Genomic DNA, 115343 nt, shown 5'->3' on the forward strand with positions numbered 1-115343 from the left:
GCCCGTGCCAGAAGTGTGCCAGAACCTCTCAGCGGCTGATAGCCGATCCCACCCTCGTCGCAGGGCAATCGAAAAGTAGGTCCCCACCACCCGCCACCGTAGGGGGACCCCTTGTGGGTCCCCGCCCTGGGAGTTCCGGAGGGGCACAAGACCCCTCCCTACGGATTGGGTGGGTTCCCTATAAATAAACCTTGTGGGACTTTGCGATTGCCCTGACCCTCGTCGCTCGCACTCCCTTCTGAATCGCCGACACTCGCTCGCCAGGGATGGCGTGTCGGGTAAACGTGTCGGGTAAACAGGGGCAGATCGGCGATCCGCGAGCTTTTATGCCCCTGATCGCGCGTACTTCAATTTGAAATATGCCCGATCAGGTGCTGAGAACCTCTTCTGCAGATTGAAATACCTGCGATCAGGTGCTGATCGGGCATGTCTGCGCTTGAATCACGCGTGCACAGCACCTGATCACGCTGTGAGCACGTGTGCGAACACGATCTCAGGTGCTGAGAACGCGTGGTTGGATTTGAAGGAAAGGAAAACAGGTGCTGATCGCGGTTTTTTCAAAATGTAGATGAGGCGATCAGCACCTGAGACTGGGAGTTTCAGCTGCGGAGGGCGGCGATCAGCACCTGAGAAGGGGAGTTTCAGCTGCGGAGGGAGGCGATCAGCACCTGAGAACGCGCGTTTTAGCTGCAGAGCGACACGCTCAGCACCTGAGATCGAGCATTTCAGCCTTTCGGGGGCTCACCGTCACTCTTTCTCTAAAAAATCGCGGCCCGAAAAACGCATCGGCAGGAGCGTGTCGAGGGTGGTGAAGCGGCGCTGGCCGTGGGGGTTGATCATCAAAATCGGCAGATCGTCGCAGAACTCGGCCAGCACCTGGCGGCAGATGCCGCAGGGGGCGGAGGGCTCCTCGACGTCGGTGACGACGCAGAGGGCCACGAATTCGCGCTTGTCGGAGGCCACGGCCGCGCCGATGGCGTTGCGCTCGGCGCAGACCGTGGCGCCGATGGTGGCGTTCTCCACGTTGCAGCCCACCACGATCTCTCCCTCGGGGGTGAGCAGGGCGGCGCCCACCGGGAAGCCGGAGTAGGGCACGTAGGCGCGCTCGCGCACGGCGATGGCCGCCTGCTCCAGTCGCTGCCAGGTCTCTTCGGAGATGGCGCCAAAGGGCTCGTCCTGCTCACTCATGCGTGCCTCCCGGGGTGGGGGTTGAGCCGCGGCTCAGAGGGTTTTGCCCAAAACTTTGACGAGTCCGCGCACAAGGCCGGTGAAGGTCTCGCGGACGCGGTCGGCGGTCTCTTTGACCTCGTCGTGGTGCAGTTTGGTGTCGCTCAAGCCGGCGGCGTAGTTGGTGATGCAGCTGATGCCGGCGACCTTCATGCCGCAGTGGTTGGCGACGATGACCTCGGGGACCGTCGACATGCCCACGGCGTCGCCGCCCATGGTGCGCAGCATGCGAACTTCCGCGGGGGTCTCGTAGCTGGGGCCGGCGACCCCGGCGTAGACGCCTTCTTTGACGGCGATGCCCTCCTCGCTGGCCACGGCGTGAAGCAGCTCGCGGAGCTCTTTTGCGTAAGGATCGCTCATGTCGGGGAAGCGCGGGCCAAAGGCGTCTTCGTTGGGGCCGTGCAGGGGATTCTGGCCGGTGAAGTTGACCTGATCGCAGATGATCATCAGGTCGCCCGGGGCGTAGTCGGCGTTGATGCCGCCGGCGGAGTTGGTGACCACCAGGTGGTCGATGCCCATCAGGTGGAAGGCGCGCACCGGGAAGGTGACCTCCTGCATCGTCCAGCCCTCGTAGAAGTGCGAGCGGCCCTGCATCACGACCACCGGCACGCCCTCGAGCTTGCCGAAGACCAGGCGGCCCTTGTGGCCCTCGACACCCGAGACGGGGAAGTGGGGGATGTCGGCGTAGTCGATGGCCGTGGCCTCATCGAGCTGATCGCCGATGGCGCCCAGGCCGCTCCCCAGGATCATGGCGATGCGGGGGCTCTCGCTGACGCGAGATTTGAGAAAATCAGCGCTGGCCTGCGCGCGCTCAGCCAGATCGGAGGTGTGCTTTGCCATAATCGATCTCCAATGGTTCGAAGTAAGGGGGGGCTGGCGAGGCGCTCAGCACGAGGAGCTCGCCATATTCAGCGTGGGAGGCGCTCGCCAGCCCCGGGACAGAGGAGGGGCTGGCGAGCGCCGAAGTCATGAATGAAAAATTTAGATGAGAATGCCGGCGATGGTGGCGGTCATAAACGCCGCCAGGGTGCCGCCGAACATCGCGCGCAGCGCGATGCGCGCCAGATCGCCCTTGCGCTCGGGGGCGATGCCGCCGATGCCACCGAGCTGAATGCCGATGGAGCCAAAGTTCGCAAAGCCGCAGAGCGCGTAGGTGGCGATGATGATGGAGCGCTCCGAGAGCACGACGTTGGGGTCGAGCAGAAGCTGCTGGAGGCTGCCGTAGGCGACGAGCTCGTTGATGACCATCTTCTCACCGAGGAGGCGCGCGATGGTGTAGCAGTCTTCAAAGGGCACGCCCATCACCCAGGCAAAGGGCCAGAAGATGTAGCCAAAGATGTCCTGCATGGTGATCACGGGGGCAATCCAGGAGGCGGCCATGCCCGGGGCGGCCTGCATGGTCTCGACGCAGCCGACCACGGCGGCGTCGGCGACGGTGGCCGGGTCGCAACCCTCGGGGAGCGCCATGCCGCCCGCGGCAAAGGCCTCGGCCAGCGAGCCCAGGGTGGACTTGTTGATCATCATGCTGGGCCAGGTGATCAGGTAGTTCACAAGCTCAATCAGCGCGATGAAGGCCAGCAGCATGGCGGCGACGTTGAGCGCGAGTTTCATGCCCTCGGCGGCGCCGCGGCTGGCGGCGTCGAGCACGTTGACGTCTTCGCGCAGGTCCTCCATCTCGAGCTTGCCGGCGGTGACCGGGCGGTCGGTCTCCGGGTAGATGATCTTGGCGATCACCAGCGCGGCCGGCGCGCTCATCACCGAGGCCGCCAGGAGGTGGCCGGCGATATCCGGGAAGGAGGGCTCCATCATGCCCACGTAGATGGCCAGCACGCCGCCGGCGACCGTGGCAAAACCGCCGGTCATCACGACCATCAGCTCCGACAGGGTCATGTTTTTGACAAAGGGTTTGACGACGAGCGGGGCCTCGGTCTGGCCCACAAAAATGTTGGCGGCGGCCGACATGCTCTCCGCGCCGCTGATGCCCATGGTGCGCTGCATGACCCAGGCGAACATGTGCACGAGCTTCTGCATGATGCCCAGGTGGTAGAGCACGGTCATCAGGGCGCTGAAGAAGATGATGGTGGGGAGCACGGCAAAGGCGAAGTTGATAAGGCCGCCTTCGACCGAGCCCGTCACATAGCTTGAGAAGATGAAGTCTGCGCCGGTGTTGGTGAACTCCAACAGTTTGCTGACGGCGACGGTGGCGACCTCAAAGACCTTCTGGCCGCCGGGGACGTAGAAGATAAAGAGGGCGAAGAGGAGCTGCAGGCCGGTGCCGATGCCCACGAGCTTCCAGTCGACTTTGCGGCGGTTGGTCGACATCAGCCAGGCCACGCCCAGAAGGGCGAAGATGCCAAAGAAGCTGATGAATTTTTCAAAAAAGCTCGACTCTTCGCCTTTCATGCGGCTGAGCTCGAAGGTCTCGGGCTGGGCGGCCTGCTCATCGACGGCGTCGGCCGCGGCGTTGTCGGGCGCGGCTTCTTCGGCAGCTTCGCTGTCGGCGGCGGCCTGCTCGGCGGGCGCTTCGTCGAGCGCCTCTTCGACCTGCTCGGCTTCAGCCGGCGGCGGGGAGGCGACCGCTTCTTCGAGCTGTGCGTCGGCCAGCTCGCCAGTATCGTCGGTGCCGTCACCGTCGCCGGAGTCGGGCTGAGCGATCTCCTGAGCGACCGAGGGGGAGGTGCGCCCGACGACCATGCCGGTGGCAATGACCGATGAGCAGAAGAGGAAGACGAACCACGCCATCGCGTAGAGGATGCGACGCTGAGCCAACTGGCGGGGGCTATGCATAGGGACTGCTCCACGAAAAGGGGCCGAGAGACGAGGCACTCTAAGCCCAAAGTCTTGCCTGTGACAAGGCGGCCTGTGCGCGCAGGAATGTTGGCAAAGGGGGCCCCGTTGGCTATACCGGAGCCGGCGTGAGAAGCCGGGCGCGCGGCCCCGGCGGCCTTCTCTTTGTGGGGAGGCGCGGGTCTACGAGCGATGCCTCAGACGATGTTTTTGCCAGCGGAGTGCTACGATGCGACGACAGATTCAGAAACTTATCGACGATGAGATCAACCCCTTTGTCGCCGGACACGGCGGACGCATCGAGCTTGTGGATTACCTCGATCGCAACGTCTACATCCAGATGCTGGGCGGCTGCCAGGGGTGTGCGGCCTCGTCGGCCACGCTCAAGCAGGGCGTGGAGCGCCTGCTTCGCGAGGCGTTCAACGACGAGATCGCTCAGATCATCGACGTGACCGACCACGGCTCGGGTGATAACCCTTATTATACCGAGAGCCCCTTTTAATTGAGGGAGTACGCTGCGCCGGTTCATCTCATGGTTCTGGCGAGCGGGACGTTGAAGGCGCGCGACCGGTAACGGTCCGCGCCTGTTTTTTTAGGTGTGTGTTTTTTTTGGAAGGTTGAGAGGGTGAGGGCGCCGCTGCGGAAAGGGCGGCGCTTTTGCTGATGTTGCGCGGCGCCCGGTGGCGTCGCCGGATTTTTGTCTGCTCGCCAGGTGACCTGGTGAGAGGCCGCCGCTCTTTTGAAAAGGGCGGCAAGGAGTGGTCGGATGAACGAGTCGAAAGTCGGCAGAATCGAAGCGGCGCTCAAAGAGCGCATCCTGGTGTTGGACGGGGCGATGGGCACGATGATCCAGCGCCATAAACTGCAAGAGGCCGACTTTCGGGGGGAGCGTTTTGCCGACCACCCGAGCCCCTTGCAGGGCAATAACGACCTGCTGGCGATGACGCGGCCGGATGTGATCGGGGCGATTCACCGGGAGTATCTGGAGGCGGGCGCCGACATCATCGAGACCAACACCTTTAACGCCCAGCGCATCTCGATGGCGGACTACGACCTCGAAGACGTGGTCTATGAGCTCAACGTGGCCGCCGCGAAGCTGGCGGTGGAAGTGGCCCGGGAGGTGAGCGCGAGACCCGGGGAGCGGCCGCGTTTTGTGGCCGGTTCGGTGGGGCCGACCAACCGCGCGCTCTCGATGTCGCCGGATGTGAACCGGCCGATGTACCGCGCGGTGAGCTTTGATGAAATCCGCGAGGCCTACGCCGAGCAGATCGAGGGGCTGATGGACGGGGGCGTCGACCTGCTCCTGGCCGAGACGGTGTTTGATACGCTCAACCTCAAAGCCTTCATTGTGGCGATGGAGGAGGTCTTTGAGCGGCGAGGGGAAAGGCTGCCGCTGATGATCTCGGTGACGATCACGGATCGGAGCGGGCGTACGCTCTCCGGCCAGACCATCGAGGCCTTCTGGACCTCGGTGGCGCACGCGCGTCCGCTTAGTGTGGGCATCAACTGTGCGCTGGGGGCCGAAGAGATGCGCCCCTTTATGGGGGAGCTTGCGCGCATCGCCCCGATTTATACGAGCTGCTATCCCAACGCCGGTTTGCCCAATGAGTTCGGGGAGTACGAGCAGTCGGCCGCGCAGATGGCGACGATCATCGAAGAGTTTGCCCAGCAGGGCTGGCTCAACGTGGTGGGTGGTTGCTGCGGCACGACCCCGGAGCATATCGGTGCGATTGCTGAGCGCGTGGGCGGATACGCCCCGCGCGTGCCGCCGGAGGTCGATACGCTCACGCGCTACTCGGGCCTTGAGCCCTGCGTGCTGCGCCCCGACGCGAACTTCACGATGGTGGGGGAGCGCACCAATGTGACGGGCTCGCGTAAGTTTGCGCGATTGATCCGCGCCGAGGATTACGAAGAGGCGCTCTCGGTGGCCCGACACCAGGTCGAGGGGGGCGCCAACATCCTGGACATCAACGTCGACGACGGGATGCTCGACTCGGCGCAGGTGATGACGGATTTCTTAAATCTCATCGCCACTGAGCCCGAAATCAGCAAGCTGCCGATCATGATCGACTCCTCGCGTTGGGAGGTGATCGAGGCCGGGCTTAAATGCGTGCAGGGCAAAGCCATTGTGAACTCCATCAGCCTCAAAGAGGGCGAGGAGGTCTTCCGGCGTCAGGCCGAGACGATCCGGCGCTACGGGGCGGCGGTGGTCGTGATGCTCTTTGATGAGGAGGGGCAGGCGGTGACGCTTGAGCATCGCCGGCGCATCGCGCACCGAGCGGTGGGGATTTTGAAGGAGGTGGGCTTCGCGCCGCAGGACATCATCTTCGACGCCAACATCCTCACCGTCGGCACGGGCATGGCCGAGCATGATGATTATGCGGTGGGCTTTATTGAGGGCGTGCGCGCGATCAAGACGGAGATCGAGGGGGTGAAGACCATCGGCGGGGTGAGCAACGTCTCGTTCTCGTTTCGGGGACAGGACGCGGTGCGCGAGGCGATCAACGCGGCCTTTTTGTACCACGCGATCAAGGCCGGGCTGGATATGGGCATCGTCAACGCCGGGCAGATCGAGGTGTACGACGAGATCAACCCGGAGTTGTTGGAGCTCGTCGAAGACATGCTGCTCAACCGTCGGCCGGACGCGACCGAGCGACTCGTGGACTTCTCGGAGCGCTACACCGCCGACCCGCGTCGGGAGGCCAGGGAGGCCCAGTGGCGCGAGGGCACGGTGGAGGAGCGCCTCAAACATGCTTTGATCAAGGGCATCGTCGACTACGTGGAGGCCGATGTGGCCGAGGCGCTCGATCAGTACCCGCGGGCGCTGGATATCATCGAAGGCCCGCTGATGGCGGGGATGGGCGTTGTGGGCGATCTTTTTGGCGAGGGGAAGATGTTTTTGCCCCAGGTCGTCAAGAGCGCCCGCGCCATGAAGAAGGCTGTGGCTTACCTGCTGCCGCGCATGGAGGCGGAGAAGGAAGATGGGGAGGCCGAGGGGCGCGGCACGATCGTGATGGCCACGGTGAAGGGCGATGTGCATGACATCGGCAAAAACATCGTCGGCGTGGTGCTGGGCTGCAACAACTACGAGGTGGTGGACCTGGGCGTGATGGTGCCCGCCGAGCAGATTCTGGATGCGGTGGAGGAGCACAACGCCGACATCCTGGGGTTGAGCGGGCTGATTACGCCCTCGCTCGATGAGATGGTGCATGTGGCCAGCGAGATGGAGCGGCGCGGCATGAAGGTGCCGCTGCTCATTGGCGGCGCCACCACAAGTCGCAGGCATACCTCGATTAAGATTTCGCCCAACTACAGCGGGGCGGTGGTGCATGTTGTGGACGCGTCGCGGGTGGGCGCGGCGGTGGGCGGGCTGCTTGGCGACGATAAAGAGACGTACGTCGAGGAGAACCGGGAGCAGCAGGCCCGCGACCGCGAGATCTACAAGCAGCGCAGCGCGCGACCGTTGTTGAGCATTGAAGATGCGCGGGCGCGGCGCACGCCCATTACGTTTAAGGCCGAAGACATCGCCGAGCCGAGTTTCCTGGGTGTGCGCCAGATCGACGATCTCTCGCTGGAGGCGCTGATCCCGTACATCGACTGGACGCCTTTCTTTGTGGCCTGGGAGATCCGCGGCGCGTATCCGCAGGTGCTCGACGATGAGCGTTATCGCGAGATTGCGCGCGAGACCTTTGATAACGGCCGGCGGATGCTCGACCAGATCGTGGCGGATCGTTCGCTGCGCGCCAGCGCGGCCTGGGGCTTCTTCCCGGCGAACGCCGAGGGCGATGATATTTTGCTCTTTGAAGACGAGACGCGCGAGAAGGTGCAGGAGCGCCTCTGCATGCTGCGTCAGCAGCGGGAGCGCCACGGGGAGGAGCAGGCCAACCGCTGCCTTGCCGACTACATCGCGCCGGTGGAGAGCGGGCTCAACGATTATATGGGAGCGTTTGCGGTCTGCGCCGGCCACGGGGTCGACGAGCTCGTGGCGCGCTTCCACGCCGATCACGACGACTACAACGCGATCATGGTCAAGGTGCTGGCCGATCGCCTGGCCGAAGCTTTTGCCGAATACCTGCATCGCCAGGCGCGGGAGGCCTGGGGGTATGGGCGAGGGGAGTCGCTGAGCAACGATGAGCTGATTGCCGAGAAGTACCGGGGGATTCGCCCGGCGCCGGGCTACCCGGCCTGCCCGGATCACACCGAGAAGGCCAAGCTCTGGGAGCTGCTCGATGTGGAGAAGCGCGTGGGGCTCAAGCTCACCGAGAGCTTTGCGATGTGGCCCACCGCGGCGGTCAGCGGCTGGTATTTTGGCCACCCGGAGTCACGCTACCTGCGCGTGGGCGATGTGGGCGAGGATCAGATCCGCGACTACGCCCGCCGCAAGAAGATGAGTGTGGCCGAGGTTGAGCGCTGGCTTGCGCCCAACCTCGGCTACTGAGCCCGCGCGGGCTTTTGGGGCTTTATTCGCCGGCCTCGACCTGATCGTCGAGGCCGGCGGCGGCTTCGAGGTTGAGGCCGACGGCCAGGCGGTCGGCCTGCTGGCCGTGCACATCGATCTGGGGATCGCTGATGCGCGCCCACTCGAGCTCCGCGCCAGCCTGCACGCTTAAGTTGGAGGCAGCGAGCGAGGGGATGAGCTCGATGAGCTCGGTGATAAGCCCGGTGACACGCGCGGCGTTGAGATCGAGCAGGGGGGAGTCGGCCAGGTCGCCTTCGGCCTCAATGTCGAGGTCGAACTTGAGCGTGTCGGCATCGACTGTGGGCACCACATCGAGGGTGATGAAGAGGGCGATGCTCACCACCAGCTCTCGGGGTTTGTCGGCGTGCAGCAAAAAGACGTCGATGATGAAGTCGCCCATGCCCACCTCAATGGCGCCGCCGACCTCCTCGTCGGTGTCGACGAGCTCGGCCACAGGCGGAAGCAGCGGGCGAAGGCCCAGGCCCACCGGGGTGCCCGGCTCGGCCAGGTCGCGGATGCGCTGGTCGGAGAGCAGCGCGGCAAGCCCGTCGACGGTCAGGTCAAAGGGCAGGGCGATGGCGCCCAGATCGTCGCCGCCGATGACCTGATGGAAGAGCCCGCTGCGCCAGACGCCGTGCAGCGCGCGGTCGAGCGCGGTGTTGTTGGTGTGCATGCGCAGGGGGCTTGCGAGGTTGGAGCCGCCGGTGGGGCCGAGCTCGCGCACCAGCACGCCGGCAACATCCTGCACGTCGGCGTGAGCCTCGGTGGGGAAGACCATCGAGACGTCCACCAGCATGCCCTGCGGGGTTACAAGAAGGCTCTCAAAGCCCAGGGTGAGCTCTACGCTGCGCCCCAGAAACTCAAAATTCTGGGTGAGGATGGCCGGGTCGTAGAGGCTCTCCACGATGAGGTCGCCCACGAACTCCGCAAAGGCGACCTGAAGGAGGTTGCCGACGATGTTGCGCAGGGTGTCGTTGTCTTCGATGAGGTTGCTGGTGATGTCGCTGTTCTCCAGCACCAGCTCGGAGTCGAGGATGCGCAGCTCCAGGCTGTTGTCTTCGCGCGGGGTCAGCTCGATCTGCAGATTGACGCCGACGGTGGCGATGGCCACGTAACCTTCGATGGGCTCATCGCCGTTGATCGAGAAGATGCCGTCGAGGCGCAGCGCGTCGACCTGCATGGCGATGTCGAGGTAGCCATCCTGCGGGGTGATCGCCAGATCGAGGTTCTCAAAAGCGACGCCGGTGAGCTCGAAGTTTTCGGGGAGCTCGGCTCCGGCCACGAACTCCATGATGCGCTCGGGGGTCACAAACGCCTCGACCACCTCGGAGATGCGCTCAAATCCGGTGCGGCTGACCTCCACGCGCAGGGCGTCGTCGATGGGGGCGTCGGGCTCACCGAGAGGCCCGAAGTTGACGCCGCGGCGCGTGGCGCTCTCGTTGCCGGCACGGTCGATGGCCGTCACCGTCACAACATTGAGGCCGGGGTTAAGCGCCAGCTCATAACTAAAATCTCCGGAGTCTTCGACATCAATAATCTGCTCGCCGACTTTGACCAGAAAGAGACCGGTGCCCTCCTCGACGACGTTGCCGGTGACCATCACCGAGGTGGTGGTGGAGGCGTCGAGGACCGTGGCGCGCTGCGGGCTGCTCAGGGTGAGCTGCGGAGCGAGCGAGTCGATGACGAAGTCGACCTGATCCTGCTGGCCGCCGCCCACGACGGTGACGCTGGCTTCGCCCTCGGCGAAGGGGAGGAGCACCTCCCAGCTTCCGCCGGTGACGTCGACGGGCTCGCCGTTGACCTCCACCTGGTCGATGTTCTCGGCGGTGCCGCGCACGCGCACATTGCTCGTCGACACGAGCTCGCCGGCGGCGGGGGAGGTGATGCTCAGGGAGCGTTCGGTGGTCTCGGCGGGCTGATCGTCGCCGGAGCAGGCCAGAGGAGAGGCGCCGAGGGCGCCGACGAGCGCCAGGGCGCTGAGGGCGCGGCCGGTTAAGAGGTTCATGGGTGGTGCTCCAGGAGGGGTGGTTCGAGGGGGAGGGCTCATGCGGGTGTCAGACCCGTTGGTGATAGCGAGTTTGGCCGGTCGAATCAATGAGCGGGGTTCGGGGCGAAAGGGGTAAGTAAGTGTGCCACAATGTCGCGCAGGGTGGGTCTGTGTGCCTCAGTTGCCTACATTGTCCTACATCATCATCGACCCGGTTGGAGGACGATCGCCCGAGAAGGCCGCTAAAGCCCACGTAAATAAGCGCGCACTCACTGCTGATCGTCGTGCTGAGGGAGCATCAGCCGCGGAAGTGGCCCGAAACTTGAAATGAGAGCGCGTCGAATGAAGCGCGTTTCTCTGTCAATCCGCGAGAATTGCTGGTCACGAGGGCTCTCTGAGGCCATACTTCGGGCGCGGCAATCCTGCGATAGCTTTTATGCGATGAGGCAATGCATGTTGAATCGGGCCAGAGTGAACTGGGTGATGTGGGCGTGTGCGTTGATGCTGGGCGCGAGCGCCTGCGCTGGCGAGGGTGAGAGCGAGCTTGCGAGCGAGCGCGGGGCACTGGGAGAGGGCGCGAGCCTGCCTTCTGGCGAGCGCGATCTGGTCGATGGCGACCACGCCGATCATCTTCATCACAACTCGGTGGTGCTGGCCTCGCCAGAGGCTGTCGCGGAGGTCTTTGACGAGGCCACCAACCTGGCGCGCCTGGAGTATCCGGACGCGTTTCAGCAGGTCGGCTGGATGATGGACGCCGAGAGCCTCGCCGGCATGGAGTATCGCGTGGAGCGCGCCGACGGCAGCTTCTCCAAATGGGAGCCGGTGGAGGTGTACTGGAATGAGGGGCGGATGTTTAACGCCCGGGTGCGCCTCAACGCGCCGACGCAGGTGATGGAGCTGCGCGGTTTTGAGGGCATCACCTTTGCCGAGATCGAGTTTTTTGAGGAGGTCGTCGCCCCCGAGCAGATTCAGCGCCGGGAGCGTCCGCTTCCGCCCGAGGCCGGCGACGGCGGTCCGATCGGCACGCGCCGGCAGGCCTCGGTGGCGCCGCGCAGCCTGGTGATTCCGCGCTCGGAGTGGGGCGCGATCAACCCGGGTAAGATCTGCGGCAGCGTGGTGGCACCTTATCGCGCGAGCATCCACCACACCTATTCGCCATCCAGCGATGGAGGGGACGCCGCCGCGCGTATGCGTCAGATGCAGGACTACCACATCAACACCCGCGGCTGGTGCGATATCGGCTACCACTTCATCGTCAGCCAGGCGGGTAATATCTACCAGGGGCGCTCGCGCTCCGACCGCCCCGGCGCGCACGTGGGCAACCAGAACTCGGGTAATGTGGGCATCAGCTTTATTGCCGACTTCACCACCCAGACCCCCAGCCAGACCCAGCTCAACGCCGGCGCGCGCATGCTCAAGTGGGTGCATGAGACCCACGGGGTCTCGATGACGCGCACCGCGGTGAAGGGCCACCGCGAGTGGCCGGGGCAGAGCACGAGCTGCCCGGGCGGCAACATGATCAGCAGCCTGGACACGTTGCTGCAGAAGACCCGGGACCTGATCAACCCGCCGGCGCCTCAGACCTATGAGGTGGAGTTGGATGTGACGCTCAAAGGCGGTGAGTCCTTTGTGAATCAGGGCTCCAGCGAGGGTGTGGCCGATGCGCTGCCGGGGGCGGAAGTCAGCGCCGAGATCGTTTTGAAAAACGCCTCGTCGTCGGTGATCCGCGGGGTGCGTCTGGGCTATGCGTTTGATGAGCTGGGGCTGACTCCGCTGAGCTACACCATTGAGTCGGACCACCCCGCGCTCGATCAGAGCAGCTGGAGCACCAATGACGCGATGGAGGTCGAGAGCAACCCGGAGCCCGCGCAGATGGGGCGTTCCGGGGAGCTTGTGATGAACGCCTTCTCGGCGGGTGAGTCCAAGCGGGTGGTGGTGACGCTGCGGGCTGACGCCTACAGCTTCGCGATGGCGCCTTTCGGGGGCGTGCGCGCGTTTGTGACGCATATTGACGACGTGTATGCCCAGAGCGCGTTCGGATCGGCGCCGACGGTCAACCGCACCGGCACCACGCTTCGCGATCACGCCGGGCTGGATATCTTTGCGAGCGACGCCTGGTTCTTTGAAGGGCCCGAAGGGCCCGATGTGGAGGGCTGGACGGCTGAGGGCACTGACGCCTTTGATGATTTCCGCCTCAACACCTCCCACGGTCTGCTTGCGCTTCATCTGGTCGGCGAGGGCGCCACGGTGTCTTCGCCGCAATGGACGTCGATCGACGCGGACGCGTTCCCGGAGCTGGTGCTGCGGGCGCGCTCGCATGATGGCGAGCACATCAAAGCGGTGTACTGGGCGCGCGATGGCGAGGAGTTCAGCGAGGAGCGCAGCGTGCGCTTTGAGGCTGCCGGTGACAGCGAGTACCACGACCTGATCGTGAATCTGAGCGAGCACCCGCAGTGGTCGGGTCAGGTCAAGGCGTTGCGCATCGCGCCGCTGGCCCAGGGCGCGCCGAGCGAAGAGGAGAGCGGCTGGTACGACATGGATCACATCTATTTTCAGAATCGCGCCGAGGGCACGACGACGACTGAGTTTGGTCCGGTGATCGACCAGGCGGCGGTGGCGCTTCTGGCGGATGACGAGGAGCAGCCCGGTGTGGGCGGGCCCGATCGCGACAGCGATCAGGGCGGCCGCACCCCGGGGCTTGGTGCCAATGATGGGGAGCAGCCGGGCGTGCGCACCGCCTCGGGTTGCGCGACCACCGGGCAGCAGGGCGGTGGAGCGCCGGCAGCGGCGCTCGTGATGCTGCTGGGGTGGATGCTCACCAGGCGCCGCCGTCGTGCGGCCTGAGTGAGTGAGGCGACCTCCCCGCCATACTGCCAGTTTTTGGGCGTGCTAAGCCCCTGAAAACGTTGCGGAAATAAAAACCGCCCCCTCGCGAAGCGAGGGGGCGGTTTTTGGTTGCTCAGCCCGAAGTGCGACGCCTGAGTGGCGCGCGATGCGTCGGGAATTATTCGGCCACGGCCATCGAGGCGACCCGCGCGGCGTCTTCCGGCGCCAGGTTCTCGAAGCGGGTATAAGGCCCGAAGAAGCGCATATGCACCGTGCCGATCGAGCCGTTACGGTGCTTGCCGATGATGAACTCCGCCAGCCCCTTGGCTTCGCTCTCCGGGTGGTAGACCTCATCGCGGTAGATAAACCCGATGAGGTCGGCGTCCTGCTCGATGGCCCCGGATTCACGAAGGTCGCTCATCATGGGACGCTTGTCGGCGCGCTGCTCGACGCCACGGTTGAGCTGGGCGAGCGCGATGATGGGGACGTTGAGTTCCTTGGCCACGCCTTTGAGGCCGCGCGAGATCTCACTGATCTCCTGCTCACGCGAGGCCGACTTGCTGCGCTGCGATCCCGTCATCAGCTGGAGGTAGTCGACGAAGATCATGCCGATGTCGTGCTCGGCTTTCAGGCGGCGACACTTGGAGCGGAACTCCATGATGGAGAGGCCCGGGGTGTCATCGAGAAAGATCTTGGACTCGGAGAGGGTGCCGGCGGCTTTGATCAGGCGCGCCCACTCCTGCTCGGTCATCGAGCCGCGGCGCAGGTTGGACTGGTTGATGCGCGCCTCGCTGCAGAGCATACGAATGGCGAGCTGCTCGTTGCTCATCTCCAGGCTGAAGAAGACCGCGGGGACCTTGCGCATGATCGCGGCATGCGCGGTCATGTTCAGCGTAAAGCTGGTCTTACCCATGGCCGGGCGGGCGGCGACGATGATGAGGTCGGAGGGCTGCCAGCCGGCGGTGATCTCATCGAGGTCGATAAAGCCGCTGGGCACGCCGGTGATCGTCTCGCTCTTCTGGTAGAGCTTCTCGATCTGGTCAAACGCGCTTTTGACGACCTCGCGCATCGAGGTGTAGCCGCGTTTCTGGCCGCTCTGGGTAATGGAGAAGAGGCGCTGCTCGGCCTCATCCATAAAGCTCTCGACGTCATTGACGTCATTATAACACTCGCCGACGAGCTCATCGGCGGTGGCGATGAACTGGCGCAGGGCCGACTTACGCCGCACGATCGCCGAGTACTGGCCGACGTTGGCCGCCGAAGGGACTTCGCCGGAGAGGCGCGTGAGGTAGGTGGCGCCGCCGGCGGCCTCCAGGTTGTCTTCTGCGCTTAAGAAGTCGGCCAGGGTGAGCACGTCGACCGGCTCAGAGCGGCCGTGCAGCGCGCTCATCGCTCGGAAGATGTGTCGGTGGGCCTCCCGGTAGAAGTCCTCCGGCTTTAGGGTGCCGGAGAGCTCGTCGAGGACGCGATTGTCGAGAAGAATCGCACCGAGCACGCTGCGCTCGGCGTCCTCGTTATGGGGAGGCACCCTTAAGGGCGCCTGGCTCATCCTTCAGTGCTCACGTAGTCGTTGCGGATCAGGTGCAGAAGCCCCTGCATCGTCTCCAGATCACCGTGGCTGCTCTTGTTGAGCACCATGGAGACCGAGCCGTTGTTGAGCACCAGCTGGAAGGTGTCGAGCTGCTCGGGGCTGAGCTGGCTCAGCGGGGCGATCAGGGGGGTGGGGATGGTCAGTCGCGCGTGAATCTGGGGGACATCCGGGCCGAGGTTCTGGATCTCGTCGAGGATGCGCATGCCCTCCATCATCAGGGACTCGATCGATTCGTCGATCTCGTTCTCGAAGCTCTCGTCGGTGGGTTGCTCCAGCGAGAAAGTGCCCTCGCGCCAGGCGATCAGGCGGTAGAAGGCTTTGTAGGGATCGAGCTCGTGGTCGTCGTTGATGGTCGCGAAGTAGACGCGGCCCTGACGCAGGTAGATCTTGCCGATGTCGTCGCCCATGATCACCAGCACGCCGGATTTGCGGCTGGTGCTGAAGAGCTGGAGGAGATCGGGGAGGGGGACCTCTTCGATCAACCCGGAGATCGAGCCGGTGAGCGTGCCGCCCATGGTGCGGTTGACCGCGGGGGAGGCCATGGTGCGGTTGGGCTGGACCGGGGGGGAGGTCGGGGAGTGATGGTCATCGCCGGCCATCGGGCTGCCGATCTCGGGGCCGGTGTCGTCGGCGCCGCTGTCGCGGTGGACCAGCTTGATGATGTTGGTGCCGATGAGGATGCGGTCGCCCTCTTTGATGCGGGACTTCGAGATCTTCTCACCGTTGACGAAGGTGCCGTTGGTGCTGCCGAAGTCCTCGATCATCAGCTCGCCACCATAGCTGGTGATGCGGGCGTGACGACGCGAGACCATGTCCTCGACCAGGACCATGTCGAGCTCACTGCCGCGGCCGATCTCGATCTCGGAGTCCAGCTCGAGCGGAAATTCACCGCCCTGGTACTTGCCAGAGATGAACTTCAGGACGTAGCCGCCTGTTTGGGAACGATTCAAGATGACCTCTCCTCAATCACCAGCAATCGAGGCGCGGGAAGTGCGTGAAGTAGGGGACCAGAATGGGATTTGGTCGACGAGTGCGCCTACGTTACGAGACGTAATGAGCGACCGTCAACCGCGGGTCCGCACGCCACGGTGCGAAGCCGCGCCCCTGTTCTATCAGAGGGTTGTTTCAGGGCGCAACGCCCAAGGTGGGGTGAATCGACCTCAGCCTTCCTCTCTGGGAGGGCTGATGGCGCACCTACCTCGAACAGATGCGATGGTAAGTCAGCGGACGGCAGGAGCAAATAATTTCAGGGGGGGAAGGGAAAAAAGATTCACCCCACCGGGGCGATGGGGCCCGGGCGGGGTGATGTTGGGGTAGAACAGGGGAGGGAGGGGGGATTGGCGGCGTTCGGGACGGCGTCTCTTAGAAGTAGAAGGAGGCGTTGAGCCCGATGGATTCGGAGCGCGCGCTCAGCCCGTCGGAGAAGGAGAGATCGTTTCCGAATCCGTACACGTTGTAGAGGTAGCGCAGCCCCAGGCCGAAGCTGTTAAAGCGAAGATCGAGGCCGCCGCCCAAGCGCACCGCGCCGCCGACGGCGGTTTCCTGCAGGTGGGCGTCCTGGAAGTGGTAGCCGCCCAGGCCGGCCATCACATAGGGCATAAAGATGCCCAGGGAGGGTTGCAGCTTGAGATCACCGCTGAGACCCATCACGGCGATGTCGGTGCCGGAGACTTCGGGGTTGAAGGTGTAGCCGCCGGCGTGGAAGCCCAGCTCGAAGCCCAGAAGTTCGCCGCGTACGCCCAGCCCCAGGTTGAACTCGTTGCCCGGCAGGGCGTTGGTGGAGATCTGGTTGGCGTCAAAGCCGCCCATGCCCAGGCCCAGGGTCAGGTAGCCGTCGAGCGGGGAGGCCGAGGGAGAGCGCGGGGAGGCCGGCTCGTTGTAGTGGTTATCGCTGGTGGAGGTGTGGTGGATGTGGGTGGTGGAGCGCACCGAGGTGTTGTGGCGGGTGCGCACGTGGGTGCGGGTGGTGCGCGTGGTGCCGGGGCGTGTGACCACGCGGGGCTGGCCGACCGGTCGCGCGCCGGGTCGCACCGCCGAGGGACGCGGGCTGGTGGTGCGCCGCGGACGGGTGGTGCGGGTGGTGCGTCGTTCACTGCGATCGCTGCGTCGCTCACTGCGATCGTCACGCGAGCGCCGGCGATCGCTGCGCGATTCACTGCGCTCGCTGCGATCGCGACGCTGCATCTTGTGACCCCGAGGCGCGTCTTCATCACGCGACTCGCTAAGGATGCTACCCGGCCCGGCCTGGGCGTCGCCCACGACGCTCATCTGAGCCAGGGGCACGCTCAGCAGCAGTGCCAGGGCGAAGGTCATCGGCTTAAGCAGTGTCGCGTTCATGGGAAAGCTCCGGGTGGATGCGTCGTCGGCGCGATCGCCGAGGGTTCGGTCGTGCTCAAGCGTACTGACGGATGAAGGGCCGGAAGTATTCAACGCGACCTGCGCGTTGGGCGTTTTGAGAAACGCGAGACTTGCGCGCGTTTGTGTAGAAGTGTAGGTGGGCCCCCGTCCGCAACGCAAATCCCGTTGCCGGACAAAAACTTGGCACGCCGCTCATTGCGTCGACAATGGCGATGAATCTTTTGAAGGGGCATTCAGTCCTCTTCTTGACGCTGGTGTGCCATTATGCCATACCACCGCAGTTTCAAGCGGGCCCGGTGGCCGGCTTGTTTGCTGGTCGAATTGAAGTTACCAGCGATGGTTGAGGGACGTATGTCGAATGCCAATTTGGACTTTCGCATGGTGGATGTAGCGAGCAAAGAGGGTGAGCGAGAGACGCAAAGGTTGCGGGCGGTGCCCCCGCCTGCGTCTCGTATTGATGTCGCTCCCACCATTCAGGCGCTGACCCCCTATGAGGCGGTGAGCAGCCAGGCGGCCATTGAGGCGCAACCTGATCATCGCACGGTGTTCAAGCTCGACTGGAACGAGTCGACCATTGAGCCCAGCCCGCGTGTGACGGCTGCCATCGCTCAATACCTGACCCACGGTCGGGGGCTGAACTGGTATCCTCGCCTGGGTAGCGTTGAGCTTCTCGACGCGCTGGCCGATTACACCGGCGTGAGCACCGACTCGCTGCTGGTGACCAACGGCAGCGACGACGCGTTGCACCTGATCTGCTCGACCTACCTGGATCGGGACGATGACGTGGTCATTCCCGTGCCCACCTACAATCATTTTATGGTGTTTGCGCAGAGCCGCGGCGCCAACGTGATTACGGTGCGTGGCGAGACCGCCTTTGATCCGAACCTCGAGGGGATCCGCGCGCAGATGACGCGTCGCACCCGCTTGCTCTACCTTGTGAGCCCGAACAACCCCACGGGGATGGTCTTTGATCCGGAAGTCGTCGCGGCGTTCTGTCGGGATTTCCCCGAGACGATCGTGGTGCTCGACGAGGCCTACTTTGAGTTCAGCCAGGTCACCGGCGTGAACCTGGTGCGGGAGTTCGACAACCTGATTGTGACCCGCACCTTCTCCAAGGCCTTCGGGCTGGCGGGGCTTCGGGTGGGTTATCTGGCGGCGTCGCCGGCGCTGGTCGATGGCCTGCGTCGCATCTACAACCCCAAGAGCGTCAACTCGCTGGGGCAGATCGGCGCGATCGCCGCGCTGGGCGATCTCGACTACCTCAACGCCTTCCTCGACCAGGTACGCGAGTCCAAGCGTATGCTTGGCGAGTTCTTTGAATCGCGCGGGGTTGAGGCCTACATCACGTCGGCGAACTTCGTGGTGGTGCGTGTGGCCAATATCGCCGGCACCCTCGAAGCGCTGGAGGCGCGCGGGGTGTACGTGCGTGACCGCTCCAGCTACCCGGGTCTGGAAGGTTGTCTGCGCATGAGCGTGGGCACCATCGAGCAGACTGAGCGTTTGCTTGAGCGCATCGACGATCTTTTCTGATTCTGAGCAGGGTTCGGGCCGGAGGTTATCTGGCGGCGATCATGCTTGAAGGCAAAGAAGCGCGGCCCCCATGAGGGGCCGCGCTTCTTTGCGTTTGGACGGGAGTCGCGCCCCGAAGGGGCGCGTGATGTGTCGTGCTCAGCCCTTGAGAAGATCGGGATTGATCTTGGTCTCGGAGGGGTGGGTGATGGCGACGACCATCTTCTGCGGATCGAGGTAGGTCTCGATGACGCGGTAGAGGTCGTCTGCGCTCAGGGCGCTGAGGCGATCGCCGTAGTCGAGGGAGCGGCGGTAGCCCATGCGGTAGAGCTCGTCGAGGCCGAAGGTCATGGCGCGGGCGCTGTTGCGCTGCAGGCCGATGTCGTGGTTGCCGATGAGGTAGCGTTTGGCGCGGGCGATCTCCTCGTCGGTGGGCGGCTCGCTGCGCAGGCGTTCGATCTGCTCACGGATGCCCAGCACGGCCTGTTCGATCTTCTCGGGGCTTGTGCCGATGCGCACGGTGAAAGCGCTGGCGTCGAGGCCGACGATGGGGCTGGCGAAGACGCTGTAGGCCAGGCTCTGGCGGTCGCGAAGCTCGTAGAAGAGGCGGCCGCCCTGTCCGGAGAGCACCGCGTCGATGAGCTCCAGCGCGTCGGCCTCCGGGGTGCCGAGCAGGGGGGCGGGGAAGCCGGCGATGATGTGGGCCTGCTCCTTGTCGAGAGGCAGGGTGACCAGGGTGGGGCGCTCAAAGGTGGGGGCGGGCGCGATGGCCGGCATCTTCACCGAGGGGCTGTGCGGGCGTACAAAGTAGCGCTCGACCAGCGCGACGGTGTGGTCGATGTCGACATCGCCGACCACCGAGATGACGAGCTGGCCGGGGTTGCGGCGCTCGGCCAGGTAGTCGCGAAGCTGCTGGGCGGTGAGCGAACTCAAGCTCTCTTCGGTGCCCAGGATGGGGTAGGCGTAAGGGTGATCGCCAAAGAAGGTGCGGGCGAAGAGCTCGTAGTTGACCGCGCCGGGCTGGTCCTGACGCGCGCGCAACTTTTGAAGCTGGAGTTTTCGCACCCGCTCAAACTCCTCCTCGGGCAGCGTGGCGCCGTTGAGCACGTCGGCGAAGATGTCGAAACAACGATCAAAGAAGCGGGTCAGCCCGGTCATGCCCAGGCCAAAGGAGTTGCGGCCGGCGAGCCCGCCGATGGAGGCGGCCATCGACTCGACCTCCCTGGCGAGGGCGAGGGAGCTGCGCTCTTCGGTGCCCTCGGTGAGCAGTTCAGCGAGGATCTGGTTGAGTCCGGCGCTCTCGGGCGTCTCGTAGCGCAGGCCACCCAGGGTGAGCGCGCGCATGGAGAAGGTCTCGACGCTGCGGTCGACCTGCACGATGAGGGTGGGGCCGTCGGGGATCTCGACGCGCACAAAGCCTTCGTCGTCGGCGGTGGCATCGGCATCGACGATGTCGCGCTGCACGCGGGCGTGGGCGTCTTCGGCGCTTTTTACGAGCGACGCATCGCTGACCTCGGGCTCGCTGCTCGGGCTGAGCAGGGCCACCGAGGTGTTTTCCAGGCGGAGGTAGGTTTTGGCCACGCGCTGCACGTCGGCCGGGGTCACCTGGCGCAGACGCTGGTAGTAGAGCTGCTCGAAGGCCGGATCGCCTGCGACCATCTGGTAGTGGCCGATCTTCATGGCGAGCCCCTCGATGGTCTGCTTGCCGTAGATGGCCTGACTTTCGAGCAGGGTGCGCGCGCGCTCCACATCGACCTGGTTGGGGGCGACCTCACCGAAGCGGTAGGTCTCTTCGAGCACGCGTTTGAGCACGTGGGCCGGGGCGGTCTCGTCGCGATCGGTGTCGAGCTGGAAGTCGGCGCCGACAAAGAAGAGCCCGGCTTCGCGGGGGCTGTAGGCGCTGGCGTAGATGGCGTTAACCAGCTCTTCTTCGCGCTCGATGACGCGGTAGAGGTGCGCGGCGTCGCCGTAGCCCAGGATGATGCTGAGCACGTCGAGGGCGGGGATGTCTTCGTGGGCGGCCTCCGGGATGTGGAAGGCCACGCGCAGGTGGTTTTGCTGAATGTCGCGCTGGCGCGCGCTCACCCGAACGCCGCTCTGATCCGGCTCCGAGGGGCGGACGACCGCGTTGTAGTCGGGGCCCTTAAAGTCGCCGAAGTAGCGCTCCACCAGCGCCTTCGCCTCATCGAGCTCGAAGTCGCCGGCGAGCACGACGGCCATGTTGGAGGGGACATAGTGCTTTTTGAAAAAAGCATGGACGGCGTCGCGATCGAAGGAGTCGACCGACTCCGAGGTGCCGATGACGGGCAGGCGGTAGGGGTGGGTGGTGTAGGCGGTCTCGAAGAGCTGCTGGGTGGCGACGCGGGAGGGGTTGTCTTCGCCGCGTTTGATCTCTTCCTGGATGACCTCCAGCTCGCGCTCGAGCTCTTCGGCGTCGAAGGAGGAGTTGCGGATGGCGTCGGAGAGGATGTCGAGGCCGGTCTCCATGAAGCGGCTGCTCATGACGACGTAGTAGCAGGTCTGATCAAAGGAGGTGAACGCATTGATATGGCCTCCGGCCGACTCGATCTCGCGGGCTAATTCGCCCACGCCGCGGCGTTCGGTGCCTTTAAAGAGCATGTGTTCGTGTACGTGGGCCAGGCCGGCCTCAAAAGGCTCCTCATCGGCGCTGCCCACGCCGACCCACACGTTGCAGGCGACCACGGGGGCGGTGGCGGTGGGTTGGAGGAGGACGGTCAGGCCGTTGTCGAGGGTGTATCGGGTAAGTTCCACCGGGGAGCTCCTGAAAATAGTGACAGAAAAGGACGCGAAAGCCTGCAAGTTCTAATCACGATGGCCGCCTGTGGCAATCATGCTCCCCTTTGTCGTGTGGCGGGTGGCGAGGTGTGGCCGGCCGGTTCGGGCGGCTCAGTGCGGGGAGCGATTGGCGTCGCCGCGGAGGCGATCGCGCAGCTCTTGCTGGCGCTCGCGCTCGGCCTTGCGGGCCTGGCGGTAGCGCTCGCGCTCGAGCTCGACGCGGGCCTCGGGCCAGGTCACCACGTAGGGGGCCATCGCGGCGGCCTGGGCCGGGTTTAGGTAGTTGTAGTCGACCAGGCGCTGGCCGATCTCGGCGGTGCGCTCGATCCACCAGCCGCGCTCCGGAGTGCGGCCGCGGCGCACAAGGCGCGGGCCCTCCCAGGGAGCGGGCTTGAGGTTGGCCAGGAAGATGGCTTCGAGCGGGGTGAGCTCGCGGGCGTCTTTCTCAAAATAGAAGCGCGCGGCCGGGCCGATGCCGTAGACGTCCGGAGCGAACTCAATGACGTTGAGGTAAAGTTCGAGCACGCGCTCTTTGGGCACGATCTCGTCGATGCGCCAGCCGATGATCACCTCCTGGATCTTGCGAGAGAGGGTCTTATCGCGGGTCAAAAAGAGGTTCTTGACCAGCTGCTGGGTCAGCGTGGAGCCGCCGTAGACGTAGCGCGAGCGCGAGATGTTCATGCGCAGCGCGCGGTTGATAAGCGCGGTGGAGAGGGCGCGGCTGGAGTAGAAGAGCATGTCTTCGCTCAGGTACATCGCGCCGCCCACATAACCGGGGAGCTCGTCGAGAGGCACGTAGCTTGAGGTGCCGGGGCCGACGCGGATGTTGGCGTCGTCGCTGACGCCTTCCTCGACTTTTTTGATGAAGGGACCGTTGAGCCAGCCCACGTCGCGGCGGTAGCGGTGCCAGTCGGGGAGGGGCTCTTCCTCGGCGGGCTCGGGTGTGGGGCCGAAGAGCAAAAAGTCGCCGATGAGCTCGTGGCGTGCCGGCGGCACGCTCTCGGGGGTGGGGTCGTCGTCGGGGCGGGCGATCAGGGTGCGGCGCGTGGGGTAGACGCGGGCGCGCTCCATGTTGAAGGCGACCTCGGCGCGTTCGGCGTAGGGGATGCGCAGGCCGGTGAAGCGGCAGGGGGTCTCTTCAAAGCCGCTGATGCGCACGCGAACTCTGGCGAGCTCTTCGGCCAGGATGAGGTCGAGGGCGGGGGTAACGTCGCCTTCGACGCGCGCGTTGGCCACGACGCCGAGGAGGGCTTCGGGGACGGCGCCCAGCAGGCTCTGGCAGGGGATCTCTCGGGGGGAGGAGAGTTTCAGGCTAAGCGCGCGTTCTCCGGGCTTGAGATCCAGGGAGGCGTCGAGGCGGGCGTCGACGCCGCGGAAGCTGACGCGGGCGTTTTCGGTGGAGATGGCCGGGCGGTCGATGTTGAGCCAGCCCTGGCCGTGGGCGTCGAGGTTGAGGCCTTCGAGGCGCTCGTCGGCCAGGGCTTCGGTGTCGATCCAGCCCTCGGAGAGGGAGAGGGCGGCGCGCAGGGCGTAGCCACGCTCGGGCTCCAGGGCGTCGGGGATGGCGTCGAAGCCGGCGATGGCCTCCACAAAGAGGTCGAACTTCCCGCCATACTCACCTCGGAAGCCGCGCCGCGGCAGGGTGCGCTGGGTGGTCAGGCCGGGGAGGGCGTCGAGGCTGACGCCTTCGAGGTGTACGCGGGCGTAGCGCGGCAGAAGCGAGGCCGGGTGCAGGATGAGACTCGCCAGGGCGCGGCCGCGCTCGGAGTCGGCGAAGGCGTCGAGTTGGCCCCGGTGCCAGCGAAGCGTGGCGTTCTGCAGGAGGGGCTGTGGCGAGGCATCAGAGGAGCCTTCGGCGTCGGCGGCAGGCGGCAGCTCGATGGCTCCTTCGCTGGCCCGGAGCTCGGTGGCCCAGGCGGCAGCGCGCAGAAGATCGACGAGGCCACCGCGGGTTATCCGGGAGGTTGAGCGATCGTCGGGGTTACCAGCGTCAGCCGTTTGCTGCGTGGCGCGCAGCAGCGCGACGCGCGGGCGTTCCAGTCGAGCAAAAAGGGGCGTTGTGGTGCCGGGGCTCAGGTGCAAAAGGGGAAGATTGGCGCGGGCGGCCAGGGGCCCGCGCGAGAGGGTGGCTTCGATGCCGCTTAAGGTCAGGGTCTGGGTGCCGGCGTCGAGCGTGGCCTGGGCCACCTCGATGGCAGAGCCGGCCGGTCCGGCCAGCTGGAGGGCCGGCGCGTCGGCGCGGCCGGCTTCGAGGCGGGCGTCGCGACGGGCGAGGGAGAGCGACCCGTTGATGGGGAGCGTTGGGTCTTGAGCGAAGGGGTGGAGCAGGGCGGGGAGGGTGCTGGTAGCGCTGACCTCCCAGCTGTCGCCGCGGCTTTTGAGCGCGATGTCGGTGAGCGCCATGGAGAGCGCGGGGTGGGCGACGCCGGCATCGAGGGTGATATGGTTGATCGCGACGTCGGGCAGGTTGTTTAGCAGGTGCGCCAGGCGCGGGTCGGCGCTCAAAGTGCTCGTCGGCGTGCTGGGCGGGTCAGCGAGTGCGTCATTACTGGCGGGCTGGTCGTCGGAGCCTGCGTGCCCCTGGAGGGTGCGGCGGAGTGCGGTGGGATCGTCGATCGTGAGTGCGGCGTCTTGTACCTGCAGGGAGGTCAGCTCCGGGGTTTTGGTGAGCAGCGAGAAGGGGCTGGCTTTGAGGGTGATCTCGGCAGCCTGAAAGCGGGTGGCCAGGGCCTGATGCTCGACGGTGACATCGTGAAGGGTGAGGCGTCCGGTCCAGCTGAGCGTGAGCGCGCTCCAGGTGCCCGTGGCTCCAGCGCGCGCCAGGGTGGCGGGCAGCGCGCGCTCGACGACCGGCGCGGCCAGGCGCGGCAGAAAGAGGGCGCCGCCGAGCAGGGTGACTGCCAGGAGCGACAGGGTGATGAGGGTGATGCGGCGTCTCAAGGGCTCTCCTGCCCGTACAGACCAATGACCGGGGCTTCGTGGGCCCGATTAGCCTCAACCGACCTTGTGTTGTCAACGTTTCGGGTGGGGAATTCACGAGGTGTTACGAGGGGGAGGGCTGGGGGTTGAGGGCCGAAGGTGTCCCGTTCACGCGAGCGTCGAGGCGTTTTTCGGCGGAGTGGGGGGTGTACGCGCGTGAGGGGGGGAGTTTGGCGGACGGAAGCGTGGTGAACGCGGGATGGTCGAGGTGTTTGCGAGTTGAAGGAGGGTCGATCGCGTGTTGGATGAGGTTTGCGCCGATTGAAAGAGAGGCGAACACGCGATGATCGAGGTGTTCGGGAATTGAAGGAAGGTTGAACAGGTGTTGATCGAGGCCTGCGCCGGCTGAAGGAAGGTCGATCAGGCGATGAAGGAGGTGTGTGCCGGCTGAAGGAAGGTCGAACACGGGCTGAGGGAGGTGTGCGCCGGATGAAGGAAGGCTTCTCACGCGCTGATCACGGGTGTTTCAACTGGCGAGGAAGGCTCTCAGCTGCTGATCACGGGTGTTTCAACTGGCGAGGAAGGCTCTCAGCTGCTGATCACGGGTGTTTCAACTGGCGGGCGGGTCGATCAGGTGCTGATCACGCATGCTTCACCTGGCGGGAGGGTTGATCAGGTTCTGACCCCGGGTGCTTCAAGTTAAAGGACGATCGATCAGGTGCTGATCACGAGTGTTTCAATTTGAACTAAGGTCGATCAGGCGCATGGGATAAGGTCCATCGGCCAGAGGTGCAGCCGGAGCGCGTGGCGAGTCTCGGGGGCATGGCAGGGGGCAAAGGGGCTGGAGCGTGCGTGGGCGCGGGCGCGATCGCCTTGACGCCCGGGGGCGCCACGGTGAAGGTTAGGCAGAATTTTCAGGGCCGAAGATTGACGCAAAGGACGACGGCCCTACGCACGAAGCAGTCGAGGACGTATGCGAGGTCGCTGGCCGAAGCAGGATATGTTGCTGCACCCCCGACGCCGTCGCCGGCGAGGAAGACCCTGGCTGACGGCGTTGCTGGTGCTGCTGGCGGTGGGGGCGTTGGTCTACATGGTGGTGGGCGGGGAGGAAGAGCCTGATGAGCAGGCGCTGGCGCACGGCCTGGCGTTTGCCGAGGCGTACATGCGGGTGAACAGCGCGGTGGCGCTCTCGCAGGCGACGCTGACGAGCGGTGAGGCCGAGGCGATTCTGGCGGAGAAGGCCGAAGAGGCGGCGTTGAGCGCGAGTTTCACCGAGGGTCAGGCTGCGGTGATCGCAGGCGAAATCAAGCCCAACCAGTCGGTCTTTGTGAGTTTGCAGGCGCGCAACGTCTCGGCCGGAGCGATCCACGAGGTGGTGACGGCCACGGAGAAGGAGTTCGACTTTCGGCGCAGCCGTCCCGGCGATCAATGGCGGGTGGAGACCGACGAGAGCGGCAAGATCGTGGAGTTTCGCTACCAGACCTCCCCGGAGGACATCTGGGTGACCACGCTGCAGGATGACGGCACGTATGTGGCGGTCAAGCAGGAGGTGCCGATCGAGACGCGGCACGAGGCGGTGGCGGGCTCGATTGCGTCGAGCTTCTGGCTGGCGCTGGAGGCGACCGGGGAGAGCGGCGCGCTGGCGCACCGGTTCATGGAGATCTTTCAGTACACCATCGACTTCAACACCGAGACGCGGGCGGGGGATCATTTCGCGATGATCTTTGAGAAGGTCTACCTCGAAGGGGAGTTCTTGCGTTACGGGCGAGTGATTGGCGCGAAGTACATGGGGGAGCGGGGGACGTACTGGGCGTTTTACGATGAGGAGCGGGGGGAGGAGCCGGGGTATTACGATGAGGAGGGGGAGAGTTTGCAGCGGCAGTTTTTGCGCAGCCCGCTTCCCTTTACGCGGGTGACGAGCCGGTATGGTCGGCGCGTGCACCCGGTGCTGGGTGGGACGCGAATGCATCGCGGGGTGGATTACGGGGCGCCGATCGGTACGCCGGTGCAGGCGGTGGCCGACGGGACGGTGGTCTTTGCGGGGAGGGCCGGCGGTTATGGCAATCTCATTAAGATCCGGCATAGCGGCGGGTTTGAGACGCGCTTTGCCCACCTCAACAACTTCGCGCGGGGGATTCGCGCGGGAGTGCGGGTGACGCGCGGGCAGCTCGTGGCGAAGAGTGGCAACACGGGGCGCTCGACCGGGCCGCACCTGCACTACGAGATGCTGCAGAACGGTCGCCACATCGATCCCCTGAGTGTGGACACCGCGCGGGGGGAGCCGTTGAAGGGCGAGTCGCTGGCGTCGTTTAAGAGCGAGATCGTGGTGCCCTGGCGAGCGAAGCTCACCGAGGCGTTGCGGGAGGCGGCGCCGCGGGCGTTGGCCCAGCGCGAGGCGGCGTCTGGCCCCGACGAGCAGCTTGATACGATCCAGAGCGAGCCCTGAGCGGGCGGTTTTATCTAACAACCATCTGACCTGACCGACCGACGAGAGCCCCATGGCCGCAAGTGCCCCCCGAGAAGAGCGACCCAACCTGGTTGTGCGCGTGCTCGAGAAGATCGCCGCCGCCGGCAACCGCCTGCCCGATCCGCTGACGTTGTTTGTGATTATGGCGGCGATGGTGGTGGTGGCCTCGGCGCTCTTTGCCGGTGCCAGCGCCGAGGTGCGTCAGCCCTCCGGGGAGCTGAGCACGCAGACGGTGCAGAGCCTGCTGAGCTGGGAGGGCATCCGGTGGATGTTCTTGAGCGCGATCGACAACTTCATGGGCTTTGCGCCTCTGGGTCCGGTGCTCACGGTGATGATCGGGATTGGCGTCGCTGAGCGCACGGGCTTTATCACGATGGGGCTGCGGGTGCTGGTGGCCTCGGTGCCCAGGAGCATGATCACGGCGACGCTGGTGTTTGCGTGCGTGATGAGCTCAATGGTGGCCGATGCCGGGTATGTGGTGCTTACGCCACTGGGGGCGTTGCTCTTTGCGGGGCTGGGGCGCCACCCGATCGCGGGGCTTGCGGCGGCGTACGCCGGGGTTTCTGGCGGGTTTAGCGCCAACCTGCTCATTACCGGGCTCGACCCGATGCTCGCCAGGCTGACGGGTCAGGCGGCTGAGACGCTGGACCCGACGTATGCGGTCAACGCCACGGCGAACTACTACTTTCTGGTGGTGTCGACGTTGCTGGTGACCGTGGTGTGCACGTGGGTGACGACGAAGATCGTCGAGCCGATGCTCGGGGAGTGGAACCCCTCGCAGGCCAGTGATGAATACAGCGGGGATGAGCAGGCCGAGGAGCCGGGAGCGGAGGAGCGTCGCGCGTTCTTTATCGCGCTGGGAGTGGGCGCGGTGGTGGCTGCCGGCATCGCGTTTCTGGGGATCTGGTCGGGGTCTCCGCTGCGCGATCCGGTGGAGCCCGGGGGGCTTCCTGTCGACGCGCTGCACTCGTACTTTGAGGCGGTGGAGGTGCTCATCGCGCTGCTCTTCATCTTCCCGGGGATTGTCTACGGGGTGGTGATGAAGTCGATCAAGAGCGACAAAGATGTTGCGAAGATGGCCAGCGACACCATGGGCACGATGGGGGCGTACGTGGTGCTGGCCTTTGTGGCCGGGCAGTTCGTGGCGTACTTCAACTGGACGAGCCTGGGGGCGATCACGGCGGTGCGGGGTGCCGAGGGGTTGGAGGCGATCGGGCTGACGGGGATGCCGCTCTTGCTGGCGTTCCTGGGGGTTTCGGCGGCGATGAACCTCTTTGTGGGGAGCGCGAGCGCGAAGTGGGCGTTTATGGCGCCGATCTTTGTGCCGATGATGATGATGATGGGTTTTAGCCCCGAGGTGGTGCAGGCGGCGTATCGGGTGGGGGACTCCATTACCAACATCATCACGCCGCTGATGCCCTATCTGCCGATCATCATCGTGTTTGCGCAGCGTTATGTGAAAGACATCAAGATCGGGACGATTCTCACGACGATGTTGCCGTACTCGGTGGCGCTGGGGATCACGTGGACGATTCTGTTGATCGTGTGGGTGCAGTTCGGGCTGCCGCTGGGGCCGGGGGTCTCGGCGACCTATGCGATGCCGGGGGGCTGAGGGTTCTCAGTCCGGGCTGAGGAGTCCGACGATGGAAGAAAAAAAGCGCGCCGGCAGGCGCGCTTTTTTCGTTTCAGGTCGCCCCGGTTCCGGGGCTTTTGTCGCTAGAATGGATCAGCGGACCTGCTGGGTGAGGAGCTCGCGGGCGGCGTCGCGGGTGGTGGTGGTGACGCGGGCGCCGCCGAGCATGCGGGCGATCTCTTCGATGCGTTCGTCGTCGCTTAAGGGGCGGATGATGGATTGAGTGCGGTCGTCGACGAGCATCTTTTCGACGAGGTAGTGGTGGTCGCTGCGCGAGGCGATGGAGGCCAGGTGGGTGATGCAGAGGACCTGGTGGTCGCGGGAGGCGTTTTGAATCTTCTGGCCGACGACATCGGCGGTGGCGCCGCCGATGCCGGTGTCGACCTCATCGAAGACGTAGGTGTCGATGGCGTCGCGTTCAGCGAGTACGGTCTTGATGGCGAGCATGATGCGTGAGAGTTCGCCGCCGCTGGCGATCTTGGCCATGGGGCGAGGCTCTTCGCCGACGTTGGGAGCGAGCAGGAATTCGAGGCGGTCGAAGCCGCGGGCGTCGAGGGTGATGCTCTCGTCGGCCTCGGAGGCCTGGGCCGGGGGGAGGTCGGCGGGGGTGAAGTGGGCCACGAACTGGGTGCGGGCCATGTTGAGATCGCCGAGCTCGGCCTCGACGCGGCGGCGAAGCTCGACGGCGGCTTCGCGGCGGGCTTTGCTGAGTTTGCGGGCGATGACCCAGGCCTTCTGGCGGGTTTTTTCCAGACGGGCTTCGAGCTCCTGGCCGTGCTCCTCGGCGTTGTCGAGGCGGTGGAGCTCCTCGCGCATCTGGGCGGCGTTCTCCAGGATGGCGGGGATGTCGTGGCCGTATTTGCGGCGAAGTTTTTTGATGACTTCCAGGCGTTCGATGACGCTGTCGAGGCGGTTGGGGTCGTTGTCGACGTCGAGGTCGTGATCCTGGAGGTCGCGGGCGGCCTCTTCGGCGGCGATGCGGGCCTCTTCGAGGCGCTGGGCCAGGGATTCGAGGCGGGGATCGTACTGGGAGGCGCGCTTGAGCGCGTCGACGGCCTCACCGAGGCGCTCTACGGCGGAGTCGTTGTCGGCGTAGGTGTGGCGGACGGCGCTGCGCACCGCGTCGTTGATCTTCTCGGCGTAGCGCAGCCGGTCGACTTCACCTTCGAGCTCTTCTTCTTCGCCGGTCTCGAGCTCGGCGGCGTCGATCTCGACGAGCTGAAAGCGCAAAAAGTCGGCGCGGTGGAGGCGGTCGCGCACGTTTTCGCGCATTGCCTTAAGCTCGCGGCGGATGGCGTTGACCTCGCGGTAAGCCTCGGTCATCTCTTCGACGTCGCCGCTCAGGTTGGCGAAGGCGTCGAGCAGGCCGATATGCTCTTCGGGGCGGAGCAGGCTGTAATGCTCGTGTTGGCCGCTGATGTCGACCAGCCCGCGGGCGATGGTGGCGAGGTTTGTGACGGTGGTGAGACTTCCGTTGATGAAGACTTTGTTGCGTCCGGAACGGCTGACGATGCGGCGCACAATCAGCTGGCCTTCAAACTCAATGCCCTGTTCGCCGAGGATTTCGCGCAGGCGCTCGGCGGTGGCTTCGCCGGGCTCGAAGACGCCCTGAACGACGGCTTCATCTTCGTCGGTGCGGATCACCTCGGTGGTGGCGCGACCGCCCAGGAGCAGGTTCAGCGCATCAATGATGATCGACTTACCCGCGCCGGTCTCGCCGGTGAGCACGGTGAAGCCTGAGCGCACCGGGATTTCCAGGTGTTCGATGATGGCGAAGTTGCGGATGACGAGGTGGGTGAGCATGGTCGAGCCCCCGAGATTATTGAGAGAGCGCCCGAAACTGGGCACACATATCATGGAGTCAATGGAAACAACCCTGAAGCGCTCTTCCTGCGCATAAGTTCAGGAAATAAACCTTCCGGGTTCAGGTTTCAACCCGAGTGAATGCAATTTTGCTGTGCTCTTAGACTGAGATGAGGATGAGGCGCGCTAAAACGATCGAAAGGACCGGGCCATGAAAGATCACGAGGGCGTTGAGGGCGGGGAGGTGATCGACCCGCGGCAGTGGCTGGAGGTGCGGGTTGAGTCGTTGATTGAGCGGGAGCGGCATGAGGAGGCCGTCAGCTATTTGCTGCGGCTTTTTGAGGGGCTGGAGGAGGCTGAGGCGCGCAGCCGCTGTGCGACCTTTTTAGGCTACCTTTATCTGGTCGAAGAAGATGTGGAGCGTTCGGAGGGGTGGTTGGAGCGCGCGCGGGAGTTTGAGCCCGACGATCCGCATTTAAGTTACGCGCTGGGGCATGTGGCCATGGAGCGGGGAGCGCCCTGGCGAGCGGCGCTGCGCTTTCTGGAGGCCTTCGTGGAGGCGGAGGAGGCGCATGATGCCGCGGAGTTTTTGCGAAGCGCGGCGCTGGCAGTGCGCGCCGGCGGGCAGAGCGCGCCGGCGGTGAGCATGCTGCTCGGGGCGCTGGACCGGGACCTGGGAAACCCCTGGATCCTCGATGGGCTGGCGCGCGTTTATCAGGATGATGAGCGCTGGCTGGAGAGCCTGGAGGTGCTCAAACGCCTGGGGGAAGTGGTGCGTGCGGCGACGAGCTCGCTGACGGTGCGGCGCTCGCCATCGGCACGCTATCTTTTGCGTGAGCGGCTGATCCGTCGCTCGGTGGAGGTGGGCGATGTGGTGGAGCGGGCCCGTGAGGTCAACCAGAAGCTGCGGCGGCAGTTTGAGGTGGTGCTCGACGGAAGTCAGCGCCGGGGGCGGACGGGGCTTGCGCCCCTGCGTTTTCCGCAGGCGCTGGCGCACCTGCTCGATGTGCTTGGCGAGGAGGAGCGGGGGCTGGAGCTCACAGAGACGGCGCTGAGGTTGTGGGCGCAGGCATGCCACGAGCGATTTGGAGATTATCTGGGTGCGGAGAGCCTGGCGGCGGCGGTGCACGTGCTGGTGGAGCGCTTGCACTGGCGCAAAGGGTCAACGCCCTTGGCGATCGCGCGGGCGCATGGTTGCGATGAAGATCGGGTGGGGCCGGCCGCGCGGGTGGTCGCCGGCAAGCTGGAGCTTCAACTTTTTGATACGCGCCAGCTTTACGGTGAGCTTTCGCGCGAGGAGCGCGCGCGTTTTGAGGCGTTGAGTCGTGCGCTGCTCTTTGGGGAGGGGCTGAGCCAGGCGCGCTCGACAGGACAAAGTCTGGGAGGTGGGTGATGCGCAGGGCTGATCTGGTGCTGCTCGATCTGGATGGGACGGTGATCGGCCCCGACGGGCAGGTGGCTGTGGAGGTCTGGGAGGCGGCTGTCCGCGCGCGCGAGGCGGGCGTTCGCATCGCGGTGTGTACCGGGCGCGCGGCCTGTGGGGTGGCGCTCGACGTTGCAAAACGCCTCGACCCGGATGCCCCGCATATCTTTCATAACGGCGCGTTGATGCTGGCCGGCGAGGAGGTGCTGATCTGCGAGGCGTTGCCCGCCGAGCCGCTGCGGGAGGTGGTGGCGCACGCCCGCCACCACACGCTGACTGTGGAGCTCTACACCACGCACGACATTTTTGTGGATCGCATCTGCGAGCGCTGCGCCCACCACGCCGAGGTGCTGGGGTTGGAGGTTGCCGAGCGCGATCTTCTGGAGGTGTTGCAGTCGGAGCGTGTGGTGCGCGCGCACTGGATTGTGGCGCCGGAGCACATCGATCGCGCCACCGCCCTGGCGCTTGCCGGCTGTGAGGTGGGGCGGGCGTCGTCGCCGGCGTTGCCGGAGAGTCTCTTTGCCAGCGTGACGCGCCAGGGCGTCTCAAAAGGGAGCGCCGCCCGGAGGGCGGCGCAGCTCCTCGGCGTCGATCTTCAGCGCACGATGGCCGTGGGCGATAGCCCGGGCGATCTTCCGATGCTGGAGGTTGTGGGCCTGCCGCGGGTGATGGCCGACGGCCACCCGGAGCTTGTGGCGCGCTATGTGAGCGTGCCTGGCGTCGACGCCCACGGCGCGGTGCGCGCGCTGGAAGAGGCCGCCGGGCTGTTGCGCTGAGCCTTTTTTCGTCGCGGTTTAGAAACGCAGTCCCAGCCCGCCCACCCAGTCCATACCGCCGCGGGAGACGCCGTCATCCTGGGTGTAAACCGTGCCGTTGCTGTCGCGGAAGGTGATGGTGTTGTAGCCAAACTCCATCAGCAGGCGCGCCTCGGCAAAGAGGAAGAAGCCGTTATCTTCGTTGACGGTAAAACGCGCGCCGAAGAGCGGGCCGAGCAAAAACGTCGTCTCGCTGAAGTCGCCCTGGGCCGGATCGTTATCGACCGAGAGGGTGAAGCTGTAGAAGGAGGGGCCAGCGGTGAGGCCGGCGTAGGTGTCGAGCTGGGGAAGATCCACGGCTTTGGCGATGGCGTCGAAGTGCAGCGTGGCGCGCGCCAGGGGGTTGACGTACCAGGCGCTCACGTTGAGGGGAGTCAGGGCGGTGACGCCGGCGCAGAGCAGGCACCAGCCCAGGTTGACGGTGCCGCCCAGGCCAAGCGTCAGGCCATCGCCCAGGGGAATCAGCCCGAGGTCGACGCCGGGCTCGGCGAAGAGGTAGAGCCCGCCGCTTAAGCCGCCGGAGAGGGTCAGGTCGAGGGTGCCCAGGCCAAAACTCAAGTCGGGGGTGTCGGTGATGGTGACGTCGCCCTCTGGCGAGAGCTCCGATTCGGCAGGAGCCGCCGGCGCTGAGGTGGGCTCCTGGGCGCTGGCAGAGCCGGCAAAGAGGAGCATCATTGTGGCGAAGGCGGTGATCATGAGGGTGATATGGCGCATCGAGGTTACCCCTTAGAAGTGTGTATCCATCAAGCGTAGGAGCCCGGTGAGGCTCGTCATCGGACGACAAGGTTGAAGTAGAAAAAAATTATCCGGACGCGGGGGCAAGTCAATGGTCGAGCGAAGATGAACATTGGGAGGGAAGTGGGGCGAGGGGAGCTGTGAGACTCTGGCGCAGCGGTCGCATGAGACTCTGGCGCAGCGGTCGCATGAGACTCTGGCGCAGAGGTCGTGCGTGAATCAAAAAGCCCGCCCCACCATAGGAGGTGGGGCGGGCTCTTGTGTTCACGCCTGAAGTTTGCGTTCACGCCAGACGTCGACGTACTCGCCGAAAATGAGAACGCGGAGAAGATGCCTCAGTCTCTCACCCGGCGGCGGACGGATTGGCGCGTTAGTTCTTGCGCGGACCGATATCTTCCATGACGTCGCCGGGGACATCATCATTGTTGTTGGCGCTCGGGCTGACGCTCGGGGGATCGGGCTGATCGCGGGCCTCACGCGCCGGATCGTCCGAGGCATCGGAGGCGTTGGCCTCTTCGGGCGGCAGCGTCTCGCCAACCACCTGACGGTAGAGGTAGCGCGCGCCCAGTGAGGCGCCCATGCCGGCGACCAACGCGGCCGGTCCCATGGTGCCGGTGATCATGTAGGCGGCCAGGGTGCCGGCGGTGCCCGAGGAACTGGTCAGGAATCCGCAGCCGGCCTCGGAGCCGGCGTGAATCACGGCCTGTTTGCCGTCGATGCGTCCCTGGTTCATCGCGCGAAGTGCGTTCATGCCGCCGAGCGCGCCGTCGACCACCGCGCCGGCCACGCCGGCACGTCCGCAGATCAGCGCCAGATCTTTGATAGGTCCGGAGGTGATCACAAAACGCGCGCTCTGAACCATCGGGGCATGCGCCACCAGCGATGCGGTGTGCGCGGCGCCCTGACGCGTGCTCACCACCGAGGTGCGCAGCGCTCGCAGCGACGCCTCACCGGTAGCTCGACGCGCCGCCCGGCGCGCTCTACGTCCCAGCAACTTCAGGCCCTTCTCGAAGCGATCAGCCATTCCTTCCTCGTGGCAACATGGTGGGGTCGAAGTGCGCCTGCGTGCTTGCATGCGCCCGGGCAAAGGTTATGCTCCACCCATCAATGTAAGCAACGCCTGTGGCGCTGACAAATTCCCTCCCTTCCTGTGGCGAGCCGCCCTGCGGACGCTTTATCTCTACGTGCTGGAGCGATGCGATGATCGTATTGCGCGATGTGCACACCGACGACCTCGACCAACTCGAGCGTCTGGCCCACCACCTCAACACCCTCAACCTCCCGGCCTCCCGCGACAAACTCGCTGCGATCATTGAGGAGAGCCGGCTGAGCTTTGCCGGGGCGCTGCCTCATCATGAGCGTCAGTACGTCTTTGTGATGGAGGATGTGGAGGCGGATCGTCTGATCGGCACCTCCATGATCATCGCTCAGCACGGCAGTTTTGAGCGTCCCACGGTCTATTTTGAGGTGCGTCAGGAGCAGAAATACTCGCAGACGCTGGCCAAATACTTCGTGCATCAGGTCTTGCAGCTGACCTTTAACTACGATGGCCCCACCGAGATCGGCGGGCTGATCCTCGATCCGGCCTACCAGGGGCACCCGATGAAGCTGGGTAAGTTGCTCAGTTTTATGAGGTTTCTGTTTATCGGGGCGCATCGGGACTGGTTTCGCGAGGCGATCATCGCCGAGCTCTTGCCGGAGCTGAACCCCGATGGCACCAGCGACCTCTGGGAGTGCCTGGGGGCGAACTTCACGGGGCTGGAGTACCGGGAGGCCGATCAGCTCAGCCGCCAGAATGTGGAGTTTATTCGCAGCCTCTTTCCGCAGACGCCGATCTACACCGCGCTTTTGCCCGAACACGTGCGCGAGAAGATCGGGGTGGTCGGCGGGCCGACGCGCCCGGTGGAGAAGATGCTGCGCGCGATCGGATTTGAGTGGGATCGCAGCATTGACCCCTTTGATGGGGGACCCACCTTTGTGTGCCCTACCGAGAGTTGTCGGCTGATTCAGCGCACGCATCCGGCGATCTATGCCGGCAGCTTCGCCTCGCGCGAGCAGGCCGAGGGCGAGCTGTTGGTGAGTGTGGAGCGCCCCGGAGATCGGGCGTTTGCGGCGACGCTCGCCAGCTACCGCCGCGTGCCGCGGGGCTACGAGCTTTGCCTGCCTGACGCGCGGGCGTTAGGGTTGAAGCCTGATGAAGCCATCGGTGTGATGATTTTGAGCGGCCATGAGATCGAAGATCTCTGGCGAGGTCAGCGCGTGCAGCCTGCTGAAGCCAGGTGAAGGCCGGGTCGCAATGCCAGTCGGGGGGAAACAATGGTTGTTGGGAGTACCATGAGTGAGACCATCGCGGAGGCCACCGCTTCCGCCATAAGCCCGGGCGAAGAGCTCGCCGGGCGCTACGTGCTGGGGCATCGGCTGGGGACCGGTGGGTTTGGGGCGGTCTATGCTGCGCGTGATCGCCTGCTCGATGAGCAGGTGGCCGTCAAGATCCTGGACACCCGAGAGCCGATCATTGAGCAGCGCCACGTCTGGCGGGAGGCGGCGATCTTGCGCGTGCTCGACGTGCCCGGGGTGGTGCAGCTTCGCGATGAGGGCATTCATCAGGGGCGCTACTTCCTGGTGATGAACTATGTCGACGGGCGACCGTTTCCCGGCAAGGGCGTCTACGGCTGGGAGGGGCTGGCGGTGCGGGTGCGCAGCCTGCTCAAGGTGCTGGCGCTGGTGCACAGCCAGGGGGTGGTCCACGGCGACTTAAAGCCCGGCAACGTGCTCGTCGATGATGCCGGGCGCGTCACCCTGCTGGACTTCGGGGTGGCCTCATCCCAGGGCTTAAGCGTGCAGGCCGGCGGGGTGGTGCGGGGCACCCCGGTGTATCTGGCGCCAGAGCAATGGCGGGGGGAGGCACCCAGTCCGCAGAGCGACCTCTACTCGGTGGGGGTGATGATCTATGAGGCGCTGGTGGGAGAGCGCCCCTACCAGGCCGACTCCGTCTCGAAGTTGATGAAGGCGGTGCTCCTGGAGCCGCTGCCTGACTGGGAGCCGCGGGTGCGCGGGGTGCCCGATGAGGTTGAGGCGCTGGTTTACCGCCTGCTGGCGCGTTTTGCGGAGCGCCGCCCGGCCAGTGCGCAGCACGCCCTCTCGATGTTTGCCGCCGGTCGCCAGCGCTACCAGGAGGTGGAGTGGCCGATGTTGGGGCGAGAGGCGGCCTTTGCGAAGGTGGAGCAGGCCATTGAGCAGCGCCAGCCCATCGATGTGACCGGGCCGCCGGGCTCGGGGCGCTCGCGCCTGCTCGACGCCATCGAAGATGTGTACCGCGCCCGCGGCGATCGCCAGGTGCTGCGTGTGGTCTCCGGCAACCGACCGCTGGAGAGCCTGTGGGCCTTTGGCACCTCGGATGTTGAGCAAGAGGGCGGGTTTGACGACGTCTCAGCCCTCGCCAGAGAGCGCGTTGGCAGGGTGTTGCAAGAGGGCGGGGTGGTGCTGATCGACGACCTGGAGCAGGTCGATCGTTGGTCGCGCAGGGTCCTCGATGCGGTGCGTCCGCTGGGGGCGATGGTGCGCGCGGTGGAGCCGCAACAGGCTGCTGTGCCGCGAGTGGAACTCGGCGATCTAACACCCGCTCAACTCCAGGGGCTCTTTGTGGGGCATGAAGAGGTCTTCGGGCTGCGCAGCGGCGGGGCGCATGAGCTGTGGCGACGCACGCTCGGGCGGCCCGCCCGGGTGGCCCAGGAGCTCGATGATTGGATTCGGGTCGGCGTGGCCCGCGCCGCAGGCGCGCGCGTGCAGCTGGAGCCTGCGGCGCTGGGCAGGCTGCGCGCCGGCGCCCGCGTCAGCGCTCAGCGCGAAGAGCTTGCAGCGCCTCTGCCCCCGCGCGGCCCCCGGCGCGATCTTCTGGCCTGGTTGAGCCTTGCGCACCCCCTGCGTGAGGCCCGCGTGCTGGCCGCGCTGATGAAGCGCCCGGTCTGGGAAGTCGAAGCCGAGATCGAGGCGCTCGTCCAGGAGGGGCTTCTCCCTGAGAAGGGGCAAGACGATGTGATCGTGCCGCTTTTTGATGCGCTCTTTGTCGACTGGAAGCTCGATGACCGCCGCAATGCGCACAAAAAGATCGCCAGGGCGCTTCCCGCGGGGCATCCGCAGCGCTTCTTTCATCTGGTGCAGGCCGGCGACTCCGCCCGCGCTGCCGAAGAGGCCTGCCTGCGCGCTGAGAATCTCGATCGCGACGGGGAGCTCGGCCGCGCCATTGCCTTGCTCGATGAGGGATGGGCGGCGCTGCGCTTAAGCCCCGATGAGCGCGGACCTCAGCGGGACCGCCTGCTGATGACCTGGGCTAAGATCGCCCTCTCCAACGGGTCTCCGCGCGAGCTGGAGCGATTCCTCGCCGCGATGGAGCGCGCCGGCGAGCCCGATGAGCGCCGGCGGCGCATCGAGACGTTGGTGCGCGCGGCGATCTTGAGCATGCAGGTTCAGGGCCCCACCGCCCTGGCCACGATGGACGAGGTCGCGCCCCTCGATGATCCGGAGCTGGAGCTTCGCCGCCAGCGCTTTCGTCTTCAGGCCTCCTGGGGTTGCCAGCGCGAGGTCGGCCAGCGGGTGATGGCCGAGATCGAAGCCTGGGCTCGGGAGCATGCATGCGAAGAGATCCAGGGCACGGTGCGAGGCTGGATGGGGCTGATGAACTACCGCCAGGCCCGTTTTGAAGACGCCGCGCGCCTGCACACCGAGGCTGCACGGCTGAAAAGTCGTGTCAGCGCGCGCCTCTCCTCGGCGCTCAACGCGGCGACTTCCCTGCTGGAGTGTGGCGAGCTGGAGAAGGCCGAGCACCTCATCCTCAAAGCGCGAAAGCTCGCGGAGCGCCGCCACCAGCCGGTCTATGTGGTGCGCGCGCGCATTCTGCAGCGCCGCCTGGCCTACCGTTGCGATGCCCTCAGCGCGCCGGATGAGGCTTTTTTGGCGGCAGCCCGAGAGCTGGCCATTCCTGAACTCGACGGGTTGCTCGGGCTGGTCGAGGCGGCGATGGCGTTTCGCTTGAACGATGACGCAACCGCCCGCGCCATGGCGATGAGCGCGTATCAGGCATGGAGCCGCACCGGAAACACCTGGGGCGCGAAGTTGGCGCTGGCGCTCGCGGTCCGCTGTGGTCGTGAGGTCGACTGGATCGAACAGGCCGAGCTGATGGAGAGCGCGCAGACCTGCCACTTGCCCAGTATTGGCGCGCAGATCATCGGTCTGCTGGCGCCCCTTGTCGATGTGGTTCCTGAGGAGGCGCGCCAATGCGTCAGGGCACTCGCCGATAGCCTGACGCCAGACCAGCGTCGGGCGCGACGCGAGGTGTTGAGCGTGCAAGAAGTACTCGACGCGCTCAACCTTCAAGGTTGAGCGCGTCGGAGTGTTTCATTCAGCTGTCTTGCCATGCCGCAGCCGAATGAGGCTGCGTGTTGCGCCCGTGTTCAGTTTCCGTTCCAGGCAATCAGCGTCTCGATCATGCAGTGGTAGTCCGCCGACCCGCCGAGCTGAGCCAAACCCCATTTTCCGAACTCACCGGGGGTTTTGAAATCTTCTTTGATGCGTGTGAACGTCAGCGTCTGGTTCAACGTCATGACGAAGGGGAACGTGGTGCCCGTGGCGAGCGTAAAATAAGCGGTGCGATTGCCAAAACCATCGAGTGCAAACCAGGCAAAACCGGTGCTGGTCCCATTAAGCGAGACTTCGTAGCTGCCTGAATCGATTTCCTCGACGTCCGGATGGTTAAACATGATGTACTCCTCCACTACGCATCATCGTGAACAAAAAATCCCCTCCGCACCGCCTCTCGGTGTGAAGGGGACCACCATAGCGAGTGGCGTTACAGAAGTTAAGCTTCAGCGGCCCGGAAGGCGTGACCAGAGCACCTCGATCTCCCAGATGGCTTCTGGCGAGTCGACAAAAGGATCGGCGGAGAGGGCGATGACGTCGGCCAGGTAGCCCGGGTGCAGCGCGCCGAGCTGGTGTTCGCGGTGCGAGGCGTAGGCGGCACCGTAGGTGTAGGCGGAGATGGCCTCCTGACGGGTCAGGGCGTGCTCGGGGCTAAAGGGTGTGTCGTCGTAACCCTGGCGCGTCATCGCGGTGGCGATGCCATGCCAGGGGTTGGGATCGTCGATGGGGTAGTCGCTGCCGGCGGCAAGTGTGGCCGGGAGAAGATCGCGCCAGGGGAAGAGGCGCTCGAGCTGGGGATCGAAGAGTCGGCGAGGCGCCCAGGGCACATCGCTGCGCAGGTGAATGGGCTGGATGCTGGCGATGACGCCGAGCTCAGCGAAGCGGGGGCGGTCGTCGGGGTGAACGATCTGGGCGTGTTCGAGCCGGGGGCGAAGTTTCGCCCGGAGCTCGGGGGGCGCGGCCTCAAAGGCGTCGAGCACGTTGCGCGCGGCCGCATCGCCGATGGCGTGCACGGCCACCTGCCAGCCCGCAGCCATCAGCTCGGGGATGCGCTCTTTGAGGTAGCCTACAGGTTGGGTCTGAAGTCCCTGACCGCCGGTGCGGTAGGGTTCCAGAAGCCAGGCCCCGGCCGAGCCCAGCGCGCCGTCGGCAAAGAACTTGATGGTGCCCACCCGGTGGCCTGCGGCGTTCGCGGCGCGGGGGCCGCGCTCTAAGAGGCGGTCGAGATCGGGGGAGGTGCCGTCCATCCAGAAGTCGACGCGGGAGGGAAGTTCGCCATCGGCGATGAGCTCATCGACAAGCTCCAGGCGCTCCATCGAGGTGAACGCCATCGATGAAAAACTCACCCCGTGGCTCAACAAGGTGTTGGCGGTATGGGTAAAGATGAGGCGATCTTCTGCGGCGTCGGCCGGGGGCAGCGCGCGCAGCACCGGCTCCATGGCGTGGTCGATGAGCACGCCGGTGAGCCGCCCGTCGGGCCCTCGCTCGGCCAGCCCGCCGCTTAAGTCGTGCACACGCTCATCGAGGCCCGCGCGACGCAGCGCTTCGGAGTTGACCCAGAGGGCGTGCGCGTCGACGCGGTGCAGGCATACGGGCTGGTTGGGAAAGAGCTGATCGAGGAGCGCCAGGTTAAGCGGGTGATCATCGGCAAAGTTGTTCTCGTTCCAGTTCGTGCCCACGATCCAGCCGTCCTGGCGCGGAGCGGCCACGCGAAGCTCGTCGAGGATCTGGGGCGCGCTCATACCCCGAAGATCGATGGTGTGTGCGCGCAGCCCGGCGCCCCAGAGGTGAATGTGCGCATCGCCCAGCGCGGGCATCACACACGCCGCTTCGGGCCGCACCACCTCCGCGCTCCGACCGGCCCGCTGGCGCGCTTCATCGCCGATGGCGACCACGTGTTGACCTTCGATGAGCAGCGCGTCGGTATGCGCGCCGCGATGATCGAGGTAGATGCGGGGGTGTAGGATCAACATCGCGAAACCACCTTTACGTCAGGGCAGGGCAGGGGGCGAACGCCCCCAAAAAAACACAAATTGCCGCTGCTGCGCAATCGTGCAACCTTCGCCGAGGTTGCCGCCCGGCGCGGCCCTGGCCCCTTTTTGAGACGCTTATGATCATCGACGCCCATGTTCATCTGATGGGGATCAACCCCCAGAATGGCTGCTACGTAAGCCCCAGACTCTCCGGCGGCTGGGCCTTTGCCTGGCTGAGCCGTGCGCTGGGTTTGGCCGGCGTCTCCCGCGAGGAGCTCGACCGGGCCTACGCCGCCCAGGTCACCCGCTGGGTCGAGGAGAGCGAGCTTGACGCGGCCGGCCTGCTGGCCTTCGACGCCATCTACGATGAGGCCGGCCACTACGATCATGAGCGCACCCGCGTCTATATCTCCAACGACTATCTTTTTGAGGTCTGCGAGCGCTCCGAGCAGTTGCTGCCGATTGCGTCGGTCAACCCGCAGCGCCGCGACGCCATCGATGAGCTCGAGCGGGTGGCCGAGCGCGGGGCGGTGGCGATTAAACTTTTGCCCAACTCCCAGGACATCGATCTTTGCCGCGACAGCTACCGCGGGTTCTTCGAAAAGATGGCGGCGCTGAACATCCCACTGCTCACCCACACCTCCTTTGAGCACACGATCCCGCCGGTGAACCAGGCCTGGGGAAAGCCCGAGCGGCTGCGCCTTCCCCTGGAGTGCGGCACGCGCGTGATCGCAGCGCATTGCGCCGGTAGCGGCGTGGTGCACCCCTTCCGCGAGGATTACGATCAGTGGCGCCAGATGCTCGACGACTTCCCCAACCTCTACGGCGACATCTCGGCGATGGCATCGCTTTCGCGTTTTCCCTACATCCACAAAGTTCTGGGCGATGCCACCGCGCGCAGCCGGGTGATCATGGGAAGTGACTTTCCGGTGCCGGCCAACCCCTGGGTCTTCGCCGGCCAGATCGGGTGGGCGCGCGCCCGCGAGCTGCACGCGCTGGAGAACCCCCTGCAGCGCAACCTGGAGATCTTCCGCGCGCTGGGCGTCGATGAGGCGATGCTCACCCGCGCCGCCTCGGTGTTGCGTCTTCCCGAGGATGTTGCGGCCCGTGCACGCTCGGGAGCAGGGGAGTGAGTCCGATGAATGTTGCGAACACGGCGCCGGCAGCTGTGCCCCTGGTGCTGACCATCGCCGGCACCGACCCCAGCGGTGGCGCGGGCATTCAGGTCGACCTGCAGGTGATGCGCGACCTCGGGTGCCACGGCTTAAGCGTCATCACCGCGCTCGTATGCCAGAACACCCGGGGCGTGCGCAGCTTTGAGACGGTGAGCGTGAGCACGCTGCGCGCCCAACTCGACGCTATCGCTGAGGATTTTGATCTTCAGGCGATCAAAATTGGCATGGTTCCCGGGCTGGGAAGTTTTGAGGTGCTGGCCGACTTCTTAGAGGAGGTCGACCGCCGGGTTGCGGTGGTGCTCGACCCGGTGCTCGCCAGCGGTGATGGCCGCAGCGCCCTGCACGCCGACGGGTGGTTTGAGGGGCTGGAGCGTGTGCGCGAGCGCATCGATCTGCTCACCCCCAACGTCCCGGAAGCCGCACAGATTCTGGGGCTCGATGACCCCGGTTCCGACGCAGCCGCGCTGGCCTGCGAACTTCACCGGGCCGGCTGGGCGCGGGTTTTGGTCAAGGGCGGGCATCTTCCACCGGGCGCCGGCGAGGGCGTTGTCGATGTGCTTGCCGACGCCACTGGCGAGCGCAACTTTGAGCCACTTTCGCGCGTGGAAGACGATGTGCGGGGCACCGGCTGCCAGCTCGCCAGCGCTATCGCCTGCTACCGCGCCCGGGGCTTGAGCTGGGAAGATGCGACCATCCACGCTCGCCAGTATCTCAACGGGCTGCTTCATCATAACGCGCGTCGCATCGGCCGCGGTCGACCCCTGGTTGTGCGCGTCAGAACTGAGCCCGAATAAGTGGCCGAAAATGCCCGATTACTCGCCGAGGGCCTGCTTTATTCGGGGCGGGGGCTGTGTTAGAAGAGCGCGATTCAGGTGGTCGTTTTCCAACCTATTGTACTGCTAAGGAGTGCCGCTGTGGGCAAGGACTACAAAGATACCCTCAACCTCCCTTCGACCGACTTTCCGATGCGGGCCAACCTGGCCCAGCGCGAAGAAGAGCGCGTGGCCTGGTGGCGCGATGAGGGCATTTATGAGGCGTGGGTGGAGCGCGGAAAGGCCCAGGGCTGGCCGCGTTTTATCCTTCATGACGGCCCCCCCTACGCCAACGGCAGCCTCCACCACGGGCATATTCTCAACAAGACGCTCAAAGACTTTGTGGTGAAGTTCCGCAACATGGCCGGTGAGCTCTGTGAGTACGTGCCGGGCTGGGATTGCCACGGCCTGCCGATTGAGCATCAGGTCGACAAAGAGCTCGGCAAGAAAAAGCGAGAGATGAGCAAGGTCGAGATCCGCAAAGCCTGCCGCGAGTACGCGCAGCGTTTTGTGGACATCCAGCGCGAGGAGTTCCGCCGCGTGATGGGCTTTGGTCAGTGGGATGATCCCTACCTGACGATGTCCTACGACTATGAGGCGACCACGGTGCGTGAGCTGGGTCGTTTCTTCGAAAAAGGCATCGTCTACCGCGGCTTTAAGCCGGTGCACTGGGACTGGGCCGCGCAGACTGCGCTGGCCGAGGCCGAGGTGGAGTACGACGCGTTTACCACCGAGCACGTCTACGTGAAGTTCCCGATCAGCGCGCTTCCCGGCGAGCTCGGTGAGGCTGCGGGCGACAAAAAGACCTTCGTGGTGATCTGGACGACCACGCCCTGGACCCTTCCGGCCAACCTGGCCATCGCGCTCAACCCGGAGCTCACCTACCAGCTTGTGGCCGTGGGCGATGAGGCCTACGTGATGGCCGAGGGCCTTCGCGATGAGGTGCTTAAAGCCTGCCGCATCGAGGAGCACGAGGTGCTCACGAGCTTTGAGGGCCGTGAGCTGGTCGGGGAGCTTGGCGAGGGCAAAGGACTTAAGGCGCGCCACCCCTGGATGGAGCGCGACTCGGTGCTCCTTCCCGCCGATTATGTCACCCTGGAGCAGGGCACCGGTTGCGTGCACACCGCCCCCGGCCACGGTCAGGAAGACTTCGAGCTCGGGCGTCACTTCAACCTCGGGATCGTCTGCCCGGTGGATGATTACGGCAAGTTCCGCGGGCCGGACGTCGAAGAGTTCGCCGGCACCCAGGTCTTTAAGGCCAACCCCGTCATCCAGCAGAAGTTGGCCGACATGGGGCTCCTGCTCAATAAGCCGGGCGATAAGGTCACCATCGACCGCTACCCGCACGGCTGGCGCAGCAAGAAGCCCGTGATCTTCCGCGCCACCGAGCAGTGGTTTGTGGCGATGGAGCCCGAGGGTGCCGGCCTCGACGAAGGCTTTGAGCTGCGTAAATCGGCGCTCGAAGAGATCGAGAAGGTCAACTGGGTGCCCGGCTGGGGCCGCGACCGCATCCACGGCATGGTCTCGGGCCGCCCGGACTGGTGCATCAGCCGCCAGCGCAGCTGGGGTGTGCCCATCACCGTGATGTACTGCCGCCACTGCAATGAGGCGCTGGCCACCCGTGAGATCGCCGATCACGTGGCCGATCTGGTCGAAGACCACGGCGCCGACGTGTGGTTTGAGCGCGACGCAAAAGAGCTCGTGCCCGAAGGCACCGTTTGCCCCGCGTGCGGCGGCGATGACTTCCGCAAAGAAGAAGACATCCTCGATGTGTGGTTCGACTCCGGCGTGTCCTGGTCGGCGGTGCTCGACCGCAAGATGGGCGTGGGCACCCGCGCCGACCTTTACCTCGAAGGCAGCGACCAGCATCGCGGCTGGTTCCAGTCGAGTCTTCTGGCCGGCATCATCTCGCGGGGCCACTCGCCATACAGCACTTGTTTGACCCACGGTTTTGTTACCGACGAAGACGGGCGCAAGTACTCCAAGTCCAGCAAGAACTTCGAGCCGCCCCAGCGCATGCTCGATCAGTACGGCGCCGAGATCTTGAGGATGTGGGTCGCAGCGGTCGATTACCGCGGCGACATCACCCTCTCCACCGAGATCCTCAAGCGCATCTCCGACGCTTACCGCAAGGTTCGCAACACCTTCCGCTTCTTGCTCGGCGGGCTGGAGGGCTTCGACCCCTCTCAGGCGTTGCCGCTCAATGAGCTCGAAGAGATCGACCGCTGGGTGCTTCACCGCACCGCTGAGGCGATCGAGCGCATCGAAGAGGCCTACCGCGGCTACCAGTTCCACACCATCTACCACACGCTGGTGCAGCTGGTGACTGTGGACCTGTCCAACGTCTATATGGACGTGACCAAAGACCGCATGTACTGCGAGGCGCCGGGCTCGCGTGAGCGCCTCAGTGGTCAGACCGCCTACTGGCTGGTGATCGACGCGCTGGTGCGCGCGGTTGCGCCCATCCTCTCATTTACCTGCGAAGAGGCCTGGGAGCATCTTCCCCACGGCGAAGACGCCGAGAAGAGTGTCTTTTTGGCCGGCTTCCCCACCCACACCGCGGCCTGGAAAGATGCCGAGCTCGGTGAGCGCTGGGAGCAACTTCTGGAAGTGCGTCAGGAGGCCCAGAAGGCCATGGAGGCCAAGCGCGCGCGTAAGGGCGAGCGTAAGGAAGGGCAGATCGGCAGCAGCCAGGAGGCGCACCTGACCCTCGGAGCCTCCGGCTCCACGCTGAGCCTGCTCCGCAGCTACGAGCAGAGCCTGCCGGCCTTCTTCATCGCCAGTGCGGTGGAGGTCAACGAGGCCACCCCGGCCGATGGAAAGATCGTGGACGTCGGCGTGGTTCCGGCTTCCGGGCAGAAATGCCCCCGCTGCTGGAACTTCTGGATCGAGGCCGGCAGCGACGATGAGGTCTGCCCGCGCTGCGCCAGCGTGCTTGAGGTGATCGAAGGATGAAGAACGCGTCGCTTATGAAATACGGCCTCTTTGCGCTGATCGTCGTGCTCGGCGTGGCGCTCGACCAGTGGTCGAAGTGGTACGCCGAGACCTGGCTTGCCACCGAGCGCCCGGGCTTCTTCTCGCATCCCATCGTGCTGGAGGTGCCCGAGCAGGCCGAGGGCACGACGGTGGAGGCCTACCTCACCGAGACCTTCGAGGCGAACACCCCCGAAGAAGTCAAGACCATCGCCCAGCTCTACACGCGCACCGAGGATGGCCAGCAACTTCATCCCGAGAGCGAGCTTGAGGCCGGGCAGGTCATCGAGGTGACCAACCGCGAGGTCACGGTCATCGAGGGCTACTGGGATTACCAGTACACCCGCAACCCGGGTGCGGCCTTTGGCATTTTTGCCGACAAAGACAGCTCCTTTCGTAAGCCCTTCTTTCTGGCGGTGAGCCTGCTGGCGGTGTTCATCATCCTGGGGCTTTTGCGCGGGGTGCAAAACGACCAACGCCTGCTGCTCTGGGCTCTGGCGCTCATCGCCAGCGGCGCGCTGGGCAACTTCATCGACCGCGCGCGTTTTGGTTACGTCATCGACTTTATCGTCTGGAAGTACACCGACGCGCACCGCTGGCCGACCTTTAACATCGCCGACGCGCTGATCTGCGTGGGCGTGGCCTTTATGGTCATCGAGATGATCCGCGACGTGATGCGGGAGCGCCGCGAAGGCGCGAAGCTCGAAGAGGTCTGAGCCTCCGGCGTTGCAGCATCGCTCGACCCGCATCGCTTGAAGATCAAAAAAGCCGCCCCGAATTTCGGGGCGGCTTTTTTGATCTTTTCGCCAGGTCTTTTGCTGCGGTGTGGCCGGGGTCGCGCATCAACCCAGCTGGTCGAGGAAGTCGAGCTTGACCTCATCGCCCAGGCGGTCGAGCAGAAAGCGCCGAAAATCGTCGCGGATCTGCACCTCCACCTGGCGGATGCGTTCTTTGGAGACGCCCCAGTACTCACCGAGGTCGACCAGGCTGCGGGGCTCCTCGGCGATCATGCGATCAAACCAGATGGTCATCTCGCGCTCATCGTCGAGGTTTTCGCCAAAGGCGTTGATGGCCTCGCGCAGGCGAGTGGCCAGGTCGTAATCGGTGACCAGCTCCTCGGGGTCGGCGGTCTCCGAGTGCATCAGCTCGCCGACGGTGGTCTTCTCATGGCCGGGCGCCTGCGCGTCGAGGTAGACCGGCGGGGCGTCGAGCTGGGCGGCGACACGCACCACCTCGCTCTCATCGACATCGAGGTAGTCGGCGATCAGCGCCGGGGTGGGGTTGGGGTGTCCCTGACGCATCAGCTCGCGGCGCGCTTTTTTGAGGTTATAAAAAAGCTTACGTCCGGCGCGGGAGCTACCAATTTTGACCGGGTGCAGATGATTCATCAGGTAGTTGAGGATCATCGCCCGGATCCAGTACTGGGCGTAGCTTGTGAACTTCACGCCGCGGTACGGATCGTAGCGGGTCACCGCCTCGGCCAGACCCACGTTACCCTCCTGGATCAGGTCGAGGAGGTTGGTCCAGCGGCGCTGGTACTCGCGGGCCAGCTTCACCACCAGGCGCAGGTTGGTGAGGATGAGCATCTTGCCGGCGTTGCGGTCGTTTTCGTTGACGTAGCGCTCGGCCAGCTCCTGCTGTTCATCGGCGGGCAGAGGTTCGATGTAGTTGAGGCGCGCCAGATACGCGGTCAGCGGGTCGGCGCTGGCCGGCAGGTTGAGGTTGGAGCCGCGCATCATCGGCAGGCTCAAGTCGCCAAAAAGCTCGGAGGCGTCGTTGAGCGAGCCGGCGTCGAGCCCCATCTCCTGATCGGTGCCCTTGAGCTTGACGCTGCTGTGCTTGCCCTTGTCGACGAGCACTTCAACTTTCGAGGTGGTCGATGCGTTGGGTTTGGGATGTTGGGTAGTCATAAAGTCGATACCCCCTGACGGAAGTTGTCCGGTCCCGGGTGTATCGAAGGCCCGGGGCGGACCCAAATGCGAACTCACCTGCACAGATGCGCCGGTGAGGATCGACGTTTCAAAGATCTCGCAGACAAAACACCGCGGCCGACGCTTCTATTCGACGCCGCGATGTCGGCAGGCCACGACGACCCTGACGACGATCAAACTAGAAATCTAGGCACCGCGACAGCCCGGACACATCTCGACGGGCACAACGCTGCCTGTGCGCAGCGATCTGACGCGGATGGAGGCGGCCGCCTTACACCGCAAACAAAAAGGGTGGGCGACCTACGGCTACAACAGGTGGAATTTCTGGAGGGTAGAGCAGGCAGGGGCGGGCGTCGATCAAAAGTTTTCCCCAACCCCCCTTCGCCCGATGGTCGCGCGATGCCCTTAAAAATAGACGGAAAAACCGCCGGCCACATACCCGAACTTCGAGCTCTGGTTGAGGTCGTGGCGGTAGGAGATGTCGAGCCCGGCGGCCTGCGAGCGCCAGCCGAACCCGGCGGTGATCAGGTTGCGGTCAAAAAAGCCGCGGCGCTCAAAGCCCACGCGCAGCGGGATGGCGTTGGCCGCCAGGTACTCCAGGCCCACCCCGAAGTCGAAGACCGGGTCGTCGGCCGAGGTGATGTCCACCATGGCCTGGCCGGTGAACTGAAAGCTGGTGACCGTGCCCAGGCCAAAGCCCCCGCCGATGCGGGTGGGCACCGAGCCGCGGCAGCGCGCGTTGTCGCGGCAGGGATCGATGAGGTTCTGGCCGGTCACCCCCAGGTGCACAAGCTCGCCGACGCGGAACATCGCCCCCACATCGACGCTGAGGCCCTTAAAGAGCACCTGGCTGTCTTCATCGTCGGGGATCTCGGGGAGGGAGGCGTCGCTGAAGTGCATGTAGCGCCCGCCCACACCAATCGAGATGCGCTCGGGGATCACGGGCACCGCCGCGGCAAAGCGCACATCGTGACCGGAGAGGTCGGCGTGATCTTCGGAGCCGAAGTAGTAGGAGTAGGCCACCCCGGCGGCGATCTGGGGGTTGGTCTTGCTGTCGGCGATGCCCGCGCTTAAGAGCCCGCCCTGGGGGGTGTAGGTAAAGGCCCCGTCGAGGATGTACATCTCACCGCGGGCCAGCCCGGCCGGGTTATGGTAGAGGCTGTCGACGCCGGCAGCGACGGGCGTGAGCGCGTTGCCCATGCCGGTCGGGCGCACGCCGGAGAAGGTCTCCGGCAGCGGGTCGGACTGCTGGGCGGTGGCGGTGGCCGCCGGCGCAAGCGTGAGCAAAATGGCGATCAAAACTATGGCACGTTGATGCGTCATGCGTGTGCTCCCGGAGAGCCAGAGATCCAGATAAATGCGCAAAAAATGGGGGCCGCAGAGGGCAAGTGTGGGCCGCGGGAAGTGATACCCGAAAGGCCGGCCCGGCGGCAACCGCGCGCGATGCTCCGGCGCAGCTTACCCGCGCCGTAGAAGTTGACGCACCGCCGGGTGCGGATCTTCACCGCGCATCATCGCGCTGAGCGCATCGGCGCTCAAAGGGGCCAGCAGAATGCCGTTTCGGCCGTGGCCCAGCGAGGTGAAGAGGCCCTCGATGGAGGTGGGACCGAGCGCCGGGAGGTTGGCCAGGGAGACGGGCCGAAAGCCCACCCACTGGTCGAGGATGGGGGCATCGTAGATGCCCGGGAGGGTCTCCCAGGCGCCGCGCAGAAGTTCGAAGACGCCGCCGGCGGTCAGCCGGTTATCAAAGCCCCGCTCCTCGCTCGTCGCCCCGATCACAAGCTCGCCGCCGGCCTGATCGCCTGTGCGCGGGACGAGGTAGGCGTCGGGGGCGCGGATGACATGTTGGCACAGAGGTGGGTCTCCGAGCCCCACCACCAAGACCTGGCCGCGGACCGCCCGGATGTGGGGGAGGATGCCGCGGGGGATGCCCTCGAGTTTGCGGGCCCAGGCGCCGTTGGCCACGAGCACGTTGGCAGCGTCGATGTGGCTGCCATCGTCGAGGGTCACGCCGCGCACCCGCCCGCCCGCGTCGTCGAGGCGGACTGCGCGAACCCCGGTGTGGGTGTGCAGACGGCCGTCGCGGGCCTTAAATGCCCCGGCCAGGGCCTCCATCAGCCGCTGAGGATGCACCTGGTGATCGGAGGGGCAAAAGAGCCCCATGGTGATGGTGGGGGAGAGGCCCGGCTCGATCTCGCGCGCCTGATCGCCTGTGAGCTGTTCTACGGGCAGCTCCAGTTTGCGGTGGTAGCGGTGCATATGGGCCAGGGCTTCGGCGTCGTCGCGGTCAATGCCCACCACCAGGGTGCCGCGGCTGCGGTAATCGACATCAACGCCGCTCTCCTCCTGAAGCTCCCGCACAAAGTCCGGGTAGAGCGCAAGGCTTGCCTGACCCAGGCCCAGCTGCAGCTCTTCTTCGAAATGAGCCTCAGCCGCCGGCGCCAGCATGCCGGCTGCGCGCGTCGACGCACCAAAGCCCGGGGTGTGGCGGTCGAAGACATCGACCTCCCAGCCCTCCTGCACCAGACGCCAGGCCGCACCCAGCCCGGCAACCCCTCCACCGATGACGATTGCGTGTTGATTGGAGCTCATAGAAGCGAGTCACTCATCCACAGTCGAAGTCCGTCGAGCCACAGCGGCCAGCCGGCGTACGCGTCGGTCAGCGCCAGGAGCACCCCGAAGAAGATCGGGATGGCAAAGGGCAGGTAGGCGCGCTCATCGGTCTCCATCTTCACGCCCAGGTTGGTGCGCGAGGTGATGCTGAAGAACATCGCCCGCATCACCAGCCACAGACGTTTGATGAGCTCGGTGATGTAGCCGTTGGCGACCGAGAGGATAATGCCCATCGCAAGCCCCACAAGGGTGGCGTAGAAAAAGACCACGTAGAGCCCGGAGAAGCCCACAAAGGCCCCGATCATCGCCAACAGCTTGATGTCGCCGCCGCCCAGCCAGCGAAAGGGCAAGATCAGAATCCCCACCACCAGCACCGTCAGCGCCGCCAGCAGCCCCGAGCCCAGCCCCGACCAGCCAAAGGCCAGAGTGTGGGCCACAAGCCCGATGATCACGCCCGGGTAGGTGAAGGTGTTGTAAACCTTGCGCTCACGAAAGTCGGTGACCGCCGAGATCAGGCAGATGACCACCAGCGGCACCATCACCAGGAGCTGGGACCAGAGGGGAAGTTCGGTAAAGGGTTGCATTGAGGAGGCCTCTGCAGGGAGCGACGAAGGGCTGTGCCGGCACCTTAACGCCGGCACCTCGTACGTCGGGGCGGGCAGCGAAGATCGTGACAGAATGGCGCACCATGGTCACTGCTGACACCGCCACCGGGGGCTTTTAGGGAGATCAGAAGATCCAAAGACCGTTGACCGCCGCGTGGTTATCCGTCCAGGTGACCCCCGGTCCGGTAAAGGGCTGCCAGCGGGGATCGAGGGCTTCAAGTGCTTCTGTTTTCTTTGCGTCGCGGGTGAGCACGCCCCAGGTGGAGGCGACGCGCCCCTCGGCGATCTCCTGATCGCTTAAATGAACATCGTCGACAACCCGCAGCTCCAGATTATGGGCGTCGGCCAGCCCGCGCAGCACCGGGATAAGATCGAAGTAACGGTTGGAGATATGGACCGCGATCATCCCATCCTCGCCAATGCGCGAGAGGTAGAGCTCAAAGGCCTCCACGGTCAGCAGGTGAATGGGGATAGCGTCGGAGCTGAACGCATCGATGATGAGCATCCCGTAAGGGTTGCCGGCGTCGCGTTGCTGGAGCTGAATGCGAGCATCACCGGCGACATAGCTCAGCTCGGCGGATGGCGAGCGGGCGACGTTGCCAAAGCCTTTCGCCGCCTCGATCACGACCGGGTCGAGCTCATAGAAGGTCAGCGAGTCTTCGGGCTCGGCGTAGCAGGCGTGCGAGCCCAGCCCCAGCCCGATCACCGCCAGGCGGCGAGGGGTGACGTGGCTGCGGTAGATCTCAAAGAGGCTGCCCATCGGTCCGCGCAGATCGTAATAGTTCTGGGGAGTGCAGCCTTCATCTTCGATCAGGGCGTGGCCGTGGAAGGTTCCGCCGTGGATCATGCGGTACTCCGTATCGGACTTCAGGATCTCGACGACGCCGTAGAAGGTGCGCTTCTTGAAGACCGTGTCGTATTCCACGCTGACCAGTGAGGCGGCCACGAAGATGCCCAGAAGTCCAAGTCCGAAGCGGGCCGGCCGCTCCACCTGGCTGTAGGCGATGACCGCCGGGACGGCCAGGAGCACGAAGCTAAAGACATCGGCGTGGGCGATCTCACTGCGCTTGAGCAGCCACACGCTCCCCAGCATCAGCGCGGTGGCCACAAAGGGCGCGGCGCGCTTCCAGGGGCGGTCCGGATCGGCCAGGTCGGCTGCTGACTGCGGTCGCAGCGCGCAGGCCAGAATCAACACCAGGGGGTACTCCCAGATGTTGGTAAAGAGCAGCGGGGCGAGCAGGGTATTGAAGACCCCGCCGAGCAGACCGCCGATGGACATGTAGAGGTAAAAGCCGGTCAGGTATCTGGCCGAGGGGCGGCTGGCCGCCAGACGTCCGTGCAGCACCAGGGTGACCAGGGCAAAGAAGACCACGTGCAGCGGCAGGAGCAGCCAGGCGGGGTTGGTCGCCCCCATCATCCAACCGATCAAAAGCGCCGTTCCCAACAAGCTCATCACTCGCCCCAGCAGCGGCAGGTTGAGCTTGATGGAGGAGAAGACCACGATGAACGAGGCGATGAAGATCGCCAGCGGGATCACCCAGAGCAGCGGAAAGGCGGCCACGTCGGTGGTGATGTAGGTGGTCACGCCGAGCATCAGGCTCGACGGAACAAAGGCATAGAGGATCCACAGGCCTTTCTGACGCGAGGTGGGCGCGGGGGCGTCCAGCTCGGCGTCGGCGGGGAGCGCCGATGGTGATTTGCCCCGGTAGTCCGGCGAGGCCTTCAGGGTCATGATCCCGCAGATGGCGAGCAGGATGGCCAGCATCACAAAGGCTGCGCTCCACCCAAAGGCCTGCTCGCGCACGCCGAAGAGGGGCTCAACAATGAAGGGGAAGGCCAGCAGTGCCAGCAGGCTGCCGGCGTTACTGGCCGCGTAGAGGAAGTAGGGGTCGTGGGCGCGGGGGTGATCCTGGCGCGCAAACCAGGCCTGCAAGAGTGGCGAGGAGGTGGAGAGCGCCATAAAGGGAAGCCCCACCCCCAGCCCCAGCGCGGCTACAAGCCAGAGCACGGGTTGATGCACCAGCCACTCGCTGGAGAAGTCCATGCGGTTCATGCTCAGCGGCAGGGCGACCACCGCCGCGCCGAGCAGCCCCAGCTGCAGCAAAAGCTGCGGGAGCGCGCGCAGCCGGGAGATGCCGTGGGCCCACAGATAACCCAGGAGCAGCACCGCCTGAAAAAACATCATGCAGGTGTTCCACACCCCGGGGGTGCCGCCGAGAAAGGGCAGCAGCATCTTGCCGGCCATCGGCTGGACCCCGAAGAGCAAGAGCGCGCTCAAAAATATCGTCAGCGTGAACACGACGACCATAACAACCTCATGCGGGAGCGGCGCCCGGCGGGGCGGCCGTTGAAGCGGGGGGGGACTTGCACACGAGCCTGGCCGGTGAGCGTCGGGCAAAACCAGCGGGGCTCGAAGTCTGAGACCTTAACACGCCATAAAGGGGCGATGAAGCGCCCGGACCACCGGCCGGGCCGTGCACATCCACCCGTCGGCGCAACGCTAAAACGACGAGAGCCCGCCACTGGTAGATGGCGGGCTCTCTGCCCGAAGCACCGAAGTGCTTCAGGTCGCGATCAGGCGTCGATCAGCCGGTCGGGCGGCTGGAGAAGTCGACGTTGGTCTGCACGTCGGTGTTCGCTTCCTGGAACTTCTTAGCGACCGTGCCACCGAAGGCCTTCACGATCATGATCACGAAGCAGGCGATGAGCACGAGCAGGATGATGTACTCGGTGGCGGTGGCGCCGTCTTCGTCGTTGTGCAGCGAGATGAACAGGTTCTTGACGTTTTCCATCGGGGGTGCCTCCCAGGGATTTGGCCTGCTTATCGACAGGCCGGTTTGTGAAGATTCACTCGACGCGCTGTTTGGGCGCTTCGGGTGAATATTACAGCAACGAGTGTGCCAGGTGTTGAAAAAAAGTGAAACAAGGTGATTCGGTGCAACTTTGAGCCCGAAGTGTGCCAAGCTGGCACGATCCTCGGGATCGAGTCCCCACGACCTCAGACCGCAGGGTGGGCCAGCCACCACACGAGGAAGTCGCGGTAGGCTTTGACGTAGACCGCCGTCGAGATCAACGCGATGGTCGCGCCAATCGAGATCAGCGAGAAGATGATCAGGTACTCGGTGTACGCCACGCCGCTCTCTTCGTGATGAAGACGCGCCAGGGCATCAACCAGCCTACCTTTGATGTGAGTCATCGCGTTCATGGGATCCTCAAGTCGGTGATCCGGTCAGTGCATCGCACCCTCAAAGCCCACCTGCCGGCAGCTTTTTGCGATGGTGCGGAGTGCGGGGACGTTCAAGACGTTACGTATGTGGCGAGCCCGGGTCAAGCTGGCCTGCGATTGAGGCCGGAGATCGAAGACAGAGCGCGGACTGCCACACTGCCCCTGATGAAGGTGCAAGGAGTGGGCCAGAGTGAGGCCGGGGCGAAATCTCATCGCCGGTCGGCCTGTTTGACAGCAGCGAGGCGCGCAGACTACACCCGCCGGGCTTCATGCGCCGGTAAAGGGTGAGCTGCGTGTGATGATCGATACAAAGCGAGGGTGAAGGTGTCCGACGAGTTTGCAGTGGCGATAGAAGAGGGGCAGCAGGAGGAGGCGCGGCCGCAGCGCGAGGAGCGCTACCCGGTGGATCGACTCTCGGAGCTGGTGGGTGCAAACCATCCGGTGGAGGTGCAGGCGGGCGCCGGCGCCCTGATGTCGGCGGTGCTCTCTCACCTCTCTTTTAAGGTGGGGCGACCGGTGGTGGTGCTCACCGCCGAGGAGAACCAGGCCGAGCGCCTGGCCACCGATCTTCGCCTCTTCTGCGGGGCCGGCGATGATGTTGGCCAGGTGGAGGGGCTCTCACCGGAGGATGATCGCTTTGATGAGGCGGTAGTCCATTTCCCCTCCTATGATGTGGGGCCTTTTTACCAGGCCACGGCCGACCGGCGCGTCACGATGGCGCGCCTGGCGGCGCTGCACGCGCTTCGAGGACAGAAGCCCCCGCGCTACACCGTGGCGTCGGTGGGCGCGGCGATGCGGCGCACCCTCGCGCCAGCGACCTTCTCGCAGCACACCCACCGCCTCACCATCGAAGATGCGCTGGATAACGAGCGGCTGCGCGAGGTGATGGCGCACCTGGGCTACTCGGAGGTTCCGGTGGTCGAGGACGCGGGCACCTTCGCGGTGCGCGGCGACATCGTCGACATCTTCTCCCCGCACGAAGAGCACCCGGTGCGCGTGGAGCGCTGGGGCGATGAGATCGCCGAGATCCGCCAGTTCCATAAAGAGACCCAGCGCAGCCTGGAGGAGCGCGGCCACTGCGACATCTTCCCGGTGCGCGAGGCCATCCTCGATAAAGAGGGGGTGGGCCGCGCGATCGCGAAGTTGCGCGCGCTCAGCGCCGAGATGGGGAGGCCGTCGAGCGATCTTCGCGATCTCATCGCCGATCTTCAGGCCGGGCTGCATGTGGTTGGCATGGAGGCTTTGCTGCCGGCGCTGTATGAGGAGATGGGCGATCTTCTCGACTACCTGCCCGCCGAAGCCGTGGTCGTGGTGCTGGAGCCCTCGGCCTTTATGGCGAAGGCGCGCACGCTCTGGGAGAAGCGCCTTGGCGAGTTTGAGGCCTCCCGCGCCGAAGAGGATTACGTCTTTGAGGTCGGGGCTTACTACCGCCGCCCCGATGCCCTTGGCCAGTGGCTGGGGGGGCGCAAGCCGGTGGAGTGGCGGCGCGTAGCGATGATCGAAGATGTGCAGGAGCGGGGCTGGCCTGTGCCCGAAGAGCACCTGGAGTTTCGGGTGCGCGAGAACAACGACATCATCGCGCTGCGCAAGCACTTCCAGGGCGTGGAGCAGACGGTCAAGGCGCTCAGCGAGAAGCTCAACGGGTGGAAGGAGCGCTACGGGCGCATCTGTTTTGCGTGCCGCACCGGCGCCCAGGCCGAGCGTCTGGTGGAGCTTTTAAATAGCTACGGCCAGGACGCGATGGTGCTCAGCGCGCCCATCGACATCAGCGAGCCGGTGCCGCCTCCGGCCGATGTGCTTGAGGTTTATGCTGGCGAGCTCAGCGCGGGCTTTCGCTCGGAGCTGCTGGGCGTGGCGCTCGTGTCGGGGGTGGAGCTCTTCGGCCAACGCGTGGTCACCCACCAGCAAAAGTCGATCACCGAACACGCTGCCATCACCCACTTCAAAGATCTCAACGACGGCGACCTGGTGGTGCACGTCGACTTCGGGATCGGCCGCTACCGGGGCATCGCCCACCTGGATGTGGAGGGGATCGGCAACGATTTTCTGCACATCGAGTACGCCGGCGGCGACAAGCTCTACCTGCCGGTCTACCGCCTGGGGCGCGTGCAGAAGTACATCGGCGGTGGCGACAACATCGCGCTCGATAAGCTCGGGGGCACCCGCTGGGATCGCACCAAAGAGAAGGTCAAAGAGAACATCCGCGAGCTGGCCGGCGATCTTCTGGCGCTTTACGCCAAACGCGAGCTGACCAAAGGCATCAAGTTCAGCCCGCCCGACGCCTTTTATGAGGAGTTCGAGCAGGCCTTTCCCTTCGATGAGACCCCCGACCAGGCCCGCGCCATCCACGAGGTGCTCAGCGACATGTCGAAGTCGCGGCCGATGGACCGGCTCATCTGCGGCGACGTGGGCTTTGGTAAGACCGAGGTGGGCATCCGCGCGGCGATGAAGGCGGTGATGGACGGCAAGCAGGTCGCCGTGCTCGTGCCCACCACGCTCTTGAGCGAGCAGCATGCGATCTCGTTTGAGAAGCGCGTCAAGGCGTTCGGGGCGCGGGTGGCGGCCATCAACCGCTTCCGATCCTCCAAAGAGATCAAAGAGATCCTGGCCGATACCGCCTCCGGCAAGATCGACGTGCTCATCGGCACCCACCGCATCCTCTCCAAAGATGTGGAGTTTAAGGAGCTGGGGCTTCTGGTCGTCGATGAGGAGCAGCGCTTTGGCGTGGCGCATAAAGAGAAGATCAAGAAGATGCGCGCCAACATCGACGTGCTCACGCTCTCGGCCACGCCGATCCCGCGCACCTTGCAGATGAGCATGCTGGGGATTCGCGACCTCTCGATCATCGCCACCCCGCCGCATAACCGCCTCTCGGTGCGCACGCACGTGGCCAAGTTCAGCGACTCGGTGGTGCGCGAGGCGATCATGCGCGAGCTGGGCCGCGGCGGGCAGGTCTTCTTTGTGCATAACCGCGTTCAGACGATCGAGGAGATGGCGCGCCATCTGCGCGAGATTGTGCCGGAGGCGCGCATCGGCATCGGCCACGGTCAGATGGCCGAGGGTAAGCTCGAAGAGGTGATGTACGCCTACATTCGCGGCGAGATTAACGTGCTCTTGTGTACGAGCATCGTGGAGAGCGGGCTGGATATCCCCAACGCCAACACAATCATCGTCAACCGCGCCGACATGTTCGGGCTCTCCCAGCTCTATCAGCTGCGGGGGCGCGTGGGTCGTGGAAGCCAGCGCGCGTACGCCTACCTGCTGGTGCCGGCGAGGCGTACGCTGCCCGATGATGCGCAGAAACGCCTGGAGGTCATTCAGACCTACACCGACCTTGGCAGCGGGTTCCACGTGGCGAGCTACGACCTGGAGATCCGCGGGGCGGGCAACCTGCTCTCCGACGATCAGTCCGGGCATGTGGTGGCCGTCGGCCTGGACCTCTACACCGAGCTTCTGGAGGAGGCCATCGCCGACATCCGCGGCCAGGAGCTCGAAGATGAGCTCGAACCGGAGGTCAACATCCCGGTCGAGGCCTACATCCCCGACACCTACATCCCGGCCACAAGCCTGCGCCTGATGTTCTACAAGCGCTTCTCGCTGGCGCGCTCGGGCGATGAGCTGGCGATGATCTTTGAGGAGCTCGTCGATCGTTTTGGCGAGCCGCCGAGCTCGGTACGAAACCTGCGCGATCTCATCAGCGTGAAGATCGATCTTCGCCGTCTGGGCGCCGCGCGTCTCGACGCCGGGATGAGCGCCATTGCCATGGAGCTCGACCCGCGCACGCCGCTGAATCCGGCGGCGGTCCTCGATCTTGTGAACGCAAGTGGCGGGCGCTGGCGCCTGACCGCCGAGATGAAACTAATCTACAAGCTCAAGGTCGATGAGTCTGCCCAGCTGATGCGCACCGCGCGCAGCGTTCTCAATCAACTGCTGGCGTTGTAGGGTGTGCCCATGAAGATGATGAACGCGAAGAAAACGATGGTGGGGATGATGGTTGGCGGGGCGCTTCTCGTGGCGTGTGCGCCTCAAAAGCCTTCGGCCGAAGGCGATGCGCCGCGCCAGGAGCGCGCTGAAGACGGCGCCCCGGGCCAGGATCAGGTGGTCGCCCGGGTCAACGGTGAGGCCATCACCCGCGCGGAGTTTGAGCGGCGCATCGAGAGCCTGGCTCCCCACGCCCGCGCTCGGCTGCAGTCGCCGGAGCAGCGCGAAGACTTTTTGAAGAGCGTGGTGCAGTTCGAGGTGATGGCCGACGCCGCCGAAGAGGCCGGCCTCGGAGAGAGCCCGCAGGTGCGCCACGCCATGCGTGAGGTGATGGTGCGCCTGATGCTCGCTGAACAGCTGCGTGAGGAGGGCGGGGCGGCCGTTGGTGACGAGGAGCTGCAGGCCTATTACGACGCGCACCGCGCCGACTTTGCGCGGCCCGCGCGCCGCATGGTCTACGAGCTTGTGGCCCAGACCCGCGAGGAGGCTGAGCGCCTGCGCCGCCGCTTTGTCGAAGAGGCCTACCCCACCACGCAAGAGGCGCTCAACGCCTTTGCGGAGCTCGCCGGGCAGTACTCCTTCGATCGCAAAACGGGCGACCGCAGCGGGGCGCGCGGCTGGGTGGAGGCTGGCCAGCCGGTGGCCGGCGCCGAGACGATGTTTGAGACACCGGTCGGCCAGGCCTCAACGCCCTATGAAGATGAGCGAGGCTGGGTGGTGGCGTTTGTGGCCGAGGAAGAACCCGCTCGCCAGCCCGCGTTGAGCGAGGTGGAGCGCGAGCTGCGCACCCGCGTGCTCGAAGAGAAAAGACGCCGACTTCGCACCGAGCTTGTGGAGCGCTTGATGGCCGAGGCCACCATCGAGATCGATGAAGATGTACTCGCTACTGTCACCCCCCCCCAGCCCGAGCTCCCCACTCGCCTGCGCGACCTTCCGCGCCTTCCGGTGCGCGACCAGGGCGCGGGCGACTGAGCCGTCCGCGCGCCATGATTGACGTTTAAAGATACCCATTGAGAGCATGCGTTATGAGTCGATTCACCCTGCTGCGAACCTTTCTGCTGGCTGTGCTGGCCTTTGCCGGCGCCGGCGTCATCAGCGCGGCTGTGCCCGTGACGGCCCAGGCCGCGATCATCGATCGGGTGGTGGCCCAGGTGAACGATGAGATCGTCACGCTCTATGAGCTCGAAAAAGAGGCGCGCACCTACCTCGTGCAGCAGGGGCGCAGCGCGCGGGTGCTCGACAACCCGGAGCGCCGCGAGGAGGTGCTGCAGGAGGTGCTCGACGATCTGGTGAATCGCCTGTTGATCAACCAGGCCGCCGCCGAGGTCGGGGAGTCGATCAGCGATGAGGAGGTCAACGACTGGATGCGGACTCTGCGCCAGCAGCAGGGGCTCGACGAGCAGCAGTTCATGCAGATGGTGGCCCAGTACGGCATCGACTTTGAGACCTACAAAGAGGTCGTGCGCGACAACCTTTTGCGCATGCGCATGGTCAGCTTAAGCGGTCGCAGCGCCACGGTGGCAGACTCCGAGATCGACTCGATCTACCGCCGTCGTCACGGGTCCTCGGGCAAAGAGCGCTTCATTCGCGTGCGCCACATCCTCGTAGAAGTCGACGGGGAGGGTGAGACCGCCGAGGAAGCCGCGCGTCAGCGCGCCTCCGAGCTCCGGGCGATGGTCGAGCAGGGCGCCGACTTCGCGGAGGTTGCCCGCCAGCACAGCGAAGGCCCGGGCAAAGATCAGGGCGGGATGCTCGGTGAGTTTCGCCGCGGCCAGCTCGAATCCACCTTTGAACAGGCCGCGTTCTCCATGGAGCCCGGCCAGCTCTCGGAGCCTGTGCGCACGCCTTTCGGTTACCACATCATTGAAGTGGTCGAGAGTGAGGAGCGCGTCGCCCGGGCCGCCGCCGAGCAGCGCGCCCGCATCCGCGCCGAGCTTCAGGAGCAGGAGATGAACCGCCAGATCGAAGCCTACCTTCAGACCCTTCGCGCCAAAGCCTATGTCGATGTCCGCTACTGATAGCCCCGCAACACCTGTGCGCCTGGCGCTGACCATGGGGGACGCCGCCGGCATCGGGCCGGAGGTGATCGTCAAGACCCTGGCGCACCTCGACGCCACGCAAAGCCCCATTGAGGCGGTGGTCTACGGCAGCAACGAGGTGATGCGCCAGGAGGCCCGGGCGCTCGGGTACACCGGGGCGATCGAGGTGGTGGAGGTGGGGCCGGAGCTCGATTTTTCAAAACGCCCGGTGGGAAGGCTCGACCGACGCGCGGCGCTGGTGCAGTGGCGCGCGCTGCAGCGTGCGATGGAAGACGTCGACCAGGGCCGGGCCGACGCGATTGTGACCGCCCCCTGGAACAAAGCCCTCTTCGAGCTGGCCGAGATGCCCGTGGTCGGCCATACCGAGGTCTTGCAGGCCCATTATGGTCAGGATCGGGTGGTGATGATGCTCGGTGGAGAGCGCCTCAAGGTGGCGCTGGTGACCACGCACGTGGCGCTCTCGGAGGTCAGCCAGCGCCTCAGCGCTCCCCTGCTTCGGGAGATCTGCGCGGTGACGCTGGCCGGGCTCAAGGAGCGTTTTGGCGTGGCGCGGCCGCGCCTGGCGGTGTGTGGTTTAAACCCCCACGCCGGCGAACGCGGCCATATGGGCGATGAGGAACTCCTGTGGATCGACCAGGCCGTCGCCGATCTGGACCGGGAGTTCTCCGACGCCGAGATCAGCGGTCCCTGGCCTGCGGACACCCTCTTTGCGAAGTTCCGCGGCGAGGGAATGCCTTATGATGCCGTGATCTGCATGTACCATGATCAGGGGCTTATCCCCTTGAAATTGCTGCACTTTGGGGAGTCCGCGAACATCACCCTGGGGCTTCCCATCATCCGAACTTCCGTGGATCACGGCACCGCCTACGACATCGCCGGGAAGGGGGTGGCCGACGCCGGATCGATGATCTACGCCACCGAGTTGGCTGCAAAGATGGTGGCTCGCGTCCGCGGAGGGGTTTTTTGAGCTCCTCCTCTTCGGGCGCCGAGCCCTCTCCAGCACCGACAGTTCGCGTCGAGCAGCGCGGCCCGGTCTGGGTGGTGACCATCGACCGCCCCGCCAGCCGAAACGCCGTCGACCGCCCCACCGCCGCGCAGCTGGTGGAGGCCTTTGAGACCTTCGAGCGCCGCGATGATCTGCACGTGGCCGTGCTCACCGGCGCCGGCGACACGTTTTGCGCCGGCGCCGACTTAAAAGCCTTTGCCGAAGGCCGGGGAAACCGCCTTGAGCCCGATGGACCCGGGCCGATGGGCCCTACCCGCATGATGCTCTCAAAACCCGTGATCGCCGCTGTGGAAGGGTATGCTGTGGCCGGTGGGCTGGAGCTTGCCATCTGGTGCGACCTTCGGGTGGCCGCCCGCACTGCCATCTTCGGGGTGTTTTGCCGGCGCTTTGGCGTGCCGCTCATCGACGGCGGTACCCTGCGCCTGCCGCGGCTTATCGGGCAGAGTCGGGCGATGGAGATGATCCTCACAGGTCGGCCCCTCGACGCCGGGGAGGCCCATCACTGGGGCCTGGTCAACCGCCTCACCGCCCCCGGTGAGGCGCTCGCTGAGGCGGTGCGTTGGGCGGAGCAGATCGCCGCCTTTCCCCAGACCTGCCTGCGCTCCGACCGCCGCTCCATGCTCGAGCAATGGGGTCTGGATGAGCCCCGGGCCCTGGCCCGGGAGTTTGAGCTCGGCCAGCCCGCGATTAGATCTGAAGCAGAGCGGGGCGCGGCCCGCTTCGCCCGTGGCGAGGGGCGTCGGGGAAGTTTCGAGGACTGAGCGCGGTTGGTTCAGCGGCCAACCTCGCGGCGATCGCCGGGCAGGTTCCACCGGCCTTTTGTCCCCTTCTTGAAGCATGTTGATTTACCCAGAGGCAAAGACGTATGGCGCAGCAAGCGAGCGCATTTGAGTTGGAAGACCGCATCCGCGGCGCGTTGAAAAAACGCGGCGGTGTGGCCACCGTCGGCGATGTCGCCGCCGAGACCGGCCTCCCTTATGAGGAGACCGAGATCGCCATGCGCAAGATGCTCGAGCTCTACCAGAGCCATCTCGACGTCGATGACGATGGCAACCTCCTCTACCGCTTCGACCCGGGGATGAAGGCCCGCGGCTACCAGAAGGGGCGGCGCTGGTACGATTTTAAGAAGAAGGCCTGGGCGGCGTTCACCTGGATCTTCAAGGTCTCGATCATGGTGGTGCTCATAGGCTACACGGCCACCTTCATCCTGCTCCTGCTGGCGCTGGCCATCGCTGGTATCGCCGCGGCGACCTCGCAGGATAACGACGATTTGGGCGATGTCTTTTTGCTGCCGGTGTACCTGATCGCGCGCATCCTGGAGACGGTCTTCTGGATCAGCTGGTTCAGCGACTTCGGGGGAGGGCGGCGGCGCCGAAGGCGCCCGCGGCGCAAGGTGGAGCGCCCCAAAGTCCCGCTCTACAAGCGCATCTTCCAGTTTGTTTTTGGACCCGAGCTCACCCGCGACGAGCTCGCCGCGGAGCGCGCCTTTGCGCGCTTTGTGCGCGCACGCCAGGGGCGCATCACCGCCGCCGACTGGGCCTCCCGCACCGGCCTTAGCCTGGAAGAAGCCGACCAGGCCCTGACCGCCGCCACCGTGCGTTTTCGCGGAGACATCGACGTAGCCGCCGACGGCACACTGATCTACCGTTTTGACGATCTGCGCGTGACCAGCGAGGCCGGCGCCGACGATCGCCTGCAGCCGCCCAAACCCATCTGGACGCGCAAGGTCACCGTGCCGCCGCTCACCGGCAACAAGGGCTCGACCAACACCTGGATCGCGATCTTCAACACCTTCAACCTGATCATGGGCGCCTTTATCCTGGGCGGTGTCACCGGGTTGAGCACCGGGGTGTCGGTGGTGCTGGGGGTGATCCCGGTGCTCTTCAGCCTGATGTTTTTTGCGATCCCCCTGGGCCGCCGCTTCGCCCGCGGGGGCAAGCTGCGCCGAGCGAAGCGGGAGAATGAGCGCCGCGAGCTCATCGAGGCCGTCTATCTCTCGGCGGCCACCGACGGGGTCGCCAGGCCGGTCGACGCCAAAATCTTTGAGACGCACCCCCGCGGCGACGAGATCTTTGCGGACTTCGATGGCGAGATCCGCGTCGAAGACGACGGCCGCACCCTCTACCTCTTCCCCGAGGTCGCCCGGCAGCTGGGGGCGGCCGAGAGCGCGCGTCAGCGCGCGGCCGACCAGGTCGTCTTCGGCCAGACGATCTTCTCCAGCGATGAAGAGACCCTGAGCATGGCCGACGCCGAGATGCTGGAGTTCGACCGTAAGCTGGCTCGCGAGCTCGGCGGCGCCTCGATGGTGGAGTTTGAGTGGGAGTCGATGGAAGAGAGCGCGACCGTAGGAGCCTCATGAGCTCGACAGATGAATGGAACGAGCCGGCGCAACCTGTGCGCCGCAAACGCTTTGAGATGCTGCGCTCCTTCGCGCTGGCCGACATCATCACTATGGCCAACGCCGCCTGCGGGGTGGCCGCGATCTTCTGCTGTCTGAACTACATGGACGAGAAGATCGACCTCTATGTCTGGTGGGCGTTCGGGCTTCTGCCCCTGGCGCTGGTCTTCGATCTCTTCGACGGGGCGGTCGCTCGCTGGCGCCGCAAACACTCCGCGCTGGGCGCCGACCTCGATTCCCTGGCCGACATCGTCTCCTTCGGCGTCGCGCCCGCCGTGCTCGCCTACACCTTAGGCATGCGCGGGGGCTGGGACGCGGTCGTGCTGATCTTTTTCGTGGTCTGCGGCATCGCGCGTCTGGCCCGCTACAACGTGACCGCCGCCGAGCTCAGCGAGGGCTCGGGCAAAGTCCCCTACTACGAGGGCACGCCCATTCCCACGAGCCTTGTGCTGGTGCTGGTGATGGCGGTGGCCTTTGACCGCGGCGCCTACGGCGCCGCTCTCTGGGGGGGCGACCTGCAGCTTCTCGGCTGGGGCTTTCACCCCCTGGTGCTTCTCTTCGGCCTGAGCGGCAGCGCCATGATCAGCACGCATCTGCGCATCAAAAAGATCGGCTGAAGGTCGCTCGCCAACCTCCGCAGCAGACACAAAAAAAACGCCGAGACGATCGCATCGTCTCGGCGTTTTTTTTCGACATCTGTCGGCTTAGAGGTGGGCCATGTACTTGCTGATCAGAATGATCGCGGCCACACCAAAGCAGATGCCCACGGTGACCACCGGAACCCAGGGTGCCTGGTGGATGGGGCCATCATGTTCGTCGTGATTTTCAGCCATGTTGTGCTCCTTTAACGCGCGATGCCCTTATGGGGCGATTGAGTTGATGCGGCTCAGGCGGCGGCATCTTTGCCAGAGGCACAGGGATTGTAAAGGAAAATCCGGCCGCGGGCCTGCGGCAGATCAGCGCGCTTCAGGCGTGGGCGAGCCGGCCGGCGCCTTGTACCGGCCGGGCGCTGGTAGTACAAGGCGACCTCCCGCCGGTGCGCTCCCCTCTGGCGCGCGCTCTGACTCCTTTTCTGTATCGCTGTGCGAAGTGAGGCTGTAGATGGATCTTCTCAAAGTACTCTCCGAGATGCCCGGTGCCCCGGGTCGTGAAGAGCTGGTGCGCGAGTTTATCGAGTCCAAGGTCAAAGGCCTGGCCGATGAGATCACCACCGACGCGATGGGCAACCTGATCTGCCGCAAGAAGCCGGCCGAGGGTGCCACCGACGTCCAGAAGGTGATGATCGCCTGCCATATGGACGAGATCGCCTTCTACGTGCGCCTGATCGACGACAAGGGCTTCATTCGCCTGCACAACGCCGGCGGCTTTGATAACCGCAACCTCTTCGCGCGCCGCGTGCGCATCCAGACCCGCGACGGCGAGGTCATCGAAGGCGTGATGAACCCCGGTGGACGCCCGATTCATATCGCCGCGCCCGAAGATCGCACCAAGATCCCCAAGATGGCCGAGTTCTTTGTGGACACCGGCCTCGATAAAGACACCGTCACCGCCAAAATCCGCCCGGGCGACCCGGTGACGCTGGTGCAGGAGTTCAGCGAGCTCGGTGAGATGGTCACCGGCAAATGCCTCGACAACCGCGTGGCCTGCTGGGTAGGCGTGCGCCTGCTTGAGCGTCTGCAGGCCAGCGAGAACTACGACATCTACGTGGTCTTCACCGTGCAGGAAGAGGTCGGGCTTCGCGGCGCGATCACCAGCGGCTACGCCATCGAGCCGGACATCTCCATCGCCATCGACACCACCCTGGCCGTCGACACCCCCGGGGTCCCGGGCGAAGAGCAGATCACGGAGCTGGGCAAGGGCGTGGCCATCAAGATCCTCGACGGCTACACCATCAGCAACAAAGAGCTCGTCGACACCTTCGTCGATCTGGCTGAGTCCGAAGGCATCACCCACCAGTACGAAGTTCTGCCGATGGGCGGCACCGACGCCGGCGCCATGCAACGCGCCCGCGCCGGCAGCCGCGCCATCACCTTGAGCGTGCCCACCCGCTACATTCACACCGTCACCGAGATGGTCCACAAGGGCGACCTCCGCGCCACCCTGGACCTTCTGGCGGCCTACCTCAGCAAGTGAGTCTGTCGATGAGTACTCAGGATTTTCGCAGCGAACGCATTGGCTTTTTGCAGCAGTCCGAGATCCGGGCGATGACCCGCGAATGCAACCGCCTCGGCGGCATCAACCTGGGCCAGGGCGTCTGCCCCTTGCCCTCGCCGCCCGAGCTTTTAGAGGCCGCGGCCCAGGCGGTGCGCGAAGACCTGAGCACCTACAGCCGCTTCGACGGCGTGGACGAGCTGCGCCACGCCGTCGCCAGAAAACTCAAGCGCTACAACAAGATCGACGTCGACCCGGAGACCGAGCTCGTCACCACCATCGGCTCGGCCGGCGCGTTTATCTGCGCGCTGCAGGGGCTCTTTAACCCGGGCGATGAGATCATCGTCTTTGAACCCTTTTACGGCTACCACGTCAACGCCATCCGCGTGGCCGGCTGCGTGCCGAAAGTCATCACGATGAAGGCGCCGGACTGGTCCTTCGATCCGGAAGATCTGGAGCGCCTGCGCACCGACCGCACCCGCGCCGTGCTCGTCAACACCCCCGGAAACCCCAGCGGCAAAGTCTTCAGCCGGGACGAACTCGGGGTCATCGCCGATTTTTGCAAAACCCACGATCTGCTCGGCATCACCGACGAGATCTACGAGTACCTCGTCTACGACGGCCAGGAGCACGTCAGCCTGGCCACGCTCCCGGGAATGTTCGAGCGTACGATCACCATGTCGGGGTTTTCCAAAACCTTCGCCATCACCGGCTGGCGCCTGGGCTACGTGGCCGCGCCCGCGCACCTGGCCGGCCCGATGGGCCTTGTGAACGATCTTTTCTACATCTGCGCCCCCACGCCCCTGCAACACGGCCTGGCCCGCGCCCTGGAAGTCATCGGCGACGATTACTTCGACGACATCCGCAAAAAGTACAAAGCCAACCGCGATCTCTTCTGCGACGCGCTCGTCCAGGCCGGGCTGACCCCCCACGTCCCCGAGGGCTCCTACTACATCCTCACCGACGTGAGCCGCTTCCGTCTCAACGACGCCCGCGCCTCGGCGATGCATATCCTCGAAAAGGCCGGCGTCGCCTCGGTCGCCGGCTCCGCCTTCTTCGCCACCGACGGCGGCCGCAACCTCGTACGTTTCTGCGTCGCCCAACCCCGCGAGGTCGTCGAACAAGCCGCCGAACGCATCCAGGTTTTTCGCTAATGGATCAGGTGGGCGCTGCCGCTCCCAGAGGTGCATAACGACGATGGCGAGCCGTTTTTTTGGTCATGGGCTGGGAGTCGGCTGCCGCGCCGATGGCTGAGTTGTCGATTTACCCGGGTAAAAGGGGAGGTAAGGAGTCTGAGTTGTCGATTTACCCGGGTAAAACGAGAGGTAAGGGGGCTGAGTAGGCGATCTGGCCAGGTAAAACGAGAGGTAAGGGGTCTGAGTTGCCGATTTACCTGAGTAAAACGCGAGGTAAGGGGTCTGAGCTGGCGATCTGGCCAGGTAAAAGGGGAGGTAAGGAGGCTGAGTTGGCGATTTACCTGAGTAGAATCGCAGCTAAGGGGTCTGAGTTGCCGATCTGTTGTGAACAGAACGCGAGCTAAGGGGTCTGAGTTGCCGATCTGTTGCGAACAGAACGCGAGCTAAGGGGTCTGAGTTGCCGTTCTGTTGTGAACAGAACGAGAGCTAAGGGGGCTGAGTAGCCGTTCTGTTGCGAACAGAACGCGAGCTAAGCAGTCCGAGTCGGCGATCGAGCGCTCAAGAACGGGAGGTAAGATACCTGGTCCATGGCCCTGATCGATCACACAGCCCTCCCTGATTAAAAGATCCTGATCAAAAAAACAGCAAAAGGCTCGCCGCCGGAGGGTTGGTGATGAGAGTTGGGGGCATGACGCGACGCGTCGGGTGGGCTATGGTCTGGGGGAGAATGACAGATGAACGGATAGGCGCGAGCGGTCGGCGTTTTTGCTGAATGAGACTCCTTTTTGAGTGAGGTTGTGCGGCTATGGCGAGAGAGATTCGTAATGTGTTGGCGGCGAACCGCGGGGAGATCGCGGTTCGAATCTTTCGGGCGTGCACGGAGCTGGGGCTCGCGACGACGGCGATCTACAGCTTTGAAGATCGGCTGGCGATCCACCGCTACAAGGCCGATCGGGCCTATCAGATTGGCGAGGAAGGAAAGCCGGTGGAGGCGTACCTGGATGGGGACGCGATCATTGAGCTGGCGCTGGCCAAGGGGGTCGACGCGATTCACCCGGGCTACGGGTTCTTGAGCGAGAACGCCGACTTTGCGCAGAAGGTGATTGAGGCGGGTTTGGTGTGGATCGGGCCGCCACCGGAGGTGATGCGGGCGCTGGGCGACAAGCTGGCCGCGCGGGAGGTGGCCAAACGCGCCGGGGTGCCGGTGGTGCCCGGGAGTGGCGGGGCGGTGCAGACCGAGGAGGAGGCGCTGCAGGCCGCGACCAGCATCGGCTATCCGCTGCTGGTGAAGGCCGCCCACGGCGGGGGCGGCCGTGGGATGCGCGTGGTCAACCAGGAGAGCGAGCTTGTGGAGGCGGTGCGCTCAGCGCGCAGCGAGTCGCAGGCGGCCTTTGGGAGCCCCTCGGTGTTTCTGGAGCGCTATGTGGTGAACCCGCGCCATATCGAGGTGCAGCTTTTAGGCGATACCCACGGCAACGTGGTGCACCTCTTTGAGCGCGACTGCTCGGTGCAGCGGCGCATGCAGAAGATCGTGGAGCTTGCGCCGGCGCCCAATCTCGCTGACGAGGTGCGCGAGAAGCTCTACGAGTACAGCCTGCGCCTGGCCGAGGAGGTGGGCTACAGCAGCGCGGGCACCGTGGAGTTTCTGGTCGAGGAGCGTGAGGGGAGCTTTGAGATCTACTTCATCGAGGTGAACACCCGCATTCAGGTTGAGCATACGGTCACCGAGATGATCACCGGCCGCGACCTGATTCAGGCGATGATTCGGGTGGCCGAGGGCGCGAAGCTCAGCGACGCGAGCATCGGCATTGAGGGGCAGGAGGCCATCAAGCGCAAAGGTCAGGCCATTCAGGCGCGGGTGACCACCGAGGATCCGGAGCGCAATTTTGCGCCGGACTCCGGGCGCATCATCACCTACCGCTCGGCGGCCGGCCACGGCATCCGCCTGGACGCCGGAGTGGGGGGCTCGGGCTCCGAGATTTTGCCCTTTTACGACTCGATGCTGGTGAAGGTCTCGGCATGGGGGCAGGACCTTGGCGAAGCGGCGAGGCGGCTGGACCGCAGTCTGGCGGAGTTTCGTATTCGCGGCGTGAAGACGAACCTCCCCTTTTTGCAGCGGGTGGTGCGCCACGAGCAGTTTTTGTCGGGCGATACCCACACACGCTTCATCGACGAGACGCCCCAGCTCTTTGTGTACCCGCCGCGTCGCGACCGGGGCACCAAGGCCCTGATGGCGCTGGGCGACATCACCGTCAACGGACCGCCCGGCAGCACCACACGCTTTGCCCGACCGCAGCCGCTGATCGTGCCGAAGGCACCGAAGATCAAAGGCAAGCCCCCCACAAGCCCCGCCTTCGCGGTCTTTGAGCAGGAGGGGGCCGAGGGGCTTTCCAAATGGATCCGCAACCAGGAGGCGCTGCTCGTCACCGATACGACCTTCCGCGATGCGCATCAGTCGCTGCTGGCGACGCGGGTGCGCACCAACGATCTGCTGGAGATCGCCCCGGCGACCGCGCACATGCTCCCCGGGCTCTTCTCGTACGAGATGTGGGGCGGGGCGACCTTTGATGTGTGCATGCGCTTCCTGCAGGAAGATCCCTGGGAGCGGCTCGCGCGCATGCGCCAGGCCATCCCCGGGGCGCTCTTTCAGATGCTGCTGCGCGGCGCCAATGCCGTGGGCTACACCAACTACCCCGACAACGTGGTGCGCGCCTTTGTGCAGGAGGCCGCCCAGGCCGGCGTGGACGTCTTCCGCGTCTTCGACGCGCTGAACTACGTCCCGAATATGGAGCTGGCGATGGAGGAGGTCGCCCGCGCCGGTAAGATCGTGGAGGCCTCGATCTGCTACACGGGAGACGTGCTCGACCCCGACGAGACCAAGTACACGCTGGACTACTACACCAACCTGGCGAAAGAGCTCGCCAGCCGCGGGGCGCATATCCTCAACATCAAGGATATGGCCGGCCTGCTCAAACCCTACTCGGCCAAAGTGCTGGTCGAAGCCCTCAAAGAGGCGGTGGATCTGCCGATTCACCTGCATACCCACGACACCTCCGGCAACGGGGTGGCGATGTACCTGATGGCCGCCCAGGCCGGCGTGGATGTAGTGGATTGCGCGCTGAGCTCGATGGCCGGGCTCACCAGCCAGCCCTCGCTCAACGCGGTGGTGAGCGCGCTGGAGGGCCAGACGCGCCAGCCCGATCTCGACAGCCAGGCCCTGGAGCGCCTCTCGGAGCATTGGGAGCTTCTGCGCGAGATCTATTATCCCTTTGAGTCGGGGCTTAAGTCTTCGACGACCGATGTCTACAACCACGAGATCCCCGGCGGGCAGTACTCCAACCTGCGTCCGCGGGCGATTCAGCTCGGCCTTGGCGAGCGCTGGACCGAGGTCAAGCAGACCTACCAGCGGGTCAACAAGGAGATGGGCAACATCGTTAAGGTCACCCCGACCAGTAAGGTGGTGGCTGACTTCTCGATGTTCCTCGTGCAGAACGACCTGAGCTTTGAGGCGATCTATGAGATGGCCGAGCGCGGTGAAGACATCGACTTCCCGCAGTCGGTCATCGACTTCTTCTACGGCAATATGGGCCAGCCCTACGGGGGCTTCCCCCGGAAGCTGCAGTCGATCGTGCTCAAGGGCCGCGAGCCGCTTACGGGGCGGGCCGGTGAGGGCATGGCGGATTATGACTGGGGCGCGAAGGAGGAGGAACTGCGGGATCTTCTGGGACGCGAGCCCACGCGCCGCGAGGCGATCAGCTACGCGCTCTACCCGAAGGTCTTTGCCGGGTTTGCGCGCACCATCCAGGAGTTTGGCGAGTACCGCATCCTGGAGACGGTGCCCTTTCTCTACGGCATGGAGGTGGGCGACGAGACGATGGTGGAGATCGAGGAGGGCAAGACCCTCGTCATCAAACTTAAAGCCATCAGCGAGGTGCGCGATGACGGCACTCGCCGCGTCTACTTCGAGCTCAACGGGCAGCCCCGCGATGTGGCGATCATCGACGCTTCGGCCGAACTCAGCTCGGGTGCGCGGCCCAAAGCCGATAAGTCGAAGCCCGGGGAGGTCGGGGCGCCGATGCAGGGCAAGGTGCTTACGATCGCGGTGGCGGTGGGTGATGCGGTCAGCCGCGGTGATACGCTGCTCTCCACCGAGGCGATGAAGATGGAGACCAACATCACCAGCCCGGTCGACGGCACGATCAAGGCGATCGAGGTGAGTGAGGGGGATTCGGTGGGCGCCGGCGACCGCGTGGTGCTGATTGAGCCGAAGAGCTAACGCAAAAAACCTCGCCAGCGCATCGAGGCGCTGGCGAGGTTTGGGGACGCGGGGTGTTGACGTCAGGAAGGGGGTTCAGGCGCGGCTGGCGTCCAGGCATTGCTGGAAGTCACGCGAGAAGGAGGTCGCCTCGCTGCACGCCCGGATGACCGGGGCGGGGCGGTGGCGGAATCCCGCGGCAGCCGAGACGCAGCCGCGGAAGTCGCTGGAGAAGGAGGTCGCCTCGCCACAGGCCCGAATCGCTGGGGCCGGCGGGGTGCGGAAGGCCGAGGCGGTGTTCATGCAGTGCTCAAAATCACCCGAGAAGGTCGTGGCGTCACCGCAGGCGCGGATGGTCGCGACGGCATCGGCTGCGGGGAGGCGAGTGGCGCTCTCGATGCAGTGGGTGACCTGACCGGGGAAGGGGCTCTGGTCGCCGCAGGCCTCAACGATCTGGGCGCGGGAGGCACCGGGGCGCGGGTGGTGCGGATGTCCGGCGTGCGGAGGCGGTCCGGGACGATGGGGGCGACCGGCGTGCGGGGGACGGCGATGGTCGCGGTCGCGGCGGCGGTCGTAGCGATCATCGCGGTCGTCGTGGTCATCGCGGTCACGGCCATAGCGGTCGTCGCGGTCGTGGCGGCGGCCATAGCGGTCCCGGTCGTAGCGATCGTCGCGGTCACGGTCGTAGCGATCATCGCGGTCACGGTCGTCGTGGTCGGGGTAGCCCGGGGAGCGGCGCAACTCGACGATGGGCAAACGCAGGGTCTGGGCGGGTCGGCGTCTCTCAAGGCGCATGGTGGTGATGGTGTTGGGGCCCTGGGTGCCGACCAGCCGGAGCTCGGCGTGGGAGGCCGCGGCGCGGCTGCCCAGGCGCATGGTCGCCTGACCGCGGGGGGCGTCGATACGCAGCGCCTGCACGAACTCGAAGTCACGGGAGGAGCCGTCGGGAAGGTAGACGTTGAGACGAGGTTGAATGCGGGCCTGCTGCAGCGCGCCCCAGTCGCGGGCATCGACCTGGTAGGTGATGATGAGCTGGCCCCGGTCACGCTCCACGCTCAGGGTGTTGAGCTGAACATCGTAGCCGCGGTTCTGGGCCGAGGCGTTGAGCGAGAAGAGCAGCGTGGCACACATCATCAACACAGCGATCATGGTCGGGGCGAAGGGGCTCGGGGGCAGGCGCTTCATGGTCGACTCCGGGAGGTTCGTCGCGCCGCGGGCCGCCCTGACGGCCCGCGACGCTGGAGGAGAGATGCAGCGGTCGGGGCGATGTTGCTTAAGTTTCCCGGCCGCACTGTTGAGACGCCTCGCCACCCGGGGTATTCATCACGAAGACGAAGTTCACCGGCCAACACCGATTTCCACACAACAATGCGATGAGGAGCATACGATGAGCGACGATCGCCGCCAGAGCCGCGGCAGCACATACACCCGAGAGCAGCGCGGACCGCGCCGCAGCCAGCGCGACGAGAAGGATTCAGCCTCGTACAAGGCCGATCTGGAGAAGTTCTTTACCGCCGGCGGCAAGACCCCCGAGCGCTTTGAGAAGCTGGCAAAAGGTCTTGCGCCCAAAGAGGGCAGCGCTGAAGCCGAGTACCTGGAGGCGGTCGATACGCTGCGCAAGACCGAGGGCCTCTCGGAGCTGGTCAAAGCGATCAACGACTTTGTAGCCGCCGGCCACCCCTGGCCCGATGATGAGGAGGTGCTGATCAAGGCGCTCGATCATCCGCGCGAACGCACGCTGCACGCGGTGCTCGATCATCTGCTCGACTTGCAGGCGCGCAAAGGGATCAAACGTGGGGTTGCAATAGAGGCCCGGCTCGGGACGCTCAAAGTCGTCTCCGATGATCCGGGCCTTCTGAAAAAAGTCGACGCGCTGGAGGCGCTGCTTTAACGCGCTGACGCGACGCCTTGAGCCTCAGGGCGCGTTGTCCTGGTTGGAGGTCGGCTCCAGGTCGAAGACCTGGTCGAAGCAGGCGACGATGTCGGCGCAGACGCCGTCTTCGATGCGCTCGGCGCAGGCGTCGCTGTACTCCCAGAAGATGTCGCTGCGGGTGCGGGCCATCTGGTAGCAGGCCTGGCGAAGCGGCTCGGTGGACTCGCCGGGGCGGCACTCGCCACGGGCTGCCAGAAAGTCGTCGCAGCGGGCCTGACGATCTTCGGGGAGGTCCAGGCGCACGTAGCAGAGCTGATGCGCTTCGGCCTCGCGGGTCTCTTCGCAGGTGAGCTCGTCGACGATGCAGCGACCGAACTGCTCGACGGCGTCGAGGCTCCACTGACGGATGGTGTTCTCGCAGCGCACGCGGCAGTCGGAGGCGGCCGACTCACAGGTGTCGAGCTTCTCGCACATGGTGCGGCAGTCGTAACCTTCGACGCCCAGGGGGTTGCGGCAGACCGACTCGTCGCAGACCAGCGGCGCGCGGCAGTCGTCATCGAACCCGTTGCAGAACTCACCCTCATTGCCCTGCTTGATGCTGTCGGAGGCGCGGCAGGCCCCGAGCATGGAGCTCAGAAGCAATAGAGCAACGAGGGCGATCGGAGCGATGAGGCGGTTGGAGAGCTTGAGCATAACGCTGAATTCCCTGGGCATTCGCGCGCCAGGCGCGGGCCGGTGGACGAGAAAAGTCGAAGGTGGGGATTAGCATAGGGTGGGGGCTTTGACAAACTTTGTAGCGCGCGGGCGGTTTGCCGCTGCAGGTTGGCCGGTGGTAGAAGAGGCCGACAGACCTGCGACATAACTTCAAGGAGGAGATGATGAGCTCGACGGCGACGAAGGCGGTAGATGCAACTCAACTCTCTGCGGCGCTCGACCCGCATCGGCGCCACTCGGTGGCCCGGGCGCTGGCCGAGGTGCTCACGGGCAAGGAGCGCGTGGCGCTGGTGGGCTGGCAGGCGGCCACCTACATTGGCGAGGCTGCCGGTGAGGCGTCGAAGGTGGTGGTGATTCTGGAGGATGCGGCGGGCTGTGAGCAGGCGCGCCAGGCGGCCTCAACCCTGGGCGTGGCCGCGAAGGTCGAGGTGATGCAGGGCAAACTGACCGAGGTGGAGCTTGAGGCCCGCGCCGATGTGGCGATGTACCTGCCGAGCTCGACCTGGATGATGGAGGGGCCGGATGCGGCGGTGCTGCGCAATGCGGCGCTTCAGGTGCTTAAGCCGGGCGGGCGACTGATCCCCTGGCGGGTGGCGCAGCTGATGGAGCTTGCCTCGGTGCCGGTCTCAGCCGGAGCGCTGGAGGCGCGGGCTGCCCGGGTGGGGCGGCCGGGGGAGCCGGTGGCTATTTTGAGCGAGTCCAAACATTTTCTGACCACCGAGTTCGCAAGCGCCGCCCCTGAGCAGGCAGGCGTTGACGATACGATCTTCATCAACGCCCTGCTCGGCGGGGTTGCCAGCGGCCTGCGCTTGAGCTCGATGGTGGAGCTTGTCCCGGGTGTAGCGCTCGTCAGCTCTCAGCAGGCCGCAAGCGCCATCCTCGCGCCCTTTAAAGACGACGTGCGCGTCGATGCCGGCCAGACCTTAAGCGTGCACGTGCGCTACCAGCCCGGCGAGGGCCTGGCGACGGCGAAGTTCAGCGCGCGCCTGGTCGAGAGCAGCCGCGAGGTCGGTGAGCTTCCCGACGATCATCACGTGGTGACCGGCTTTAAAGAGAAGGTCGCCGCGATGCTGCGAGAGGTCGACGCGATGGGCCGCGGCTCAGACCTCGATCGCGTCGTCAGCTACACCCGCCAACCCCACGGCGACGTCTCGCGGCTGACCGCGATGTTCTGGACGGTGGACGACGCCTTCCACAAACCGCTGCGCGAGCTGATCGAAGGCGTGCGCCGCGCCGGCGCCGAGGCCAGCGGGCATACCCCGGAAGATGAGACCATCTACCAGTGGATGCTCGAGGTCTATGAGGGCGTGCGCGCCGAGGGCTGAGGCGCGTTGACCCCAAACGCAAAAAGGCTCCCCGCGATGGGGAGCCTTTTTTAGCCTGATTCGGTGACCATTGTCGGTCCCGGAAAGCCAACGACCGGATTTGAACCGGTGACCTGCTCATTACGAGTGAGCTGCTCTACCAGCTGAGCTACGTTGGCGCGCTCAAGCGGCACTTTGTCTATCCAAGAAGGGGGTGGACGTCAAGAGGTCGTGGTGCGAAAAGATGCGGGTGTTTTGCGATCAACGCGGGGTTGCTTCATAACAAAGATCGTCCCGGAGTTCCGGGTCGCAACAATCATCGATGGGATATGCGCGCGACATGCGGCGCGCCGAGTTGGAGTAATAGGATGATGTCGTTGAGTCGAGCAAAGACGTGGAAGGTTGGGAGCGCGGCGCTGCTGGCAGCGCTGATGGGGGTGAGCTCGACGGCCACCGCCCAGGAGGCCGGTGGCTTTGATGCGCAGACCTTTCAGCCGGCGCTGAGCCCCTCGGCGGTCTTTTCAGTGGACGGCTCACGCACCTATGAGCACCGCCAGATCTACGGTGGATTGCTCTTCAACTGGGCCAACGACCCGCTCGTCATGGAGTACGAAGACGGCAGCCGCGAAGCTGTCATCGAGAGTCAACTCGCCGCGCATCTGAGCGCGGGGATCGGGCTTTTTGACCGCTATCAGGTGGAGCTGGCGCTGCCGATCTACTTCAGCAACAGCGGCGACTACCAGGGGCAGTCTTTTGGTGGGGCTGGCGTCGGTGATCTGGCGCTGCGCGGTAAGGCGCACATCCTCTCGCTGGCCGATGGGCGCTTCGGGCTGGGGGCGGGGCTTGACTTAAGCCTCCCCACAGGCGTGCAGGACGCCTATTTAGGCTCGCGCACCGTCACGGCGACCCCGCGGGTGATGGCTGATTATCGTCTGGACACGCCGGCCGGCGGGCTTTTGCTTGCCGCAAACCTGGGCGCCCGCCTGCGCGGCACCGACGACGTGCATGATGCTCGCATTGGCCCGAACTTAAGCTACGGCGTGGGCGCGGAGCTTGAGGCGATTGCCGATGTGCTCTTTGTAGGGGCGGAGCTCTTCGGCTCGGCGGTGCTCACCGAGCCGGCGCGGGCGAAGTCGCCGTTGGAAGCGCTGATCGGCGTGCGCTGGGCCGCCACCGAGACCTGGTCGCTCACCCTCGCCGGCGGCGGTGGTCTGGTCGGCGGGCTCGGCAGCGCGGCGCAACGTGGCTTGCTCGGCGTGAGCTACCGGCCCGCCCCCACCCCCGACTCTGGCGAGGTGGTGCCCACCGAAAAGATCGTCTGCGAGTTCGATGCGCCTCCCGGTTACGAAGGCCCCCGCGACGCGCAGGGCTGCCCGGTCGTCGAAGAGCAGGGCTGCGCCAGCCTCACCGAAGACTGGCAGGGCGCCGTCGACGAAGATGGCTGCCCCATCCTCGATCAGGACGGCGACGGCATCCCCGACAGCGAAGACGCATGCCCCACTGAGCCCCAGGACTTCGACGGGTTGGGTGTAGCCAACGGTTGCCCGCAGGAAGATGTCGATGGCGACGGCATCCTCGACGTCGAAGATCGTTGCCCTACCGAGCCCGGGCTGCGTCTGCATGAAGGATGCCCCCCGCCGGTGCAAAAAGCGGTGCGCGAGGGCGATGAGATTCGCATCCTCGACAAGGTCTTCTTTCAGACCGACAAAGCCGTGATCCTGGAAGACTCCTTTGAGCTTCTCGACCAGGTCGCGCTGATTATGCGCACCAACCCCGACATCATGCTCATTGAGGTCGCGGGCCACACCGACCGCCGCGGCGACGCCGACTACAACATGATGCTCTCGGAGGAGCGCGCCAAGACGGTGCGTGAGTACTTGATCAATCAGGGGCAGGTCGATGCCTCGCGCGTCGTCGCGCGTGGCTACGGACAGACCGAGCTGCTGATCGACGAAGACACCGATGAGGCGCACGCGGCCAATCGCCGCGTGGAGTTCCGCATCCTGGAGCAGGGCAGCGACGAGGCGGGGAGCCCTGAAGAGACCGAGGCGCCCGCCGAGCCCTAACCCGAAGTCGAGCCCTGTGGCCCGGAGGCGGTGTGTTCGCTTCGGGCCAGCAGGCTGCTCTGGCGCATCAGATCTAAAAAAGCCTGGGCGGCCGCCGGCAGCGTGCGGTCGCTGCGGTAGCAGACCGCCAGCGTGCGTCGGAGCGGGTTGGCCCGCGCCATCAAGCCGTGCTCGCTGCCGGTGAGGGCGTGCTGGCTGACGAAGGCCGCGCCGATGCCCTGGGCAACCATCTGCTTGAGTGACTCAATCGAGCGCAGTTCCATGACGATGTCGGCGTCGACGCCGGCCTCCAGAATGCGCGCGTCGATGAGGTTTCGCACCGCCGAGCCGGCCTCAAAGAGCACCAGCGGGACGCCGGCCAGATCTTCCCATCCGAAGTCGCGCTGGTGGCTGAGCTCGAATCGTGGCGGCACCAGCAGGCGCAGCTCATCGTCGATCCACTGCTCCACGTGCAGCTTGCCCGCGCCGCTGTCGCCGCTGGGCTGGCGCACCGGAAGGGTGACCACCCCAAGATCGAGCACGCCCGAGAGCACGTCCTCGACCACCGACTGAGACGGCTGCTCGCGCACGAAGAAACGAATCGCCGGGTTGGCCTCGTGAAAGCGGGCCAGAAGGGGCGGCAGCAAAAAGGTCGTGGCCGTGGCTCCGCCCCCGATCGAGAGGGCGCCGCGCTGCAGCCCGCTGAGCTGGTCGAGCGCGCTGCGCGCATCCTCCAGCCGGGAGAGGGCCTCCTGGGCGTAGGGCAAAAAGGTCTGGCCGGACTGCGTGAGCACAAGCCCCGAGGAGGTGCGGTCGAAGAGGCGCTGGCCCAGTGATTCTTCCAGGCGCGCGAGCTGAGCGCTGACCGCCGGCTGGGTCAGATGAAGGCGAGCGGCCGCGCGGGTCATATGGCCTTCATTTGCCAGCATCAAAAAGGTGCGTAAATGGCTCAGCTCCATCGTTCTCCTCAGGTTGAAGGGGCGCCTGGTGCAAAAGGGCGTGTGGGGCATCGTGGATTCAAGGGCGCCTCGGGTGTCATAAGCAGAATTAATCGAAAGTATAGAGTGAATCAATTTTACTTATCTGCACGCCGTTCTTAGCATCCTGCCTGACGTAAATGACTGGTAGACGAGCAGAAATCGCAACGCTAACCGCAGAGGATTTCCCATGACGAATTCGGATCGTTTCGGCGCAAAAAGCACCTTTGAGACCAGCGCGGGCACCTACACCGCCTACCGCCTCGACGCGCTCAAAGACAAAGGGATCGGGCACGTCGACAAGCTGCCCTACTCCATCAAGATTTTGCTGGAGAGCTGCCTGCGCAACTTCGACGACCACGTGGTCACCGAGGAGCACGTCAAGGCGCTGGCCGGCTACGACGCCAAAAATGTTGGCGAGCAGGAGATCCCCTTTAACCCGGGCCGCGTGGTGCTGCAGGACTTCACCGGCGTTCCGGCGGTGGTCGACCTCGCGGCGCTGCGCAGCGCGATGGAGCGCATGGGCGGCGACGTCAGCCAGGTCAACCCCCTGGCGCGCGTCGATCTGGTGATCGACCACTCCGTGCAGGTCGACGCCTTCGGCAGCGCGCGTGCCATCTCCATCAACGCCGAGCGCGAGTTTGCCCGTAACCAGGAGCGCTACGAGTTCCTCAAGTGGGGCCAGCAGGCGTTCGATAACTTCTCGGTCGTGCCGCCGGAGACGGGCATCGTGCACCAGGTCAACCTGGAGTACCTGGCCGACGGCGTGCTCACCCAGGAGCAGGATGGCGAGAAGGTGGCCTACCCCGACTCGCTGGTGGGCACCGACTCGCACACCACCATGATCAACGGTCTGGGCGTGATGGGCTGGGGCGTGGGCGGCATTGAGGCCGAGGCCTGCATGCTCGGCCAGCCCATCTACATGCTGATTCCGGAAGTTGTGGGCTTTAAGCTCACCGGCAGCCTGGCCGAAGGCGCCACTGCCACCGACCTGGTGCTCACGGTCACCGAGATCCTGCGTAAGCAGGGCGTCGTCGGGAAGTTCGTGGAGTTCTACGGCCCGGGCCTCGACGAGCTCAGCCTCTCGGACCGTGCGACCATCGCCAACATGGCGCCGGAGTACGGCGCGACGATGGGCTTCTTCCCGGTCGACGAGAAGACGCTTGAGTACATGGAACTCACCGGTCGCGACGCCGAGACGATCGAGCGCGTCAAAGCCTACACCCAGTTCAACGGCCTGTGGCGCAACGACGACGCCGGCGTCGTCTACTCCCAGGACGTCAGCCTGGATCTCGGGGAAGTTCAGCCCTCGCTGGCCGGCCCGAAGCGCCCGCAGGACCGCATCCTTCTCAGCGATATGAAGGGCGAGTTCAACCTGGCGCTCAAGAACACCTTTGGTAAGGAGCCGGGCAAGACGCCGGCGGTGGAGACCACCTTCCAGGACGTGACCTTCGATCTGGAAGAGGGCGCGGTGGTGATCGCGGCGATCACCAGCTGCACCAACACCTCCAACCCCAAAGTCATGATGGCCGCTGGCCTGCTGGCCAAGAAGGCCAACGAGCTGGGCATCAAGGCCAAGCCCTGGGTCAAGACCTCGCTGGCGCCGGGCTCCCGCGTGGTCACCGACTACTACGAGAAGGCCGGTCTTCAGGAGCACCTCGAAGCGGTGGGCTTCTACACGGTTGGCTACGGCTGCACGACCTGCATCGGTAACTCCGGTCCGCTGCCCGACCCCATCCGCGACTCCATCGTCAAGGGCGACCTTGTGGCCGCCTCGGTGCTCAGCGGTAACCGCAACTTCGAGGGCCGCATCAGCCCGCACACTCGCGCCAACTACCTGGCCTCGCCGCCGCTCGTTGTGGCGTACGCGCTGGCCGGTAACGTCAACATCGATATCTACAAAGAGCCGATCGCCCAGGATCGCGATGGCAAGGATATCTACCTCAAGGACATCTGGCCCTCGAACCAGGAAGTCGATGAGGCGATCGCCCAGGCGGTGAGCAAGGAGCAGTTCACCAAGCAGTACGCCAACGTCTTCGAAGGCCCCGAAGCCTGGAAGTCGCTGGAAGCGCCGACCGGCAAGGTCTACTCCTGGTCGGAAGATTCGACCTACATCCAGGAGCCGCCCTTCTTTGTGGACATGCCCGAAGACGCTCCGGCGATCACCTCGATCAAGGGCGCGCGCGTGTTGGCCAAGCTGGGGCAGTCGATCACGACCGACCACATCAGCCCGGCCGGTGCCATCGCTGTGGACAGCCCGGCGGGTCGCTACCTGCTGGCCCGCGGCATCGAGCGCGGCATGTTCAACAGCTTCGGCTCTCGCCGCGGCAACGACCAGGTGATGACGCGCGGAACCTTTGGCAACATCCGCATCCGCAACCAGATCGCGCCGGGCACCGAGGGTGGCTACACCACCTATTACGGTCCCGACGAGACGCCGACCGGTCCCTTTGAAGGGCTGAACTACGAGAGCGACGTCGATCCGAAGAAGGGCGAAGTCTGCTTCATCTACGACGCCGCGGTGAAGTACCAGAAGCACGGTATTCCGCTCGTGGTGCTCGCCGGCAACGACTACGGCATGGGCTCGAGCCGCGACTGGGCCGCCAAGGGCACCTTCCTGCTGGGCGTGCGCGCGGTCATCGCCGAGAGCTACGAGCGTATCCACCGCTCCAACCTCATCGGCATGGGCGTGCTGCCCCTGCAGTTCGAAGAGGGCCAGAGCCACGAGTCGCTGGGTCTGACTGGCGAGGAGAGCTTCGACATTGAGCTCAGCGATGATCTCAAGCCGCTGTCCACGGTGCCGGTGAAGGCGACCCATCCCGAGACCGGTGCGACCACCAGCTTCAACGCCAAGGTGCGCATCGATACCCCGGTGGAGGTCGACTACTACCGCAACGGCGGCATCCTTCACATGGTGCTGCGCCGCCTCTTCAAGGGGCAGTGAGGTTGATGCGACGACGCGCCAGGTGATGGTGACTCGGCGCTGAGGTCAAAAAGCCGCCCCCGACGCGTCAGCGTCGGGGGCGGCTTTTTTTGGATCTTGGGAAGCGCGCGCAGGTGTGCGACAGTGTGTGATAGCACTTGAATTGAGGCCGTCGATTCACTAATAAGTCGGCGAATTCGTTTCATAAGGTCATATGTGCGGGCTCCCGGGCGGGAGCCGGCCAACGATAGCTTGAGGGATGCGATGAAAGAGCGATTCACCAGGTGGATGATCGGCGGCGCGATGGGTGCGCTGGCGCTGGGCGCTGCGGCTTGTGGCGAAGACCCCGTAACCGGCGGTATCGGCCAGGGCAGCCCCTGCCAGATCGATGAGGACTGCGGACCGGGCCTGGTGTGCAGCGCGGGCTTCTGCGCCGAAGATCCCAACGGCAACATCGAGGAAGACACCGACGAGGATCCGATCGACCCCAACGATCCCGACGGCGGCGATGACACCGATACGGGCAACGACCCTGACACCGATACGGGCAACGACCCCGATCCGGACACCGGCACCGATCCCATCGACCCGGTCGACCCCGGTGTGGACCGTCGCGACGATCGGCCGGTAAACCCGCAGTGCGTCTATGGTGAGCGTGGCGATACCTTCGTGCCTGATGAGACCTGGTCCTTCCGCGTGGAGGGTTCGATCCCTTACGTCACCTACGATGGCCACGGCAGCGCCGATGCATTTGCCGGCCACGCCATCAATCAGGTCATGATGACGCCGGCGGTGGCCAACCTCACCGACGACAACGACGACGGCATCATCAACGAGCAGGACATCCCCGAGGTCATCTTCACGACCTTCTTGACCAACGAGGTCAGCAGCTGGGATACGCTTGTCACCGGCGTGTTGCGCGCGGTCAGCGGCGATGACGGCAGTCACCTCTGGAGCGTGGGCTACCGTGAGATCGAGGCCTTCCGCGGCAAGGCCGTGGCCGACTACCGCGTGAGCGTCGGCTTTCAGCCGGCTGCCAGCGTGGCCGTGGGCGATATCAACAATGATGGCAAGTCCGAGATCATCGCCGCGCTCTTCGACTACCAGACTTTCGGGCACCTGGGCTTTGCGGCCCTCAACAATGAGGGCGAGATCCTGTGGATCTCCGATGACGTGTCGCCGACGCTTAACAACTGGTGGGGCGGCCCCTCCATCGCGGACATCGATGGCGACGGTGAGCCCGAGATTGTGGTCGGCTCGGTGGTCTATGATAACCAGGGTCGCCTGATGTGGGACGGCCGCGAGGCCCCTGGTCTGAGCGCGACGGACACCCTGGGCACCAACCGCGACCTGGGCCCGCTGAGCGTGGTCGCCGACCTCGATCTTCTCAATGACTCTCCCACGGGCACCCGCACCCAGGAGATCATCACCGGCAACGCGGTCTTCACCCAGGACGGTCAGAAGTTGTGGGAGAGCCCGCTGGCAGACGGCTTCCCGGCTGTGGCCGACTTCAACGGCAGCGGCTTCCCCGAGGTTGTGGTGGTCAGCGACGGCACCGTGCGCATTCACGATGGCCGCACCGGCACGCTTGTCTGGGGTCCGGTCACCGTGGGCGCCGGCCGCCTGGGCGCGCCGACGATCGCGGACTTCACCGGCGACGGGCGCAACGAGATCGGCATCGCCGGCAGCACCAAATACGTCACGCTGCGTGTCGACTACGGTCTTCCCGGCGCCAACAACACGCCGAGCTACGGCGACGCGATGCTCTGGGAGCGCACCACTCAGGACCAGTCCAGCAACGTGACCGGCTCCAGCGTCTTTGACTTCAACGGCGATGGTCGTGCCGAAGTTGTCTACAACGATGAGCTCTACCTGCGCGTCTTTGACGGCCCCACCGGCCAGGTGCTTTTTGAAGCGGAGAACCCCTCGTTCACCGCCCTGGAGAACCCGGTGATCGTCGACGTCGACAACGACGGAACGGCCAACATCGTGGTGGCGACCAACGACTTTGAGTGCGGCGACCAGATCGCCTGCACCCCGGGCACCGCCGGTCTGCGCGTCTTCGCCGACGCCAACGACAACTGGGTGGCCACCCGCCGCATCTGGAACCAGCACGCCTACAGCATCAACAACGTCAACGAAGACGGCTCTATCCCCGCCGAGCCCACGCCCAGCTACCGCGACCACAACACCTTCAGGCTCAACAGCCTGACCACCATCGATCCGCAGGCGGCGCCCGATCTTCTGGCCGAGGCCCCCGAGGTCAGCGCCGATGGTTGTGGCATGATGGTGAGCGTGTGGGTGACCAACTCCGGCGCGGTCAACGTCGGTCCGGATATGGCGGTGAGCTTCTACGTGGTGCGTAACGGCAACCGCGAGTACCTGGACACCGGTTATACCACCCAGGGCCTGGAGCCCGGTCAGTCCGAGCGCGTGCGTATCGGCCTGAGCCTTCCCTCCGGGAGCTACGACATCATCGCGGTGGTCGATGATGTGAACGGCACCGGCGCTCGCAACGAGTGCAATGAGGACAACAACACCATCATGATCGAAGGCGGCTACTCCTGCTGAGAGCCGACCGGGCTGCGGGTTGACAAGGCCCCGGCCGCTGCGGATGCTCGCGGGGACGACTGCCTTTGAGGTTGTCGTCCCCGTGTTGTTTTAAGTCCGAGCTGTTGAATCACCCCGGGCGCCGTCGCGCGCCCCGCTGGAGCTCTTTATGAACATCTGCCCGAACTGCGGCAAAGAGGTTGACGATAACGCACGCCACTGCGGGCATTGCGGCCATAAACTGCAGCTCGATCAGAAGAAGACCATGCTGGGCATGGCCGCGATCGATCCCCAGGAGCTGCAAAAGCGCATCGCCGAGGCGCGTCCCGCCGATCGTGAGGAGCCGGCGCCTGAAGAGGGGCAGCCCGACTCGCCGAGCGGTGCCGGACCGGCTCCCGAGATGGCGCCGACCGAGGTGATGGAGCCGATTCGCCTTCCCAAACCGGATAGCGCGAGCGCGCCGACGGAGCCCCCGGTGGCGCAGGACGAAGCTGAGCCCGACGACGCGCACGACGAGAGCGACTTTGCGACGGGCCCCACCCAGGCCATGCCCTCGCTCACGCGCCCCACACCGGCAACCGATGGACCTCAGGAGCGCGCCGACGATCAAGGCCCGCTCCCCACCCAGCCCACCGGACCGATGGAGGCGCTCCCCACCGGCGCACCTTCGGATGAGCCCGGGGAGTGGGACGCCCGCGATCTTCCCGATCCGCTGGCGGCCACCGAGCTGGAGATGTCGCCCGTCGATCTCTCGAAGACCGGCCCGAGCGCGACGCCCGACGCCGACGTCAAGCCTGCGTCTGAACCCGCGTCCGATGCCTCCGAAGATCGCGCTCCGGGCGGGGCTCAGGTCGTCGTTGACGACGCGCCCTCGACTCCCACCGATGCCCCGGCCCTCACCCCCACGCCGGCCCAGGGACTGGCCGCGCAGCTTCCCGAGAACCTGGCGCGCCTGACCGAAGATCCCGAAAACAAAAAGCGCCTGATGCTCTTTGTGGGCGCGGTCGCCGTGGTGCTCCTGGGGTGTTGCATCTTGAGCGCGGTGCTCTCATTTATGTTCTGAGTTGCGATGTTAAGTCTTTGATTTTGTTCACAAAAAGCCCCGGGCGCTTGCGCGCCCGGGGCTTTTTTTAATCACAACGACGTCGAGCGTGATTAGAAAATCTGCGAGTCGTAGAGGCGGTCGATGGCCTTGTCGGTCCAGGCATCGAGTGTGCCCAGCTCCCAGGCCAGGTGCAGAATCGTGTAGCGGTTGCGTATGTCTTTGGAGTGCGCCACCGAGCGCCAGGCGCGCTCGCGCGCCACATCCAGCTCGGCAAAACGCACCGGGCATTTGGCCTCGACCAGCTCCTCTTCGAGCGAGTTGCAGGTGCGCAGCGTCGAGCCCACCTTCTGGCGCAGCACCGACCACTCCGACTTCAATTTTGTGAGGCGAGCGCGGAGCTCGTCGGCGGTGGGGTAGGCCTTTTCGGCGTGTTTGACGACGGCCTCATAAAGCGGGCCGAAGCGCTCGTTGAGCAGCGCGGCGTAGTCGTCCCAGGGCTTGAGCGCGGCCACGCGGGCTTCCACATCGATGGTGTCGGGGTCCATCGCCATCAGCTGCTCGTAGAGGTAGGCGGTGGTCAGCGTGCCCACGCCCACCTGGCAGCCGTGAAAGTCGTGCGGCTCGTCAAAGGCGATCGAGGTCATGTCGATAAAGTGGCTGATCAGGTGCTCGCCACCGGAGGCCGGGCTTGAGGAGCCGGCCACGCTCATCGCCAGGCCGCTGAGCATCAGGCTGGCGGTCAGATCACCCACGGCCTGGCGGTCGCGCGAGGGCAACTTCGGCGCGACGCCGTCGAGAAGTTTCGCGCCGGCCTCAATGATCACCATCGCTTCTGCGGAGTGGAAGGTGCCGTTGAGCCAGGCCGAGAGCTGCCAGTCGGCGTTGGAGACCGGCTTGGACATCAAGTCGCCCAGCCCGCTGCAGATCATGCGGTAGGGCGACTCGGCCAGCACATCGAGGTCCGCCACCACCACGCGCGGGGCGCGGCAGGGGATGGTGGTCTTCACACCCTCGGAGAGCACCGCGGCGATGCCCGAGGTGTAGCCGTTCATGCTCGGGGAGGTCGCCACGCAGGCCATGTAGAGGTCGACGTTAAAGCAGGCCTGCTTGACGATGTCGTTGATCGTGCCGGCACCCACGGCCACACCGGCCACCGCATCCTGCTCGCCAAGGGCGGCCTGGTAGGCGGCAATCGACGCATCATCGCAGCGCGGTACCTCTTCGCCCTGGGGCGGCATCACCTCAAAGCGCTCCCAGGCTTGCCCCACCCGATCGAGCTCGGCGGCCAGGGCCTTGCCGGCGACCTCCCAGGTGTTTTCATCAAAGGCCACAAGCCAGGTGCCCTCGGGAAGATGCGCCTGCATCTGGCGCACGCCCTCGGCGATGGCGTCTTTCCGGAGCACGATCGCGCGGGTGTCGAGGTGCTCGGCGTAGCGGGTCAAAAGCTCATCGATGAGCGTGGTCATAGGTGCCTCAGGGGTAAGAGGTTCGTCCATTCTTCGGGCATCACCATGCCCGGATCGCGCCAATCTTCAAGCTCCAGCAGTTGGCGCGCTGAGAAATTCCGGGAAAAATTTGCCCGGGATCGGCCCGCCCCTTATAACATAGCTGCAGGGACGCCGTAGGCCGTTGTTGTTTGTCGACGTGAGATGCATGGGTTACTCGGTCTGCGCCGAGCTAAACCTGGCTTATGATGATTCGGTGGAGGAATGAGAGTTGAGTAACCCTACAAAAAAACAGCAGAGCGGTTCGGTCGTCACGACCACCGAGACCTCGCGCTCCAAGAGCGACACCCGGCTCGATGTGCTCTCGCCACAGGAGGAGAAGGTGTTGCGCATGTTGCACGGGCTCGGTGAAGAAGACACCCACGAGCTCAAATTCGCCCTGGGCGCCGACGAAGAGACTCGCCTCAAGCTGGCCATGATGGAGCGTGACCTCCACGAAGCGCTGGCCCCCAACGGTCCGGTCGCCGCAGGCGATCTGGATGAGGGTGATGAGTGATAAGGTCTTGAAATTATAAGAGATTTTGACAGGAAGAGGTCCGCGAAGCGGGCCTCTTTTTTTTGCCCGAAGCGCAGCGCTTCAGGCCGCTAGACCACGCATGATCGCTTTGATAACGTCGCCGCGCCTATAAGCTCGGTTCAAAGCAGTTGGTTTGAGTCCCAGGAGGAGCGATGTTTAAGAAGGTGTTGATCGCCAACCGTGGCGAGATCGCGGTTCGAGTGATGCGCAGCCTGCGCGAGATGGGGATCGCGACCGTGGCCGTATACTCCGAGGCCGACCGCAAGGCGCTGCACGTGCGCATGGCCGATGAGGCCTATTGTGTGGGACCGGCTCCCAGCGCCGAGAGTTACCTGCGCGCCGAGGTGATCCTGGACGTCGCCAGACAGAGCGGCGCTGAGGCCATTCACCCCGGCTACGGTTTCTTGAGTGAAAACGCCGACTTCGCGCGCGCCTGTGAGGCAGCCGGTATCGCCTTCATCGGCCCCAAACCCTACGCCATTGAGGCGATGGGCGAGAAGACCCGGGCCCGCCAGCTGATGGAGAAGGCCGGGGTGCCGCTTGTGCCGGGCACCAAAGACGCCGTCGAAGATGCGGCCGAAGCGCTGGCGATTGCCGAGAAGATGGGCTTTCCGGTGCTGGTCAAGGCGTCGGCCGGTGGCGGCGGCAAGGGCATGCGCCGGGTCGATGATCCGGCCGAGTTTGTGCAGTCTTTTGAAGGGGCGAGGCGCGAAGCGTTGAGCGCCTTTGGAAATGGTGATGTGTACGTTGAGAAGTACGTGCTCAACCCGCGCCACGTTGAGATTCAGGTCTTGGCCGACGGTCACGGCAACGTCGTGCACCTTTTTGAGCGCGACTGCTCGGTGCAGCGTCGCCACCAGAAGATCATCGAAGAGACGCCCTGTCCGGTGCTCAAAGAAGAGACGCGCCAGCGCATGGGCCAGGTGGCCTGTGATGCGGCGCGCGCCGTCGATTATATCGGCGCGGGCACCGTGGAGTTTCTGCTCGACGCCAACGGCGACTTCTACTTCCTGGAGATGAACACCCGTCTGCAGGTCGAGCACCCCATCACCGAGATGATCACCGGGCTGGACCTGGTGCGCTGGCAGGTGCATATCGCCGCGGGCCACCCGCTCGACTTCGACCAGAGCCAGGTCACTCGCCGGGGCGCGGCGGTGGAGTGCCGCATCTACGCCGAAGATCCCGAAAACAACTTCATGCCTTCGCCGGGTCCGCTGCACGTGCTCAAGACGCCGTCTGGCCCGGGTGTGCGCGAAGACGGCGGGGTGTATGAGGGCGGGGAGGTCACGGTGCATTACGACCCGATGATCGCCAAGCTCATCACCTGGGGCGAAGATCGCCAGCACGCCATCGAGCGCATGCGCCGGGCGCTCTCCGAGTATGTGGTCGGCGGCATCGCCACCAACATCGCGTTTCACCGCGAAGTGCTCGACCACCCCGACTTTGTGAGCGGGGAGTACACCACTGACTTTGTGCCGCGCTGGCTCAAAGAGCGCTCCAAACCGGAGCCGCGCTATGTGCTCGACGCGGAGCTTGTGGCCGTGCTCAGTGCGCATCGCCGCGACGAGGCCTTGAGCCAGGGCGCCGGCGTGCAGGGTGGCGCAGGCGCCGCCAAAAGCGGGCCCGGCAGCCGCTGGAAGGAGCTCGGTCGGATGCGCGCGCTGGGGCGCTGAACCCCTTAAGGCGCCACACCCCGCCACGACATCTTAGCGAACGATTGAGGATGAGAGCATGAGCGAGCGAGTTCAGTATTTTGTGGGCCAGGGCGACGATGAGCGCGCCTGGCAGGTCGAGACCCTCCAGGCGGACATCTACCGCGTCACCTCGCCAGAGGGTGAGTCTTTTGAAGTCAGCGCCTTTGAGGCTGACGCCGCCGGGCTGAGCCTTCTGACCGGGGATCGGGTCATTGAGGCCGATGTGCTTCGCGACGATACGGTCTACGAGGTGCAGATCGATGGGGAGACCCATGCCGTGGAGGTGCTCAACGAGCGTCAGAAGCGCATGAAAGCCGCCGGCGTGGGCGCGCGCGGCTCCGACAGCCCCGAGCTCAAGAGCCCGATGGCCGGCAAGGTCGTCGCTATTTCCGTTGAGGTGGGTCAGGAGGTTGCACCTGGCGAGACGGTGGTCATCGTTGAGGCGATGAAGATGGAGAACGATCTGAAAGCCCACCGCCCCGGTGTGGTCACCGAGGTCGCTGTGAGCGCCGGGCAGGCCGTCGAGATCGGCGACGTGCTGGTGCGCATTGATGATGTGCAATGAGAGTTAAGGGGCGCGCGTTTTGAGCGCGCCGCGGGAGCGAGCATGAGCGAGGAGTCACGCGAAAAAGAGTTCTGGGAGGCGCTGCAAGAGGCCGATACCCGCTGGCGCAAAGAGGTCTTAAACCCTCTGCTGGAGCGCTTTGGCGAGCGCCGCGAGCGCTTTGTGCGCAGCGATGGCGAGGAGGTTGAGGCCGTCTACGGGCCGGAGCACCAGCGCGGCCAGGACTTCTTCAACGACCTGGGTTTTCCGGGAAGTTACCCCTTCACCCGCGGGGTGCAGCCGACGATGTACCGCGGCCGGCTCTGGACGATGCGTCAGTACGCCGGCTTTGGCGACGCGGCGCAGTCCAACGAGCGCTACCGCTACCTGCTCTCCCAGGGGACCACGGGCCTCTCCGTGGCCTTCGATCTGCCCACGCAGATGGGCTACGACTCCGACAGCCCCCGGGCGCGCGGTGAGGTCGGGAAGGTGGGCGTGGCGATCGACTCCATCGCCGATATGGAGGTGCTGCTCGACCAGCTGCCCCTCGATAAGATTTCCACCTCGATGACGATCAACGCCACCGCCTCGACCCTGCTCGCGCTCTATGTGGCGGTGGCCGACAAGCGCGGCATTGACCGCGGCAAGCTGCGCGGCACGATCCAGAATGATGTGCTCAAGGAGTACATCGCCCGCGGCACCTACATCTACCCGCCGCGGCCGAGCATGCGCATCATCACTGACATCTTCGGCTTCTGTCAGGCCGAGGTGCCCAAATGGAACACGGTGAGCATCTCCGGCTACCACATCCGCGAGGCGGGCAGCACGGCGGTGCAGGAGGTCGGATTTACGCTCGCCAACGGCATCGCGTACGTGGAGGCCGCCCAGGCCGCCGGGCTTGATGTCGATGAGTTCGCCGGGCGCCTCTCCTTCTTCTTCAACGTGCATAACAACTTCATTGAAGAAGTCGCGAAGTTCCGCGCTGCGCGTCGCCTGTGGGCGCGCATCATGAAGGAGCGTTTCGGAGCGAAGAAAGAGAGCTCGATGCGACTTCGCTTCCACAGCCAGACGGCCGGCTCGACGCTGACCGCACAGCAACCTCAGGTCAACATCGTGCGCGTGGCGATGCAGGCCCTGGCGTCGGTGATGGGCGGCACGCAGTCCTTGCACACCAACTCCTGGGATGAGGCCCTGGGGCTTCCCACCGAGGCGTCGGCGCTGATGGCGCTGCGCACCCAGCAGGTCATCGCGCATGAGACGGGCGTGGCCGACATTGTCGATCCGCTGGCCGGAAGTTACGCGGTGGAGTCTCTGACCGATGCGATTGAGGAGGGCGCGCGAGACTACATCGAGCGCTACGACGCGATCGGCGGGGCGGTGCAGGCCATTGAGGCGGGCTTTCCCCAGAGTGAGATTCAGGAGGCCGCCTACCAGGCCCAGCTCGCTCAGGAGCGTGGGGAGCAGGTCATCGTGGGCGTCAACCGCTACAAGGCCGAAGAAGAGGCCGCGGTGGCCATCCACCAGATCGATCCGGAGGTGGAGCGGGCGCAGGTCGCAAGGTTGCGCGAACTCAAAGCGTCGCGGGCGGCCTCGGAGGTCGAGCGTTGTCGCGCCGCGCTGGCGAAAGCTGCGCGCAGCGGCGACAACCTGATGCCCCATATCGTCGAGGCGGTCGTGCATAAGGTGACCCTCGGTGAGGTCGCCGATACCCTGCGCGAAGTCTTTGGGGAATACGTAGAGAATGTTGTCTTTTAATGGGGCATCGGCTCGTCATGACCTGGCGAGCGATTTAACCCCTGGCACCCTGAGCGGTGCGCCGGTGCGCCCCCTGACCTGTGCAGGGGGCGTGTTTCGTGGCGCCCCGGTGATGTTCATATCCCGAGAAGGTCCAAGATGTCTGAGCAGCACGATGTGCGTATGTTGCGCGACCACTTCAAAAAAGCGCTGATTCTGGAAAACCCCCACCCCTCGCTGGATCGTTACCTGACGGCGATGGGCATCGAGGTGGAACGCCTCGATGAGTCCGTCACGCTCAATGAGGACGAGGTGGTGCGCATCCTGGAGGAGGGGCAGCACGACCTGCTCTTTAAGCGAAGCCGCTTTGAGGTCAACGAGCGCGTGCTCAAAGCCTCAAAACACCTGGCCGCGGTGATGCTCTGCTGCATCGGCGACGACTCGGTCGACCGGGAGGCCTGCGCGCGCGAGGGCGTGCTGGTGATGAACGATCCGGTGAGCAACGGGCGCTCGGTGGTCGAGATGGTGCTTGGCGAGATGATCTGTCTGGCGCGGCGCATCTTTGATGCGGACCGTGACGGGCGCAGCCACCTGTGGACCAAAAACAGCAAGGAGCGCTACGAGCTCAAGGGTAAGAACCTTGCGATCATCGGGCTTGGCAACATCGGCAAGCAGGTCGCCCAGGTGGCCGAGGCCTTCGGCATGCGGATCTTCTTTTACGACACCCGCGAGCTGGCCCGGGAGGTGGGCATGGCGCTGGGGTGGACGAGCTGTGCGACGATCTCGGAGGCCTTCCGCGTCGCCGATGTGGTCACGGTGCATGTGGGCGCCGAAGATCATCGCGGGCGCAGCAACCGCGACATGATCAGCTACGAGCACCTGGCCAACTTCGGGGCGGACCGCGAGCCTTCGAGCCCGCGCATCTTCATCAACGCGGCGCGCGGCTTTTTGTACAACCCCGAGGATCTCAAGCGCGCGGTCGAAGAGGGGCATGTGCGCCGCGCGGCGGTCGATGTGTTCCCCGAGGAGCCGGGCAGCAGCGATGACCCCTGGTCGAACCCCTACGCGGAGTTTGCCAGCGTGGTCACCACCCCGCATATCGGGGCGGCGACCGAGGAGGCTCAGCCGCGCATCGCCCAGCATGTGGCCAACACCACCCAGCTCTTTCTGGAGCAGGGGCTTGTGCGCGACTGCGTCTTCAGCCCCGGCCAGACCATCGGGGTGGAGACCGACGGGGCGTGCACGATCCTCACGGTGATTCACAGCGATCAGCGTGGCACCAAGAAGGCCGTCGACGACGCGATCTTTGAGGCGGGGCTTAACAACCTGCGCTCCTCGCACCGCGACTTCCCCGACTACGGTTTTGCCTACGAGGTTGCGGCCATCGACCGTCCGCTCGACCCGGGGCAGCTCCATGAGCTTGTGGCGCACGCCCAGGCGCTCACCGGTGATGTGCGCGCGGTGCGCGCGATCCGCCAGATCCCGCTGCGCTCCGAAGGATGCAAAGAGTGAGGTGGTGAGTACGTCGTTGACGTGTTCCGAATAAAAAACGCGCAGCCGGAGCTCCGGCTGCGCGTTTTTTCGTGTTCTAACCTCGGCTCGCCAGGCCTGACCTGAAAACCTCAGACCATGAAGGTATCTTTGAACTGGGTGGTCAGCGTCAGCAGCAGCGCCCCGATGATCGCCGCGGCGATCATCATGCGCGCGCCGTACACAAAGGTCGCCATCAAGGCCTCAAAGGCCTCATCGGCCCGCTCCTCATAACGCTCCGCCAGCGACGCCAGGCGCTCCTCCAGCCGGCCCGTCTCCTCGCCGACGTCCACGTTCTCCAGGATGTCGTCGGGCAAGACCTTCATCATATAAAAGCCCTTGGCCAGGCTTCCCCCCTGCTCGATGACGTCCTGGGCGATCGGGATCTTGCGCTCGATATCGGAGTTGTTAGATGCCTCCGCGGCCAGCTCCAGCGCCTTGTGGACGGTGAGGCCACTGGAGATGGACTGCTCGGTGTAGCGGCAGAACACCGAGTAGGTGTTGAAGAGGCTGGCGCGGTTTAAAATCGGCACGGCCAGCCAGAGCCGGTAGCCGAAGCTTCGCATGCTCAAATCCACCGGAAGGTTGAGGTAGACGTAGGCCGAAAATCCCACGATCAGCAAAAAGATCGCGCCCTGCAAAAACCCGCCCATCATCAGCTCCCCGATCACCGTCCAGGTATCATGGCGCATGGTGATCTCGCCGAGATCGGCGGTAAAGAGGGTCATGGCGATGAAGACGCCCAGCACCACCAGCAGCACCGGCTCGGCAAAGGAGAAGACGAGCTTCTTTCGGCGCCTGGCGCGTTTACCGTAATGTTTGGCCAGGTGGCGAAAGGTGCGCGGGAGCTTACCCTGTTCCTCGGCCACCAGGATGAGCTTTCGTGCGGTGGAGTCGAGCAGGCCGTAGCGGGCAAAGGCCTCCCCGAGCATGTCGCCACGTTCCATCAGGGAGTGGCGCATTCGGCCGACCATTTTGCCGTCGTAGCCCTGGCGCTCCATCATGTCGATGATGCGCGCGTAGCTCATGCCGCTCTCCAGGCCCTCAAAGAAGATCGTGCATAAGGAGGCCGCCTCCGCGTCTGTGAGGTAGGTGGAGGACTCGCGGACCACCGGCTCGCGATGAGGCGAAGTGGAGTAAGGTGCGACCATCAGGAAGACTCCCGGCAGGCGGCCCGTTAAAAGGCCGGAGGGTGTGCGGCAACGATGGACGCTTTTCTCGCAGATTGAGGCGTCGCATCCTGTCTTAAGCGGCACCGCTACCTTAACGTATGACCTCCCGAAGATAAAACGTCCTACCCGGCGAAAAGGAGCAACGATGGCGTTCGATCAAGAGAAGATGGTCAGTCTGATGCGCGAGATCCTCCAGGAGGATTACCTCACCCTGGCGGTCAAAGCCTACAGCCTGGAAGAAGATTTAAGCCGCGGGGAGTGCCTGATGCGCTTTCAGCTCGCCCAGCGCGAGGAGAACCCGGTGGAGGTCGAGGGCCAGGGCGTGGGCACGATCGATGCGCTCTTTAACGGGCTGCGTCAGCACCTCGCCAATGACTATCCCTCGTTGAGCTCGATCGCCTTCTCGCAGTTCGCCATTCAGGGGTTGCTCAACAGCAAAGATGCCCGGGAGTCCACCAAAGCGTGGGCTGAGGCGACCGTGGGCATCGTCAACAGTGAGGGGCGAGAGTTCGTGTTTCAGGCGCGCCAGCCCTCGGTCAGCCGCGCGGGTATTGAGGCGACGGTCAAGGCCGCCGAGTATTTTGTGAACAGCGAGCGCACCTATGTGCGCCTCCACGAAATCCTGGAGCATTACCGCGGGGAGGGGCGCACCGACCTCGTGGAGAAGTACACCGACCTGATGACGCAGGTCGTGCAGAACACCTCGTACTCTGAGGTGGTCGAGCGCATCCGCGCGCAGCTTAAGAGCTAAGGTCGGGGAGGGGGCCCCGCCTCAGCGGCAGCTGGCCGGGGTGGGCTGGCCGGGTGAGCCAAAGAGCGGGCCTTCGGAGAGGAGCTCGCGGTGGTAGCACCAGGCGGTGGGCTCGCGCCCGGATTGCTGGCCGGGCCGAAGGCCGAAGGCGACGTTCTCGCGCAGCTCGCGGCCGGTGCCTGTCTCGCCATTGGGGTCCACCAGCGCGCCTTCGCGCCAGGCGACCTCGTCGTGGATCACAAAGCCGAACTCGCCCTCAAGCTGGATCAGACGCATCGAGCGCGAGAAGTTGGACAGGCCCACCGGGCGGCCCCATCGGCCGTATTCGTAAGAGGCGGTCGGGTCGAGGACCTGGTCGAGGACGTAATGATCGCTGGCGCGGCGGTAAAAGAGAAAATGCTCGCCAGGGCCGATGGGCTCCAGGGCCTCGACCACCGCGCGCTCCTTGGGGGAGTCGAGCAGGCGGTCGATCTCGATACGCTCGTTGGTCTCGAGGATCTCGATGACGACGCCGCGCGGGTCGATGGGAGCGTCGCCCACATTCACGATCTCGACGTACTCGCCAAGCTCCTGGGATTCGCCGGGGGGAGGTTCCACGCGGATCATCAGCTCGGAGAAGGCCAGCGCGGGTTGTCCGGCGGGAGCATCGGGAGTGTCGTCGACGTCGGTGTCTTCAGCCGAAGCGTCGGCGCTGGCATCGACGGGGAGGTCGGTGTCGGGCCCCAGCGCCCTGTAGGGGTAGTCTTCCAGGTCGATGGCCAGGTTGCACCCGGTGCTCACGATGATGCTCAACGCCAGCAGCGCCCTCCACACCATCGGGTGCGGCGCAGGCGGCAAACGTGTCGAGCGATCGGGCTGGCGCATGGCGGACTGACTGAACGAAGGGGCCTCGAAAGGCGCAGTGGGGAGCCCGTGACGCGATCGGGTTCAGGGCGTGGGTCTGGAGGGTGGCATCAGCGGTGGTACGAACTTTGCCGAGAGTTGTCAGCCTAATTCAGATGCGCTAGAGTGTCGAGGAGAGCCGGCGCGCCCGAGGCACGTGCGCCGCTTTCCCCCGAAACCAACAGGGCATCGAGCATGACCGGCGAGCGCGCTCCGCAGCATGGGGTCGCGCCCATCATTGCGGGCGTTTTTGGCCGGAATGGCGTGGTGAGTCGGCATCGGTGAGTAGATTGATGACCAGGGAGCGAACGCCTCCATGGTCGATAAGGAGAGCGCGCTCCGATCGTCCGGCATCTGTGTAGGGCGTCGACGCGAGTGCCGGCCCCCCGAGGGTCCGCGGCACATAAGAGATCCGGGGAGGTCGGCCACGCCGCTTGTATCAGCGCGGCGCGGGCCAGCCCGCCGGCGAGCAGGTTTTAAACGAGCGACATACCGCCAGATCGATGCGTCCGGGACGCGCTGCCACAGGCAGCGTTGAGGTCCCCAGCAGCCGATCGTAAGTGACCTTTCAGGCTCAGCACCGAGGAGAGGATGAGCGAAGAGGCCAACCAGAGCGCCCAGGACAACAACCCCGAAGGTGGTGGCAGCAGCAAGCGCCGCCGTCGTCGTCGCCGTCGGCGCTCGCGCAGCAGCAAAGGCACCAATCAGAACGCCCAGAACAACGCCAAGAGCGAGTCGGGTGAGTCTGAGGGTGGCTCCAAGCCCTCCGGCGGCAAGAAGAAGAGCCGCGGCCGGGGTAAGAGCAAGAACCGTCGCCAGAGCTCACGGCGCTCCCGCGGAAGCTCGCGGCGCAAGAGCCGCAACCGCAGCTCTGGCAAGCGGCGCCAGCGACGCAAGACGCCGGTGCGCAAGCTCAAGACCCCCGAGAGCAAGTTGGGCGGACGCGAGCCGGTGGTCGATCTTTCGGCCGCTCAGGAGTCGCGCCGCGGTCCGGTGGAGCTGACCCCCTTTGAGGTCTTCTGCGCTTACCACTGCGGGATCACCGAGAATAACAACTTCCGTCAGCAGTCTCTGCGTGAGGTGGCCGGTCGCTTCAACATGCAGACCCACGAGCTGGAGAAGGCGATGCGGGAGTTCGGCCTGGACAAAGAGACGGTCAAGAGCTCCAGCTTTGACATCTCGCTTTGCCAGCTCGATATGAAGGTGGCCCCCGAGGGGATCGACAAGCGGGAGCTGGCCCGGGTGCTCTTTGACGAGTTTCTCGACGAGACGCCGCGTGCCCGTGAGCGCGTGGAGGCCTTTGAGGCATCGACGCAGACGCAGGCCGATGAGGCCAGCGGCGAGTGATCGAGGGCCGGTGTTTTCGGTGGCAGCGCGGGGCGATGTGTGTAGGATTGCCCCTGCCCCCTGATAGCCCCATCGAGATCACGATTCCGAGGTATATGCATGGACCCCAACGAGAAGAGCGCTGCTGATTCGATCGACGCGATCGCCGACGAGGACCTCCCTTTCGGCGCGCCGACCACCCGCGAGCGCCCGCTGATTCTCCTGGCCGATGACGACAGTGAACTGCGTGGCATGCTCAAGGCGCACTTCACCCGTCGCGACTGCGATCTTCTGGAGAGCGTCGACGGCGCGGATGCGCTGGAGAAGATCATTGAGCATCGCCCCAACCTGGTGGTGCTCGACGTGATGATGCCCGAGCTCACCGGTTGGGAGGTGTGCAAATATGTGCGTCAGCACGATATTTACGAGCACACCGCGATCATCATGCTCACCGGCATCGGTCCGACCAACAACGAGCTGACCAGCCCGCTTTTTGGTGCGGACGACTACATCGACAAGCCTTTTGACTTTGAGGAGCTCAAGGTCAAGGTCGCGAAGGTGCTTGAGCAGCGGCAGTCGCCGCCCCTTCGCTGAATCGGGCAAAGCTCGAAACATCGATACGCAAAAAAGCCCCGGTGAGGCGACTCGCCGGGGCTTTTTTGCGTGTGCGGAGGGTGAGAATCGGGGGAGCTGCCGGGCGAGGTGTTCAGGGAAGTTCGTCGAGCATCAACCGGGCGCGGCGGTGGTTGTCGCTGGAGGGGGGCACCATCGTGAGGATGGTGCGGCAGAGCTCGGCCGCCGCCGCGGGGTCGGAGGCGCGCTGACCGGCCGCCAGGATGTAGAGGCTGTTGGCCTCATCTTCCAGGGCCAGGGCGAGGCGGCGGGTGGTGGGCTCGCTGCGCGAGAGGGCCTGGGCGCGGGTTAAGAGCGAGTAGGCGCGGGCGTAGCTGTCGGAGGCCAGGGCCGCCAGGCCCTGGCCGGCCAGCGCGTGGGCCATGGCCGTGGAGGTCTTCTGCTCGAAGTAGCCTCGCCCGCCGGCGATGGACTCGTCGGCTTTGCGGGCGCGTTGAATCAGAGTGAGTGCGCGATCGAAGTCGCCCGAGTCCAGCGCCTGCTGGCCCTGTTGCAAGCTCTGGCGGAAGGTGCGCACGTCGGCGGCGGTTCGCCCGGCGCGCTCGCCAATCGCCCCGCCTGAGGCCTGTTGAATCGACTCGAAGTGGGCGATGGCCCCGTCGAAGTTCTCGTCGCGGTAGAGGTTGAAGCCTTCGGTGAAGTTGATAGAACCCCCGGAAGATCCCGATGATGCTCGCGATCCGGAGGATGACGAAGGCGCGCCAGCGGACCCAAGATCGGCAAAGGGGTTGTCGAGTTCGGGCTTTTCGCGCTCGGTGGAGGGGCGGGCCGAGGGGCGCCGGGTGCTGCTGGCGACCTCGCGCTGACGTGCTTCCTCGGCCTGACGTTCCTCAAGCTGGCGGGCCTCTACCGCTTCGAGGTCGGCGAGGAGTCGCTGTCCACCTTCATGTTGCGGGGAGATGCTGAGAAGATCGTCGATGACCTCGCGGCTGGCCGCCCAATCCTCGGCCTCAAACGCGCGCTGGGCGCGCTCAAAGATCCCGTGGACCTCGCCCTGGCGAGCCAGGCGAATCAGAGACTGCGCTTCGCTGTGGTAGACGCTCTCGCGGGAGATGGCGCCGAGCTCAGAGAGCAGCGCCTTGTCGATGGCATCGACCCGGGCGCGGGCTCGCTCGACGGTGGCGCGAGCGCGACGTTCGGTGGCGATGCGCGCAAGCTGTGCGTCAACTTCTCCGAACTCCGAATCTGCGGCGGCGGCCTGTTTGAAAAGATCTTCGGCGCGCTCCCACTCGCGGCTCTTGATGGCTTCGACGCCTTCGAGATAGAGGGCGCGGGCGTCGCTGTCGTGGACGGCGGTGGCAGTCGCGGGCGCGCCTTTCGCCTCGTCTGGCGAGAGCGCCAGGTGCACGATAAGCCCGATGAGCGGAAGGCAGAGCAGGGCGGCGCCGATGGTCACGCCCATCAAGATGCGATCGAGGCGGCGCGGCGAAGCCGGGGAGGGCACCGCGCCCAGCTGGCCCTGCTTGAGCGCGGTGGCCGTCTGGGTGGAGGCCGCCGGGATCAGGCGCCGCTGACGACTCTCGGTGGGGCGATCGCCGGGGATCACAAACTGAAAGGTGGTCTGCCCGGCCTCAATGCGGTCGCCGTGAAAGAGGTCGGCCTCGCGGATCTTCGCGCCGTTGAGGGCGGTGCCGTTGATCGACATCAGATCGCGCACCATTAAGCTGTCATCGTGCTGCTGAATGATCTCGAAGTGCTTGCGGCTCATCGAGAGGTCCGGGACCACAATCGAGTTGTCGGTGCCGCGGCCGACGGTGCTGCGGATGCGGTTGACCAGAAACTCCTGACCGACGGTGGGGCCGCTCAGCGTGGAGATGCGCGGGCAGACCGGGTCGGCCTCAAAGGGGCTGGAGAAGACCTCGGTGGCCTGGGCGGCGAAGTCATCGGAGGCGGGCGCCGGCGACTTCGCGGCGACATCGGTACCGGCCCGCGAGCGATCGCCGCGGGCGAGCTCTTCGACAGACGATATCTGGGTCGCCTCAAAGGCGCCGGAGTCGGCTGCGGCAACAAGCTCCATCGAGACGCTGCTGCGGTCGACGGGGGGCGGAGCCTCACTGGCGGTGTCGAAGACACTGCGGGCGATCTCGGTGCGCTCGGGCTGAAGATCGTCTCGGGTATGCTCGCCAAGCCCGGGGGCGATCTCGGTGCGCTCCGCGAGCAGGTCCTCGGGGGCCGCATCCATCAGCCCGGGGGCGATCTCGGTGCGCTCCGCGAGGAGGTCGTCGTCGGGGGGAGCGTCGCTGAGGCCGGGGGCGATCTCGGTGGCTTCCCCTACGAAGGCTTCCTCCACGGTGAGATCGTCGGGAGCTTCCGGGGGGGTGGGCTCGGCCAGCGAAGAGGCGTGCGTGGCTGCGGGCTTTGAGACCTCGTCGAGGTTCGGGGCGGAGGTCTGGATGTCGGCGCTGTCGGAGGCATCCGCCGGAGAGATGCCGATGGGCCCGATGGCGTGGCTGAGCATGGTGGCGCGGGGGGCCGAGGCGCGCGCTTCCGCGTTGGCATCTGTGGCGATTCCGCCCGCGTTGAGCGCGTTGCCATCGTCGCCCTCATCGAGATCTTCGGGAAGCATCTCGATGGTCGTCGGGGCGTCGTCCTCGGCGATGGCGTCGGCGCGGGCTTCAAGACTGCCTTGATCGATCGATGCAGGATCTTTTTCGGCACTGACGTCGGCTGAGGCGCCCGGCGCGCTGAGTTTTTTCAGGCGCTCCGAGAGCGAAAGTCCGGCGCCGGATGCGGTGCGCAAGGCACCCAGGCCCTGGATGGTCTTTCGGGGGGCGGGCACCACCGGGCTCGATGAGGGAGCGTCCTCCGGTGAGGGAGCCGATGAGGCGCCCTCGGCGGAGATACCTTTGTCCTCGGGTGGCTGCTCGCCAGCCGAAGGCTTGTTCTCCGCGTCACTCATGGGTCCTCAGGTCGTGCTGGCGTTTGATCTTCGGGGCGTGGCGAGGATAGCGTTGGCGCAAGAAAGGTGTCAATCAGGCGGTCTTCGGACCCGGCCCCCCATCGCGAGTAAAACCCGTGAGAGTTCGAGCTTCGTTGCGCGCCCAGATGATCGCGGCGTTTGTGGTGCCCACGACGTTGATCATTGTGGCGATGATCGGGCTGGCCTGGGCCAGCGCTCAGCGAGGTCTGGAGGAGGAGGTGGGCCGGCGGCTCATCGCGATCGGCGGCGCGCTGAGCGCGGAGCTCAGTGAGGGCATTGATGCGGCGCAGCTCGGCCGCATGGACGCCTCGATGGAGCGGGTGCGCGCGCGCCTGAGCGAGCGGCTGGAGGCGACGCGTCAGGCCACCGACGCGCGCCGGGTGATGATCGTCGATTCGGAGCTTAAGAGCCTGGTCGACACGGATGTGGCGGTTAGTTTTGGGCAGCCTGTCTTCTCGCTGGAGGCTGATCGGATGGAGATCGCGCGCAGTTTTGAGGATGGCGAGGCGCGCACCAGTCCGATGTTTCGCACCGACGACGGTCAGCGTCACAAAAAAGCCTTTGTGCCGGTGTGGCTCGATGATGAGCCGGTGGCAATGATTGTGGTCATCGCCAGCGCCACCCATTTCGAACTTCTGGGAGACTTCGGCGGCGCGCTGGTGGCGCTGGGCGGGGTGGGTGTGGCGGTGGTGGGCGTGGTGGCGGTGCTCTTTGCGGCGGCGCTGCTTCGTCCGGTGCGCCGGCTTGTCAGCGGGGTGGAGCGCGTGGCGCAGGGCGAGTTGAGTCGCCCCCTGGTCAGCGCAGATCAGCCGGCGGCGGGGCCGGAGGAGATCGCGTTTTTGATGGGGGCGTTTGAGGAGATGCGTCAGTCGGTCGTCGCCCGCGACGCGCGCATGCAGATGATGCTCGCCGGCATCGCCCACGAGGTGCGAAATCCGCTGGGAGGCATGAAGTTGTTCTGCGGGCTACTGCACGAAGAGCTGCGCGATGCCGGTGAGGATGAACAGGTGGTGATGGTCGAGAAGATCGCACGGGAGCTCAACTATCTGGAGCGGGTGGTCACCGATTTTCTGGCCTACGCGCGCCCTACCGAGCTTGTGCCCGAGCGTTTTGAGGCGGCCGGGGTGCTCGCTGCGATCGAAGATCTTTTGCGCGGGGAGATGGCCGAGGTGGGGTGCGTGCTCAAGGTCGAGGGGGCGCAGGAGGTGGTCTGGACCGGGGACGTGAGCAGGTTGCGTCGGGCGATTCTCAACGTGGTGCGTAACGCGTATCAGGCCAGCCCCCCCGGGGAGTGCGTGCGGGTTGTGGTGGGTGACGAGGGGGGAGTGTGCCGCGTGGAGGTGATGGATCGGGGGGCTGGAATCGCGCCGGAGAAGTTGGCAGAACTGAGCACGCCCTTCTTCACAACGCGTGAGAAGGGCAGCGGTCTGGGACTGGCGCTCACCCGCCAGATCCTGGAGGAGCATGGCGGCAGCCTGCACATCGCGAGCGAGCCGGGGCAGGGCACCTGTGTGGTGTTGAGCTGGCCTTTTGACGGGTCGCTGCCCGAGGTGCCGAAAGCGCAGGCCGTGCCCGAGGGGTGGTTGGGATAAGTTAAGCAGGTGGTCGACGCCGCAGGGCGTCCGGGAGCATACGTATGGCGAAGGTGTTGGTCGTTGAAGACAATGAGACGTTGCGCGAGGGCATCGCGCAGGTGCTTACGCGCATGGGGCACACCGCACTGGCCGCCGAAGGGGGGCGCCAGGGGCTGGAGAGGTTTAAAGAGGCGCGCCCCGATCTCGTGATCACCGATCTGAAGATGGACGACGTCGACGGAATGCAGGTGCTCGCCAGCATCCGCGAGACGCGCCCGGAGGCGATGGTGATTATGATCACGGCCTTCGGCAGCATTGAGACGGCGGTGGAGGCGATGCAGGCCGGGGCGTTCGACTTTTTGCCCAAGCCCTTTCCGCCGGAGCTTTTGCGCGCCAAGGTCAGCCGCGCGCTGGAGGTGGGCGCGGAGCGGGCCCGGGCGGAGCGTCTGGTCGAGGAGAACGCCATCCTGCGCGAAGATGCCGCCGGCAGCTTCGATGAGGCGATCGTGGGTGATTCCCAGGCGATGGCCACCATCCTGGAGCGGGTGCGGCGGGTGGCGGGCAGTGAGAGCACCGTTTACATCCACGGGGAGTCGGGCACGGGCAAGGAGCTTGTGGCGCGGGCGATTCATAAGGCCAGCTCGCGCGCGGACGGGCCTTTTGTGAAGGTGAACTGCTCGGCGTTGGCCGAGGGGCTTCTGGAGAGCGAGCTTTTCGGTCATGAGAAGGGCGCGTTCACCGGCGCGCATAAACGTCGCCTCGGACGATTTGAACTCGCCGAAGGGGGGACGATTTTTCTCGATGAGATTGGCGATATTCAGCCCGCCACCCAGCTCAAGCTGTTGAGGGTGCTGCAGGAGCGGGAGTTTGAGCGGGTGGGTGGCGAGGAGACGTTGAAGGCCGATGTGCGGGTGGTTACAGCGACGCACCGCGACTTGCGAGAAGAGGTGGCGAAGGGCCGTTTTCGCGAAGATCTCTTCTATCGGCTGCATATTATCCCGGTGGAGCTGCCGCCCTTGCGGGATCGGCGCGAAGATGTGCCCGCGCTGGCGCGGCATTTTGTGGAGAAGTTGGCGCAGCGCACCCGCTCCTCGGCGCGCAGCATCGGGGAGGAGGCCATGGCGTTGCTGACGCGTTACGACTGGCCGGGCAACGTGCGGGAGCTGGAGAACGTGATCGAACACGCGATGGTCTTTGCGCGCGGCGAGTCGATCGGGGTGGAGGATCTTCCGCCGGCGCTGGGTGGTGGAGCGCAGGTGGTCGAGGGCATGGATTTGAGCGCGGTGGAGGCATCAAGCCTCCCGGAGGTGCTCGAAGCGTTGGAGCGCTCACTGATTGTGGCGGCGCTGGAGAAGGCCCAGGGGGTCAAAGCCGAGACCGCAAGGCTGCTCGGGATCAAGTCCAGCGCGCTCTACTACAAGCTGGAGAAGTACGGGGTGGAGGCACCCGATGAGGAGACCTCAGATTAAGTAAAGTTAAGCCCGGGGGGCTTACTTGACCGGTCCGGGGGGCGGTGATTAGTGTGCGGCCAGCCGCCGCCCGGCGGCGAACAGGGTGTGGGTGAGATGTTTCTCAAAAGGTATGCAGAACTCAAAGGTGACTTTATGAGCAAGGTCGACTTGAAAGGGTACGGCATCAATGGCCCCGAGGTGTTGCGTAACCCCAGCGTGGCTCGCCTCTACGAGATGGCGATTCTCAACGATCCGGGGGCAGCGATCGCCTCGAGCGGCGCGCTGATCGCGTTCTCCGGGGAGAAGACCGGACGCAGCCCCAAAGACAAGCGGGTGGTGCGCGAGCCCTCCAGTCAGGACGACATCTGGTGGGGCGATATCAACATCGCCATGGAGCCCGATGAGTTCATGCAGAACCGCCAGACGGCCATTGACTACCTCAATGACCGCCCGGTGCTCTATGTGATCGATGGCTTCGCCGGCTGGGATAAGGAGCATCAGCTCAAGGTGCGCATTGTGTGCGCGCGGGCCTATCACGCGCTCTTTATGCACAACATGCTTATTCGTCCCACGGCCGAGGAGCTCGAGAACTACGGTGAGCCCGATTATGTGATCTTCAACGCCGGCAGCAGCTCCGCCGATCCGGAGCGGGTGAAGTCGGTGACGTCGAAGACCAGCGTGGCGCTGGACTTCGATCGTGGCGAATTTGTGATCCTGGGCACCGATTACGCCGGCGAGATGAAGAAGGGCGTCTTCACGATCATGCATTACCTGATGCCCAAAAAGGGCGTGCTCTCGATGCACTGCTCGGCCAACCAGAGCAATGAGAAGGGCGATGTCTCGCTTTTCTTCGGGCTCTCGGGCACGGGTAAGACGACGCTCTCCACCGACCCGCACCGCGCGCTGATTGGCGACGACGAGCATTGCTGGACGGATAAAGGCGTCTTCAACATTGAGGGTGGCTGCTACGCCAAGACGATCGACCTGTCGAAAGAGCAGGAGCCGATCATCTACGATGCGATCCGCTACGGCTCGGTGCTCGAGAATGTGGGGTATGACAACGACTCTCGCGAGGTGGATTACAGCGACAACTCCATCACCGAGAACACCCGCACCTCGTACCCGATCGAGTATGTGCCCGGGGCGCAGATCCCCTGCGTGGGCGGGCATCCCAACAACATCATCTTTTTGACCTGCGATGCCTACGGGGTCTTGCCGCCGGTGAGCCGACTTACCCCGGAGGCGGCGATGTACCACTTCATCAGCGGGTATACGGCGAAGGTGGCCGGCACCGAGATGGGCGTGACCGAGCCCAAGGCGACCTTCTCAGCGTGCTTCGGCGCGGCGTTCCTGGTGTGGCACCCGATGCGTTACGCCGAGCTTTTGGCCGAGAAGATGCGCCAGCACGGCGCGAAGGCCTGGCTTGTGAACACCGGCTGGAGCGGCGGCGCCTACGGCACCGGCAAGCGCATGAGTCTGAAGCACACCCGCGCTATCATCGACGCCATCAACTCCGGTGAGCTAGCCGATGCGCCGACGGTGAGCGATCCGCTCTTCAAGGTCGATGTCGTCACCGAAGTGAAGGGCGTGCCCTCCGAGGTGCTCGTGCCTCGTAAGACCTGGGCCGATGCGGATGCCTTTGAGGCGACCGCGCGTAAGCTCGTGGGTCTGTTCGAAGCGAACTTCGAGCAGTACGCCGACCAGGCCGGTGAGGCCATTCTTAAGGCGGCGCCCTCGCTTAAGGGGTGACGTAAGGTGTTGAAAGTAGTGGCTTAAGTGCCGGTTGAGGGCGCGGTCTCCGAGGAGGAGATCGCGCCTTCGACGCTCTGGCGGGTCGCTTCCAGCGCGGCGCTGATGGCCTCGGCGTTGTGGCGAGGCAGGCTCTCGGCGATGAGGTGATCGCGGTGGGCGCGCAGCGCCTGGGCTGAGCCCTCGGGTTGGGAGGCAATCTGGGGGGCGTACTCGTCGAGCAGCGCGGCGACGCGCTCCATCTCCACCGGGGTCATCGGGCCGACGCGCGCCAGCGCGCGGGCCTGAAGCAGGGGAAGTTGCGCGCGCGCCTCCTCGGGGTTCCAGTCGCCGAGCTGCCGCTGCTCAAGGTGCGACTCCAGCGCGATGATGGCCGGGTCGAAGGGGTCGTAGCTCGCTTCAGCGCGAGGGCTCTCGTGCTGAATGGACATGTCGACCTGCGGCAGAACAATCGAGAGGAGGATCAAAAGGGCGCAGGCCGTCCAGATCCAGCTGGCTTTGATACGTACGGGCATAGATGAGATTCGATCGGCTAAGAAGTTCAGCGCTGGCGCGCCTCCCAGCGCTCCACAAGGTCGCGCTGGTGGGCCAGCATGGCGCCCAGGCTCTTGCGTCGCAGGTGGTCGAGGCGCTCGCTGAGTTGCTGCCACTGCCCCACGTAGAGGTTGAGCCACTGGTTGTTGAGCTCGCCACGCATCAAGGGTGCGGCGTCGACGAGCGGTACGTCGAGCAAACGCTCACCGAGGCTCGCTTCATCCTCAAAGCCGTGAAGTGAGGGAATGGGCGGGCCCTGGTAGAGGGCCTGGTCGAGCGTGGTGTGGGTGCCGACCAGAGTCTCGAAGATCCACTGAATGGCGTCTTCGTCAAGCTCCTCATCGGCGACAAGGTGGGTGACGCGGGCCAGCGAGGGGCTGTGTTTGCGCATCCAGCGGGCCAGGCGCTGGAGGTGATCGTGGAAGCGGTAGCGCGCCTCAAGCTCGTTGAGCGTGTCGTCGCCAAGCCGGGCTGCGATGACCAGGTGGGCGTGCATCAGGTCGGCGTCGAGTTGGGCGAACCAGCGCTGTTCGGCCTGCGGGTCGCGACCGCAGTCGGCTCCGGGTGGGCAGGGGCGCGCGCCGGCGCTGCTGCGCAGCGGGCGAGCGTTGCCATGAGCGGCCGCCGGCTGGGCAGTGAGCTGCGGGAGCTGGGAGGCCAGGCGCTCGGCGGCCTGGTCAAGCGTGGGGCCGATAAGGTCCTGCAGCCATGCGGTCATCGTCTGATCGTCGCTGTCTTCGGCGGCGGCGGCGTCAAAGACTTCATCGAGTTGGCCGAACTCCACGTAGCGGTGTCCGAAGACGACTTTTTCCCGCGGGTTGAGCAGGACCTCGGCGTGTTCGCCATCGAGGAACTCCTGCAGATCGTGGGCGTGATGGGTGGGGGCGGCCTCGCCGAACTCCAGCGCGTTGATGCCGCGGGTCAGCGCGTGGCGAAGGCTCTGCGGATCGTCGAAGAGGGTCCAGGCGGAGCGCTCGTCGAAGTCGGTGCGCACGTAATGATGACGGGCGTGGGCTTCGCGCACGTGGTGGGGCGGGTGCGAATCGAAAAGATCAGCGCGCTCGCCAGCGTCGGCCGGATCGAAGACCCAGTCAAAGCGTTGCGGATCGTCGGGGAGTGCCGGGGGCAGACCGAGGGTCGTGTCGCCCAGGCGCTCGCGCATCGAGTGCATCAGCTCTTCGTGGTGCAAAAAGAAGTCGTCGGTGCGCAGCCCCTCAAAGGAGGCTTGCTCCAGGTCGTAGCAGGTCTGGGCGTAGCAGCGGTCGGCCCAGTCGGCGCGCTTAAGCGCATGCACAAGGGCGTCGCTGCCGGTGAGGCGCACCGCGACGCGGTCGGCGTGCAGCTCCATCTGCCGGCTCACCGAGGCGTCCAGGCGCTCCAGCGCTGAGAGGGCCCGGCGAGCGATGCCGCGCACCAGCGCGGTGATCGTGTTGAGCAGAAGGGGCAGCCCCAGCCCGCGGTGCCAGCGAGTCTGCCAGCGGGCAAGCGCCCGATCGATGGGGTCGCGCTCCTCGACGAGCTGACGCAGGATCTCGGCGACGACGTACACGTAGTGCGTCAGACGCATGGAGCGCTGCGAGAAGTGGCCAAGCTCGTGGGCGAGCACGGCCTCAAGCTCGGTGCGGTTGAGCGTGTTGATGAGCCCCAGGCCGATGAGCAGGTTTTTGCGCACCGGGAAGATCAAGTTGAGCAGCGACGCGTCGAAAAAGACCCCGGCGTTGACCTGCGGACAGGCGTAAACGCGGTGGGGCAGCGGCGCGCCGGCGCGCTTGCTCAGATCGATGAGGTAAGAAAAGAGCTCCGGCTCGGACTCGGCGCTGAGTTCAATGAACTCCGAGCGGTCGACCTTCTGGCGGTGAAAGAGGCCCTTTAAGAGGACCAGCGCCAGGGGGAGCAGGAGCAGGACGGTGAGCGACCCGAGCACGATATCATCGAGCTGAATGGGGCCGCTTAACACCCGGGTTACGACCACGACGGTGGCCGCCACGCTTAAGATCAGCGCGCCGAAGTAGAGCACGAGCAGGCTGACCAGGGCCAGGGCCAGAAGACCCACGCGCAGCAGGTAGGCGCCGTTGAGTTGAAGGGCGTGGCGAGGCACTGAGACCGGCGAAGAGCCGGGGGCCGGGCCAAGAGCAGGGACGAAGCGGTGGAGCCAAGAACGATACATGAAGACCTCCCAAGGGCTGACAAAACGTCTATCCTGGGAAAGCCCACCTGATACTACCTGGACTTCAGGGCTTTCGAGCTAGCTCGCCGGCGGTTGCGCGAACCAGGAGTGGATTACACTGATACTGGAAAATTTCCAGTCTGCTTGAAGTATAGAACGAATTACCCTGAGGTCAAAATTTTTTGCTGAGATCGTGTTTTCGCGGGAGCAAGAAAAAAAGATGCCGCCCGGAGAAGAGCGGCATTAGGTGTGACGTGATTCTGTCTAAGGTGTTGATTTTTAAGAGGTATGTGTCGCAAGGGCGTGGCGAGGATTCAACGATCGCCTGTAGGCAAAGGCAGATAAGCCACCGCTTTCATCTCGATCGCCAGATTGGGATGCGGGAGCTGGTGGACGGCCACAGTGGTGCGGGTGGGGCCGGTCTCCGCGTTGAAAAATTCGTTGTAGACGGCGTTGTAGCCGGCGAAGTCGTCCATATCGATGAGGAAGGTGGTGATGTCGACCAGGTCCTCGAGTCCGGCGCCGGCTTCCTGCAGGATGCGGCCGATGTTTTCGATCACCGCACGGGTCTGCGCGGCGACGTCGCGGTGGATGGTGCCGTCGTCGTCGATGCGCACGCCGACATGGGTGTTGTCGGGGCGGCGGCTGGACACACCGCTGACAAAGATCAGATCGCCGACACGGCGGGCGTGCGGGTAATGGGCCAGCGCCGGAGCGCGGCCGTCGATGGTGTAGGCCCGGGTGGTCATGAAGCTCCTGAAGTTAGGCGTCGGATGTCGCTCAGAGTTTGATGCAGATGTTTTTCGTCTCGGTGTAGAAATCGAGCGAGTGGGTGCCGCCCTCGCGGCCGATGCCGCTGAGTTTGACGCCGCCAAAGGGGGTGCGCAGATCGCGCAAGAACCAGGTGTTGACCCATACGAGCCCCACGTCCATGCGGGCCGAGACACGGTGGGCGCGGCGGACGTCGTTGGTCCAGATGGCCGCGCAGAGGCCGTAGTCGGAGTCGTTGGCCAGCGCGATGGCTTCCTCTTCGGTGTCGAAGGGCATCACGTGGCAGACCGGCCCGAAGACCTCTTCGCGCAGGATGCGGGCGTTCTGGCTCAGGCCGGTCCAGACGGTGGGTTCGACGAAGGCGCCCTTTGAGAGCGCGCCGCCGAGCTCGGGGACGCCACCGCCGGCAACCACTGTGGCGCCTTCGGTTTTTGCGAGCTCGAAATAGCTCAAGACTTTTTCGCGGTGGGCGTGGCTGATCAGCGGGCCCATCTGGGTGGCCTCATCGAAGGGGTCGCCCACCTTGAGGCCGCGGGCGCGGGCGGCCAGCCCTTCGACGAAGGCGTCGAAGATGGGGCGCTCGACGTAGACGCGCTCCGAGCAGAGGCAGACCTGGCCTGTGTTGGAGAAGCTGGAGCGGGCGGTGCCGTCGATGGCTTCTTGAAGATCGGCGTCGGCGAAGACGATCGCGGCGTTTTTGCCGCCGAGCTCAAAGGAGATGTCGCGCACGTGCGGGGCGCAGGCCTCCATAATGGCGCTGCCGGTGCGGGACTCGCCAGTAAATGTGATCGCGTCGACGTCGGGGTGGCGGGTGAGCGCTTCGCCGGCTGAGCCCGGCCCGAAGCCGTGCACCACGTTGAAGACGCCCGGCGGGACGCCGGCGTCGCGAAAGACCTCGCCAAGGAGCGCGGCGGTTGAGGGGGTCTCTTCGCTGGGTTTGGCGACCACGCAGTTGCCCGCGGCAAGCGCCGGGGCGACCTTCCAGGTGAGCAGCAAGAGGGGAAGATTCCAGGGGCTGATAACCCCCACAACGCCCAGGGGGCGGCGGATGGTGTAATTGAGCGCGCCGCCTCCGCCCGGGGTCTCCGTCTCGAAGGCCGCGGTGTGCTGGGTGCGCATCAGGTTGGCGAAGAACTTAAAGTTTGCCGCCCCGCGCGGGATGTCGATGCGGCTTGCGAAGCTCGCCGGCTTGCCGGTGTCGAGCATCTCGGCTTTGAGGAAGTCGTCGAAGCGCGCCATGATGCCGCTCGCGACGCGGTCGAGGGCGTCGAGGCGCTCGGAGAGGGGCATGGCGCCCCAGGGGCCTTTGAAGGCGCGGCGCGCGGCCTCAACGGCGCGATCGATGTCTTCGGCGCTGCCCTCGGCGACCTGCGAGATGATGGTGCCGGTGGCCGGGTTGGTGTTGGGGAAGTATGCGCCGCGCGCCGGCTCTACAAACGCGCCGTCGATGAAGTTGAGGATCTTCTTCACGCTGAAATGCCTTAAAGAACAAGGGGTTAGGTGCGTTACTCGTCGAGCAGGCTCATCTGGCCGGGCGGGTCTTGTTTTTTGCCGCCGCCCTCGTCGCTGGCTTTGCGCGACTTCTGGCGAGGCTTCTCGGGCCAGCCGCCGACGGGGTGAAGATCGCCGATGCGGCTGAGGCGGAAGACGCGCTCGTCGCGGCGCAGGTGGCAGTAGGCGTGGAGGTAGGTCTCGGCCTCCAGACTTATCGGCGTGATGCGGCGGCGAGTGAGCTCGCCGCGGCCGCGGCTGTAGTAGTGCATCTCCAGGTCGACGCCGCCGTGAATCGCCCAGCGCACCAGATCGGAGCGGCTGGCGGTGGGGTCGAGCTCGCCGGGGTCTTCGGTGCGCTCAGGGGTCCAGTCGGGATCGATGGCGCTGCCGATCCACAGGAGGATCTCGTAGGCCTCGACCTCGATGTCCATGACCTCTTTGGGGCCGAAGGTGTCGAGGACTTTGCGCAGCACCTGGTCAAGCGCGCGGGAGTTGACGCGGGTGGCGCCATGCTCGCGCAGGTTCTCCAGGAGCAGGCAGGCCAGGGCGACCGCGCCGCGCTCCTCGGAGGTGCGCAGCAGCACATCGCCCGGGGACTCCGGGAAGCTGAGCGGATCGTCGTCGTTGTTGCGGGCCGGGGCGCGAGCCAGTCGCTCGGCAATGCGGCCGCGAATCGTCGGGATCTGAATGGGACCATCGCCCACAGCACGACTCCTGGCGGATGGGGATTGATGCCGGCGCGTTTGCGACGCCGGCGGGCGTTGAGCGGCACTCTATCAGGGGTTGTCGTCTTCTTCGAGGGGCGCCGCGCCACTGTCGGTCGGTGGATCGGAGGATCGGGAAGATTCTTGCGACTCACCCCGGGCCAGGCGTCGAAACTCCTCTTCGAGAGAAGCTTCGTCCGGGTCGATGAGGCCGCCCTGGCGAACTTCTTCGAGCAGCGCCTCGGCGCGCTCGACCTCCGAGCCGTCGGGGCGGCGGGCCTGACGGATGAGCAAACGCTTCTTGGAGGCGATAAGTTCCAGCTCTTCGCGGGTTGCGTGACCCCGGGTGCGGAGCTCATCAACGCGCTCGGTGGCCTGGGCGGCGAGCTCCGGGTGGCCTTTTTCGTGGGCCAGAGCGACGCGGCGCTTCCAGGTGGCGAACTCTTCGCGGAGCTTTTCGAGCTCTTCTTCGAGGCGCTTTTCCTCGCGGATCAGGTACGCCATCTCGTGGCGGTAGGACGGGTCCATCGCGTCTCCTGGAAGTTCGCAGCGCGTGCTGCGGCCAAAGTTAAGCACCAGCGCCGGTTAGGCCTGCTTGCATCGGTGAGCCGGCTTGCGGTGGTGGGGCACTTTTACTAAAAGGACCGGCGCGCGCGCCCTGAGATTGCGCCCCGGCGCAAGCCGCGTCGATCGAACACACATCACCTCGCACCCGAGTCTATACCATGAGCGTCTCCGCTGGCATCGTCGGACTTCCGAACGTGGGCAAGTCGACCCTTTTCAACGCTTTGACCCGCGCCGAAGCGCAGTCGGCGAACTACCCCTTCTGCACCATCGATCCCAATGTGGGCATCGTGCCGGTGCCGGACGCGCGGCTCAAGAAGATCGAGCAGTATGTGCCGGCCCAGAAGATCATTCCGGCGGCCGTTGAGATCCTGGACATCGCCGGTCTTGTGCGGGGGGCGTCGCAGGGGGAAGGGCTGGGCAATAAGTTTCTGGCCAACATCCGCGAGGTGGACGCGATCCTGCACGTGGTGCGCTGCTTTGAGGATGAGAACATCACCCACGTTGAAGGTGGCGTGGACCCGGTGCGCGACGTCGAGATCATTGAGACCGAGCTGATCCTGGCGGATATGCAGACGGTGGAGCGCCGCCTCGATAAGGCGCGTCGCGCGGCGAAGGCCGGCGATAAGACCGAGGTGGCCCGTGTGGCGGTGCTTGAAAAGGTGCTGGCTGAGCTCAACGAAGGCAAGAGCGCGCGCGCCATCACGCTCACCGACGATGAGCGTCAGCTGACCCGCGACAGCCACATGCTCACCGACAAGCCGGTGCTCTATGTGGCCAACGTCGCCGACGACGATCTGGAGGGCAAGAGCCCTTATGTGGCGAAGTTGCGCGAGCTGGCCGATTCCCAGGGCAGCGATGTTGTCGTGGTCTGTGGTGAGATTGAGGCGGAGCTTGTGGAGCTGGACGAGGAGGAGCAGTTGGAGATGCTCCGGGGTCTGGGCATCGACGAGCCGGCGCTCAATGTGCTGATTCGCGCGACCTACGCGCTGCTGGGGCTGCAGGCCTTCTTTACGGCTGGCGAGCAGGAGATCCGCGCCTGGACGATCCCGGTCGGGGCGACCGCGCCGCAGGCCGCCGGTGTGATTCACTCGGACTTTGAAAAACGCTTTATTCGCGCCGAGGTCTACACCGTGCAGGATCTGGAGACCTACAAGGATGAGGCCGGGATTCGCGCCGCGGGCAAACTTCGTCTGGAAGGCAAAGAGTACGTGGTGGCCGACGGCGACATCCTGCACATCCGCCATAACGCGTGACATCGGGGCGGATCGAGGATCGGGCGGCCAGGCTTCTGGCGCTGGCCGCCGCCGATCACAAAACGCGCGAAGACCTGCTTAAGCGCGGCGAGTTGTTTGAGGGGTATCACGCCGAGATGCGGGCGGTGCATGAGGCAAACGCGCGTGAGCTTGAGGCGATGATCGACGCCGGGGGATGGCCGCGTACCTCGGAGGTGGGTGAGGATGCGGCGCGGGCTGCGTTTCTGGTGGCAAACCACGCGATAAGCCTCCCGGGCCTGCAACGTAAGGCGCTCCGGCTGCTGGAGGCGCTCGATGGCGAGGATGCGCGGGCGCTTGAGGTTGCCGTGTTGGGCGACCGCGTTCGATTTAATGAGGGGCGGCCTCAGCGCTACGGGGCGATCATCGATTGGGACGCCGAGGGGACCCTGGGTCCAGGCCTTCTGGAAGATGCCGACGAGGTTGAGGCGCGGCGCGCCCGGGTGGGGATGGAGCCCTTAAGTGAAGTTGTCGCCAGACTTCAAGCGCGCGCCGATGACGAGGGGGAGCGACCGCCGGGGGAGTGGGCTGAGCGTCGGCGTCAGATGCACGCGTTTTTTGTGAGCGTGGGTTATCGGGGTTGAGGGGTGACCGAGGGTCACCTATTTCGGCGCGTCGAGGTGACCGAGGGTTGATTTTTCTCGTCGCATTGAGGTGACCGAGGGTCGATTTTTTGGGGCGCTTTGAGGTGACCGAGGGTCGTTCTCCTGGTCCCATTAGGGTGACCGAGGGTCGTTTTTTTCGTTGGTGTTAAGGTGACCGAGGGTCGATTTTTCTCGTCGCATTGAGGTGACCGAGGGTCGATCTTTTTCAGTGCTATGAGGTGACCGAGGGTCACCTGCACGCAGAGGGTCACCTGCACGCACCGCATTCCGTTGCGATATGAGGGTCTTGCGAGACGCCGCGAACGAAAAAGCGCCCGGGCCACTTCGGCCCGGGCGCTTTTTTTGCTGATAGAGCTCAGTGGCGGGGTTTGCCGCAGTCGGCCATGTTCTCGTGCAAGCCTTCGAGGGTGTAGGCGGGCTTGCGCTCGAAGTCGTGCATCGCCTCGATGGTGCGCACGGTGCCGGATTTGGAGCGCATGACGAGCGAGTGGGTCTCACAGCCGCCGGCGAAGAAGCGTACGCCTTTGAGGATGGAGCCGTTGGTGACGCCGGTTGCCGCGAAGACGATCTCGCCGTGGGCCAGGTCGTGCATGGTGAGGAGGGCCTCGATGTCGCGGTCGCCCATGATGCGGCGAGCGCGCTGGCGTTCTTCGTCTTTGTAGAACATCAGGCGGCCCTGGATTTCGCCACCGAGACACTGCATGGCGGCCGCAGCGAGCACGCCCTCGGGGGCGCCGCCGATACCGAACATGATGTCGATGCCGCTGTCGGGGCGGCAGGTGGCGATGGCGGCGTCGACGTCGCCGTCTTCGATGAGGCGGATGCGCGCGCCGGTCTTGCGGATGGCGGCGATGACCTCTTCGTGGCGGGGGCGGTCGAGGATCATGGCGGTGAGCTCTTCGACGCGCACGCCTTTGAGCTCGGCCAGGCGGTGGAGGTTCTCGGCCGGGGAGGCGTCCAGATCGATGGCGCCGCGGGCGACGGGGCCGGCGGCGATCTTTTTCATGTAGATGTCGGGTGCGTTAAGGAAGCAGCCCTGCGGCGCCATAGCGATAAGCGCCAGCGCGCCGGGGCGGCCGTAGGCGCAGAGGTTGGTGCCTTCGAGGGGGTCGAGCGCGATGTCCATCTTCGGGTCATGGGGCGCGCGGCAGCCGACCTCTTCGCCAATGTAGAGCATCGGCGCCTCATCACGCTCGCCCTCACCGATGACGACGGTGCCGTTGATGTGCATGGCGTCGAAGGCTGCGCGCATGGCGCTCACCGCCATCTGGTCGGAGTAGGTCGGGTCGCCCTGGCCCATGGAGCGGGCTGAGGCGATGGCGGCGGCTTCGGTGACGCGCGCGAGCTCAAGCGCGAGGTTACGATCATCCACAGGAGTCATAGGAGTCATCCTCAAGGGTGGGGGAGGCCTTAGGGGCTCACCAGACGCACAGGTTCGAGCCTGAAGCGCCGCTGCTGGTCTCAATGCGAGCGAACATGCGCACCGATTACCCCGATGCCATAGCGAACTTATCGCGTTATTTAAAGTGCAGCCTCTCCGGAAGCACGTCGTTCTGCATCGCGGTGAGCTCGCCGATGCCCTTCTCGGCCAGGTCCAGCAAGGCGTTGAGCTCGGCGCGGGAAAAGGTCGCTTCCTCGCCAGTGCCCTGAACTTCGATGAGGCGGCCGGAGCCGGTCATAACGACGTTCATGTCGACGTCGGCGGCGCTGTCTTCGACGTAGGGAAGATCAAGCAGGGCGCGGCCCTCGACGATGCCGCAGCTGATGGCGGCGACCGAGTCGTTCAGGGGAACTTCATCGATGAGGGCTTCTGCGAGGAGCTTTTCGCAGGCCAGCGCCAGGGCGACGTAGGCGCCGGTGATGCTGGCGGTGCGGGTGCCGCCGTCGGCCTGGAGTACATCGCAATCAAGATAGATGGTGCGGGGTCCGAGTTTTTCGAGGTCGGTGACCGCGCGCAGGCTGCGGCCGATGAGGCGCTGGATCTCCTGGGTGCGGCCGCTTAAGCCGCCGCGGTGAACTTCGCGACGGAAGCGAGGGTCGGTTGCGCCCGGAAGCATGGAGTATTCGCCGGTGACCCAGCCGCGGGTGTTACCGGGCTTGTCCATCCAGCGGGGCACGCTTTTGTCGATGCTGGCGGTGCACATCACCGTGGTGCGCCCGAAGCGCACGAGCACTGAGGCGGCAGGCATGTCGGTGAAGTTGGGGGTGATGGAAATGGTGCGAAGTTCGTCGGGGGCGCGGCCGTCAAAGCGCTCGCTCATGGTGGCTCCATGGGGTGGGAGAAGGAGTGCGGAGGTTAAAAAAGAGCCCGCGCGGGGCGGGCTTCAAGGAGATGGTAGAAAGATTTGAAGGGGATCCAGCGCGCGGGTCCGGCGCTTAGTTGGCGTCGAGGACGCGCTCGAGCTCGGCGTCGAAGGTGACGATGGCGTCGAGCAGGGCGTTGACCACGCGCTGGCGGTGGTCGCGCTCAATAAGCTCGCTGCCTTCGTCGGGGTGGGTCAGAAAGCCGGCCTCGACCACGACCGCAGGCATATGAGCGCCGCGGAGCACCCCGAAGTTGGCCTGTTTGACGCCCCGGTCCATGGAGTCGAGGTGGCCGCGGAAGCCGTCCTGGACGCTGTGGGCCAGGCGAGCGCTGAGTTCGTGTTGGTGGGCGCGGATGAGGTCGCGCTGGATGAAGACGAGGTCGTCGCCGTGCTGTCCGACCAGGCGAGCGCCTTCAATAGGGGAGGCGTCGTCGTGGGGGAGTTCGACCGCGGGGGCCGGCTCCGGGGTGACATCCTGGGGGCGCAG

81 protein-coding genes and 1 tRNA gene (1 of these 82 cut by a window edge) are annotated in these 115343 nt (G+C 65.1%); 43 read left to right on the plus strand and 39 right to left on the minus strand.

The genetic code is table 11. The annotated features are described in order from the left end of the window. Positions 1-747 precede the first annotated feature (747 nt). The 3 genes from cdd to FRC98_RS14710 all read right to left on the minus strand — a co-directional run bounded on the left by cdd (position 748) and on the right by FRC98_RS14710 (position 4014). Entirely contained in the window at positions 748-1188 is a 441-nt protein-coding gene (gene cdd, locus FRC98_RS14700; protein ID WP_146982194.1) for a cytidine deaminase, read from the minus strand. A 33-nt stretch (positions 1189-1221) separates the two neighbouring features. Continuing rightward, positions 1222-2067: a purine-nucleoside phosphorylase gene (locus FRC98_RS14705; RefSeq protein WP_146982195.1), complete on the minus strand. Its 846-nt coding sequence runs from the start codon at positions 2065-2067 to the stop codon at positions 1222-1224. A gap of 141 nt (positions 2068-2208) precedes the next feature. Next, on the minus strand, positions 2209-4014 hold the full coding sequence (locus tag FRC98_RS14710) for a NupC/NupG family nucleoside CNT transporter (RefSeq protein WP_146982196.1): 1806 nt from the start codon (positions 4012-4014) through the stop codon (positions 2209-2211). Between the two features lie 229 nt (positions 4015-4243). Between FRC98_RS14710 and FRC98_RS14715 the strand changes: the two genes are divergently transcribed. After that, a complete protein-coding gene (locus tag FRC98_RS14715) occupies positions 4244-4516 on the plus strand; it encodes a NifU family protein (RefSeq protein WP_146982197.1) in 273 nt (90 codons plus the stop codon). Between the two features lie 264 nt (positions 4517-4780). After that, positions 4781-8452 carry a methionine synthase gene (metH, locus tag FRC98_RS14720; protein WP_146982198.1) on the plus strand — a complete coding sequence of 1224 codons (3672 nt, stop codon included), beginning with the start codon at positions 4781-4783 and terminating at the stop codon, positions 8450-8452. Positions 8453-8474: 22 nt separating this feature from the next. On the opposite strand, the gene FRC98_RS14725 is transcribed toward metH, so the two are convergent. Beyond that, a complete protein-coding gene (locus FRC98_RS14725; protein ID WP_146982199.1) occupies positions 8475-10478 on the minus strand; it encodes a hypothetical protein in 2004 nt (667 codons plus the stop codon). 435 nt (positions 10479-10913) lie between these two features. On the opposite strand from FRC98_RS14725, the gene FRC98_RS14730 reads away from it, so the two are divergent. Beyond that, positions 10914-13304 carry an N-acetylmuramoyl-L-alanine amidase gene (locus tag FRC98_RS14730; RefSeq protein ID WP_230467641.1) on the plus strand — a complete coding sequence of 797 codons (2391 nt, stop codon included), beginning with the start codon at positions 10914-10916 and terminating at the stop codon, positions 13302-13304. Positions 13305-13464: 160 nt separating this feature from the next. Here FRC98_RS14730 and dnaB read toward each other — a convergent pair whose 3' ends face one another. From dnaB to FRC98_RS14745, 3 genes are all read right to left on the minus strand, one after another. Beyond that, positions 13465-14835, minus strand: coding sequence for a replicative DNA helicase (gene dnaB / locus FRC98_RS14735; protein ID WP_146982201.1), 1371 nt, complete (start codon positions 14833-14835; stop codon positions 13465-13467). Then, positions 14832-15827, minus strand: coding sequence for a DUF4388 domain-containing protein (locus FRC98_RS14740; protein WP_146982202.1), 996 nt, complete (start codon positions 15825-15827; stop codon positions 14832-14834). The genes dnaB and FRC98_RS14740 overlap by 4 nt, the downstream gene beginning before the upstream one ends. A 412-nt stretch (positions 15828-16239) precedes the next feature. Then, the gene (locus tag FRC98_RS14745; RefSeq protein ID WP_146982203.1) at positions 16240-17214 is read right to left on the minus strand and encodes a putative outer membrane beta-barrel protein; all 975 of its coding nucleotides are present in this window, start codon (positions 17212-17214) and stop codon (positions 16240-16242) included. A gap of 372 nt (positions 17215-17586) precedes the next feature. Between FRC98_RS14745 and hisC the strand changes: the two genes are divergently transcribed. Beyond that, entirely contained in the window at positions 17587-18765 is a 1179-nt protein-coding gene (hisC, locus tag FRC98_RS14750) for a histidinol-phosphate transaminase (RefSeq protein WP_230467642.1), read from the plus strand. A 138-nt stretch (positions 18766-18903) separates the two neighbouring features. Here hisC and FRC98_RS14755 read toward each other — a convergent pair whose 3' ends face one another. Together FRC98_RS14755 and FRC98_RS14760 are read right to left on the minus strand one after the other, a co-directional pair. Continuing rightward, positions 18904-21516, minus strand: coding sequence for a M16 family metallopeptidase (locus FRC98_RS14755; protein ID WP_230467643.1), 2613 nt, complete (start codon positions 21514-21516; stop codon positions 18904-18906). A gap of 135 nt (positions 21517-21651) precedes the next feature. Beyond that, positions 21652-24480 (minus strand): transglycosylase domain-containing protein, encoded by a 2829-nt coding sequence (locus tag FRC98_RS14760; RefSeq protein ID WP_146982206.1) that lies wholly within the window; start codon positions 24478-24480, stop codon positions 21652-21654. Between the two features lie 952 nt (positions 24481-25432). On the opposite strand from FRC98_RS14760, the gene FRC98_RS14765 reads away from it, so the two are divergent. Continuing rightward, complete coding sequence (locus FRC98_RS14765) at positions 25433-26905, plus strand: peptidoglycan DD-metalloendopeptidase family protein (protein WP_146982207.1); 1473 nt, start codon at positions 25433-25435, stop codon at positions 26903-26905. A 52-nt stretch (positions 26906-26957) separates the two neighbouring features. Next, a complete protein-coding gene (locus FRC98_RS14770; protein ID WP_146982208.1) occupies positions 26958-28538 on the plus strand; it encodes an AbgT family transporter in 1581 nt (526 codons plus the stop codon). 114 nt (positions 28539-28652) lie between these two features. Here FRC98_RS14770 and recN read toward each other — a convergent pair whose 3' ends face one another. Further along, positions 28653-30362 carry a DNA repair protein RecN gene (gene recN, locus FRC98_RS14775; RefSeq protein WP_230467644.1) on the minus strand — a complete coding sequence of 570 codons (1710 nt, stop codon included), beginning with the start codon at positions 30360-30362 and terminating at the stop codon, positions 28653-28655. Positions 30363-30573: 211 nt separating this feature from the next. On the opposite strand from recN, the gene FRC98_RS14780 reads away from it, so the two are divergent. Both FRC98_RS14780 and FRC98_RS14785 read left to right on the plus strand, forming a co-directional pair. Continuing rightward, entirely contained in the window at positions 30574-31755 is a 1182-nt protein-coding gene (locus tag FRC98_RS14780; protein WP_146982210.1) for a tetratricopeptide repeat protein, read from the plus strand. Next, positions 31755-32561: an HAD family hydrolase gene (locus FRC98_RS14785; protein WP_146982211.1), complete on the plus strand. Its 807-nt coding sequence runs from the start codon at positions 31755-31757 to the stop codon at positions 32559-32561. Before FRC98_RS14780 ends, FRC98_RS14785 begins: the two co-directional genes overlap by 1 nt. Positions 32562-32579: 18 nt before the next feature. Here the strand turns inward: FRC98_RS14785 and FRC98_RS14790 are convergent, their stop codons facing one another. Further along, positions 32580-33314: a hypothetical protein gene (locus FRC98_RS14790; protein WP_146982212.1), complete on the minus strand. Its 735-nt coding sequence runs from the start codon at positions 33312-33314 to the stop codon at positions 32580-32582. A 391-nt stretch (positions 33315-33705) separates the two neighbouring features. Next, positions 33706-34359, minus strand: coding sequence for a hypothetical protein (locus tag FRC98_RS14795; protein ID WP_146982213.1), 654 nt, complete (start codon positions 34357-34359; stop codon positions 33706-33708). A 176-nt stretch (positions 34360-34535) separates the two neighbouring features. Here FRC98_RS14795 and FRC98_RS14800 point away from each other — a divergent pair, with 176 nt between their 5' ends. Then, entirely contained in the window at positions 34536-35618 is a 1083-nt protein-coding gene (locus FRC98_RS14800; protein ID WP_146982214.1) for an arginine N-succinyltransferase, read from the plus strand. A 51-nt stretch (positions 35619-35669) separates the two neighbouring features. After that, complete coding sequence (locus FRC98_RS14805) at positions 35670-38714, plus strand: serine/threonine-protein kinase (RefSeq protein ID WP_230467645.1); 3045 nt, start codon at positions 35670-35672, stop codon at positions 38712-38714. 71 nt (positions 38715-38785) lie between these two features. Here the strand turns inward: FRC98_RS14805 and FRC98_RS14810 are convergent, their stop codons facing one another. Together FRC98_RS14810 and FRC98_RS14815 are read right to left on the minus strand one after the other, a co-directional pair. Next, entirely contained in the window at positions 38786-39091 is a 306-nt protein-coding gene (locus FRC98_RS14810; RefSeq protein ID WP_146982216.1) for a hypothetical protein, read from the minus strand. A gap of 105 nt (positions 39092-39196) precedes the next feature. Beyond that, complete coding sequence (locus FRC98_RS14815; protein ID WP_146982217.1) at positions 39197-40723, minus strand: amidohydrolase; 1527 nt, start codon at positions 40721-40723, stop codon at positions 39197-39199. 137 nt (positions 40724-40860) lie between these two features. Between FRC98_RS14815 and FRC98_RS14820 the strand changes: the two genes are divergently transcribed. From FRC98_RS14820 to lspA, 4 genes are all read left to right on the plus strand, one after another. Beyond that, positions 40861-41856, plus strand: a complete 996-nt coding sequence (locus FRC98_RS14820) for an amidohydrolase family protein (RefSeq protein ID WP_146982218.1) — start codon at positions 40861-40863, stop codon at positions 41854-41856. Between the two features lie 5 nt (positions 41857-41861). Further along, on the plus strand, positions 41862-42692 hold the full coding sequence (locus tag FRC98_RS14825; RefSeq protein ID WP_146982219.1) for a hydroxymethylpyrimidine/phosphomethylpyrimidine kinase: 831 nt from the start codon (positions 41862-41864) through the stop codon (positions 42690-42692). 120 nt (positions 42693-42812) lie between these two features. Then, positions 42813-45665, plus strand: coding sequence for an isoleucine--tRNA ligase (gene ileS, locus FRC98_RS14830; RefSeq protein ID WP_146982220.1), 2853 nt, complete (start codon positions 42813-42815; stop codon positions 45663-45665). Further along, a complete protein-coding gene (gene lspA / locus FRC98_RS14835; RefSeq protein ID WP_146982221.1) occupies positions 45662-46399 on the plus strand; it encodes a signal peptidase II in 738 nt (245 codons plus the stop codon). The genes ileS and lspA overlap by 4 nt, the downstream gene beginning before the upstream one ends. 126 nt (positions 46400-46525) lie before the next feature. On the opposite strand, the gene FRC98_RS14840 is transcribed toward lspA, so the two are convergent. From FRC98_RS14840 to FRC98_RS14870, 7 genes are all read right to left on the minus strand, one after another. After that, the gene (locus tag FRC98_RS14840) at positions 46526-47593 is read right to left on the minus strand and encodes a sigma-70 family RNA polymerase sigma factor (RefSeq protein WP_146982222.1); all 1068 of its coding nucleotides are present in this window, start codon (positions 47591-47593) and stop codon (positions 46526-46528) included. A 426-nt stretch (positions 47594-48019) separates the two neighbouring features. Then, on the minus strand, positions 48020-48937 hold the full coding sequence (locus FRC98_RS14845) for a PorV/PorQ family protein (RefSeq protein WP_146982223.1): 918 nt from the start codon (positions 48935-48937) through the stop codon (positions 48020-48022). A gap of 135 nt (positions 48938-49072) precedes the next feature. Beyond that, positions 49073-50206 (minus strand): glycine oxidase ThiO, encoded by a 1134-nt coding sequence (gene thiO, locus FRC98_RS14850; protein ID WP_146982224.1) that lies wholly within the window; start codon positions 50204-50206, stop codon positions 49073-49075. After that, a complete protein-coding gene (locus tag FRC98_RS14855) occupies positions 50203-50811 on the minus strand; it encodes an A24 family peptidase (protein ID WP_146982225.1) in 609 nt (202 codons plus the stop codon). Before FRC98_RS14855 ends, thiO begins: the two co-directional genes overlap by 4 nt. 145 nt (positions 50812-50956) lie before the next feature. Then, entirely contained in the window at positions 50957-53140 is a 2184-nt protein-coding gene (locus FRC98_RS14860; protein ID WP_146982226.1) for a hypothetical protein, read from the minus strand. Positions 53141-53417: 277 nt separating this feature from the next. Then, positions 53418-53624: a Flp family type IVb pilin gene (locus tag FRC98_RS14865; protein ID WP_146982227.1), complete on the minus strand. Its 207-nt coding sequence runs from the start codon at positions 53622-53624 to the stop codon at positions 53418-53420. A gap of 206 nt (positions 53625-53830) precedes the next feature. Next, positions 53831-54037, minus strand: coding sequence for a hypothetical protein (locus tag FRC98_RS14870; protein WP_115604949.1), 207 nt, complete (start codon positions 54035-54037; stop codon positions 53831-53833). Between the two features lie 345 nt (positions 54038-54382). Here FRC98_RS14870 and mfd point away from each other — a divergent pair, with 345 nt between their 5' ends. The 7 genes from mfd (at position 54383) to pssA (ending at position 64099) form a co-directional block, all read left to right on the plus strand. Continuing rightward, positions 54383-58000 (plus strand): transcription-repair coupling factor, encoded by a 3618-nt coding sequence (gene mfd, locus FRC98_RS14875; RefSeq protein WP_146982228.1) that lies wholly within the window; start codon positions 54383-54385, stop codon positions 57998-58000. 9 nt (positions 58001-58009) lie between these two features. After that, a complete protein-coding gene (locus FRC98_RS14880) occupies positions 58010-59011 on the plus strand; it encodes a peptidylprolyl isomerase (RefSeq protein ID WP_146982229.1) in 1002 nt (333 codons plus the stop codon). Between the two features lie 53 nt (positions 59012-59064). Beyond that, positions 59065-60057 carry a peptidylprolyl isomerase gene (locus FRC98_RS14885; protein ID WP_146982230.1) on the plus strand — a complete coding sequence of 331 codons (993 nt, stop codon included), beginning with the start codon at positions 59065-59067 and terminating at the stop codon, positions 60055-60057. Beyond that, positions 60044-61045, plus strand: a complete 1002-nt coding sequence (gene pdxA, locus FRC98_RS14890; RefSeq protein ID WP_230467646.1) for a 4-hydroxythreonine-4-phosphate dehydrogenase PdxA — start codon at positions 60044-60046, stop codon at positions 61043-61045. The genes FRC98_RS14885 and pdxA overlap by 14 nt, the downstream gene beginning before the upstream one ends. Next, positions 61042-61845 (plus strand): crotonase/enoyl-CoA hydratase family protein, encoded by an 804-nt coding sequence (locus FRC98_RS14895; RefSeq protein ID WP_146982232.1) that lies wholly within the window; start codon positions 61042-61044, stop codon positions 61843-61845. The genes pdxA and FRC98_RS14895 overlap by 4 nt, the downstream gene beginning before the upstream one ends. 104 nt (positions 61846-61949) lie before the next feature. Beyond that, entirely contained in the window at positions 61950-63443 is a 1494-nt protein-coding gene (locus tag FRC98_RS14900; RefSeq protein WP_146982233.1) for a hypothetical protein, read from the plus strand. Further along, complete coding sequence (pssA, locus tag FRC98_RS14905) at positions 63440-64099, plus strand: CDP-diacylglycerol--serine O-phosphatidyltransferase (RefSeq protein ID WP_146982234.1); 660 nt, start codon at positions 63440-63442, stop codon at positions 64097-64099. Before FRC98_RS14900 ends, pssA begins: the two co-directional genes overlap by 4 nt. Positions 64100-64186: 87 nt before the next feature. Here pssA and FRC98_RS22060 read toward each other — a convergent pair whose 3' ends face one another. Further along, the gene (locus tag FRC98_RS22060) at positions 64187-64315 is read right to left on the minus strand and encodes a hypothetical protein (RefSeq protein ID WP_283809656.1); all 129 of its coding nucleotides are present in this window, start codon (positions 64313-64315) and stop codon (positions 64187-64189) included. A gap of 268 nt (positions 64316-64583) precedes the next feature. Between FRC98_RS22060 and FRC98_RS14910 the strand changes: the two genes are divergently transcribed. The 3 genes from FRC98_RS14910 (at position 64584) to FRC98_RS14920 (ending at position 71045) form a co-directional block, all read left to right on the plus strand. Beyond that, positions 64584-65615, plus strand: a complete 1032-nt coding sequence (locus FRC98_RS14910) for a M42 family metallopeptidase (RefSeq protein ID WP_146982235.1) — start codon at positions 64584-64586, stop codon at positions 65613-65615. A gap of 8 nt (positions 65616-65623) precedes the next feature. Beyond that, on the plus strand, positions 65624-66787 hold the full coding sequence (locus FRC98_RS14915; RefSeq protein ID WP_146982236.1) for a pyridoxal phosphate-dependent aminotransferase: 1164 nt from the start codon (positions 65624-65626) through the stop codon (positions 66785-66787). A 787-nt stretch (positions 66788-67574) separates the two neighbouring features. Next, positions 67575-71045 (plus strand): pyruvate carboxylase, encoded by a 3471-nt coding sequence (locus FRC98_RS14920; protein WP_146982237.1) that lies wholly within the window; start codon positions 67575-67577, stop codon positions 71043-71045. A 75-nt stretch (positions 71046-71120) separates the two neighbouring features. On the opposite strand, the gene FRC98_RS14925 is transcribed toward FRC98_RS14920, so the two are convergent. Next, positions 71121-72209, minus strand: a complete 1089-nt coding sequence (locus FRC98_RS14925) for a hypothetical protein (protein ID WP_146982238.1) — start codon at positions 72207-72209, stop codon at positions 71121-71123. Between the two features lie 202 nt (positions 72210-72411). On the opposite strand from FRC98_RS14925, the gene FRC98_RS14930 reads away from it, so the two are divergent. Then, positions 72412-72915, plus strand: coding sequence for a hypothetical protein (locus tag FRC98_RS14930; protein WP_146982239.1), 504 nt, complete (start codon positions 72412-72414; stop codon positions 72913-72915). 24 nt (positions 72916-72939) lie between these two features. Here FRC98_RS14930 and FRC98_RS14935 read toward each other — a convergent pair whose 3' ends face one another. Further along, the gene (locus FRC98_RS14935; RefSeq protein WP_146982240.1) at positions 72940-73590 is read right to left on the minus strand and encodes a hypothetical protein; all 651 of its coding nucleotides are present in this window, start codon (positions 73588-73590) and stop codon (positions 72940-72942) included. 185 nt (positions 73591-73775) lie between these two features. Between FRC98_RS14935 and FRC98_RS14940 the strand changes: the two genes are divergently transcribed. Then, the gene (locus FRC98_RS14940; RefSeq protein ID WP_146982241.1) at positions 73776-74936 is read left to right on the plus strand and encodes an SAM-dependent methyltransferase; all 1161 of its coding nucleotides are present in this window, start codon (positions 73776-73778) and stop codon (positions 74934-74936) included. An 85-nt stretch (positions 74937-75021) separates the two neighbouring features. On the opposite strand, the gene FRC98_RS14945 is transcribed toward FRC98_RS14940, so the two are convergent. Beyond that, positions 75022-75094: transfer RNA gene (locus FRC98_RS14945), tRNA-Thr, on the minus strand. Between the two features lie 192 nt (positions 75095-75286). Here FRC98_RS14945 and FRC98_RS14950 point away from each other — a divergent pair. Then, complete coding sequence (locus tag FRC98_RS14950; RefSeq protein ID WP_230467647.1) at positions 75287-76981, plus strand: OmpA family protein; 1695 nt, start codon at positions 75287-75289, stop codon at positions 76979-76981. On the opposite strand, the gene FRC98_RS14955 is transcribed toward FRC98_RS14950, so the two are convergent. After that, positions 76978-77919 (minus strand): LysR substrate-binding domain-containing protein, encoded by a 942-nt coding sequence (locus tag FRC98_RS14955; RefSeq protein WP_230467648.1) that lies wholly within the window; start codon positions 77917-77919, stop codon positions 76978-76980. The genes FRC98_RS14950 and FRC98_RS14955 overlap by 4 nt on opposite strands. 208 nt (positions 77920-78127) lie before the next feature. On the opposite strand from FRC98_RS14955, the gene acnA reads away from it, so the two are divergent. The 3 genes from acnA (at position 78128) to FRC98_RS14970 (ending at position 84473) form a co-directional block, all read left to right on the plus strand. After that, complete coding sequence (gene acnA / locus FRC98_RS14960) at positions 78128-80881, plus strand: aconitate hydratase AcnA (RefSeq protein ID WP_146982244.1); 2754 nt, start codon at positions 78128-78130, stop codon at positions 80879-80881. A gap of 243 nt (positions 80882-81124) precedes the next feature. Next, positions 81125-83431: an FG-GAP-like repeat-containing protein gene (locus FRC98_RS14965; protein ID WP_146982245.1), complete on the plus strand. Its 2307-nt coding sequence runs from the start codon at positions 81125-81127 to the stop codon at positions 83429-83431. A gap of 148 nt (positions 83432-83579) precedes the next feature. Further along, on the plus strand, positions 83580-84473 hold the full coding sequence (locus tag FRC98_RS14970) for a zinc ribbon domain-containing protein (RefSeq protein WP_146982246.1): 894 nt from the start codon (positions 83580-83582) through the stop codon (positions 84471-84473). 92 nt (positions 84474-84565) lie between these two features. Here the strand turns inward: FRC98_RS14970 and FRC98_RS14975 are convergent, their stop codons facing one another. Continuing rightward, on the minus strand, positions 84566-85921 hold the full coding sequence (locus tag FRC98_RS14975) for an iron-containing alcohol dehydrogenase (RefSeq protein WP_230467649.1): 1356 nt from the start codon (positions 85919-85921) through the stop codon (positions 84566-84568). A 250-nt stretch (positions 85922-86171) separates the two neighbouring features. On the opposite strand from FRC98_RS14975, the gene FRC98_RS14980 reads away from it, so the two are divergent. The 5 genes from FRC98_RS14980 to FRC98_RS15000 all read left to right on the plus strand — a co-directional run bounded on the left by FRC98_RS14980 (position 86172) and on the right by FRC98_RS15000 (position 91961). Further along, positions 86172-86456, plus strand: coding sequence for a hypothetical protein (locus tag FRC98_RS14980; protein ID WP_146982248.1), 285 nt, complete (start codon positions 86172-86174; stop codon positions 86454-86456). Positions 86457-86629: 173 nt separating this feature from the next. After that, on the plus strand, positions 86630-88150 hold the full coding sequence (gene accC / locus FRC98_RS14985; RefSeq protein ID WP_146982249.1) for an acetyl-CoA carboxylase biotin carboxylase subunit: 1521 nt from the start codon (positions 86630-86632) through the stop codon (positions 88148-88150). Between the two features lie 58 nt (positions 88151-88208). Beyond that, the gene (locus FRC98_RS14990) at positions 88209-88736 is read left to right on the plus strand and encodes an acyl-CoA carboxylase biotin carboxyl carrier protein subunit (RefSeq protein WP_146982250.1); all 528 of its coding nucleotides are present in this window, start codon (positions 88209-88211) and stop codon (positions 88734-88736) included. A 42-nt stretch (positions 88737-88778) separates the two neighbouring features. Next, complete coding sequence (locus FRC98_RS14995) at positions 88779-90470, plus strand: acyl-CoA mutase large subunit family protein (protein ID WP_146982251.1); 1692 nt, start codon at positions 88779-88781, stop codon at positions 90468-90470. A 138-nt stretch (positions 90471-90608) separates the two neighbouring features. Beyond that, on the plus strand, positions 90609-91961 hold the full coding sequence (locus FRC98_RS15000; RefSeq protein ID WP_146982252.1) for an NAD(P)-dependent oxidoreductase: 1353 nt from the start codon (positions 90609-90611) through the stop codon (positions 91959-91961). Positions 91962-92071: 110 nt separating this feature from the next. On the opposite strand, the gene FRC98_RS15005 is transcribed toward FRC98_RS15000, so the two are convergent. Then, entirely contained in the window at positions 92072-93130 is a 1059-nt protein-coding gene (locus FRC98_RS15005) for a type II secretion system F family protein (protein WP_146982253.1), read from the minus strand. A 166-nt stretch (positions 93131-93296) separates the two neighbouring features. Here FRC98_RS15005 and FRC98_RS15010 point away from each other — a divergent pair, with 166 nt between their 5' ends. Continuing rightward, on the plus strand, positions 93297-93902 hold the full coding sequence (locus tag FRC98_RS15010; RefSeq protein WP_146982254.1) for an alpha-isopropylmalate synthase regulatory domain-containing protein: 606 nt from the start codon (positions 93297-93299) through the stop codon (positions 93900-93902). 21 nt (positions 93903-93923) lie between these two features. On the opposite strand, the gene FRC98_RS15015 is transcribed toward FRC98_RS15010, so the two are convergent. Beyond that, the gene (locus FRC98_RS15015) at positions 93924-94766 is read right to left on the minus strand and encodes a hypothetical protein (protein WP_146982255.1); all 843 of its coding nucleotides are present in this window, start codon (positions 94764-94766) and stop codon (positions 93924-93926) included. Between the two features lie 609 nt (positions 94767-95375). Here FRC98_RS15015 and FRC98_RS15020 point away from each other — a divergent pair. Both FRC98_RS15020 and FRC98_RS15025 read left to right on the plus strand, forming a co-directional pair. Further along, positions 95376-96131 carry a hypothetical protein gene (locus tag FRC98_RS15020; protein WP_146982256.1) on the plus strand — a complete coding sequence of 252 codons (756 nt, stop codon included), beginning with the start codon at positions 95376-95378 and terminating at the stop codon, positions 96129-96131. A gap of 99 nt (positions 96132-96230) precedes the next feature. After that, positions 96231-96704 (plus strand): response regulator, encoded by a 474-nt coding sequence (locus tag FRC98_RS15025; protein WP_146982257.1) that lies wholly within the window; start codon positions 96231-96233, stop codon positions 96702-96704. A 112-nt stretch (positions 96705-96816) separates the two neighbouring features. Here the strand turns inward: FRC98_RS15025 and FRC98_RS15030 are convergent, their stop codons facing one another. Further along, the gene (locus FRC98_RS15030) at positions 96817-99642 is read right to left on the minus strand and encodes an FHA domain-containing protein (RefSeq protein ID WP_146982258.1); all 2826 of its coding nucleotides are present in this window, start codon (positions 99640-99642) and stop codon (positions 96817-96819) included. 116 nt (positions 99643-99758) lie between these two features. Between FRC98_RS15030 and FRC98_RS15035 the strand changes: the two genes are divergently transcribed. The 3 genes from FRC98_RS15035 (at position 99759) to pckA (ending at position 104437) form a co-directional block, all read left to right on the plus strand. Next, entirely contained in the window at positions 99759-101255 is a 1497-nt protein-coding gene (locus FRC98_RS15035; protein ID WP_146982259.1) for a sensor histidine kinase, read from the plus strand. 44 nt (positions 101256-101299) lie between these two features. Next, positions 101300-102706: a sigma-54-dependent transcriptional regulator gene (locus FRC98_RS15040; protein WP_146982260.1), complete on the plus strand. Its 1407-nt coding sequence runs from the start codon at positions 101300-101302 to the stop codon at positions 102704-102706. Positions 102707-102841: 135 nt separating this feature from the next. Then, complete coding sequence (pckA, locus tag FRC98_RS15045) at positions 102842-104437, plus strand: phosphoenolpyruvate carboxykinase (ATP) (protein ID WP_146982261.1); 1596 nt, start codon at positions 102842-102844, stop codon at positions 104435-104437. 23 nt (positions 104438-104460) lie between these two features. Here pckA and FRC98_RS15050 read toward each other — a convergent pair whose 3' ends face one another. The 6 genes from FRC98_RS15050 to FRC98_RS15075 form a co-directional block, all read right to left on the minus strand. Next, positions 104461-104952, minus strand: a complete 492-nt coding sequence (locus FRC98_RS15050; RefSeq protein WP_146982262.1) for a hypothetical protein — start codon at positions 104950-104952, stop codon at positions 104461-104463. Positions 104953-104978: 26 nt separating this feature from the next. Further along, positions 104979-107138 (minus strand): M48 family metallopeptidase, encoded by a 2160-nt coding sequence (locus tag FRC98_RS15055; protein ID WP_146982263.1) that lies wholly within the window; start codon positions 107136-107138, stop codon positions 104979-104981. A gap of 314 nt (positions 107139-107452) precedes the next feature. Continuing rightward, positions 107453-107887 (minus strand): RidA family protein, encoded by a 435-nt coding sequence (locus FRC98_RS15060; RefSeq protein WP_146982264.1) that lies wholly within the window; start codon positions 107885-107887, stop codon positions 107453-107455. 31 nt (positions 107888-107918) lie between these two features. After that, positions 107919-109379 (minus strand): 2-hydroxymuconic semialdehyde dehydrogenase, encoded by a 1461-nt coding sequence (locus FRC98_RS15065; protein ID WP_146982265.1) that lies wholly within the window; start codon positions 109377-109379, stop codon positions 107919-107921. Positions 109380-109414: 35 nt separating this feature from the next. Beyond that, complete coding sequence (locus FRC98_RS15070) at positions 109415-110107, minus strand: WYL domain-containing transcriptional regulator (protein WP_146982266.1); 693 nt, start codon at positions 110105-110107, stop codon at positions 109415-109417. A gap of 72 nt (positions 110108-110179) precedes the next feature. Beyond that, on the minus strand, positions 110180-110635 hold the full coding sequence (locus tag FRC98_RS15075) for a hypothetical protein (RefSeq protein ID WP_146982267.1): 456 nt from the start codon (positions 110633-110635) through the stop codon (positions 110180-110182). A gap of 197 nt (positions 110636-110832) precedes the next feature. Here FRC98_RS15075 and ychF point away from each other — a divergent pair, with 197 nt between their 5' ends. Both ychF and FRC98_RS15085 read left to right on the plus strand, forming a co-directional pair. Then, positions 110833-111927, plus strand: coding sequence for a redox-regulated ATPase YchF (gene ychF, locus FRC98_RS15080; protein ID WP_146982268.1), 1095 nt, complete (start codon positions 110833-110835; stop codon positions 111925-111927). Then, on the plus strand, positions 111924-112529 hold the full coding sequence (locus FRC98_RS15085; RefSeq protein WP_146982269.1) for a DUF6624 domain-containing protein: 606 nt from the start codon (positions 111924-111926) through the stop codon (positions 112527-112529). Before ychF ends, FRC98_RS15085 begins: the two co-directional genes overlap by 4 nt. 376 nt (positions 112530-112905) lie before the next feature. Here the strand turns inward: FRC98_RS15085 and glpX are convergent, their stop codons facing one another. The 3 genes from glpX to FRC98_RS15100 form a co-directional block, all read right to left on the minus strand. Next, positions 112906-113931, minus strand: coding sequence for a class II fructose-bisphosphatase (glpX, locus tag FRC98_RS15090; RefSeq protein ID WP_146982270.1), 1026 nt, complete (start codon positions 113929-113931; stop codon positions 112906-112908). A gap of 136 nt (positions 113932-114067) precedes the next feature. Continuing rightward, positions 114068-114811: a ribonuclease PH gene (gene rph / locus FRC98_RS15095; protein ID WP_146982271.1), complete on the minus strand. Its 744-nt coding sequence runs from the start codon at positions 114809-114811 to the stop codon at positions 114068-114070. Between the two features lie 115 nt (positions 114812-114926). Next, positions 114927-115343 carry the end of an N-acetylmuramoyl-L-alanine amidase family protein gene (locus FRC98_RS15100; protein ID WP_230467650.1) on the minus strand. The gene runs 480 nt beyond the window's last position, so only the last 417 of its 897 coding nucleotides appear in the window; its start codon lies off the right edge, out of view; its stop codon occupies positions 114927-114929.

Origin of the sequence: Lujinxingia vulgaris (genome assembly GCF_007997015.1) — a bacterium.
Classification (GTDB): domain Bacteria; phylum Myxococcota_A; class Bradymonadia; order Bradymonadales; family Bradymonadaceae; genus Lujinxingia; species Lujinxingia vulgaris.

Excerpts from the sequence above, each read along its gene's own strand:
- FRC98_RS14790 (WP_146982212.1), bottom strand. The coding sequence starts at position 33,314 with ATGCGCCATATCACCCTCATGATCACCGCCTTCGCCACAATGATGCTC.
- FRC98_RS14765 (WP_146982207.1), top strand. The coding sequence starts at position 25,433 with ATGCGAGGTCGCTGGCCGAAGCAGGATATGTTGCTGCACCCCCGACGC.
- FRC98_RS14910 (WP_146982235.1), top strand. The coding sequence starts at position 64,584 with ATGGATCTTCTCAAAGTACTCTCCGAGATGCCCGGTGCCCCGGGTCGT.
- FRC98_RS15025 (WP_146982257.1), top strand. The coding sequence starts at position 96,231 with ATGGACCCCAACGAGAAGAGCGCTGCTGATTCGATCGACGCGATCGCC.
- FRC98_RS14865 (WP_146982227.1), bottom strand. The coding sequence starts at position 53,624 with ATGGAAAACGTCAAGAACCTGTTCATCTCGCTGCACAACGACGAAGAC.
- FRC98_RS14785 (WP_146982211.1), top strand. The coding sequence starts at position 31,755 with ATGCGCAGGGCTGATCTGGTGCTGCTCGATCTGGATGGGACGGTGATC.
- FRC98_RS15020 (WP_146982256.1), top strand. The coding sequence starts at position 95,376 with ATGAGCGAAGAGGCCAACCAGAGCGCCCAGGACAACAACCCCGAAGGT.
- FRC98_RS14840 (WP_146982222.1), bottom strand. The coding sequence starts at position 47,593 with ATGACTACCCAACATCCCAAACCCAACGCATCGACCACCTCGAAAGTT.
- metH (WP_146982198.1), top strand. The coding sequence starts at position 4,781 with ATGAACGAGTCGAAAGTCGGCAGAATCGAAGCGGCGCTCAAAGAGCGC.
- FRC98_RS14705 (WP_146982195.1), bottom strand. The coding sequence starts at position 2,067 with ATGGCAAAGCACACCTCCGATCTGGCTGAGCGCGCGCAGGCCAGCGCT.
- hisC (WP_230467642.1), top strand. The coding sequence starts at position 17,587 with ATGTCGAATGCCAATTTGGACTTTCGCATGGTGGATGTAGCGAGCAAA.
- thiO (WP_146982224.1), bottom strand. The coding sequence starts at position 50,206 with ATGAGCTCCAATCAACACGCAATCGTCATCGGTGGAGGGGTTGCCGGG.
- FRC98_RS14805 (WP_230467645.1), top strand. The coding sequence starts at position 35,670 with ATGAGTGAGACCATCGCGGAGGCCACCGCTTCCGCCATAAGCCCGGGC.
- FRC98_RS14845 (WP_146982223.1), bottom strand. The coding sequence starts at position 48,937 with ATGACGCATCAACGTGCCATAGTTTTGATCGCCATTTTGCTCACGCTT.
- FRC98_RS14715 (WP_146982197.1), top strand. The coding sequence starts at position 4,244 with ATGCGACGACAGATTCAGAAACTTATCGACGATGAGATCAACCCCTTT.
- FRC98_RS14825 (WP_146982219.1), top strand. The coding sequence starts at position 41,862 with ATGAATGTTGCGAACACGGCGCCGGCAGCTGTGCCCCTGGTGCTGACC.
- FRC98_RS14710 (WP_146982196.1), bottom strand. The coding sequence starts at position 4,014 with ATGCATAGCCCCCGCCAGTTGGCTCAGCGTCGCATCCTCTACGCGATG.
- FRC98_RS14725 (WP_146982199.1), bottom strand. The coding sequence starts at position 10,478 with ATGAACCTCTTAACCGGCCGCGCCCTCAGCGCCCTGGCGCTCGTCGGC.
- pckA (WP_146982261.1), top strand. The coding sequence starts at position 102,842 with ATGAGCAAGGTCGACTTGAAAGGGTACGGCATCAATGGCCCCGAGGTG.
- FRC98_RS14860 (WP_146982226.1), bottom strand. The coding sequence starts at position 53,140 with ATGGTCGTCGTGTTCACGCTGACGATATTTTTGAGCGCGCTCTTGCTC.
- FRC98_RS15010 (WP_146982254.1), top strand. The coding sequence starts at position 93,297 with ATGGCGTTCGATCAAGAGAAGATGGTCAGTCTGATGCGCGAGATCCTC.
- FRC98_RS15015 (WP_146982255.1), bottom strand. The coding sequence starts at position 94,766 with ATGCGCCAGCCCGATCGCTCGACACGTTTGCCGCCTGCGCCGCACCCG.
- FRC98_RS14955 (WP_230467648.1), bottom strand. The coding sequence starts at position 77,919 with ATGGAGCTGAGCCATTTACGCACCTTTTTGATGCTGGCAAATGAAGGC.
- FRC98_RS14970 (WP_146982246.1), top strand. The coding sequence starts at position 83,580 with ATGAACATCTGCCCGAACTGCGGCAAAGAGGTTGACGATAACGCACGC.
- FRC98_RS14920 (WP_146982237.1), top strand. The coding sequence starts at position 67,575 with ATGGCGAGAGAGATTCGTAATGTGTTGGCGGCGAACCGCGGGGAGATC.
- rph (WP_146982271.1), bottom strand. The coding sequence starts at position 114,811 with ATGAGCGAGCGCTTTGACGGCCGCGCCCCCGACGAACTTCGCACCATT.
- FRC98_RS14965 (WP_146982245.1), top strand. The coding sequence starts at position 81,125 with ATGAAAGAGCGATTCACCAGGTGGATGATCGGCGGCGCGATGGGTGCG.
- FRC98_RS15050 (WP_146982262.1), bottom strand. The coding sequence starts at position 104,952 with ATGCCCGTACGTATCAAAGCCAGCTGGATCTGGACGGCCTGCGCCCTT.
- cdd (WP_146982194.1), bottom strand. The coding sequence starts at position 1,188 with ATGAGTGAGCAGGACGAGCCCTTTGGCGCCATCTCCGAAGAGACCTGG.
- FRC98_RS15000 (WP_146982252.1), top strand. The coding sequence starts at position 90,609 with ATGTCTGAGCAGCACGATGTGCGTATGTTGCGCGACCACTTCAAAAAA.
- FRC98_RS15040 (WP_146982260.1), top strand. The coding sequence starts at position 101,300 with ATGGCGAAGGTGTTGGTCGTTGAAGACAATGAGACGTTGCGCGAGGGC.
- pdxA (WP_230467646.1), top strand. The coding sequence starts at position 60,044 with ATGTCCGCTACTGATAGCCCCGCAACACCTGTGCGCCTGGCGCTGACC.
- FRC98_RS14935 (WP_146982240.1), bottom strand. The coding sequence starts at position 73,590 with ATGCTCAAGCTCTCCAACCGCCTCATCGCTCCGATCGCCCTCGTTGCT.
- FRC98_RS14815 (WP_146982217.1), bottom strand. The coding sequence starts at position 40,723 with ATGTTGATCCTACACCCCCGCATCTACCTCGATCATCGCGGCGCGCAT.
- acnA (WP_146982244.1), top strand. The coding sequence starts at position 78,128 with ATGACGAATTCGGATCGTTTCGGCGCAAAAAGCACCTTTGAGACCAGC.
- FRC98_RS14990 (WP_146982250.1), top strand. The coding sequence starts at position 88,209 with ATGAGCGAGCGAGTTCAGTATTTTGTGGGCCAGGGCGACGATGAGCGC.
- FRC98_RS22060 (WP_283809656.1), bottom strand. The coding sequence starts at position 64,315 with ATGGCTGAAAATCACGACGAACATGATGGCCCCATCCACCAGGCACCC.
- FRC98_RS14855 (WP_146982225.1), bottom strand. The coding sequence starts at position 50,811 with ATGCAACCCTTTACCGAACTTCCCCTCTGGTCCCAGCTCCTGGTGATG.
- FRC98_RS14820 (WP_146982218.1), top strand. The coding sequence starts at position 40,861 with ATGATCATCGACGCCCATGTTCATCTGATGGGGATCAACCCCCAGAAT.
- FRC98_RS14915 (WP_146982236.1), top strand. The coding sequence starts at position 65,624 with ATGAGTACTCAGGATTTTCGCAGCGAACGCATTGGCTTTTTGCAGCAG.
- FRC98_RS14770 (WP_146982208.1), top strand. The coding sequence starts at position 26,958 with ATGGCCGCAAGTGCCCCCCGAGAAGAGCGACCCAACCTGGTTGTGCGC.
- FRC98_RS14885 (WP_146982230.1), top strand. The coding sequence starts at position 59,065 with ATGAGTCGATTCACCCTGCTGCGAACCTTTCTGCTGGCTGTGCTGGCC.
- FRC98_RS14995 (WP_146982251.1), top strand. The coding sequence starts at position 88,779 with ATGAGCGAGGAGTCACGCGAAAAAGAGTTCTGGGAGGCGCTGCAAGAG.
- FRC98_RS14795 (WP_146982213.1), bottom strand. The coding sequence starts at position 34,359 with ATGGCTGATCGCTTCGAGAAGGGCCTGAAGTTGCTGGGACGTAGAGCG.
- lspA (WP_146982221.1), top strand. The coding sequence starts at position 45,662 with ATGAAGAACGCGTCGCTTATGAAATACGGCCTCTTTGCGCTGATCGTC.
- FRC98_RS14880 (WP_146982229.1), top strand. The coding sequence starts at position 58,010 with ATGAAGATGATGAACGCGAAGAAAACGATGGTGGGGATGATGGTTGGC.
- recN (WP_230467644.1), bottom strand. The coding sequence starts at position 30,362 with ATGCTCACCCACCTCGTCATCCGCAACTTCGCCATCATCGAACACCTG.
- FRC98_RS15030 (WP_146982258.1), bottom strand. The coding sequence starts at position 99,642 with ATGAGTGACGCGGAGAACAAGCCTTCGGCTGGCGAGCAGCCACCCGAG.
- FRC98_RS14940 (WP_146982241.1), top strand. The coding sequence starts at position 73,776 with ATGAGCTCGACGGCGACGAAGGCGGTAGATGCAACTCAACTCTCTGCG.
- FRC98_RS14810 (WP_146982216.1), bottom strand. The coding sequence starts at position 39,091 with ATGTTTAACCATCCGGACGTCGAGGAAATCGATTCAGGCAGCTACGAA.
- pssA (WP_146982234.1), top strand. The coding sequence starts at position 63,440 with ATGAGCTCGACAGATGAATGGAACGAGCCGGCGCAACCTGTGCGCCGC.
- FRC98_RS14975 (WP_230467649.1), bottom strand. The coding sequence starts at position 85,921 with ATGACCACGCTCATCGATGAGCTTTTGACCCGCTACGCCGAGCACCTC.
- FRC98_RS14780 (WP_146982210.1), top strand. The coding sequence starts at position 30,574 with ATGAAAGATCACGAGGGCGTTGAGGGCGGGGAGGTGATCGACCCGCGG.
- FRC98_RS15075 (WP_146982267.1), bottom strand. The coding sequence starts at position 110,635 with ATGGACCCGTCCTACCGCCACGAGATGGCGTACCTGATCCGCGAGGAA.
- FRC98_RS15055 (WP_146982263.1), bottom strand. The coding sequence starts at position 107,138 with ATGTATCGTTCTTGGCTCCACCGCTTCGTCCCTGCTCTTGGCCCGGCC.
- glpX (WP_146982270.1), bottom strand. The coding sequence starts at position 113,931 with ATGACTCCTGTGGATGATCGTAACCTCGCGCTTGAGCTCGCGCGCGTC.
- FRC98_RS14930 (WP_146982239.1), top strand. The coding sequence starts at position 72,412 with ATGAGCGACGATCGCCGCCAGAGCCGCGGCAGCACATACACCCGAGAG.
- FRC98_RS15060 (WP_146982264.1), bottom strand. The coding sequence starts at position 107,887 with ATGACCACCCGGGCCTACACCATCGACGGCCGCGCTCCGGCGCTGGCC.
- accC (WP_146982249.1), top strand. The coding sequence starts at position 86,630 with ATGTTTAAGAAGGTGTTGATCGCCAACCGTGGCGAGATCGCGGTTCGA.
- FRC98_RS14745 (WP_146982203.1), bottom strand. The coding sequence starts at position 17,214 with ATGAACGCGACACTGCTTAAGCCGATGACCTTCGCCCTGGCACTGCTG.
- ychF (WP_146982268.1), top strand. The coding sequence starts at position 110,833 with ATGAGCGTCTCCGCTGGCATCGTCGGACTTCCGAACGTGGGCAAGTCG.
- FRC98_RS14950 (WP_230467647.1), top strand. The coding sequence starts at position 75,287 with ATGTCGTTGAGTCGAGCAAAGACGTGGAAGGTTGGGAGCGCGGCGCTG.
- FRC98_RS14925 (WP_146982238.1), bottom strand. The coding sequence starts at position 72,209 with ATGAAGCGCCTGCCCCCGAGCCCCTTCGCCCCGACCATGATCGCTGTG.
- FRC98_RS14900 (WP_146982233.1), top strand. The coding sequence starts at position 61,950 with ATGGCGCAGCAAGCGAGCGCATTTGAGTTGGAAGACCGCATCCGCGGC.
- FRC98_RS14730 (WP_230467641.1), top strand. The coding sequence starts at position 10,914 with ATGTTGAATCGGGCCAGAGTGAACTGGGTGATGTGGGCGTGTGCGTTG.
- FRC98_RS14800 (WP_146982214.1), top strand. The coding sequence starts at position 34,536 with ATGATCGTATTGCGCGATGTGCACACCGACGACCTCGACCAACTCGAG.
- dnaB (WP_146982201.1), bottom strand. The coding sequence starts at position 14,835 with ATGAGCCAGGCGCCCTTAAGGGTGCCTCCCCATAACGAGGACGCCGAG.
- FRC98_RS14870 (WP_115604949.1), bottom strand. The coding sequence starts at position 54,037 with ATGAACGCGATGACTCACATCAAAGGTAGGCTGGTTGATGCCCTGGCG.
- FRC98_RS15005 (WP_146982253.1), bottom strand. The coding sequence starts at position 93,130 with ATGGTCGCACCTTACTCCACTTCGCCTCATCGCGAGCCGGTGGTCCGC.